Below are 115343 nucleotides of genomic sequence, written 5' to 3' on the forward strand. Positions count from 1 at the left end.
CCATAGGGATTTACGCTGGTAACGCGGGGTGGAGCAGCCCGGTAGCTCGTCAGGCTCATAACCTGAAGGCCGCAGGTTCAAATCCTGCCCCCGCAACCAATATCTTCAAGACTATCAACAACAAAGCCCTCCCATCCCGGAGGGCACTTTGCGTTTAGGGCCTTGGATACCGCAAATGAATTGCTCGCGGTATATCACCGTGGGGCTCTGATAGCGTGCACCTAGGCCTATATCCTGCTCGCGGAGCACTCTGCAACTATTTAACGATTGGTTATGAAGATCACGTTCTGCTTGGCGTATCCCGTTAAAAACGAGGGCGCAAATCCAGAGTTGCTCGCGCCGGTTCAAATCCCCATAGTTTAGCTTTTCTAAATAAAAACCCATCTGTGGCGGGATTGTCTCTCTTTGTTGACGCGCAAATAATGAGATTTGTCAGAGGGATAAATTGAGGTGAGGCCTTGGGGCTGCAAATTGGTGAAGACCAAATTGCCAGCGAGTTTTTGAGGAAGTTCTGCCTCCCACGAAAACCTTTGACCGTCTGCAGGTTGAAGCAGGCCTTGAGCGATCTCACGGGGAGGGCTTTCGAGGCGATCTGCGGATTTCCGGATATTGCAATCATCAGGACAAGCAAATCATGACGACCCGCCTGGATCCACGTTTTCGCCCGTTCGAGGTAAAGCGCAAGGTGCGCGAGAGTGCCACGATCACTTCTTTTTACCTCACGCCTGTCGATCCTGCGGATTGGTGTACTTTTGAGGCGGGCCAGTTTCTGACGATCCAGATACCGCATCCCGAAGGCAAAGAACCGCTTGTCCGGAATTACACGGTTTCGTCAGGACCAAATGAGATCGGGGTCTATCGTATTACCGTGAAACGGGAGGCCGCTTTAACGCCCGATATGGCCGATGGTCTTGTTTCGTGTTGGCTCCATGACGCCGTAGGTGAGGGTGCCGTCATCCATATTGACAGGCCGCGTGGTGCCTTCAAACTCGACAAGGCCAGTCAGCGACCGGTTATTCTCTTGTCCGGTGGCGTCGGGCTGACACCTACGATTTCCATGTTGAAGGTCCTGGTTGCGGAAAGCGATCGGCCCGTCTGGTTCGTCCATGCCTGCGACGGGGCTGCTACCCATGCGCTGCGTGAAGAAGTACGGGTGCTCGCTAAACAGCGCAGCAACGTCCATATTCATTACTGTTATCGTTTTCCGACCGACGAGGATGCCAAGGCCGGGCTGTTCCATTCCGCCGGTTTCATCACTCGAGAGACCTTGCAGTCCTTTCTGCCGCTGGACGATTACGAAGTCTATATGTGCGGACCACCGCCGTTCATGCAGGCGATGTATGACCTGCTCCTCTCCCTCGGCTTGGAGAAAAGCAAGATTGCCTACGAGTTTTTCGGGCCTGCCTCCCTGCTTTCGCCATCGCAGCCGAAGAAGGAAGCAAACCTCAGCCTCCCTGTTGCTCCGGTGGCGTCAGAGTCTGAGTACTCCGGCATCGAGATCGTTCTTGGAAAGTCAAATGCCAGATTCGAGTGGGATTCAGCCTCGGAATCCATCCTGAGCTTTCTGGAGAGCCGTGGTATTGAGCCAGCATTCTCCTGTCGCGCGGGTGTCTGCGGCAGCTGTGTCCAAAACCTTGTGTCCGGCGACGTTGAATATGTGGAAGAGCCGCTGGATGACGTGCCGTCCGGGCAGATTCTCCTCTGTTGTTCCAAGCCCGTGAGTTCAGTCGTACTCGACCTCTGAAACCAGATTCCAGCGTTTATCCAAATCAGCGAGATCAACCCATGGCCGATACACTCAGGCTCAACCCGCACGTTGCTGAACTCCCGCTTTATAATGCTGGAATGAATATCGCCGTTGCGCGAAGCAAGACGGGTTTGACCGATATTGCGGCCCTTGCCAGCAATGAGAATCCATATGGTTGCTCTCCGAAGGTAACCGCTGCGCTGGCCAGTCTCGACCCTTCACGCTATGCGGATCCTGCTTGTGTGATCTTGCGTGATGCGCTTAGTCGAAAGCTCGGCGTTGCCGGAAACCGGATTGTCATTGGAAACGGCTCGGAAGAGATGATTGCTGCCGTTTGTCGCGCGGTCCTGCGTCCCGATGCTACCGTGGTCGCGATGATACCTGGTTTCGGCCTTCACGAAATCGAGCCCAGAGCAAATGGTGCGAAAATCATCAAGATACCGATGACGAAGGATCTTCGGTTCGATCTTGAGGCGATGACGACCGCATTGCGCGAAAAGCCATCGATATTCTTCATCTCCTCGCCTTCCAATCCCGTGGGCCCTGCGTTGCGACAGGATCAGCTCTCAGGCCTCATTGCAGCCGTCCCGAAAGAGACATTGCTTGTTTTCGACGAAGCCTATTTCGAATTCTGCGATGGGAATACGCCAGATGGGCTTAAGACACTGGCTGACAGCGCTATCTCCTGGGTCGTGCTCAGAACCTTCTCGAAGGCCTACGGGCTGGCTGGGTTGCGCGTCGGATATGCCGTGGCTTCCGATGAGCGGCTGGCACAGGCCATGTCATCTGCAAAGACACCGTTCAACGTCAATGCGGCCGCGCAATTGGCCGCAGTTGCCGCGCTCGATGACGAAAACTGGATGCGGGTTTCAGTCGAAAGCGTCATCAAGGAGCGCAGGCGCATGGCTGCGGCAATCGCCTCGCTTGATCTTTTCGTTCCGGACTCTCAGACGAATTTTCTCTTCATCGATGTTGGTTGCGACAGTTCGATCGCTTTCGATCATTTCCTGTCCCATGGCGTCATCGTCAAACCCTGGAAAGAACCGGAGTTCGCCAGCTTCATTCGTGTGACCGTCGGGCTTCCTGCGGAAAACGACCGTTTTCTCGAAGCGTTACGCTCACTCAAAGATAAGCTTCCTGAGGCAAAAGTCGCGTCATGATCGAACACAATACCGCCTCAACACGGGATTTGTCCGCCGCGTTTCTCAATGAAATCGACCAGATTATCGGCCTGTCGAACCTGAAACGCGGTGATGCCGTTGCCAATCTCGATTATGGCGTAACGCCTGCGAATTTCGGTGCGGATGCGGTTGCTTTCCCTTCATCTCCGCACGAGGTTGCGTCGATCATAAAAACTGCGGTTGCCCATGGTATATCGGTTGTACCACAGGGTGGCCGAACCGGGCTTGTTGGCGGGGGTGTGTCTGTCCCCGGTCAAATCGTGGTGTCGACCGCCCGGCTGAACCGGATCGTGGAAATCTATCCAGATGAGCGCGTTGCCGTTGTGGAGGCGGGCGTTACGCTTCAAGCGTTGCAGGCGGCCGCATCGGAGCATCGTCTCGAGCCAGGCATCGACTTGCCATCGCGTGGTTCTGCCACGATTGGCGGAATGGTCTCGACCAATGCCGGCGGGATTTCTGCTTTTCGATATGGGGTGATGCGACATCGCGTGCTCGGGCTGGAAGTCGTATTGCCTGATGGCTCGATATATTCCGACCTGACACGCGTGGTGAAGAACGCGGCAGGATACGATCTGAAGCATCTCTTCATCGGGGCCGAGGGTACGCTTGGTATAGTGACCAGGGTTGCCATCAAGCTGGAGCCGGTTCCCGCAGCAACCGCCACCGCACTTTTTGGGTTTACCTCCGTTGAAGCGGCTCTTGAGGCAACCAGGCTGGGGTTGACCGTGAGGTATGGCCACATGCGTGCGGCGGAAGCGATCTGGAATTCGTTTTTCTCCCTGACGGCGGGCGAGCACCTTTGGTCGGCGCCAGATTATGCCCCTGACTATCCTGTCAACCTCATCATGTCTCTGGGCGGCGGTGACGAGGAACAGCTTCAGATGGAGCTCGGCCGGATTTACGAGGAGCTGTATGAAACCTATCCGAACATGTCCGCTGTCGTCGCAACATCGAAGGCGCAGGAAGCAGAGTTGTGGCGTCTGAGGGAGGACACGGACCTTATCTATCGCAGATATCCGGCTGCGCCATCCTTTGATGTCTCCGTCCCCTTGTCGCAGATCGGAGAATATGTGGCTCGCTGCGTACCGGAGCTTCGGTCAATCGATCCTCTCCTCGATCCCTACCTCTTCGGCCACATTGCCGATGGCAATCTTCACATTGTTCTCAATGCAGCCGGGACAGCTCTGACGACCGCCAAGATTGCTGCCATCGAATCCGTTCTCTACCGCGACTTGACGCAATCGGGTGGTTCGTTCTCGGCGGAACATGGGATCGGCTCCAAACGCATTCATGCGTTGCGGGAGACAGCGAACCCGGTAAAATTTGCCTTGATGACGCAGATCAAGGCCGCAATCGATGGCGGATACACTCTTAACCCCGGCAAAGTCACCGGCTGACATGACAACGCCGCGCTCTTTAGGCGCGCGGCGCGGACACGATATAGGCGACTACGTTTCAGTTCGACAGAACGCCATTTTTTTGGCTGTCCAGGCGGCGATATAGTCCATCAATGCGCGTGACAGGCAGTCGTAAGGTTCGAGACTACTGGCCTTCAGCGCGCTTCGTGACGCATCAGATGTGCCTCAAGCATGCGGACGAGCATGACGAGGGTGAGGTTGATGACGAGGTAGATGGCACCCGCGAGGGCGAAAACCTCGAAAATCGCGAATGTCTGGCTCATCAGGCGCTTTGCATATCCCGTGATCTCGAGAACCGTGATTGTCGAGGCAAGGCTCGTACCCTTGACGACGAGGATCAGCTCATTGCCGTAAGCCGGCAGAGCCTGGCGAATGGCGAGCGGGAATTCGATCCGGCGGAAACGCATAAATGGTGACATTCCCGTGGCTTTGGCCGCTTCCTTGAGACCCGCGGGAACCGATAATAATCCGCCTCGCAGAATCTCCGATGTATAGGCGGCTGTGTTGAGCGCCATCGCCATGACCGCGCAGCGCGCACCATCACTAATCACCCACCACGTTATGGCATTGCCTTTGATAAAGCCAATTTGGCCAAGCCCGTAGTAAAACAGGAACAGCTGTACAAGCAGCGGTGTACCGCGAAAGACCATGCTGTAATATTTTGCAAACCCGGCAAGGAAACGGTTTTCGGACAGCCGCATGAGCGCAAGACCAAGGCCGAGATTGAAACCGATCGCGACAGATATCGCGGTTATGGTCGCCGTTGTGGAAAGCCCTTTCAAGAGGAAAGGCATCGATGTTTTCAGGAATTCGATATCCATCGCGTTACTTCCTCGCCCTTAGTCTCACCAGGCGTTCGACCCTGTCGAATCCAGCCTGGCTTATGATGGTGATCGCGAAATACACGACGGCTGCGATAAGAAAGAAAATCAGGGGATTGCGGGTGCTACCGGCGCCAACCGAGGCGGCGCGCATCAGTTCCTGTAGCCCGACAACCGATACCAGTGCCGTGTCCTTGATGGTTGTCTGCCAGACATTGTTCATACCGGGGATGGCAATGCGTAGCATTTGCGGGATGATGATGCGCCTGAAGATGCGGCGCCCGGGAATCCCCAGTGCGCGCGCAGCTTCTATGTGTCCCGTCGGGATGGAAGCCAATGCTCCCCTGATAACCTCGGTCGAGTAGGCGCCTGAAATCGTACCGATGGCAATGATGGCAATGATGAAGGCATATCCGCTGTCCGCAAGGGCAGCATATCCGAAAGCTGTGGCAACCTGTGTCACGAATTGCACGGAAGAAAAGAACAGCAGATAGATGATAAGCAGTTCAGGCACCCCCCGCACGAGAGAGGTATAGGCGTCTACCACAAGTGTCAGCGGGAATATCCGCGCCCACTTGATGACCCCGCACAAGGTTCCGATCAACGCACCGACAAGCATGCTGACCGTACCGACGGCAATCGTTATTGCGGCCCCCTGCAGAATGGCTCTTATCCAACCACCCTGCCAAACTAGGATCAGACTAGACTCCATTGGATTTGCCTTGGTTTTGCTGCGCACTCCCTTGCCTTTTTGGCAGCAGGCATCGTCAGCGTCTTCGACCGTGCGCACCCTGTCAGGTTGCGATTGAGTGGTTGCCCCGCACTTCTGGGAAGAGCGGGGCAGGCGTCTTAGTTGCAGGGTCTGGAGATATCCATCTTGAACCACTTCTGGCTCGCTTTGCCGATCGAACCATCCGCGACGAGCTCGCACAGTGCCTTGTCGATCTTCGTCTTCAGCTCGGTGTTCTCCTTGGCAATACCGACGCCGATCCCTTCGCCGAGGGTGGAATCGAATTTGCTCTGAACTTTCACGTCGACAAACTGAAAGTCCTTGCCTTCGGGCTTGGCGAGAAAATCCTGAAGTGCAGAGGCGTCTGCAAATGCTGCCTCAACGCGGCCGCTTGCGAGATCGATCTGCATATTGTCGAGCGTGTCGTAGGTTTTGAGATTGGCATTAGGCACCCGCTTTTCGATGAAATGGGCGTGCGTCGTGCCGGTTTGAACGCCGATCGTCTTGCCGTCCAAGCCTTTCAACAAAGTGTCGATATCCTTGATGCCGGCGAGATCGGACGTCTTGGGAACGAGGAACATGTTTGCCAGCTCAGCATATCCGACCGAAAAATTGATTTCCTTTTTTCGATCCTGGGTAATCGACATCCCGGAGATGATGACGTCGAAGCGCTTCGCCTTGAGGGCAGGGATCAGGCCATCAAAGGCCTGCACGACGAACCGGCACTTCACGGCGAGCTTCGTGCAGAGCAGGTTGCCGACATCGGCGTCGAAGCCGGTTACATTGCCGGCAGCATCGGCCATGCTCCATGGTGGATAGGCACCTTCGGTGCCGATCGACAATTCGCCTTCGGCAGCGTGCGCCGTGCTGACGCCTGCAAGAAGCAGGGCGAGTGACAGGACTTTCAGATTCATATGCGAATTCCCCTATTTGGTTATTTGTTAGGTTTGATTTGCCGGACACAGCGCCGGCACAGCGGATCACGTCATAACGTTCGCGACAGAAACTGACGCAGGCGTTCCGATCGCGGATTGGTGAACAATTCCGCCGGGGTACTCTCTTCCTCCACCTTTCCTTTGTGTAAGAAGAGAATCTTGTGAGATACCTCGCGCGCAAACTGCATTTCATGCGTCACGAGGATCATGGTATTGCCCTCTTCTGCCAGCTGACGGATCACGCGCAGGACCTCTCCCACAAGTTCGGGGTCGAGAGCGGATGTCGGTTCGTCACAGAGGATGACTTTTGGCCGCATGGCCAGTGTTCTTGCGATGGCCGCACGTTGCTGCTGGCCGCCGGAAAGCTGCCCGGGATATTGGGCATGCTTTTCCGACAGTCCCACTTTCTTCAACAACTGATGGGCATGGTCGACTGCATCCTGGCGACGCTCGCCAAGAACATGGACGGGAGCCTCGATGATGTTCTCAAGCACGGACATGTGGGGCCAGAGGTTGAAGTTCTGGAATACCATTCCCACGCGGGCGCGAATTCTTTCGACCTGGCGCATGTCTGCTGGCTGCGAACGGCCATTCGCTCCGCCCTTCATTCGTATTTCCTCGCCATCAACGACGATCGTTCCACTGCTGGGCTGTTCGAGCAGGTTTATGCAGCGCAAAAACGTGCTCTTGCCGGACCCTGACGAGCCGATCATCGAAACGACTTCACCGGGATCGGCACTCAGCCCTACGCCCGACAGGACTTCGTGCGTGCCGAAGCTTTTGTGGAGATCATGAACTTCAACGGCTGGCCGTTCATGGCGTTTGGTATTGAGAGGCACGGCAGGTGGCCAGTCGCTTACCAAAGCCGGAGCGGTCGCGCCCTTTGAAGCCGGGGGAGTAACCGAGGCAAGTGCGGTCAGCGCGCGGTCGAAATATCGCAAGCTTGTCCCAAGACAGTTCTGCTGCCATTCGGGATCGTCAGGAATGAACGCGGTTCTCAGCGTCTTCTTGATTTTCTGCCCAAGCGGAGATTCGATATTCCCGAAAAGATGCAGCCAGTTATCCGCCTGCACGGCGTCCATCACCACCGAGCCTTCAAGGGTTCCGCATTCGATTACCAGCGGCAATACGCGGCTCTCGGGCAAGGATTTGCAGACCGCTGCTGAAACGTAGCCCGTAGCCGTTGCCGCAATGCCGGTATCGGTCGTTGCGCCCTTGCCGGTGATCACGACCGCGAGTGCGTGCCCATAGGTTTTCCTGCCCCATTCTAGACCGGCATGGTCCTCTTCCGCCACGGATAGCAGTGCGGGATATCCGTAAGGGCCTGCACCGGTGTGAAGATCGAAGACGACGACATTCGACGCGCCACTGACGAAAGTGCTCAAGATATCGTTGAGGGTGCGGTTCGACCATGTCGGGCCGTTGCCGCCATAAAACAGTCCGTCTGGAAAGTCGTATTGGCCTGCTTCGATAATCGCGGCGATCCCGGCGTGACCATTTAAAGCGGCCTTGGCATCTCTCAGCAGTTGATCGGCACGGTCACGATCGGGTCCATCCCACTCGGCGCAGACAAATGCATTATGGAGTGGGGCGTATCGTTCGTTTCGTGGAACGGCTCTCTTCCAGTCAACGAAGTTTCGGTTGAGATCGACATTGTCCTCGTTGACCCGTCGGCTCCATGCTGTTCCCCACGGGTTGATCAGATGGATCATCACCACAGCCGTATCGGGAGGAAGCGGTAAAGGGTTATTTGCGGCAAGCCATTCAGCCTGGCTAGCCGATCCGAATTGCCCCTCAACTCCGTGCGTGCCGGACAAGATGACGAGTTTTTTTGACGCGTTGCGTTCGCCCAGATATGCAACATCCGTGAAAAGGTGCTCTCCACCTGGGCCATGCAATGGATGCTTATATTCGAACAACGCAGCATTCGACCGGCGCGCGGCGGAAAGAAAACGTTGCCGCAGCACATTATAGTCCACTGAATAGAGCTCAGGCTGCCTGATGTGGCGCATCAAGGATACTCCCGATTTGTGGCGGGCGTCGGCTTTTGCCGATCACCAGCTATGTTCCCGGTTATTATTTTTTTGCCATCTCCGCCTGACCCATTTGAGCAGGCGAAGACCATATCGTTAGTCATTCCGGCGCAGGCGCTTACTCCGCGGCAGCGACGACATTCATGGTCTCGCTATCGATCATCTGTGAAAGCTTGCGTCTGAACCGCAGCGGTCCGACATCGATCTTCAGATCGAGGTTTGGAGTCTTCTTGTTCGCGATCCCGTGGTGGACCGCCTCCAGCACGACACGGTCTTCCTCGAATGCGCCGCGTACGGATGTTGCGAAGCGCGCTGAAACGTCCGGGTCGTCGGGCGCGAAATTTCGCATCTGAAACCAGTAATACTTCGTGCGGTTCTCATCGACTGGCGTCATGAAATTGTAGCTGTCCATCAAGAACGTATTGGCTGGCAATTCGCGGCCTTCGCCACCGAAGCCTGATGGTGCAAAGATGGCCTTGATGATGGCATTGCTGGGGTAGCGAACCTCGTAATGCTGTTTTCGATCGCATTTCCCCTCAAATTGCAGGAACGGTGCGTAGAAGGGGGCTGGATCTGAATCCAGCATCCAGCGCCAGACGACGACGCCATCGCTTTTCACCGTTGTTTCCAATGGCGTTTCTTCGCAGGCGGAACTGGCGAACGAGCTCTGATGCACCCATGCGACGTGGGATGGGTCCAGCAGATTGTCCGTCATGTAGAGGTAATTGCAGTTGATCGTCATCGACTCGCCGCGATTGACGCCCCAGGACGGATCACCGAAATGTTCGACACGGAAAATCTCTGCGGGATCGGCTTTCGCGGCCTCACCCATCCAGACCCAGACGAGCCCGTAACGTTCCTCCACCGGGTAGGAGCGGACGCAGGCCACATGTGGAATACGCTCTGCACCCGGTACGCGGGTGCAGGCGCCGGAACAGTCGAAGGTCAGTCCGTGATAGCCGCATTCGACGTCGTCGCCCTTGATACGCCCCATGGACAAGGGGAGCTTGCGATGGGGACAGGCATCTTCGAGCGCTGCAAGCTTGCCATTCTGAAGACGATAAAGGACGATATTTTCGCCGAGCATCGTTACGGGTGTCAGGTCTCGTCCGATTTCGTGATCCCAGGTGGCGACGTACCAAGCATTCTTGAGAAACATTTTCTTCCCCCGTTCTCGCTTTAATCGGATCAGTATTTTCCTTGTTGCGATGCGGGACAAGCGGATTTTCGTTGCGTTTTTGTTTAGAAAAACTTAACAAAAAGCAGAACTGGAGATACTCTATTGGCTATGCCCCCACTCCATGCCCTGCAAGCTTTCGAAGCCGTAGGAAGGTGCGGCACGATGAGCACGGCTGCCAAAGAACTGGGCGTAACACCCAGTGCCATCAGCCAACAGGTGCGCAAGCTTGAGAACCATCTCGGCGTTACGCTCCTCGAACGTATCGGACGCCGTGTGGAACTGACGTCGTGGGGTGTTCTTCTTCACAAGGAAGTCGCCAAAGGCTTCAGCCAGCTCAATCATTCCGTCGATGTTCTCGAACGGGCGCGGAGCCAGACCGGCATCGTGCTGACTGCGCTCAGCTCGGTGGTGAACAAGTGGATCGGCCGCAAGATCTTCGAGTGGCAGGCTCTCTATCCGGAAGCCAATGTCCGTATCATCGGCAAGGATGACGAACCCAGCCTGTCGGGCGGCCAGAGCGATTTTCGCATAACCTATGGAAAGCGGGCAGAGGTGCACGCGCATTTCGTGCCGCTTTATACGGATTGGGTGGTTCCCGCATGTTCGCCGCGTTTGCTCGGGGGACGGACATTATCGGCGGCCGCCGACCTTCTCAAATTCCCTTTGCTCAATATCGAGTGGGAAGCCCATTACAGCCGTCCGCCACAATGGAGCGAGTGGGCGCAGCTGGTTGGCGCGACCGTGAATGAAAAACTCTCGAGCCTGTTTTTCGCGTTGTCGAGCAACGCAATCGACGCTGCGGTCAACGGACACGGCTTCGTGCTGGCTCAGGTCTCGATGATCGAGGACGAGTTGCAGGCCGGTACACTTGTTGTTCCTTTCGACATCCGCCTTCCGCTTCCCGAGAGCTACTATCTGGCATGGGATCGTTCCGTTTTCGATAAGCCCTACGGAAGAGAATTTCACATGTGGGTGATGGGGATCGCGAAAAAGCAGTCTGTCGCATCGTCCCCGAACCGCAGTGCGTGACTAAGGGCCTACCGCTCGGGATATCACCTTCTGATGTGTTGATATTCTCCGCGCCAGTACAGAAGTGGCCTGGCATCGTCATGTGTCCTTATCGACCGGACGAGGCCGATCAGGATCACATGGGATCGATGGATGATCGCGTCTTCGAGTTCGCAGTCCAGACTTGCCAGAGCGCCATCCAGCGCAAGGCCGCCTGACCCCATCGTGTGCCAGACGGCGCCATCGTAGCGGCTGGCACCCTTAAGGCCATTAAAACCCGAGAATGAGTGGGCGACGTTTTCCTGACCTTCAGCGACGACGTTGACGCAAAACCGTCTGGCTTTCTCGACGATTTCCCAGGACGAGGATCCACGATTGAGTGCGACCATCACAGTCGGGCCATCCGCAGAAAGTGCTGTGACGGATGTTGCGGTGAAGCCGGTTCGTGTTTCACCCGTGCCTGTCGTGATGACGCAAACGGCACCCGCCAGATTCCGCATGGAGGATTTGAAGAGGTCAGCGCCCGGAGACGGCACCTGCATTTTCATCTGGTCCACCATGATTGGCTCCTTCAGATGCGCTCTTTATCGCCTTTGGCGGCCGTGTAACGGTTGGCAGGCATCGAAAGCCCCAGGTTCTCGCGCAGCGTCGATCCTTCATATTCCTCACGAAACAGTCCGCGCCGCCGCAACTCCGGCAAGACAAGGCGGACGAAATCTTCCAGGCTTGCGGGAAGTGTCGGGAACATAAGAATAAAACCGTCGGCGGCACGGGTTTCGAACCACTCTTCCATGTAGTCTGCGATCTGTTTTGGTGTCCCGGTTATTCCGTTTCCGGTGTGGCGTTCTGCGTAGTGGCGGATCAATTGTCCCACTGTCTGTCCTTGTTTGACGAACTCGACGAGCTGGTCAAACATCTTGCGCGAGCCTTTCGGCTCGGCGGGCAGCCGGTCCATCGGAAATGGTTGATCGAGTGGAACGCCACGAAGGTCGGCTTCGAGGAACTCCGAAAGCATCAACCGACCCACGTCCGGATGCAGGCTGTCGATGAGAAAATCGACTTTTGCCTTCGCCTCGGCCTCGGTCTCCCCGACATTGACGACAATTCCCGGCATGACCTTGAGATCGTTGGGATCGCGACCGAATGCCGGCATACGTCCTTTGACGTTCTGGTAGAAAGCCCTGTTGCTCTCGATGTTGGATGCCAGGCTGAAGACGATTTCAGACGTCCGTGCAGCAAGGTTCATTCCGGCCTCGGAGCCGCCGGCCTGAGCGATAACGGGCCGCCCCTGCTCGGAAGGCGCAATGTTGAGGGGGCCGCGCACCTGAAAATGCTTGCCGACATGATTGAGGGTATGGTGCTTGTCCTTGTCATAATAAACGCCGCTTTCGCGATCGAGCAGCAAGGCGTCGCGTTCAAAGCTGTCCCATAGGCCGAACACTACGTCGATGAATTCCTGCGCGCGCTCGTAACGGACGGCGTGAGGATCGAGACCCTGACGATTGAAGTTGTAGCCGGTCTCGTCATGATCGGAGGTGACGACATTCCAGCAGGCGCGTCCCCGGCTCAGCTGATCGATAGACGCGAAAATCCGGGCGACATTGAAGGGTTCGTAATAGCTCGTCGATACCGTCGAGACCAAACCCAGTCGTTCCGTCATCACCGAAAGCGCCGAGATGAGAGAAAGCGGTTCGAACCGGTTCTGCTTGGTCGGGCTGCGCGCCAGGGCGTCGGGGTCACCAACGGCAGCCGCAGCGGAATCGGCGAGGAACATGAAATCGAATTTGGCAGCTTCAGAAATTCTGGCCACATTCAACATGTGGCTGAAGTCGGTTGCTGCCGTTACCTTGCTTGCCGGGTGCCGCCATGCGGCTGCATGGAAGCCGAACGTGTAAACAAAGGTCCCGAGCTTGATCTTGTCCTGCCGTTTCGACATCGTTCCCTCTTTTGACTGATACCAATTCTGGTCTCAGGCTATTCGAGGATCAACGCTGCAACAATCGGCCGAAATCTTCTCCGTAGGTTAGAAATACTAACAAGGATTAGTGGCGCGTCTGCGCATCAGCCCGAGAGGCTGCGGCGCCACGCAAGGATCACATTCCCGTTGGAAGGCCTGATGATGGCGCTTCACTATAAGTATTCATAAGTCACACTTAAGTCGCTGTTAACCAACATCTGGTCAATTTATTCATATAAGAAGTTGTCTTCGCAGGCGAATTTCGCGCAGGCGCTTCATTTTCATGACCACATGACGCGGTCGTCTTTTCCCAAAAAAATGTTTCCAGATCCGTTGAATTCGCTCGGTGAAAGCCGAGGAGTTCGCGCGTCTATTCGCCCGCAATCCAATGATAGCGAGGACAAGTGCAAATCGTATTGGTCGATGACAGCAAGTCGATTCTTGTTGCCCTGAAAGCGACGGTCCGCGGGCTTCCGGATGTCGGCACCATCGTGGGCTTCACCGATCCCACGGAGGCGTTGGAATTCTGCCGCAACAATGCGGTCGATCTGCTTGTGGTGGATTATACGATGCCGAAATATAACGGCATACAGCTCCTCAAGGCACTGAATACGTATGAGCATTTCGCGCATGTGCCTGTTATCATGATCACATCGGAAAGAGGCCAGCCTGTCCTTATCGAAGCGATAGAGAGCGGTGTCACGGAATTCATCCACAAGCCCTTTGACCCGGTGGAGCTGAAGGCGCGGGTGCGCAACCTTCTCGCCTTGCGCAAGGCGCAGCGTGATCTTGCCGGACAGGCGCGCAGCCTTGTGGATGAGGTGCGCAAGGCCACCCGGCAACTCGCGGCCCGCGAAGAAGAAATCATCTGGCGCCTGGCGCGGGCCATCGAATTCCGCGACGGCCACACCGGCGACCATATTTCCCGCGTCGCGCAAATCAGCATGCTGATGGCAAAGGATCTCGGCCTCGATGACGAGCATTGCCGCATGATCTATCTCGCGGCACCCTTGCACGATGTCGGCAAGATCGGAATTTCCGACAGCGTGCTGCTGAAGCCGGGTCGCCTGACGCCTGATGAGATCACCGAAATGCGAAAACATGTCGGTATCGGCGTGCAGATTCTCGAAAACGGTTCATCCGATCTGCTGCGCATAGCCGAGGCGATTGCAGGTGGCCATCACGAAAAATGGGATGGAACGGGATATCCGCACGGCTTGTCGGGCGATGGCATTCCGCTGGAAGCCCGTATCGTCGCCATTGCGGACGTCTTTGAGGCTCTCTGCTCCGAGCGCCCTTACAAGAAGGCGTGGTCGACCGAAGAGGCCTATGCGCATGTTGTCGCGCATAGCGGCAGCCATTTCGATCCCGCCTGCGTCGCGGCGTTCCAGCGCCAATGGACGCTGATCGACAGGCTCATGACGGGTCACGGCGTTCTGGAGATCGAAGTGCCGAGCCTCGAAACACCGGAAGAACAACCGATCAGGGCGGATGGCGGCATGCACACCGAAACCGTTCGGGAGACTCCCCATGTTTGATGAAACCACGAACGACACACTGAAGATGCCGCAAGCGCTTTCCATACGGTCGATTGCGTCGGCACACGGTCTTCTTCTCGACCGTCTCAAAGACACCGACAGGCTGGTGGTCGAGGTGCCCAAGGATGCGGATGCGGATTTGAGCTTCGTGCAGCTGATGGAAGCCTCGCGCAATTTCGCGGCGCAGAACAACAAGACGATAACATTGAAAGAGCCGGCTGACGGTCAGGTTTTGCAGACATTGCGGCGGGGCGGTTTCCTGTCGCGGATGGATGAAGCCTCCCGCCAGTTCTGGTTGCATGGAAAGGACATATCATGAGCGCACATATTTTAACGGTCGACGATTCCGCCAGCATTCGCATGACGACGAAGATCGCCCTCACAGGCGCGGGCTACCAGATTACCGAGGCCGTTGATGGGCAGGACGGTCTTGCCAAGGCGAAGGCCGCGAATTTCGACCTCATCGTCACTGATCTCAACATGCCGAACATGAATGGTCTCGAAATGATTGAGGCGCTTCGGCAATCTCCGGCTCATACCGGCATTCCGATCATCTTTTTGACGACGGAATCCGATGCGGACATGAAGGCGCGCGCCAAGGCCGCCGGTGCCACCGGCTGGCTGACCAAGCCCTTCGATGCCGAACATCTGGTCAAGATCGTCAGAAAGGTCCTCGGAAAATGACGACGCTGGACCCTATTCAGGTTTTCAGAACGGAGGCTGCGGAGCTTTTCGAGCAAATCGAGGGTGGCCTTCTCGATCTGCTTGACGATTTGACCGATCAGGATCAGATCGACGCCGTTTTCCGCGGACTGCATACATTGAAGGGGTCCGGGGCAATGTTCGGGTTCGAGGCGCTTGCCGCCTTCACCCACCATTGCGAAACCGCCTTTGACCGGGTGCGCAAGGGCGAGGTTCCGGCAACCAGCGAACTGGTCGCAGCCGTTCTTGAAGCGCAGGATCATATGCAGGCGCTGGTCGACAATCCGCACGGTGTGCAGGGTGATGTTGGAGAGCAGCTGCTCGCCAAGCTTCGTGCGGCAGTCGGCACTCGTGGCGATGGCGGTGTCCTGACACATGTTCCGGCGCAGAATCTCGTCAGGAAGCAGGCAAAGGCAAAAGCCGCCACCTGGGAAATCCGGTTCCGGTTGCCCGTCAATGCCATGGCAAACGGAACCAATCCCCTTGGTCTGCTGGATGAACTGGCCGAACTCGGCGATTGTGAAATCGTTGCCGACACCTCGACGGTGCCGTCTCTCGATGCACTTAATCCGAGCGATCTCCATCTGGGCTGGACAGTCCGGCTGACGACCGAGCAGCCGCAATCGGCAATCGACGACGTTTTCATCTTCGTGATGGATGACATGGAGATCGATATCCGCGCAATCGAAGCGGTTGTCGAAGAAGAGCTCCCCGTTTCCGAAATCCTGCCGGAAGCCAGAAAGGTCGCCGCCGATCCGAAGGGCGGCAAGGCGGCCGAAAACGTGCGGGTGCCTGCTGAAAGACTTGACGAGTTGATGGATCGGGTCGGTGAGCTCGTCATTGCCCAGTCCCGCCTTTCGCAGCTGGCGGGTAGCAGCGTCGATATTCTTTTGCGCTCTGTTTCGGAGGATGTCGAACGTCTTTCCGGAGAACTTCGCGATACGATGATGGTCCTGCGAATGGTGCCGATCGCCCAGCTTTTTGGTCGGTTCCGCCGTCTGATCCATGACCTGGCGCGGGAAACGGGCAAACAGATCGAGCTGGAGACCGAGGGCGAAGGCACAGAGGTCGACAAAGCGGTGATCGAACGCCTGGCTGATCCACTCGTGCACCTTGTCCGCAACTCCTGCGACCATGGTCTCGAAAAAAGCGATGAGCGTGTGGCGGCCGGCAAACCGGCGACGGGGCGGATCACCCTCATTGCCCGCCAGTCGGGCGGTGATGTGACGATCACCATCCGTGACGATGGCCGTGGCATTGATCGCCAGCGCGTCCGGGCAAAAGCTGAGGCTTCCGGCCTTTTGGCTCCGAACGCGCAGGTCAGCGATCAGGAACTGCTGCAGATGATCTTCCAGCCGGGCTTTTCGACAGCCTCTGAAGTTACCAGTCTTTCCGGCCGTGGTGTCGGCATGGATGTGGTGAAAAAGAGTGTCGAGGCCCTTCGCGGCACGATCAGCGTTACCAGCACGCCGGGCGCGGGTTCGGAAGTTTCGCTGGCGATCCCGTTGACTCTGGCCATCATCGACGGCCTGCTGGTGCGGGTCGGCAATGGTTGCTACGTCATTCCGCTGCCGGCGGTGGAGGAATGCCTGGAACTGTCGCCTGACGACGATATTCGTTCGCGGGGCCGGTCCTTCATTTCACTGCGCGAGAGCCTCGTTCCCTTCATTCGCCTGCGCGAATTGTTCAACACCGGAACCAAGCCGGATCAGTTCCAGAAGATCGTCGTCATTTCCACCGGCTCCGAGCGGGTCGGGCTTGTGGTTGACCAGATCATCGGTGACCACCAGACGGTCATCAAGGCCATGTCGAAACTGCACCATGACGTCGCGACATTCTCCGGCGCGACCATCCTCGGTGACGGCAATGTCGCCCTTATCCTCGATGTCGCACATCTGGTGATGGCGGGGCAACAACAGGAGGCGCGATTGCGGGCCGCGGGATGAACCAGTCTCTCTTGAAGCAGACGGACGAATTTTGGGGCGTGTCCGACGCCGTGGAAGTTCTGACCTTCAACATCGCGGGCGAGACCTTCGCCATCGAGGCGGTGAAGGTTCGGGAAATTCTGGATCTTCTGCCCGAAACCGCCGTTCCCGGTGCTAAAGCCTTCGTGGCGAGTGTTATCAACTTCCGGGGCAAGGTCATCCCTCTGGCCGATATCCGTCTTGCCTTCGGCATGGAAGCCACCGAGCGAACCATTGATAGCCGTATCGTCGTCATAGAACTGCCGTTTGATGGCGAGCCGGCATTGATCGGCATCAGGACCGATAAGGTCAACGAGGTGACCACGTTCAGCCGGGCAGCCAGCGAACCGCCGCCGAGCGTCGGCATGCGGTGGCGGGCGGATTACATCCATTGCCTCATCAAACGCGGCAGCGAGTTCGTCATTCTTCCAAATCTGACAGCAATTTTCACGGGGCATCGCGAGTCCGGACCGGTTTCGTCCAGCGCGCGTGGCAACGTCATCGAACTTTCCAAGGAGCATTGAGATGCGATTTACAATCAAGATGAAGCTGGCGGTTGCCTTCGGCTTTCTGATCCTGATGCTTGCCGGAACGGCTGGCTACGGCATCTACAGCCTCGGTATCGCCAAGAATGCCATGGACGATGTTGTCGACGGCACTGTCGTGCGCCTCGACAAGGTTCACCAGATGAACGCACTGGCGCTGGCAACTGTCCGGTCGCAGAAGAATATCATCCTTGCTGCCTCGCCGGAGGAAACCCAGCTTTTCAAGGCGGCCGGTAACGAAAGTCGCGACCAGTTGACGGCCATGCTGAATGATATGGCAGCCACCGCCAGCGCCGAGACGCGTGCGTTCTGGACGGATCTGCAGGCCATCACCAAGGCTTTCGAGGCCAGTGATGATCACGTCCGGGAACTGGTTGCGCAGGGCAATACGTCGCTCGCCGCGTCGTACTCGTCCGGCAAGGGCCGTGACGCTGCCAATGCCCTGACCGGGAAACTGGGCGAGGGCGTCAAGATGAACCGCGACCGCCTTGAAGAATCGAAGCAATTGGCGGCTGATGACTATGAGCAGACCCGCACCCTGCTGGTCAGTGCCTCGGTTGTTGCCGTACTCATCGCCATCGCGACAGCATTCTGGATCGCGCTCGGCATCAGCAGCGGATTGCGCAAGATCATGACCGTGGCGGAGGCGGTTGCGATCGGCGATCTCGATCAGAATGTCGAGATCAAGACCAATGACGAGATCAAGGATCTCGTTGCGCGCATCAACACGATGACGGGCAATCTGCGCAATACCGCAGGCATTGCCGACCGGATTGCCGATGGCGATCTTACCGTCATGCCGAAACCCCTGTCCGACAGGGATACTCTCGGCCTTGCGCTGGAACGGATGGTTGAGCGCCTGCGTGGCATTGTCGCCGATGCGCTTTCCGCTTCCGACAATGTGTCCTCCGGCAGCCAGGAACTGTCGGCCAGCTCCGAACAGCTGAGCCAGGGCGCGACCGAGCAGGCATCGTCTGCCGAAGAGGCCTCGGCCTCGATGGAAGAGATGGCTGCCAACATCAAGCAGAATGCCGACAATGCCGCGCAGACGGAAAAGATCGCGCGCCAGTCGTCCAAGGACGCCGAAGCCAGCGGTGAAGCCGTCAACCGCGCCGTGGTCGCCATGCGCACCATCGCCGAGAAGATTTCCATCGTGCAGGAAATTGCCCGCCAGACCGATCTTCTGGCGCTGAACGCCGCCGTCGAGGCGGCGCGCGCTGGGGAACACGGCAAGGGTTTTGCTGTCGTGGCATCGGAAGTGCGCAAGCTCGCCGAACGCAGCCAGGCTGCTGCCAGCGAGATCAGCTCGCTTTCCGGCGAGACCGTGCAGGTGGCAACCGAAGCGGGCGACATGCTGAACCGTCTGGTGCCGGACATTCGCAAGACCGCCGAGCTGGTCGCCGAAATCTCCGCCGCCTGCCGTGAGCAGGATATCGGCGCCTCGCAGATCAACGAGGCAATCCAGCAGCTTGACAAGGTGACGCAGCAGAACTCCGGCGCTTCGGAAGAAATGTCGGCGACTTCAGAAGAGCTGGCAGCGCAGGCCGAAGAGTTGCAGAGCAGTATCGCCTTCTTCAAGGTGGATACCTCAAGCGTCTCGTCGCGCCCCGCACAGGCTGCACATCGGCCTGCCGCAAAGCCTGCTGCGACGCGTCCGGCGATGAAGCCGGCCCCCGTTCGCAAACCGCAGACGGGCAATACCGTCAGCGCCCAGCAAGCCCGCGTCAAAGGTTTCGCACTGGATATGTCCATGGGCGGTCCCGATGCTGACGACGCGGATTTCCGCGAAAGCGCCTGACCATGACCAGCACATCTTCAGAAGGCCAGTTCGTGACATTCAGCCTCGGTGAGGAGGTCTTTGCGGTATCCGTCGCGGTCGTCCGTGAAATCCTCGACTACGAGGACACGTTCAAGATTCCGCATAGTCCTGAATATCTGCTGGGTCTGAGAGATGTGCGTGGGCAGGGTGTGCCCATCATCGATCTGCGGCTGCGGCTCGGAATGAGCCGCAGCGTGCGGACACCCCATACCCGTGTGCTGGTGCTGGATATTCCGTTTCCATCCCGCACGCTGGCGATAGGTCTCGTGGCGGACAAGGTGTTCGAGGTGACGCCGTTCCGTCGCGACCAGATGGAAACCGCACCCGATATCGGCGTTCACTGGAACTCCGACTACATTGCAGGTGTGGTTCGCCGCGAAGGTGATTTCGTCGTCATCATCGATCTTGCAAAGCTTTTCTCGAACGAAGAAAACGCCATTGCCCGGCAGGGCGGCACACCGGTTCAGGCGGCATGAGGAGAGCCCTTTCCGTGGATGCCTCCATTGCTGCCAGCTCCGCGCATGATGGCCTGAGTCAGCGGGATTTCCGGCTGCTCGCCGAATACATCTACAATTACAGCGGCATAAAGATGCCGGACAGCAAGCGCACCATGCTGGAAGGGCGTCTTCGCAAGCGCCTTCGCGCCACGGGGCATGCCACCTTCGCTCAATATTGCAATTTCCTCTTCCGCGAAGACGGGCTGGAAGAGGAAGCGATCTACCTGATTGACGTGGTGACGACCAACAAGACGGATTTTTTCCGTGAGCCGAACCATTTCGACTACATGGAGAAATTCGCTTTGCCTGCACTTGCGGGTGAAGGCCATGGGCGTATCCGTGCCTGGAGTTCCGCCTGTTCGACGGGTGCGGAACCCTATACCATGGCGATGGTGCTGGCCGAAGCGGCCGAGAAACAGGTCATCAACAATTTCAGCATCCTTGCGACCGACCTTTCCACTGATGTGCTCAGGAAAGCCCATAGCGGTATCTATGCCCGTGAACTGCTCGACCCGGTTCCGGCCGACATGATGCGCAAATATGTCATGCGGTCGGTCGATGCCGGACGACGGGAGGTTCGTATCGTGCCGCGGCTGCGTTCCAAGATCGGTTTTGCCCGCCTCAACCTCATGGACCCGACCTACCAGATCGGCGATGCGGTGCACCTTCTCTTCTGCCGTAACGTTCTCATCTACTTTGATAAAAAAACGCAGGTGCACGTCTTGACCCAATTGTGCAAGCGCCTGGTGCCGGGCGGTTACCTTTTCATCGGTCATTCCGAAACGATAACCGGTATCGACCTGCCCCTGCGGCAGGTCGCCAATACAGTTTTCAAGAAGCAATAGCGGCAGAGAGCCATGTCGAAAAAAATCCGCGTTCTCATCGTCGACGATTCCGCCAGCGTCCGGCAGACCCTGACGGAGGTTCTCGAAAGCGATCCCGGCATTGAGGTGATCGGGGCCGCTGCCGATCCGTTTGTTGCGGCCAAGCGCATTCAGGAAGAAATTCCCGATGTCATCACCCTTGATGTGGAAATGCCGCGCATGGACGGCATCACCTTCCTGCGCAAGATCATGTCGCAGAAACCGATCCCTGTAGTCATGTGCTCGTCGCTGACCGAGGCCGGATCGGAAACCCTGCTTCAGGCACTGGAGGCGGGGGCGGTCGACATCATCCTCAAGCCGAGGATAGGCGCTGCGGATCATCTGGCGGAGCAAGCCACGCGCATCTGCGAGGTCGTCAAAAGTGCGGCGCACGCCCGCGTCGGCAATGCGCGGGCGGCGCTGCGTTCGGCTGCCGCAAGCGGTCCGCAGGCCAAGCTGACCGCCGATGCCGTGTTGCCGCCGCCTTCGGGCAAGGCCATGGCACGCACCACTGAAATGGTGGTCTGTGTCGGTGCATCCACCGGCGGCACAGAAGCGTTGCGCGCAATGCTGATGAAGCTGCCGGCCAATTCACCCGGCATCGTGATCGTTCAGCATATGCCGGAAAAATTTACCGCCGCATTTGCAAAACGCCTGAACAGTCTCTGCGATGTCGAGATCAAGGAGGCCGAGGACGGCGATCCGGTGCTGCGCGGCCATGTGCTGATTGCGCCGGGCGACAGACATATGCTGCTGGAGCGGCAGGGTGCACGTTATCGCGTTTCGGTCCGCACCGGGCCACTGGTTTCGCGACACCGGCCTTCGGTGGACGTTCTGTTTCGTTCTTCCGCGCGTGCCGCCGGTGCCAACGCCATGGGCATCATCATGACAGGCATGGGTGATGATGGCGCACGCGGCATGCTGGAAATGCATCAGGCCGGCGCCTTCACGGTGGCACAGGACGAAGCATCCTCTGTTGTCTTCGGCATGCCGAAGGAAGCGATCGCCCATGGCGGTGTCGACAAGGTTCTGCCACTCGACAGGATCGCGCTGGAAATTCAGGCCGAAGACCACCGCCGCTGATGGCGCGACCCTTTTTTACCCGGCATTAACCAAACTCGCCAATGATGGCGGCAACACCATGCGACAGGTGCGTTCCGCGAGGCATGACAGTCTCCGCCCAGTTTTCCGGATCATGCCATGCCAGTTATCACCTTCGCGAACACCAAGGGCGGTGCCGGGAAAACCACGGCGGTTCTTCTCCTGGCGTCCGAACTGGCGCGTCGCGGATCGCGGGTTTGCGTCATCGATACAGATCCACAGCGCTGGATTTCCCGCTGGCGTGAAAAGGCCGATGCGCGTGTCGATTTTTCAGTCATCACCTATGTGACGGCGGCGACGTTACAGCAGCATGTCATCGACAGCCGCCGTGCATTCGATCATGTGATCATCGACCTGCCCGGTGCGCAATCGCCCCTGCTCGCGACTGCGATAGGTCTCTCCAACCATGTGCTGATACCCGTTCAGGGCAGCACCATGGATGCGCAGGGCGGGGCGCAGGTGCTGGAGCTGCTGCGTTATCTCGATGAAAAGGCGAATATCCGGATCGACCATTCCGTCGTGCTGACCCGCGTCAATCCGCTGGTCACGACCCGCGCGCTTCTGGCCGCACGGGAACTGCTGGCGCAAAGGAATGTACGTGTTCTCGATACGCCGATTTTCGAACGTTCTGCGTTTCGCGATATGTTCGAATTCGATGGATGCCTGCATATGATGAAAGCTGGCCATGTCAGCAATCTCGACAAGGCTCTGCAGAATGCCGAAGCTTTTGCCGCCGAGGTTCTCCGTCTCCTTGAGGCCTCCAGCAAGAAAAACCCTGGCAAACTGATGCAGGCGGCCTGACGCCGGGAACCCGGCGCAGTAAAAGCGCCCCATCGATCCTGTTTAGATCGGCTACGCTCTAGAAAAGCGCGTCGGCAAAGAGATCGTCGTCATCTTCGACGGTGGCGGGTGCTTTCTGCCCGGGCGCAAGATCGACCGGCAAGTAGCGAAGATGCACGTCGCGCTCCTGCGCCATCGTGTAGATCTTGTAGATGCGTGTCGAAAACGGCTGGATTTTCTCTGCGAAGCCGGAAATGTCTCCGGCGCCGCCGGCGGCCAGCCCGCTTGCCACCTGATGGCATTCTTTCAGGACATCGCCGAGTTCGCTTTCGAAATCGAGCTTGATCACGGCGGCACTGATGCGGCTGAAAACGGCCTGACCTTCCGTGGCGAGATCCTGAAGACCGGTTTCCATCTGACCCTTGGCGTGGCTTATGGCTTCCAGTGCTTCGCTCAATGGTTCCCGCAGGTCACCGGCGCTCCGGTTCTCAGCCGTCTTCAGATTTGTAATGACGCTTTCGATCCGGTGGAGATCGGCAACGATCGAATCCGCCGGGCTTTCCAGCTTGTCGGCAAAGACCCGCAGCTCGCCGCTGACGACATTGACCGACCGGCCTTCGTCACCCAGTTTCGAGCAGCGCAGGTTTGAGTTCAGCGCCATATAATGGATTTCAGTCTTGATCGAGCGCAGCACTTCAATGCCGTGCAACAGGTCCTGTGCGGTACCGGTAACGGAAGCGACGACCGCATTGGCATCCGCCATGCCTTCCTGAACGCGCCCGGCCAGATCGCACGCCTTTGCTATGTCCTTCTCAAGCAGCTGCAACGCGCTGCCGCCATCATTGGCAGCATCTTCCACCAGGGTGTCGCGCAGTGAAAGAATGGTTGCGGCATCGTCGGCGAAACTTGAGATGCCTGCAAAGATCTTGCGGCAATCCTGCTGGAAGGTGGTTGCCATCTCGTCGATCTGGGCGCTGACCATCTCGAAAACGGTGTCGTAAAGAGCGTCCATTTCGGCGGAATTTAACGCCTGCGCCTCTTCGGAATTCAGATAATCGCTGAACAGGGCGAGTGTCGTCTGCACATGTTCGACACGTTGGCGGGTGATGTCGCCGATCTGGAGGGAGGACAGCGTTGCCGCTATCTTGCCCTGCACGCCCTGCGCGACGGATTTCACCTTGGCCGCCATGGCCGTCATGGCGCGATGCTGTTCGCCGATGCGACCGGAATTTGTCTTCAAACCTCCGACGATGCCGGGGATCGTTGCTTCGAAATCGGCGCCGATGACGGAGGAGACGTCGCGCGCTCTGGCAAGCTGCTTGTCCATGAGATCGAGATATTGCGCGAATTTGCCGACTTCAGTACCGCCGAAATGGATGCGTTCGCGGATTTCCTCGGCAAAGGAGGAAAATTCGGCGATGCCTGCGCCGGTAATCTTTACCGTGACCGCAAAGGTTTTCAGGTAACGGATCGTCTCGCGGATATCATCGACATGGCCGTTTGCAGACTTGCAAAGGGAACTCATTTCAACGAAGGCGGCCTGTCGCAACTGTTCGGTTTCCGGCAGGCGGACCATGTCCTCAATGGTCTTTTGCATGTTGGCCATTGCCGCATCCGCGGTATCGCCGTCCATCGAACCCGTCATGCGGTCCAATATGGTGATGAGCTGGTTCAGGATGTCCATGACTGAAACGAGCACGGAGCCGCCTTCAAGAAAGGTCTTCTCGATACGAGACTGTGCGGTTGCAAGGCGCGCGGTCAGGTACGCTTGCGGATCACTGGCTTCAGCTTTTGGTTGATTTTTCACGACGGTACTGTTTCCCATACTCGGATGGCGTGATCCTAGAGAGCAGGAAGAAACGGACAGTGAATATTCTGAGTTGATCGGGAGTTAACAACTCAATTGGTTGACGAATTCCTCTCCCCCTGGAAGGCCTTCTCGGGGCTTATCGAATCTGGAGGTGGTCGGTGCCTACCGGAAAAGTCAGTTGTACCCTTGCGCCATCGCCCGGCATCGAGCTGATATGCGCCTCGCCGCCGCTCTGCCGGACGAAGCCGTAGACCATTGCAAGGCCGAGGCCTGCCCCGCCGTGTTCCTGCCGGGTGGTGAAATAGGGCTCGAAGGCCTTGTCCACCGCCTCGGGCGTCATGCCGACCCCCTCGTCGGTGACCGCGATCACAAGTGCATCCTTCTCGGAAGCGGCGCTGATCGAGATCAGGCCACCATCGGGCATGGCCGCTGCCGCATTCAGGCAAAGGTTGAGGATGGACTGCTCGAGGAGGGCAGGGTCTAGCGCAATCGAGGGAAGATCCTCGTCAATCTCCAGCGCAATCCGGCATTTCGGGCCGACTGCAATCTCAAGGATATCGGCCATGCCGCGCAGCAGGTTTGCGACGTTGATGCAGCTCGGATGAATGGGCTGCTGGCTACCGATGGTCAGCATGCTGCTGGCCAGAGAACGGCCGCGATCCGCCGCCTTGCGGATACGGGCGATGTGGCGTTTCTGGCGATCGTTGAAACCAGTTTCGCGCTCCAGCAGGCCGAGGCTGCCGGTGATGATGCCGATCATGTTGCCCACTTCATGACTGACCTGATGGGTCATGCGCATGATGCCATCAAGCCTCTGGGCTTTTGCGGCCTCCGCCTCCTGACGATCGAGAGAAGTTACATCCCGCGCCAGCAGCACGATACCGCCATCCGGCTGGCGTGACATCGATATTTCGATCACTCGTTGATCTCCAGTGCGATGGCGCACCACTGCCCGGTCCATCAACTCGCCTCGGCCGCTCTCGAAAGGGAACAGTGCGGGATCGATCTCCGGTATCGGTTCGACAAAACGGCGAAGCGGCAGCTTACGCGACGAGCCGGAACGACCGACAAGTTCTATGATCCGGCGGTTCATGGTGATTGGCCGACCGGTCGGATCGAACAGCGCTATTCCCTCATTCATGTTGCGGAAGGTCGAGCGGATGGTTCGGGCCGCCGCTTCCGCCGTGCGCCGCAGGCGGGAGACACGATCGACGCTGTCATGGAAAGCCCGGAAAGCATCGAGCAGGCGGATCAGTTCCGTCTCCGATCCGGTATAGGATGGCGGGCCGACATCCTTTTCACCCTTGGCGAGCGCGTTCATGCCGTTGGAAAGCGTCGCGATCCCGCGTGAGACACGCATCACCGATCGAATCGAGAATGTTGCCATGACCAGAACCAGAAGCGAAGCGACTGCGACGATGACCAATAGCCGGCTCAGAGCGTCCGAGGTCGAGATCAGATCCTCGTTGAGGCTGCGGGCAACCGCATCGCTCTGGGTTTCTGTGACATGGGACAGATCGCGCGACACAATGTGAAGCCGCGACACCGAGGCGCGGATCGCAAACATTTCCAAGAGGTAACGGCTCTGCGCTTCAAAGACCCGCTCATAGGGTTGCAGCTCGGCCACGGGGAGCCGCTCTCCGGGATAACCTTCCTGGCGCGCGGTGGTTTCGGCAACATAGCGGCGGCGCAGTTCACCAAGCTGGAAGAGGCTGTCTGATGCGGATGCGGCCTGCACGATGCCGTTCATCCGCCGGCGCAGTTCGGGATCGGTGATGCCGCGACCCGTGGCAATTTCGCCAAGCGCGGCTGCCGCTTCCGCCTTGTGGCCCTGCGCCGCATCGGCATCCTTTGCCAGATCCAGCGTCTGTGTTCTGATCAATTCAAGGAGTTCGACGATGCGCTCGTTGGCAAAGCCGCGGGCGACCCGATCACCGTTGCCTGGCCCTGTCATCTCCAGCAGGATATCGACCTGCTGGACCACGGACCGGCTTTCGCTGGAGACGCGATAGGGCGAGGCGGCATTCATCAGGAAAGGTGCACTCGAGACGAGGTCGGAGACCTGCCGCGAAACCAGCGATGCCTTGGCAAGGCTGGAAAAGGCCTGCAGGCCGTAGGCGGCCATTTCATCGCGAGCGCGTTGCAGGCCGTAGATGGCGATGGCGGATAGGCTGAAGACGAGGATGCAGATGAAGACGATCGCAAAGGGCAGGCGAAAGGCGATCGAGGAAAGGAAGGAACGGCTGATCACGGAGAAAGCTCGCCCTCGTCGGTGTGGAGCACATAACCCCTGCCGCGCCGCGTCTTGATGTGACGCGGCAGATCGGGGTTTCGCTCGATCTTGCGCCTCAGCCGCAGCACCAGCACATCGACGTTTCTATCAATATAGCGGTCGCTTTCCGAGCCCAGCCTGTCGAGGATCTGGGAGCGACTGACGGGCTGGTTTGGCGTTTCGGCCAGAATTTCCAGAAGTGCGAATTCGGCACTTGTCAGCGTTCTGCTGCGATCGGTCAGGCAGACCGCCTGTCGGGCATTGAGATCAATCGCCCAGTCGCTGAGGAGCAATGCCGCCCGGCCGTGGTCGCGCTCACTGTCCTTTTCCTGCTTTAAGGAGGGGATTGTCCGACGCAGAACGGCCTTGATCCGTGCCGTGAGTTCGATCGGTTCGAAGGGTTTGACGACATAATCGTCGGCCGCTGTTTCCAGGCCGAGAACCCGGTCGGCGGCGCTGCCGGCAGCCGTTACCATGACGATGCCGATATCGACCTTGCTGCGTAGTCTCTGGGCAAAGGTGCGGCCGGAGGTGCCGGGCAAGTTGTGGTCCACGAGCACCAGCTGCATCACGTCCTTCGCCAATATCTCGTCCGCTTCCTCGGCGGAGCGCGCGCAGGTGGGCAGCCAGCCCTCGGCCTCGACGAGGTCCGAGATAAGCTCTGCCATATCCGGATCGTCCTCGACGATCAGAATGCGAACCTTCTGATTAAGCACTGCGTATTCCTCCCGCCATCATCATAGGCGCGGCAGACGCGATCTTCAAAGCCTAGCTGGTTATCCGCCCTGTCATATTTGTAATATCTGTAATCTTGTTCGGAAAGATTGGTAACCATTCTTCGATTGCGGTGCGGTCAGGATGTGACATGCTAATGGCGGAGATTGGAACGGGGAGGTTCCGAGCAGGGAGGCTCAGTTGAGAGCATTGACCGCACTTGCGGCGAGCATGGCCTTATGGCTGTGCGGCGCAGGGCATGGCATGGCCGCGACGAAGTTGAACGTCCTGTGCGGCGTCGACGAGGCTTGGTGCGTGACCATGCAGCGGGCTTTCGAAGCGCGGATGGGGGTCGAGATTTCGATGGTTCGCAAGAGCACTGGCGAAATCCTCGATCAGATTCGTGCCGAACGCGCCCATCCGACAGTCGACGTCTGGTGGGGCGGTACAGGCGACACTCATTTGCAGGCGGGTTCGGAAGGCCTTCTGGAAGAGTATCAGCCCGCGCATCAGCAGGATCTGCTGCCATGGGCGCAGAATTTCAATGCGATGTCGGGATCGAAATCGGCCGGAATCTATGCCGGTGCGCTCGGTTTTGCCTATAATTCGGAACTGCTTGCCAAGAACAATCTGCCGGCCCCGACATGCTGGAAGGATCTGGCGAAGGAGATTTATCGCGGCCATATCCAGACCGGCAACCCGAACTATTCGGGCACGGCCTTCACCATGCTTGCTACGCTTGTCCAGCTCTTTGGCGAGGAGGAGGCTTTCAGTTTCATGGGCAAGCTTAACCAGAATGTGGTGAGTTACACCAAGGTCGGCTCGGCGCCCGTAAAGGCGGCGGCGCGGGGGGAGGTTCTGATCGGGATTTCCTTCATGCATGACGCCGTGACACAGAAGATCGAAGGCTTTCCGCTGGTGATCGTCGCCCCTTGCGAGGGAACCGGTTACGAGATCGGGGCGGTCAGCATCGTCAAGGGCAACCACAACGATGCGCTGGCGCAGGCCTTCGTTGAATTCGCGCTGACCCCGGAAGGACAGGCGACCGGGGCAAAGGCGGGGCAGAACCAGGTGCCATCCAACGCCCGAGCGACATTGCCGCTGACGGCGCCCGATATATCGATGATCAAGATGGTGGATTACGACTTCGCCACCTTTGGCCAACCCGAAGAGCGAAGTCGATTGTTAAGCCGCTTCGACAACGAAATTCACCCGACCCAGTAGGGTCAGCAATCCAAGACCGAAAAGACAGACAGCGTGGCAGCACAAGATGCCGCGACCGGCAGCGCCATGTTTGTGGACTGCCGAACCATTCAGACGCAAGCTACAGGAGGATAACCATGCGACTGACGATACTTTCCACATTGCTTTTTGCCGGTACGGCACTCGGCACCACATCGGTGCAGGCGGCAGGCGAGCTTAACCTGATATGCTCTGCCGATGTCGTCATCTGCGAACAGATGAAGGGCGATTTCGAAAAGTCGCATGACATCAAGGTCAATATGGTTCGCCTGTCTTCCGGCGAAACTTATGCCAAGGTGCGTGCGGAAGCCCGCAACCCGAAGACCGATATCTGGTGGGCCGGCACCGGCGATCCGCACATGCAGGCGGCCTCCGAAAACCTGACGCTTGAATACAAGTCGCCGATGCTGGATCAGCTGCAGGACTGGGCCGTCAAACAGGCGGAAAGCACCGGTTACAGAACCGTCGGCGTTTATGCCGGCGCGCTGGGCTGGGGTTACAACACCGAAATCTTCAAATCCAAGGGTTACAAGGAGCCGAAGTGCTGGGCCGATCTGCTGGCACCGGAACTGAAGGGCGAAATCCAGATCGCCAATCCCAACTCTTCTGGCACAGCCTATACGGCGCTTGCCTCGCTCGTGCAGATCATGGGCGAAGACCAGGCGATCGATTATCTGAAGAAGCTCAACGCCAACATCTCGCAATATACCAAGTCCGGCTCCGCGCCGGTGAAGGCGGCAGCGCGTGGCGAGACGGCACTCGGCATCGTCTTCATGCATGATGCCGTGGCGCAGACAGCGGAAGGTTTCCCCGTCAAGTCCATCGCGCCCTGCGAAGGTACCGGCTACGAAATTGGCTCCATGTCGATCATCAAGGGTGCCCGCAACCTCGAAAATGCCAAGACCTGGTACGACTGGGCGCTAAAGCCAGAGGTCCAGTCACGCATGAAGGACGCCAAGTCCTTCCAGCTTCCATCCAACAAGACCGCGGAAGTGCCGAAGGAAGCGCCGAAGTTCGAGGACATCAAGCTCATCGACTACGACTTCAAGACCTATGGCGACCCGGCCAAGCGCAAGGCGCTGCTGGAACGCTGGGACCGCGAGGTCGGTGCAGTCGCAAACTGATCTGAACTCCGGCGATCGGCATCCCGGCCTTTGAAAGCCGGGATGTCCGCCGTTCTTTCATCGGCATGAAATAAGCGAGGTCGGCCATGACACGTGGCAATCGCAGGCTGAACATTGTCCTGGCGCTCGGGGCTTTTGCCCTGGTTTTTCTTCCCTGGTATCGCATTGAAGGCGGCTTCTTCAGCTTCCGCTGGCTGTCTGAGTTTCTCTCTTCCCCCAGCAATGCGCCCGGTGTGCTGCAAATATTGGTTTATGGAAAACCCTGGCTTGCCGGTGCCGGCCTGTTTTTCCTCGCCGGATGCCTTGTCCGCCCGATTGGCGATCCGATGCTGCGGGGCAAGCTGCTTGCGTGGATTGGTGCTGCCGGTCTCGTGGTTCTGATTTTGCAGGGATTGGCGATCGGCTTTACCGGCTGGACATGGAGCGTCAGTGAAAACCTGTTCGGCGTGCTTTCCGATGGCCAGCCCGCCATGGGCGCCGGTGCCGTCGTCATGTCGCTGGTCTTTGTACTTTTCTTTGCCTTCGGGCTTGCCGAACGCGGCGTGATGAAGGGCGATGCCTTTGTCGTCGGCTCGATTTCCATTCTGGCCTTCCTCGTTACCGTTTTCGTGTTCTATCCGATCGGCAGCATGCTGATCGCATCCGTTCAGGATTTCGATGGCTCCTTTAATGCCGATGGCTTCATCCGCAATATTCAGGATCCCGGCATCTGGAGCCTTGGCTGTGTCACGGGTGAAGAGCGCTGCGGCGTTGCCTGGCGAACGCTCTTCCTCGCCTTGATGACCGCCTTCGGCTCCACAGTGCTTGGGTTGGGTTTCGCGCTCGTCGCCACCCGCACCCGTTTTCCGTTCAAGAAGGGCCTGCGCCTTCTGACGGTTCTGCCGATCATAACGCCGCCTTTCGTCATCGGTCTTGCCCTGACGCTGCTCTTCGGCCGCGCCGGTGTCGTCACCGAATGGCTTTCCTATCTCTTCGGCATCGAACCCGGCCGCTGGCTCTACGGCATGACTGGCATATGGATCGCGCAGGTTCTCTCCTTCACGCCGATATCCTTCCTGGTGCTGATCGGTGTCGTCGAAGGTGTCAGCCCGTCGATGGAGGAGGCGTCGCAAACGCTTCGCGCCGACCGCTGGCGCACCTTCTGGCGCGTGTCGCTGCCGCTGATGAAGCCGGGTCTCGCCAATGCGTTTCTCATCGGCTTCATCGAAAGCATGGCGGATTTCGGCAATCCGCTGGTGCTTGGTGGCACGCATGGGGTGCTGTCGACGGAAATCTTCTTTGCCGTTGTCGGTTCGCAGAACGACCCTTCACGCGCCGCTGTTCTCGCCATTATCCTCCTGTGCTTCACGCTTTCGGCCTTCCTCGCCCAGCGTTTCTGGCTGGCCGGCAAGAACTTCGCCACGGTTACCGGCAAGGGCGACAGCGGCGCGCATATCGCGCTGCCACGCGGCCTGTCCATTGGTGTCCACGCTGTCGTCGTGCCGTGGATGGTCTTCACCATCGTCGTGTACGGCATGATCCTCGTCGGCGGTTTCGTGAAGACCTGGGGTCTGGACAATTCGCTGACGCTCGACCACTACATCCGCGCGTTCTCCGTCAGCTTCTCCAACGGCTCGATCGCCTGGACCGGTGTTGCCTGGAACTCGTTCTGGACGACCATGGAGATCGCGCTGGTGTCGGCGCCGCTGACCGCTGCCGTCGGTCTGCTGACGGCCTATATCATCGTGCGGCAGAAGTTTGCCGGTCGGAACATCTTCGAATTTGCCCTGATGATGAGCTTTGCCATTCCCGGAACGGTCATCGGCGTCAGCTACATCATGGCCTTCAACCTTCCGCCGGTGGAAATGACGGGATCGGCGCTGATCCTGATCGCCTGCTTCGTCTTCCGCAACATGCCGGTCGGCGTGCGCGGCGGCATTGCGGCAATGAGCCAACTCGACAAAAGCCTCGATGAGGCCTCGCTGACGCTGCGCGCCGACAGTTTCCGCACGATCAGGAAAGTGATCCTGCCACTGCTGCGCCCGGCGATCACGGCGGCTCTGGTCTACTCCTTCGTCCGAGCGATTACCTCGATCAGCGCCGTCATCTTCCTCGTCAGCGCCCAGTACAACATGGCGACCTCCTATATCGTCGGTCTCGTCGAAAACGGTGAATACGGTGTCGCCATTGCCTATTCCTCCATGCTGATCGTGGTGATGATCACTGTTATCACCGGCTTCCAGCTCATTGTAGGCGAGCGTCGCCTGCGCCGCGAAAACCGCGTCGCGGGACTGCCGTCCGCGTCCTCCGTTCCTCTCGCTCAGGAGAAAACCGCATGATTTCCGTAAAGCCCGGCTCCGTCACCTTTCAGAATGTCCGCAAGACATTTGGCGCCTTCACCGCCATCCCCGACCTTTCGCTCACCATCGAACCCGGCACGCTGGTGACACTTCTCGGTCCCTCCGGTTGCGGCAAGACGACGACGCTGCGCATGCTGGCGGGGCTCGAACATCCGACGGCCGGTCGCATTCTGATCGGCGACAAGGATGTGACCATGCTGCCGGCCAATGAGCGCGATGTCTCGATGGTTTTCCAGTCCTACGCGCTTTTCCCGCATATGACGGCGCTCGACAATGTCGCTTATGGCCTGCAATCCTCCGGACTGCGCAAGGCGGAAGCACGGGAGAAGGCTGAGGAAGGTCTGAAGCTCGTGGGGCTGGCCGGCATGGGACATCGTCTGCCTGCCGAGCTTTCCGGTGGTCAGCAGCAGCGCGTGGCGGTTGCCCGTGCTCTGGTGCTGGAGCCGCAGGTGCTGCTGCTCGATGAACCCCTTTCCAACCTTGATGCGCGTCTTCGCCGCCGGGTTCGTACCGAAATCCGGGAATTGCAGCAGCGGCTTGGTTTTACCGCCGTTTATGTGACGCATGATCAGGACGAGGCGCTGGCCGTTTCCGACCGGATCATCGTGATGAAGGAAGGCGAGATCGCCCAGTCAGGCGCGCCGCGGGAACTCTACGAGGCGCCGGCTTCTTCCTTCATCGCCGACTTCATGGGCGAGGCGAATGTCGTCGGCTGCGAGGTGGTCAGCCTTGAGGGCGCCGATGCGTTGATCCGCGTTGGAGGGATCGATCACCGTGTTGCGGCACGCAACGCCAAACCCGGCCCGGCAAAGCTTGCGGTTCGTCCGGGTTCGATTTCCATTACCCAATCGGGCGGGCAGGGACTTGCCGGGAGGGTGCTGCACAGTGCCTATCTCGGCGGTCACGTCGAATATGAAGTCGAGACCGATATCGGCACGCTCTTCATCATCGACCATGCGGTCGAGACCAGTCTGCCGCCCGAAAGCGATGTCACACTCGGGTTCAAGAACCGTGGCATTGCCTTGATCCAGGCCTGAGTTTCAAAGCGTATCGCGGCGGCCCTCTCAAATATCCTTTGCGAGACGCAGTGCATCGTATATCGCCGCATGTGTATTGCGTGCGGCGACCGCGTCGCCGATGCGGAACAGCCGGTAGGCACCGCCAGGGTTGCGCTCGACGGTTTGGGCGGAGCCCTCCAGCAAGGCGTCGTAGGATATTTCGCCAAGGTTCCTGGAGCCGGGCTTGAGGTCGAAATAGAGATCGTCCAGCGGCACCGTGCCGTGATTGACGACGATCTGGTCCACGGTCCTTGATTTCGTCACGCCGCCATAATCGCTGCCGACGTGGGCGACGAGCTGGTTGCCGTTTCTTTCCGCCGCTTCCAGCCGATAGGTGACGGTGAAGGTGACGTCGAGTTTTTGCAGTGAGCGCATGTAAGGAACGAGGTTCATCGCCATGACTTCCGGCGCGAAGGCGCGATCCGGGGTCATGATCTCCACTTTTGCGCCCGCCTTTGCGAGAAATTCTGCTGCCTGCAAGCCCGCATGGTCGCCGGCATCGTCGAAAACCAGCACATTCGTTCCCGGCTTGACGTCGCCGGAAATGATATCCCACGAGGAAACGACCAGATCATTGCCGTTTGAAAGCACATCGGTGTGCGGCAATCCGCCGGTGGCGATGATGACGACATCTGGGCTTTCCGAGAGCACCGTGTCCGCTTCCGCCCAGCTGTTGAAGTGAAAGGTAACGCCGAGCCTTTCGCACTGGCTCATGCGCCAGTCGATAATGCTGATCATTTCGCGGCGGCGTTCGCTTTGCGCGGTCAGGCGGATCTGGCCGCCCGGATCGTTTGCGGCCTCGAAGACGACGACCTCATGGCCGCGTTCGGCACAGACACGCGCGGCCTCCAGCCCGGCCGGACCGGCGCCGACGATCACGACCTTCAGGCTTTCCGTCGCCTTGGTAATTTCGTGCGGCATCGTTTCTTCGCGGCCTGTCGCCGGATTGTGAATGCAGAATGCGAGGCCGCCCTGATAGATGCGGTCGAGACAGTAGTTGGCACCAACGCAAGGCCTGATATCGTCCTCCCGCTTTTCCATGATCTTGCGCACAATATGCGGGTCCGTCATGTGAGCGCGGGTCATGCCGACCATATCGACCTTGCCGGAAGCGATGGCGTATCTGGCGGTGGCGACATCCTGGATCTTGGCGGCGTGGAAGGTGGGGAAACTGGTTGCCGCGCGGATTTCGCCTGCGAAGTCCAGATGCGGCGCGTTCGCCATGCCTTGAATGGGAATGACGTCGGTCAGGCCGGGATCGGTGTCGATATGGCCCCTGATAACGTTGAGATAGTCGATCAGGCCGCTATCCCGCAACCGGCGCGAGATTTCGAGGCCTTCCGCCTTTCCGGTGCCGCCTTCAAGACATTCGTCGGCGGTATAGCGAACCCCGAGGATGAAATCGTCGCCGACACGTTCGCGCATCGCCCTGAAGACGTCGAAACAGAAACGCATGCGGTTGTCCAGCGAGCCGCCATAGGGGCCATCCAGCTCGTTGGTCAGCGGCGAGACGAACTGGTCGATGAGATGGCCATAGGCTTCAAGCTCCACCCCGTCCATGCCGCCCGCCTTCATGCGTTCCGCAGCGTCGGCGAAGTCCTTGATGATGCGCTCGATATCCCAATCCTCGATCTTCTTCGGGAAAGCGCGATGCGCGGCCTCCCGCTGGTGGGATGGTGCCAGCACCGGCAGCCAGTCGCCCTTGTCCCAGCGCGTGCGGCGGCCGAGATGCGTCAGCTGGATCATGATCGCTGCACCCTCTTCATGCACGGCGTCGGTCATTTCCCTGATCCACGGAACGATTTCATCCTTGTAGGCCAAGAGGTTGTTGAAGACGGGCGGGCTGTCTTTCGAGACGGCTGCGGAGCCTGCCGTCATCGTCATGGCGACGCCGCCCTTTGCCCGCTCGAGCGTATAGGCGCGGTAGCGCCCTTTCGGCATGCCGTCCTCCGGATAGGCGGGTTCATGCGAGGTAACGATGATGCGGTTTCGCAGGGTGAGATGCTTTAGCTGGTAGGGCTGAAGAAGGGGGTCATTCGACATGGCGACCGTGCTCCGAGAACGTTTATGGGAGAAGGCTAAGCGGGAATGTACATAGGTGTCAATTAATAAAACACTTGTGTTTATGCATTCGACATGAGTGGACATTCGCCTTGTCGCGACCAGACCGATTTGCTAGGAAATCATCATGGAAGCGACATTGAACGAGACCGGTTGGCGCGGATCGCAGGAGGGCTGGCTTGAGGCCGCCTACCAGGCACTTCTCGAATCCGGCGTGGATTCCGTGAAAATCCTGCCGTTGGCGAAAAAACTCGGTCTGTCGCGCACGAGTTTCTACTGGTTCTTCCGAGATCGGGAGGAGTTGCTGGCCGCACTCGTCTCCCGCTGGCGCGAAAAGAATACCGGCAGCATCGTCAGGCAGTCGGAGGCCTATGCGGAGACCCTGGCCGAAGCGATGCTGAATGTCTTCGATTGCTGGCTGGATGCTGGCCTCTTCGACAACAGGTTCGAATTTGCGGTTCGCAGTTGGGCTCTTCAGTCCGATGATATTCTTGCCGAGGTGCGTAAGGCTGATCAGACGAGAATGGATGCACTTTCGCGCATGTTCATGCGTTTTGGCCATTCCGAAAATATGGCGGATGTGCGTGCCCGCACCACCTATCTCGTGCAGATCGGCTATATCTCCATGCAGTCGGAGGAAGATATGGCCGTGCGCATGAAAAGGATCCCGGACTATATTGCGATCTACACCGGTGAGGTGCCGCAGCAGCGCGAGCTTGACCGTTTTTATGCAAGACATGGGTACAGGCCGGGATAAGGCATCCAAGGTGTGACGGTCGATTTGCGTCTGGCAGGACGGTGAGAGAAGGATAGTCCGGCTCCTTGCCTGCAATGTAGCTGTAACATTCACCGACCAGTGGTGAGGACGGCAAGAGTTCACCTTTGGGGAAAAGTCATTGCGAATCCTGCTTCTCGAGGATGAACCGGAAATGGCGCGGGCCCTGCTCGAAGCCCTGCGACGGTGTGATGTGCTTGCGGATCATGTCAGGACGATTGCCGATGCCGACGCGCTGGCGCGTGACGGCTCTTACGATGTGCTGGTTCTGGATCGTCGCCTTCCGGATGGTGAAGGGTTGAACCTTGTGTCTTCGCTTCGCAAAGCCAGGCATTCGGTGCCGATCCTTGTTCTGACGGCGCTTGGAAGTGTCGATCACCGCGTTGACGGTCTTGACGCCGGCGCGGATGATTACCTCGCCAAGCCCTTTGCGATCGAGGAATTGCTTGCCCGCCTTCGGGCGCTGTACAGGCGCGGCCCTTCGCTCTCCAGCCAATATGTGAGCTTCGGAAATCTGAGCATTGATCCGAAGAGCAATGAAGTCACGGTTGCCGGTGCCATCATCGAGTTTCGGCGGCGAGAATATCTGGCGCTCGAGGCTCTGATGCGACGTCCGAACCGCATCGTGACGCGTTCCAATCTGGTCGAAGCGGTTTACAACCTGGATGATGAGATCGAATCCAACGCTCTCGACGCCCATATCTCCCGCATCAGGAAGAAGCTCGCGCAGGCCGAAGCCACCGTCGAGATAAGAGCCGTGCGAAACATCGGCTATCTCATCCGGGCGAACACATGAAGCAGGAGCGCAACCGATCCCTGCGGTGGGCGCTGATGAAGCGTCTTTTCGCCTTGCAGGCGTTCTTGCTCGTTCTGTTTGTCATCCTCCTCGTCGGCTGGATCTGGATCATTGATCCACGGCTGGAGGGCGCCAATGAAGAGGCTGTCCGCATCGTTGCGGAAAGCGTGACAAAGGATGGGCAGGGCCGGGCGCAAGTTCTGCCCACGCCCGGATTGGTCGACCTGAAACGGCGCTATCCGAATCTTTGGTTCTTGGTGCGGGACGCCGATGAAATCGTCCTGCGATATGGAGAAATCCCAGTACCGGCTTTGGCGGCAGTTTTTCCGTCAAGCATCGAAAGGGCGCGTCTGGAAGCGGGGGAAACAGTCCGGGCCACCATGGAAAACCGCGATACGCCTGCCGGGCGGCTGCAATTCATTGCCGGGACGGAAAAAGGCATCCCGAATGACGGCCTCAGCCTATGGATCAGTATGCAGTTAGATCTGGAAAAAGATGCCAACGGCGAAATCCGCTGGCTTACTGTCTTGCCGGGTGTGGGCTTCGTCATTCTTATCGCCGTCGTGCCCATGCTGATCCTGACTGGTATCGCGACATTGATCGTGACCCCGAGGGCGGTCGGCCGTTCACTTGGCGGCCTCATGGAAACGGTCAGCCAGGCGCAATCCATCAATTTCGAGAACCGGTCTGCCCGTATCAATCGTTCCAAGGTGCCCAGCGAAATCATTCCCCTGGTAAATGCCTTCAACGTCGCGCTTTCCAAGCTGGATGAGGGATATAATCGCCGTAACCGCTTTCTTGCCGATGCCGCGCATGAGTTGAGAACGCCGATTGCAATCGCGCGGATCAGGGCCGATCTTTTGCCCGATGACCCGCTGAGCCGACAACTCCGGGCCGATATCGATCGCCTCACACGCGTTGCGCACCAGTTGCTGGAGATGCAGGCAGTCGGCGTGGTGGAATTACCCGCCGAGCGGCAGGACCTGAACATCCTTGTCGAGCGCATCGCGACCGATCTCGCGCCGATTGCGATGGATGCCGGTTACGAGTTCGATTTCGAGCCAAGTGAAGGAGAGGCCGTATTCACGGTCCAGACTTCGATCATCGAGATGGCGGTCGTCAATCTCGTCCGCAACGCAATCGATCATGGCGGCGGCAAGGGTGCTATCACGATCCGGGTCGGTGCTGCGGGCTTCATTGACGTTTGCGATGAAGGGCCGGGCATCCCCGTCTCGGAGCGCGAGCAGGTATTCGAGCCGTTTCACCGCGTCAATACGAACTCGCCAGGAGCAGGCCTCGGGTTGAACCTAGTCCAGAAGGCGGCAGAGATCCATTGCGGACGCGTTGTCTTCCTCGACCTCAATCCCGGTTTTTGCGTCCGGCTGGAAATTCGCTCGGTGGCTTCGAAAGGTGCTGCGGCTGACAGTGTCTAGCTGACGGGATTGTAAGCGATCAGGGACGTTTCCCCGGCTTTGGCGGCGGCCTGTTGGCCAAGTTTGGCGAGCGGCAGGTCGAAGACCGATCTAAATGATCACGTCATCAAGGCTGGCCTGAACCACCGCGTCTGACCGGCCCATCCGATGAGAAATCCCAGGGAGAACGTTCCAACGAAAACCGCCGCTTCGAGCATCAAAGCGGCGGTCAAAAATCTGGGAGGGCGGAGTTTGAAATCCGGAAACGATCACTCGCATTCGAGTGACGGTTGCCGGAAGCTCGTGACATACCATTCGCCGCCGGAATTGCGTGTGTAGAAAGTGTAGAAGCAGTCTATGCGCTCGACATAACCCGGCGTCTCGGACACTTCGTAACGCTCTCCGCGCCGTGTTGTCCGCACTTCGCCACTCGATGATCCGGCGACAGCCTGTGTCTTGTTCTTCCGCCACTGGTAGGCCTGCTGTCCACCGCCAAGGCTATAGATATTGTCCGGCAGCCCATAGTCCAGCATCACGCTGGTGATGGGCGCGCCGATGTAGCTTTTCATGACTGTCGAGGCGCAGGCCGAAACCAGGATCGATGCTGTGACAAGGGCGAGCGTTGTCAGGTAGGCGGGTGACAATCTCTCGGACATAGGCAATTTTCCTCCGCTGTGGTGAGTTGCCACAGGGATAGGAACCAGCCATTACAAGTACATTGCACGCGAAGGTCGTGACGGGTCAGCGGATCCTTGGGGGATCAGAGACCGGCAATGTTGCGGCCGATGTGGCGCAGGATGCTTTTGAAAAGTTTCACTTCGGCCGGGTCGAGGCCTTCGATCGCGGTCTTTTCGAACATGGCGGCGATGGGCATCAGTTCCTCGGCAAGTTCTTCACCCTTTGGCGTCAGCGTGATGCGCACGATCCGCGCATTGTCGACCGGTCGCTCGCGGCTGACGAGGTTGCGCCTGACGAGCAGGCCAACAAGCCGGGAGAGCGTGGAAATCTCCACCGACACGAGGTCTGAAAGCTCGGTCAGCGTTTTGCTTTCCTGTTGTCTCAGCGTTGCCAGCACACGATACATCGGCAGGGTGATGTCATAGGATGCCAGCCTCAGTGAGAAGCGCTCTCCAAGCCGAACACCTACCCAGTTGAGCAGGTAGGGTACCGAGTCAGTGAACTGATAAGACACAAGCAAAACCCCGTTTTGAGAACCACGTGCGCGGGTGACGTGGCGCACCCATCGGCTGTACCGGCATAATCTATCAGTTTCAATAGTTTCGCTCCAGAAGACCGGGGACGGCGAGGCCATATCGCAGCTTCCCCCGCCATAAAACATTTGCATTGACAAAGGTTGCAAATGAAAATATTTAAGAATGCAGGATTTGGGAGGATCTCATGACATCAGCACTGTTTGGCCTGAACAATCTTGCGCCTGAAGGCGTCGGCCAGAATTTCCGCACGACGATGCGCCGTTTTCCGGCGACCGTGACGGTCATCACTGCCTGTGCCACGGGTGATCAGCGCGATCACGGCATGACGGTTACCGCCGTCACCTCGGTTTCGATGGAGCCGCCCTCTCTTCTGGTTTGCCTGAACAACCGCACGTTTCTGCACGAATTGCTGCTCTGCCGGCCCGATTTCATCGTGAATGTGCTGACGCAGGACCAGATTGCCTTGTCTGATGCTTTCAGCGGCAAGGTTTCGCCGGAGGAGCGTTTCCGCAACGGCGAGTGGCAGCGTCATGACAACGGTGTTCTTTATCTGCCCACGGCCCATGCCGCGATCGCCTGCCGCCGTGTCGCGGCAATGCCATATGGAACGCATACGGTGTTTATCGGACAGGTGGTGTCGGCCGATGTAAGCGAGACGACACGACCGCTGCTTTACGAAAATGCCCAATATTGCGCCGCAAGCCCGGCAGGCCTGTCCGCCTGATATTTCCCGGCTAGACTATTCTCGGAGGAGACAATCATGAACGATATGAGCCATGCGCCGCAGCCGGCGCAAACGAACCCGCATGTCCGCCTCGTCAGTCGCGTTGCCGGTGTAGCGGATCTTTTCCGGTCCAGCGCCCGACAAACAGAGGAGGCGCGCCGCGTTCCCGCCAGTCATATCGCGGCGCTGCGCGGCATCGGCTATTTCGATGTCGTCAAACCGCGGGCCTTCGGCGGGCAGGGCGGTGAATTTGCCGAGCTTGTCGAAGCCAATATCGAGCTTTCGGCGGCCTGCGCGTCGACAGGCTGGGTTGCCGGCCTGCTTTCCGCCCATCAATGGCTGCTGGCGATGTTTCCAGAGGAGGCGCAGGCGGATGTCTGGGGCGAAAACCCTGACGCGCTTCTGTGTGGTTCCTATGCGCCGGTAAAGATGGCGGAGGCCGCTGACGGCGGTTACCGCCTGAGCGGCAAATGGGCCTTTGCCTCGGGCTGCGAGAATGCCCAATGGTCTCTCTGCGCCGCCATCCTGCCGCCGCAGGGCGAAGGCAGGCCGGTTCCGGCCTTCCTTCTCGTGCCTGCAAGCCAATATTCCATTGAAGACACGTGGCATGTGGTCGGACTGGCCGGCACGGGTTCCAAGACGCTGGTTCTCGATGATGTCTTTGTTCCCAAACATCGGGTTCTGACCTTTCCGGACGCGACCAGCGGCCACACGCCGGGCGGGCGGTTTTATGCGCAGGAAGGTCTCTTCAACATGCCGCTTCTTACAGGCATTCCTTCCTGTCTCGCCTCGGCTGGCGTCGGCGCAGCCAAGGGTGCCCTGGCAGCCTATGTCGATCATGTCGGTGGCCGCGTGACGCGCGGTGCGGTGGCGGGCGGCAATAACCGCATGGCGGAATTTCCAACCATCCAGCTGCGTGTCGCGGAAGCAGCTGCGAGCGTGGATGCCGCTTGTGAAATCCTGTTGCGCGACGTTGCGCGGGCTCAGGCACTCTCACAGGCAAGGCTTGAAGGGCGGGCGGAATTTTCGGTGGACGACCGGCTATTGAGCCGTCGCGGCCAGTCCTTTTCGGTCTCTCTGGCGCTACGCGCCGTGCAGGCACTCAACGATTCCACCGGCGGTGTCGGGCTCGATCTTTCCAATCCGGTCCAGCGGGCCTGGCGGGATGCGAATGCGGTGGGCCGCCATATCAGCATGAACTGGGATGCCGTGGGCACCATGATCGGCCAGAGCATGCTCGGCCTGGAACCCAAGGGCCAATATTGACCGCACATGTGGCGGCAAGTGAACAGCGATTTTCGGAGGAAATAACATGCAAGGCAAGGTCGCTCTCGAAGAGCATTTCGCAATCCCGGAAACACTTCAGGATTCGGCCGGGTTCGTGCCCGGTGATTACTGGAAGGAACTGCAGCATCGCCTGCTCGACATTCAGGATACGCGCCTGAAGCTGATGGATGCGCATGGCATCGAAACCATGATCCTGTCGCTGAATGCGCCGGCGGTGCAGGCTATTCCCGACAAGAAGAAGGCGATCGAGATTGCGCGCCGCGCCAATGACGTCCTGGCTGAAGAATGCGCAAAGCGGCCGGACCGCTTCCTCGCCTTCGCAGCCCTGCCGTTGCAGGACCCGGATGCGGCGACCGAGGAGCTTCAACGCTGCGTCAACGACCTCGGTTTCGTCGGCGCACTCGTCAACGGCTTCAGCCAGGAGGGCGATGGCCAGACACCGCTTTATTACGACCTGCCGCAATATCGTCCATTCTGGGGCGAGGTGGAAAAGCTTGATGTGCCTTTCTATCTGCATCCGCGCAATCCGCTACCGCAGGATTCCCGCATCTATGACGGCCACCCCTGGCTGCTTGGCCCCACCTGGGCGTTTGCGCAGGAAACGGCGGTTCACGCGCTGCGCCTCATGGCATCAGGCCTGTTCGATGAGCATCCGCGCCTCAACATCATTCTTGGCCATATGGGCGAGGGCCTGCCCTACATGATGTGGCGCATCGACCACCGCAATGCCTGGGTGAAGCTGCCGCCGCGCTATCCGGCCAAGCGCCGTTTCATGGATTATTTCAACGAGAATTTCCACATCACCACCTCTGGCAATTTCCGCACCCAGACCCTGATCGATGCCATTCTGGAAATCGGTGCCGACCGCATCCTGTTCTCCACCGACTGGCCCTTCGAGAACATCGATCATGCCTCCGACTGGTTCAATGCGACGAGCATTGCCGAGGCCGACCGGGTAAAGATCGGCCGCACCAATGCGCGCCGCCTGTTCAAGCTCGACGGAGCCTGAGCCATGCAGCCGTTCGTCTATACGACGGCCCCGGCCCGCATCGTCTTTGGCACGGGTAGCTCCGTGGGGGTGGCGGAGGAAATCCGTCGCCTCGGGCTGTCACGGGCGTTGGTGCTTTCCACACCCCACCAGAAGGGCGATGCGGAGGCTTTGGCCGCCCGGCTTGGCCCATTGGCTGCCGGTGTTTTTTCCGATGCGGCCATGCACACGCCGGTCGAGGTGACGAAACGGGCGGTCGAGGCCTATCGCGCTGCCGGTGCCGATTGCGTCGTTTCGCTCGGCGGCGGCTCTACCACCGGTCTTGGCAAGGCCATTGCCTTGCGCACCGATGCGCCCCAGATCGTCATTCCAACGACCTATGCCGGCTCTGAGGTGACGCCCATTCTTGGCCAGACGGAAAATGGCGTGAAGACCACCCTGCGCGGTCCGGAAATCCTGCCGGAAGTCGTGATTTACGATGCCGAGCTGACACTTGGATTACCTGTTGGCATCAGCATGACCAGCGGGCTAAACGCCATGGCCCATGCGGCAGAGGCGCTTTATGCTCGGGATCGCAATCCCATCGCCAGTATGATGGCGGTGGAAGGGTTGCGGGCGATGATCGAGGCGCTTCCCGGTGTGAGGATGGAGCCGCAAGATGCCAAGGCGCGCGAAACGGCACTTTACGGCGCGTGGCTGTGTGGCACGGTGCTTGGCGCTGTTGGCATGTCGCTGCATCACAAGCTTTGCCATACGCTGGGCGGCAGTCTGGATTTGCCGCATGCGGAAACCCATGCGGTGCTTCTGCCGCATACCATCGCTTGTGTGGAACAGGCGGTGCCGGACCAGCTTGCGCCGCTGGCCGCACTTGTCGGTGGCAGGGCAGGGACGGGTCTTTACGATTTTGCCGCCCGGCTCGGCGCGCCGGCAAGCCTTGCAGCACTCGGTGTTGCCGGGGAAGATCTCGACGCTATGGCCGAGCTTGCGACTGCCAATCCTTACTGGTGCCCGCGGCCAGTTGAAAAAACCGCGATCCGCGCCCTGTTGCAACGCGCCTTCGAGGGCGCAAGGCCGGAGTGATCCGGCAAGCAGGGAGCGGCAATGATGGGAGGAGGACATTATGGACATGAAAACAACCGGTGACGACGGCTATTTCGTCGAGGAACGTTCGGCCGAAACCGTGATTGCCCGTATGCGCGATTGTGACGATCCGCGTCTCAAGGAGATCATGGCGGTCGTCACCCGCAAGCTTCACGAGGCGGTGAAAGAGATTGAGCCGACTGAAGAGGAATGGATGAAGGCGATCCATTTTCTGACCGAGGTCGGCCAGATCTGCAATGAATGGCGGCAGGAGTGGATCCTTTTTTCCGATATTCTCGGCGTTTCCATGCTGGTCGATGCGATCAACCACCGCAAGCCGAGCGGCGCGTCGGAATCCACCGTTCTCGGGCCTTTTCATGTGGCCGATGCGCCTGAGATGCCGATGGGCGCCAATATCTGCCTCGACGGCAAGGGCGAGGACATGCTGGTAACCGGCCGCATTCTCGACACCGACGGAGTGCCGGTCGCAGGCGCCCGCATTGACGTCTGGCAGGCCAATGACGAAGGTTTCTACGATGTGCAGCAGAAGGGCATTCAGCCCGATTTCAACCTGCGTGGCGTATTCGTCACCGGTGAGGACGGACGCTACTGGTTCCGGGCGGCGAAGCCGAAATATTACCCGATACCGGATGATGGCCCCGTGGGGCAGCTTCTGCGGGCCATGGGGCGTCATCCCTACCGACCAGCGCATCTGCACTACATCGTTTCGGCAGAAGGCTTCACCACGCTCGTCACGCATATTTTCGACCCTGATGATCCTTACATTCGTTCGGATGCGGTTTTCGGTGTGAAGGAAAGCCTGCTGGCCGATTTTCAGCGGGTGGAGGATGCGCAGAGGGCGCAGGAGCTGGGGTTCGCCAACGGCTGGTTCTGGTCGGTGGACCACGATTTCGTGCTCGCCCGATGACCGTCGGTAGCGACCGTCCCCGGCTCTATGTGCGTTTTGCGGAAAGTGATCCCGCTGCCGCTGAGCAAAGGTTGGCGCAGATGAGTGCCCACAAGGCTCATTTGCGCAACGAAGATGGCGTGCCGGAAGGATTCAGAATTCTCGCATCCGGCCCGATGCAGGCGGAAAGCGGAGGGTCTGCCGCGGCACTCATCATTGCTGAAGCCCGCTGTATCGAGGACGTCATGGCTTTTAGCGACGCCGACCCTTTTGTCATCCACGGCGTCTATAACCGCATTCGTATTTTGAACTGGACGCCGACTTTGTCGAGGATTTCCGGGCTGCAAGGCGACTGAAATTCACGCCTGCAATGGCTGTTGGCGATTGTTAATATTTCAATTGCAATTTTTGCAAACGCAACATTTAATCGAAGGCGGGTGATACCGGCGATATGTGTCTTGACAGGAGCGAGACGCACATCAGGGTGGAGCAAGCCGGGCACCCAGGGAGCAATCGCAGGAACGGGAAGACGTCGATCCATTCCGGGTGGCGCGTTCATGCGTGAAAGGGAGGAATATGTCCACGAACTATATGAGCGCCGCCTCGGTGCGGACGAAGAACCCGGCTGGCGTCATCGCGACATGCGGCCTGATGATCATGTTCGACGGTTACGATCTTGTCGTTTACGGCGCGGTTGCACCGGCGTTGCTGAAAGAAGGCGCATGGGCGCTCAATCCGGCCATGGTCGGGCGCGCTGCCGCCTTGACGTTGGTGGGTATGCTGCTCGGCGCGCTGTTTGCCGGCACCATGGCGGACCGTATCGGCCGCCGGAAGGTCGTTCTCATCAGCCTTGCCGGATTTTCAGCGATGATGATTGCCTCGGCCATGACGCCGAACTTTCTTGCTTTCGAAATCACGCGCTTCTTCGCCGGTCTCGGCCTTGGCGCGCTCTTGCCGACGGTGACGGCGCTGGTGCTGGAGTTCTCGCCGCCCAAGCGCAGGGCGCAGGCAAATTCCCTTTCCTTCCTCGGTTATCTTATCGGCGGCATCATTTCCGGCCTCATGGGTATTTTGCTTCTGGAGAGCTATGGCTGGCGGCCATTGATGCTGATCGGCGGCCTGCCGCTTATTCTTCTGCCGATCTTCATGCGGTTCCTGCCGGAATCGCCGGAATGGCTGGCAAGCAAGGGCCGGCAGGCAGAGGCAGACGGGATTTGCGACACTTACGGCCTGCAACGCATTACGCCGCATGCCAAGATCCAAAAGGGCGGCGTGGGCGCCCTCTTCTCGGAAGGCCGGCTGCTTTCGACGCTGAATGCCTGGGGCATTCACTTTTGCTCGCTTCTGCTGACCTTCGGCATGGTCAACTGGCTGCCCACCATCATGAACAAGATGGGCTACGACATCAGTTCGGCGCTCAGCTTTTCCATCATGCTCAATGTCGGAGCCGCAATTGGCATTCTCATCGGCGGGCGTTTCGCCGACAAGGGTAACGTTAAAGTGGTTGTGGCCGTCCTTTTTGCCATTGGTGCGGCCTCGATCTGGGCGTTGACGGTAAACAAGGGGCCGTTGCTCTATCTCTTCGTTGCCCTTGCGGGTGCGGGAACGATTGGAACCCAGATTCTTGCCAACGTTCTGGTCGGGCGGCTTTATCCTGTCCATATTCGCGGTACGGGTCTTGGCTTTTCCCTGGCCGTCGGGCGGCTGGGCGGCATCGCCGGTCCGATGATCGGCGGTCTCGTGCTGCAACGGGGCCTCGCTCCGGAGTGGAACTTCTACATTTTCGGCTCGGTCGCGCTGGTCGGGCTGGCTTTGACCGTATTGACCCTGCTCTACCGCACTTCAGGCGACGGGCGGGTTTGACTAAGATGATGTTGGCCGCAGGGCAAAACCTGCGGCCAGCACTTATGGATGGTCTAACCTCTGCGGCGGCTGCGGAGTTGCCCCAACGTCGCGAGTGTATTGCCGCTGATGGACGTGCTGCCGCTGCCGAATAGAGCGAGACGCGGATCCGACGTTGCGTTGTTCGCTTCGAATGTCAGCAAAAAGCGATTGACCAGTTTTTCGACCTTCTTGGGGTCCTGCAGGTCTTTTATCTTCAGCTTCTTCTCGATCATCTTTGCCTGCGCATCCACCTTGGAGTTTGCGGTTTCTGCGGGAATTCCAAGGGCGGTGCGGGTGAACTCCGCAAGCGCATTGTCGGCGAGTATGTCGTAGGGATTGGAAATGCTGGCAGCCATGCGCTTGAAATAGAGCGCAAGGCGAACGCCGGAATTTTCTTCGCCGACCCGCTGTTCCAGCGTCTGCCGAACATATTTGTCGCGTGTTTGCATGAGGCTGCGGGTGTTCTGCACGCTCTGGCCGGCTTTCGCGACGATATTCCCCTTGGCGTCGAAATTGAAGGAGCCGGCAAGTGCGCGGAAGCGGGCATCTTTTTCGGTATTGGCGAAACTTTTGGGGTCCTTGAGGTCGGACTTGAAGATCTTCTTGAGGTAGTCGGTGGTGACCGTTTTGGGGTCGATACGCTGCGCAATCAGCATAAAATCGAGAAGGCGGCGGTCGGAGAGCAATTGATCGACGGTTTCAATCGTTTCCATTTTCTGGCGATAATAGGTGACCTCCTTTTCGCCTTTCTCCCTGACCTTTTTGTCCTTGTCCCAACGGCTAACTTCCTTCAGATAATTTCGTGATATTCGGGTGATCTCGTTTTCCGACTGGGCGAGCCGGGGTGAGCCGATCTTGCCCTCGGCATCAAAGTTGAAAGCCTTGGCCAGCCGCACGAAACGCTCGTCTTTCAAAGTATAAACGTAACTTTTCGGGTCTGACAGATCGCTGGTAAATACCCGTTTCAGCGTGAAGGACGAGGCTTCTTCAGCGGTAATATCGAAGGCCTTCAGGGCGAAGTTTCGAATGATGACCGCGCCCTGCGCGTTCGACAGAAAATCCTCGAGATTTTTCGTCAGGCCGATGTAGCGCTGGTAGTTCTTGATTGCCTTTTCGTCCGCTGCTTCGTCCTTGTCATCGTAACGGCTGAAGTAGAGGTTCATCATGGTGTTGAGCTGTTCGGCGGTCTGCGCTACCTTGCCGGTCTTGATCTTGCCGTCCGCACCGAAATTGAAGGCGCGTGCCAGATCGACAAGACCTTTGTCCTTCTCCTTATGGATAGGGCTTTTCGGATCATTCGGATCCTGCAAGACGGCCCAGCCGATTTTCTTGTCCGTCTCATCATTGTCGGTCAGATTGAAGCTGACGATGAGCATCGTTCTCAGGCGCGCAAACTGCGTCATCTGGCTGGCCTCGGTGATGGTTTTTATCTTGTCCGCGAAATACTCGCGGTTGAGAACAGCTCCGGCCTGCGTCAGGCGGGGATTTGAAAGAACGTAGGTTTCGTTAATCAGTCGCCTCTGCGCAGCCGTCTGCGCCGGCATGCCGTCATCTACGCGGCCGTCGTCCCGGAAATTAAACGCGGCCGCCATCTCGAACAGTTTGTTGGCATCGTTGATACGCTTGTTATATTGGCTGATCAGGTAGTCGATCTTTGCGAGCGCCGGTTTGTCGGTGGACGCGACGCCTGCACGTTCTATGCGCAGATCGGCCGCCTTTGCCTTCCACTCCGGGATCAATGACTTGTAGGTCTTGTTGATGTAGCTATCGGCATTGCTGATATCGCTCGTCAGAACGTTTTTGACGTGCTTGTAGCTGAAGGTCTCGGGGTCGATGCCGAAGGATTTGAAGATATAATCCCGAAGCCGCGTGTTCTTGAAGATATCGTCGACATGCCCGACCTTCTCGATGGCCATGTTGTAAAAACGGGTCTCTTCCTTTAATTCGGCGCCTTCCTGTTCGATCGTAGCGTGATAGGTGGCAATCAACCGGTCCTGCTGGGATTTTGTCTGAACCGATTTTTCCGCTTTGATCGTGCCGAAATCGAAAGAAGCAGCGAAGTCGCGGTATCGCGTATCCTTCAGTTTGTTGGCGAAGCTGTTCGGATCGTTGAGATTGCTTTCCAGCACCTTCTTCATGAAGGCGGTGGCATAGATCATTTCCTCCAGTCCATGTGCCTTCATGGCGTAGGAATAGAGCCGGAAATCCTTCAGGAACGCGTCGAGGTTTTTGACCTTGCCGATATTATCCGCATAATATTTGGCGTCGCGCGATACGACGGGGTCGTTCGCGACGCGTTTCAGCGACAATTCCATATCACGATTGTAAAGAGCGTAAGTCGTATATGCGGGCAGCACCATGTGTCTCCGAAAAAACTATGGCAAAATCTGTGCGTGAACCAGTTATGAAGCGGATAGTTGCAGTATAGTCTTGCGCGTAGCTGTATAATTAAAAGTAATATTTAGAGTAAATATTTTGTATTATTAAATTAGTTGAGATTTATATTGATTGTTTGGTGCGTGGCTGCGTTCAGATCGCGTGCAGGCAGAGGCGGCCCCAAGCGCCAAAGCCAACACCACGCCGGCAGACAAAGGGGAAAGACTTGGCAAAAGCTGAGGGCGGCACATTTGTCCGGGCTGTTGGGACAGACATGCGAAAATACCGCTGGCAGCGTGTTCAGCGCTATCCTGAGGCAAGGCCGTATTAGAGGCTTTTTCTAGGGTAGTTTCGGGTACCGCTACGGGTTCTTGCGGGAGACGGGGGCGATGGTCGCCATCTGCAACAAAGTGCGCTCATTCGTGCGTTTAGCTCGCGCCAATGCATCGTCGCGGTCTTCCGGCAGCGTGTAGGTCATGTAGGACAGCGAGGTTTCGAGGTCGTTATTATTGTGTCCAAGGATGGCCGCGAAATAGCTGTTCTTGGTGACATGGGGCGGCGCGAAATTGTGATACGCCACCTCCGCATAAAGGTGCCGCAAGCCATAGGGCTTGGGCAGTTCTTCCTTCGGCCAGAGGTCCTCGAACAGATTAAAAACCGTGTCCCGAAGCAGCAGGCGGGTTTCCGATGAAAAATCGTCGATCGACATGCCGTGCCACAATTTTCCCTGCCCGCTTTCGCGCAGGCGCTGGTAGGCGGACAGGATGGTTGCGGAGCGTGCAAGGACCGGGATCTCGTAGGTAATCCCGAATTTCGTTCCTTCGCCCTGCTTCGTCTTGGCCTGGCCGTTAAACAGGATGCTCCATTTGGAAACGCCCTTGCCATATGGGGCGGGTGAAAACTCGGCCTGCGTAAAGACCTCGTAGGGGCGTCGCCCCGTCATGCCGATCAGGCCGATGCCGATCATCAGCGGATCGCTGGACTTGAGACAATCCTCGCAGATCTTCAGCACCTGCCGGTAATTCTCGAATGTGATGAGCGCGCCGTGCTTGTTGGCGATCTTCTCCATCTTGACCCGGCGCGCATCGTCGTACATCGCTGCATCGCCGGTGGCGATCTTCAGCATCGGATGGTCGTCACCGAAGGCTTCGCGGATGGCGTTACGATATTTGGTGATGTAGGAAATGATCGTCGTCTGGGCGCGGCCCTTCATGACGGCGATTTCGGCGTCCCACAAGGCCTGCATCTCTTCTTTCGAGCCCAGGCCGTTCATCGCTGCAATAAAATCCGCGATCCGCAAAAGCACTGTCGGCTTGCGGCCGGCGGTGTTGAACTCCGCCCGTTCGATCTTTTCGACAATGGAGGTCGCCACGCCGGTTTTCGGATAGTCGGCCCGCTCTATATAGGTCTTCAGCCGCTCCCGCAGCTTTTTCATGTTGCAGATGGCAAGCGGGGTGCTCTTTGCGCCAAATTCGGCCTTCAGGGCATAGCGATATTTCATGATGTAAAGTTCGAGCGTCTTTTCCGTGCGGCCATTGTCGAAATGGTAGCGGACCTCTGCGTCCCAAAGATCGCGGATTTTTTTGTTTCGCAACGTCTCGCTGCTTTTCATCGCCTCCCTGACCCGACCGACGAACTGGTCGATGCGTTCCACGAGAACTGGAGTTTTGGTCTTTCGTGCGAGCATGCGGCGGCCCCTGAACCGGTCGGGAAATATAAAATCTATGATTGGCAATCAACAGAAGCATGGTTGCGGAAATGCCATGGATATCCGCTGCCAGCATATTTCTTTTGAATAATAGTTTAATCGATTCCGCAAGTATGGCCGTGATGCGTGGAACCTTCAAGGAAGGTTTGCGAGCCGAGATCGGCAAGTCGGGGAGCCGACATCCTGCCGGCGGCGCTTCGGGTGATTGAATTCTGATGGAAGTATGGGCTTCGGGAATTCTCCCGAAGCCGCAGAGGTTGCGACAGCCTATTTCGGTAGCCGGGTTTTCAGGGAGGTCACGATGCGCTTGGCAAGCCCCTCATAGTCCTCATCGAAATGGTGGCCACCTTCGATGCCGACCGTCTCCACGCCCTTTGCCTTCAGGCCGGGGCAGGGGTCTTCATCCTCTTCCTCCGTGCCATAGACGCATTGCACCAGCTTCGGATCGATCTTGACGATGTCGTCGATGGTCTTGCCGCCCTTGCCTTCGCCGGCAACGCCGAGCCAGCCCTGGACGGAAATCTCGAAATCGACTTCGGTCGAAAGTCCAAGCAGCGTCAGCTGCACGACATGGGATTTCGCGCGTTCGGGCAGGAGATTATAGGTGGCGGGAATGATATCAGCGCCAAAGGAATAGCCGATCAGCACGACGTTCCGAACCTTCCATTCCTTGCGGTAGGTGTCGATGATGCGCGCAAGGTCATTGGCCACTTCCTGCGGTTGTTTTTCTTTCCAGAAGTAACGCAGGGCATCGACGCCGATCACAGGTATCCCCTGCTTTTGCAGCGCGCCGCCGACTTCCTCGTCCAGATCGCGCCAGCCGCCGTCACCGGAATAGATCACCGCCATGGTGTCCATCGCCGGGCTCGTTTCGAGGACCGTGATCGGCAGGCCTAGCGGGCTGCTGGTGTCGCCCGCCGCATCGACCTTGTCGGACAGGGTCTGGGACAAAATCTCATCCGCCTTGCCTGTCACATCAGTCACTTCGATATCGGGATGAAGCTTCACCAGGGCGTTAACGTGGTCGCGGCCCTTCTGATCCGCATCGGGCGTGAACAGCACGCTGACAGGAGCTGGCAGCGGGCCATCGGTCAGGCCATAAACCGTTTCACCGTCCACCTTGTCCTTGGTGGCGGGGGTGCAGAGTATCTTCTCAAGCGGCAGGCCAGCCTTGGGGTCGACCGCGATGGCTTCCTGAACGGTGGAGACCGGGCTTTGCGCGATCATGGCGAGCGCCAGCGTTCCGCCCTTGCCGATGCCGGTGAGGATAGGCTGGCGATAGCTGGCCGTCCCGGCGGTGCGCTGGATCTGCTGCGACAGCGACTCGATGTCCGAGATCATATAGATACACTCGTCATCATCGGCCTCGAGTGCCTTCAGATATTCCTTGAAATCGATGCCGACCACCGCGGCACCCTTTTCCACCAGTGCTTTGGCGCGTTCGTCGTCGGTGCCGGTCCATCCGTCCGCATCGGAAATCAGGAAGACGCTGGCGAGAATTTCACCATCCGGCACCATGATGTGCTCGGCGGGAATCATGCCGGTGTCATAGGCTGGCTTATCCTGCGAAAAGGCGGCACTGGAAGCAAACAATGGGGAGAGGAACAGGGCGGAGGCGGCAAGGGCTGCCTTCAGCATGCTGTATTTTCTCATTTTCCGATCACTCCTCTGACACCGCCACTGATCAGAACCGTCGCGTCCATCAGCGCCAGAGCGGCGTCTGCGCCATTTTGTACGGCGAGGTAACGCGGTTCCCATTTCGGGTGGAACTTCGTCTTGAACGCACGAAGGCCCTTAAAGTTGTAGAAACGTTCGCCATGTTCGAAAAGCGTGCTGCCAATGCGGTCCCAGACCGGTGCCGCATCGCGCTTCGACATGCCGGACATGGGTGCCATGCCGAGATTGAAGCTCTCATATCCCGCCTCGCGTAGATGCTGCATGATGCTGACGAAGAGGAAATCCATCGAGCCGCGCGGTGCATCCGGTGAAAAGCGCATGAGATCGACGGTGGCTTCCTTTTTGGTGTCCGTCACCATCAGATTGGCGAAGGCGGTGATCTTGCCATCCTTGCGCAGCACGGCGACGGGCTGGGAGAGAATGTAGTTGGGCTCGAACGCACCAAGAGAAAATCGCTTTTCCCTTGTATTGTGGTGGGTGAGCCAGCCATCCGAGACCTGCTTGAGATCATCCAGAATATCGGCAACATGCGATTGCTTGACAACTTCGAAGGTCAGCCCGTCGCGGGCGCCGCGGCTCAGTGACTGGCGAAGGGTCGCGAGCTTGCCGCCCTTCAATTCGAACGCGGTAAGATCGACCAGTGCCAGTTCGCCAAGCTTGAAGGCACGCAGGCCCGCATCGGCGCAATGGGACAGGAGGAAGGGCGAAATCTGGTAGAAGGCGGCGCGCGCACCCGCCGAACGGGCGGATTCCACGAATTGCCAGACCAGATCGGGAAAATCCTCCTCGTTGCCGACGGGATCGGCGAAGGCTATCCATGACCGGCCCTGAATGCCGTACATGATGAAGGCGCTGCCGCTTTCCGAGAACATCACATGCTTGTCGCCCATGCGCACCAGATTGGCGTCGGCCGAATCCTGCTGCATGACGATGTCAGTTGCACGTTCAACGTCTTCCGGCTGGATGGAATCCGGCTTGAAAGTGACGGGCCGCATCAGGCTGAAAATTGCAATGGTGGAGGAAGCGAGCACCAGGCCGAGGAGGGCGCGCAGACCGCGCGGGGCTTCTTCGGAGAACTCGAATTCCCACCACAATGTGTGGCTGTAATCGGTGTCGCGGTAGACGAACAGAAGGATCGTTGCCGCGCCGGCGATGATGACGGCCATAGCAGCGAGCCAGCTCGGTCCCAGCGCCTGTTTGACCAGCGAGGCATGACGGTTGAAGCTGCGCATATTGAGGGCGAGCGCCGCGATGAAGATGCCGAGGAAGATTGCCTCGAAAACGGCGATCGCCTTCACCAGCGACAGGATGAGCGCCAGCGATGCGGCGACAAGGGCAATCCACCACGCCCCATCCAGCCGCTGCCCGAGGCCGCGGGAGGCGACAACGAGGCCAAGGCCGAGAATGCTCGTCAGAAAGTGCGCCGCCTCGATGATCGGCAGTGGCACGAAATTCGACAGGAAATCCAGATTGCTGCCGGGCGTCGGCGTCACGCTCGAAAAGATCAGCATGGTGCCGAGAATGATCGCGAAGGTGGAGAGCAGCGGTGGCGCCAGCCGCACGGCAAGCTGGCTGATATCGGAGACCACCGGCTTGGCCGCGAACTGCTTCATTTCGGAAACGATCATCACCAGAATGGCAACAACCAGCGGCAGGACGTGATAGATGACGCGATAAAGAACGAGGCTTCCGAGCAGCTGATCGACGCTGATCGCGTTGCCGAGCCCGGCTACCATGACCGTTTCGAACACACCGAGACCGGCGGGAACGTGGCTGAGAACGCCAAGGCCAACGGCGGTGGCATAGATCGCGAAGAATGTCGGCCAGCCGAGATGCGTCTCGGGCAGGAGCACGTAAAGCACGGAGGCGGAGGCGGCGATATCAAAGGCGGAGACGAGGAACTGGCGCGAGGAGGTGCGGCTGTCGGGAAGGCGCAGTCGCCATTTGCCGAGCCGGATCGCCTTGCCGTTGCGGCCGACGTAGGCGGTGGTAACGAGAACGGCAATGACGGCGAGCGCTCCGCCCCTTAGAACAGTCGGGTCGAGACCGATGATGGCCGCGATGCGTGGTGCGACGATGAAGGTCGAAAGGGCGCTGACAGACAAAAGCCCCAGCCCGAAGGACAGCGTGACGAAGGCGATGACACGGGCGATGTCACCCGGCGAAAGTCCCAGCCTGGAATAGGCGCGAAAGCGTATGGCGCCGCCGCTCAAGGGGCCAAATCCAGCAGTGTTGCCGATGGCGTAAGCGGCAAAAGCGGTGGCCGCCATGGACGGGAAGCGCACCTTTTTTCCGACATATTCGATCGCGTTGGCGTCATAGAAAATCAGCGACAGGAAGCTCAGCGCCGTAAAGACCATTGCAAGAAGAATGGCCGGAAGCGAAGTGTCCAGAAGGGCTGCGATCACATCATCGTATCGCACTTCGGATGTGAGGCGGTAAATCGCAAACGTCATCATCACGAAGATGAGCGTAATGGCGATGGCCGTCAGATAGGGCCGGTTTCTGGCAAAGAAGCTTTCAACCGGGGATTCGGTAATATCGGTCTGTATAATTTCGCTCTTGTCTGCCATTTGCTTTTTCCAGCGCCAGTCCCTTGGTTGGCGAACCACAGGATTGTGTCGCTAATTCGTTTCGGTTGAGGAAATTTGCTTAGCAGAAATGCGTGACGTGTCGATGTGAAGTTTGGCGACAAACCAATGAGATTTTCGCCGTTAAAATGAAAAATGCAACCAAAAAGAGCGATGTTCAAATTTTAGATCAAAAACTCCGTGAATTAAACGTTCCGATTGCTTGGAGGCGATGTTTGATGTGATTAAACGCTTCTTTCAATTGAAGGAAATGCAAAATGAACATGCCTACAAGAATAGTAATTTCGCTGATCGCAGCCCTTTTGGTGGGCGGCGGCTACATGGCTTATGACAAGATGCGGGGCGCCGAATGGGTTGTCTCGCCGCAGCAGATCGCTGATGCGAAGGCCGGCGGGCAGGCCGGATATGAATCGCGTCCGGGAACAGTGACCGTTCTGCCGATCCGTAGCGAGACGGCGGATGTACTGCCGATCAAATGGGCCATTGCTGGTCTGGTCGCAGGCCTGCTGGCGTTTCGGTCCACGGGCAAAAAGAAAGCGGCAAAGGCCTGAGGCCTGCCGCTTCATGTCTCCGGCACGGAAGTCCGGGGAGAATGCCAAAGTCGGGGCGCGTTACGCGCCCCACGTTTTCTCCAGCACGCGTACCCAGTTGCCATAGCAGATCTTGGCGAGTGCGGCGTCGTCATAACCGCCGTTGCGCAGGGCTGTGACCAGCAATTGCAGATCGGCCGCATCCTTCATGGCTGCTGGAATGGTGGTGCCGTCGAAATCCGAGCCGAGTGCGACGTGATCGATGCCGATGCGGTTGACGATATAGTCGACATGGCGGACCAGTTCGCCAAGATCGGTAGCCGGGTTCTTCACGCCGTCCTGTCGCAGGAACAGAACGCCGAAATTGATGCCGGCAAGACCGCCTGTGTCGCGGATCGCGTCCAGCTGGCGGTCCGTCAGGTTGCGGCTGTGGTTGCACAGCGCATAGGTGTTGGAATGGGACGCCACCAGCGGTGCGTCCGAAATCTTCGCGATGTCCCAGAAACCCTGTTCGTTCATGTGCGACAGGTCGACCATGATCTTCAATTCGTTGCAGGTCTTTACCAGCCGTTTTCCGGCATCGGTGAGGCCGGGGCCGATATCCGGTGTCGACGGGAAGCGGAAGGGAACGCCGTAGGCGAAGATGTTCGGGCGGCTCCAGACCGGTCCGAGCGTGCGAAGGCCAGCCTCGTGGAGAACATGCAGCGCATCCAGATCGGCGCCGATCGCTTCTGCGCCCTCGATATGGAAGACGGAGGCAAAGGCGCCCTCTGCCATCGCGCTGCGGATCTCGGCGGCCGTGCGGCAGACTTTCAGCGCACCGCCTGATTGTTTCTCGGCGCGGAACAGCAGGGCCGCCATGCCAAGCGTCGCCTTCAGCGCGTCCGCTTCAGCCGGTGTCGTAAAGTCGCCGTTCGCGTCCTTCTCCATGCTGGGCGAGGGGACGTAGATGGCGCAGAGGCCACCGGCCAACCCGCCCTTCCTGGCGCGCGGCAGGTCGATATGGCCGACCGTATCACCCTCGATGAGAAGCGTTTCGGGAGAGGCATTTCCCGATCGCCATAACCGCAGAAGCACGTCGTTGTGGCCGTCGAAGACGGGTACGGTTTTTTCATCGGTCATGGTCATTCACCTTTGGATACGGGCGGGGCGCGGTCGCGCGGTCGTCAGACTTTTGAGAATTGGTAGAGGAAAGGTCAAGGTCGGAGCAAATGCAATCCATGCATAGGCTCTGCCAAATTTGGAATTGGTCGCGCCTCGTTTGCTCGTGGTAATCGCGGGAAAACATAAAAAAAATGACTGGATTGGGGCGAACCCATACCGTTTCCGAAAAATAAGGTCCGAAAGGGGATTTTCGATGATTTCAAGACGCAACCTGCTGATTGCCGGCGCTGCCGTACCGTTCCTGTCCTATGCGCACATTCCGGCATTTGCTGCGACGCCCAAGGATATTCTGGTGGTCGCGCAGCAGCTGGACAACATGACGAGCCTTGATCCGCATGAGGGTTTCGAAGCCGTCGGCGGTGAAATCATGTCCAACATGTACCAGAAGCTGGTGCGGGCGAACCGTGAAGATTCCACCAAGGTCGATCCGGTCATCGCGAAGTCCTGGGAAGCCGATGCGGAAAGCAAGGTTTTCACCTTTGTGATCGGTGACGATGCGACCTTCTCGAGCGGTGCGAAAGTGACCGCGGAAGACGTGGCCTTTTCGCTGCAGCGCGCCATCAAGATGAACAAGAGCCCGGCCTTCATCATCGGCCAGTTCGGCTTCACGCCTGACAATGCCGAAACCACCATCGTTGCCGCCGACGAAAAGACAGTGAAGCTGACGACGGCAAAGCCGACCGCAATCTCGTTCCTGCTCTATTGCCTCTCCGCCAATATCGGCGCGATCGTTGAAAAGAAGGCCGTGCTGGCAAATGCCTCGGGCGAAGACCTCGGCAATGGCTGGCTGCAGAAAAACAGCGCCGGTTCCGGCGATTTCATGTTGCAGGCCTGGAAGCCGAGCGAGAGCGTAGCGCTCACCGTCAACCCGAATGGCCCCTACAAGGGTAACATCAAGCGCGTCATCCTGCGCCATGTCACCGATCCGTCTTCCCAGCTTCTGATGTTGCAGAAGGGCGATATCGACATTGCCCGCGACCTGACCTCGGAACAGCTGCGTACCGTCCAGAACGACGCCAACATCGAGTTGCAGCGCAAGAGCATCGCCTCGCTGGTGCTGATCTCGCTTAATCAGGGCAATGAGAACCTTGCCAAGCCACAGGTCTGGCAGGCCATCAAATGGGCGCTGGACTACAAGGGCATGCAGGAAAACATTGTGCCGCTGACGCACAAGGTTCACCAGAGCTTCGAGCCGGAAGGTTTCCCCGGCGCCGTTAACGACACGCCGTACCAGCGCGATGTCGAAAAGGCCAAGGCGCTGATGGCGGAAGCCGGTCTTGCCGACGGTTTCGAAATCACCATGGATCACTATTCCGCCCAGCCTTACCCGGATCTGGCGCAGGCCATCCAGGCAAATCTTGCCGATATCGGCATCAAGGTGCGTCTGCAATCTGCCGAGAACCGTCAGGTTCTGACCAAGATGCGCGGCCGCGAACACCAGATGGCGCTTTCCGCATGGGGCACGGATTATTTCGATCCGCATTCCAATGCCGATGTCTTCAACATCAACAAGGACAATGGCGACGACGCCAAGTCCAAGCCCTTCCTGTGGCGTTCGCGCTTCAAGAACGACGACTTTGCCGCGAAGGCAGAAGCCGCCCGCGACGAGAAGGACCCGGCAAAGCGCATCGAGCTTTATGAAGCGCTGCAGCGCGAGCACATGGAAAACAGCCCCTTCGTCTTCATGTTCCAGACGACGAAGACGGCCGCGTTCCGCAAGGGCGTTTCCGGCTTTGAACTCGGCGTTCTCTCCGAGGGCAATTCCTACCACGATGCTAAGAAAGCGTAACATTGAACAAGCGCGTCAAAAGCATATCGTCGACACTGAGCAGCGTCATTCTGACGCTGTTCGGGTTGATGGTCATCACCTTCCTGATCGGGCGCGTCATGCCTGTCGATCCTGTCATCGCGGCAGTTGGCGACAACGCGCCTGAAGACGTCATTGTGCGGGTTCGGGCCGAAATGGGCCTGGACCAGCCACTGGTCGTTCAGTTTTTCCACTATGTGTCGCAGGTGCTGCACGGTGATTTCGGCAATTCCATCCTGACCCGCAACCCGGTTTGGATCGATATCAAGCGCGTTTTCCCCGCCACCTTCGAGCTTGCTACGGCAGCACTCATTCTCGCTGCGCTGATCGGCATTCCGCTCGGCGTATGGGCCGCCGTGAAGCAGGGCAAGTTAACGGATCAGATCATCCGCGTCGTCTGCCTTGCCGGCCATTCCGTGCCCGTCTTCATGCTGGCGCTGATTTCGCTGCTGGTATTTTACGCCACGCTTGGCGTCGCACCCGGACCGGGCAGGCAGGACATCATCTATGACGGCATGATCTCGCCGGTCACCGGCCTGATGACGGTCGATACGCTGCTTGCCGGCGACTGGGACGCGTTTTACGACGCCATCGCCCATATGGTGCAGCCCGTCTGCATCCTTGCCTATTTCAGCATGGCCTATATCACCCGCATGACACGCGCCTTCATGATCGATGCGCTGAAGGGCGAATATGTCATTACCGCCCGTGCCAAGGGGCTTTCGGCAATGACCGTTATCTGGGGGCACGCCTTCCCGACGGTTGCCGTACAGCTCGTCACGGTTCTCGCACTCACCTATGCCGGCCTTCTGGAAGGTGCCGTGGTGACGGAAACCGTCTTCAGCTGGCCGGGCCTTGGCCAATATCTCACCGTCTCGCTCATGAACGCGGACATGAACCCTGTCGTCGGAGCGACCCTGTTGATCGGCCTGATCTATGTCGGCCTCAACCTGCTCGCAGACGTACTTTACCGAGTAATGGATCCCCGCGTTCGATGATGTTAGCAACTTTCAGAAACTGGGCTCTGGATGAGACGCCGCATTCCCGCAGGCAGGCTGCCTGGGGAAACCGGTACCGCATCTGGCTGAACCTCAAGTCCAATCCGCTGGCGGTGGTCGGTCTCACGATCATCATCGTCTTCATTGCGCTGTCGCTGCTGGCGCCGTTCATCGCGCCTTACGATCCGGCCGCGCAGAACCTCGGCAACCGCCTTGCCTTCCCGAGTGCCGAGCACTGGTTCGGCACGGATGAGCTGGGTCGCGACATTCTTTCCCGCATTCTCTATGGTGGTCGCGTCACGCTTGGCATGGTCATTGCCGTCGTTGTTCTCGTTGCGCCGATCGGTCTCGCCATCGGCTGCATCGCCGGTTATTTCGGTGGTATCGTCGATACGGTGTTGATGCGGGTGACCGATGTGTTCCTGGCCTTCCCGCGCCTCATCCTGGCGCTTGCCTTCGTCGCGGCGCTGAAGCCTGGCGTCGAAAGCGCCATTCTCGCCATCGCGCTCACCGCCTGGCCGCCCTATGCGCGTCTCGCTCGCGCCGAAACCATGACGGTTCGCGGCAGCGATTTCGTTGCGGCCTACCGGCTGACAGGCGCTTCCGCCTGGCGCATCATCGCCCGTCACATCGCGCCGCTCTGCGTGCCGAGCCTCATCGTGCGCATCACGCTCGACATGAGCTCGATCATCATCACCGCCGCAAGCCTCGGCTTCCTCGGCATGGGCGCGCAGCCGCCTTCGCCGGAATGGGGTGCGATGATTGCGACGGCCAAGCGCTTCATCTTCGAACAATGGTGGGTCGCCACCATTCCGGGCATCGCCATTTTCCTCGTCTCGCTCGCCTTCAACTTCCTTGGCGATGGTCTGCGCGACGTGCTCGACCCGAAGGGACATTGAGCCATGCTGGTCGAAATCGAAAATCTGAAGATCGCGTTCCAGACCCGCACCAGCCGCTTCGAGGCGGTGCGCGGTGTTTCCATGAAGCTCGGAACAGAAAAGCTCGGCATCGTCGGTGAATCCGGTTCGGGCAAGAGCCTCACGGCGCGCGCGCTGATGAAGCTTCTGCCCTCCAATGCTGATATCAGGGCCGACAAGCTCTCCTTCGACGGTATCGACGTGCTTTCCGCCAGTGAAAAGCAGATGCGCCAGATCCGAGGAAAACGGGCAGGTTTCATCCTTCAGGATCCGAAATATTCGCTGAACCCGGTCAAGACCATGGGTGCACAGATCGCGGAAGCCTGGCGCGCCCACAAGGGCGGCAGCAAGCGTGCGGCCATGGAGGCGGCAATCGCTCTGCTCGATCAGGTGAAGATCCGCAATCCGCGCCAGGTCGCTTCGTCCTACGCTCACGAGGTTTCCGGCGGCATGGGCCAGCGTGTCATGATCGCCATGATGCTGGCGCCTGATCCAGAGCTTCTGATCGCCGACGAACCGACAAGCGCTCTCGATGCCACGGTGCAGGCGGAAATCCTGCGGCTGATCGAGGAGCTGGTATCGGAACGCGGCATGGGTCTCATCCTCATCAGCCACGACCTGCCGCTAGTCTCGCATTTCTGCGACCGCGTGGCTGTCATGTATTCCGGCCGGGTGATGGAGGAACTGAAAGCTTCCGAACTCCTGAAAGCACAGCATCCTTACACGCAGGGTCTCTTGAACTGCATTCCCTCGCTGACGCATCCGCGCGAGCGTCTTCCCGTTCTCAACCGTGATGCAGCGTGGTCCAGCCTATGATCGACGTCGAAAATCTCCGTATCAAGTTCGGCGACCGTGAAGTGGTGAAGGGCGTGTCCTTTTCGGTCGAAAAGGGCGGCAGCTTCGGCATCGTTGGCGAAAGCGGCTCGGGCAAGTCCACCATCCTGCGCGCCATGGCCGGCCTTAATGAAAGCTGGGAAGGCCGCATCGCCTTTGCCGGCAAGGATGCGCCGCTGAAGCGCACGCCGGAATTCTTCCGGCAGGTGCAGATGGTGTTTCAGGACCCCTATGGTTCGCTGCATCCGCGCCAGACCATCGACCGCATTCTCAGCGAATTGCCGTTGGTGCACGGCATGGACAATATCGAAAAACGCATCCAGCAGGCGCTATCGGATGTGGCCCTGCCGCAGGCGGTGCGCTTCCGTTACCCGCACCAGCTCTCCGGCGGTCAGCGTCAGCGCGTGGCGATTGCGCGTGCGTTGATTGCCGATCCGCAGGTCCTGCTGCTCGATGAGCCGACTTCGGCGCTCGATGTTTCAGTGCAGGCGGAAATCCTGAACCTGTTGCAGGATCTGCGGGCGGCGCGCAACCTCACCTATATCCTCGTCAGCCACAATCTGGCTGTTATCGCGCATCTGTGCCCACAGGTGGGCGTGATGCTGAATGGTGAAATGGTCGAGCAGCTGAATGCAGGCGATCTGCGCGAAGGCCGCACGAAACACCCGCATACAGAAGAGTTGCGCAGCCTGAGTATCCGGTTGGAAGAGCCGGCTTGAGCCCACGTCGCACATAGATCGAGCGGGTGCTGCTCGCTTCTTCTTCCCACCGGCGAGAAGGTCGCGGCAGCGGTATGAGGCTTCCCACAAGACCCACGAAGACACGAGACCGAACAATGTCACAGCAATTCGACTGGAACGCCGCTTCAACGCTTGCCGAGAGTTTCGTCTCGCAATGGGCCGGCAACGAGCCAGGCGGAGCAGTGATCGGTTTCGATCTCAATGGCATCCGTTTTGCCCATGCGGGCGGGGTTGAGAGCCTTTCGACGTTTACGCCGTTCACGCCGAAAAGCGTGGTGCGTTACGCATCCGTCACCAAACATGCCTTCTGCGCCATGGTGCTTGCCCATTCCGATCTGATCGGGCTTGACGATCCGCTCGGAACGCATCTGCCGGAGCTGCAATCGCCGCTCCGCGACGTCACTGTCGGGCAGGCGCTGGATATGAGCGGCGGGTTGCCGGACACGCGCGAATGCCTCTCGCTGCTTGGTCTTTCCGTCTACACCGAAACGAAGGCCGGCCCGCTTCTAGACTATCTGTCGCGGCTGACCCGGCTGAACTTTCCGGCCGGCAGCGAGGTTTCCTATTCGAATACCGGTTATCGTCTGGTCGAGGCGGCGCTGGAGCGCCATGGCTTCCGTTTTGACGATTTCGTGCAGACGCAAATTGCCGGACCGTTCGGTGTTTTCCTAAAGGCGCCGGACGTCTGGAACGATCCGGTGGACGGATTGGTGCCGGGTTACTGGAAGGCTGAAAGCAACTGGCAACTTTCGGCGGCGGGGCTGCATATTTCCGCTTCGGGCAGTCTTGCCGGCAGTGCCGAAGCGCTGACCCGCTGGCTGCAGGGGCTGATGCGCGGAGAGGGCAGCTTTGCCGCCGTTCTGGACGGGCTTTCCACCGAGCGGCGGCTCGCCGATGGACGGATGAGCGAATATGGTCTCGGCCTGCGCTGGTCACATCTCGGCGACAGACGTTTCGTCGGTCATGGCGGTTCGCATCCCGGCTACAAGACGTACTTCCTTCTCGATCCGGAAAACGGCACGGGTTTCGTCGTGGTATCGAACCGCGAGGATACCGACGGCTTCAAGATTGCGCTGGAAAGCATGGCGGCCCTGACCGGTTTGCCTTTACCCAAACCCGCCGCCAGCTTGCCGGAAGGCCTCTATGTCACCGAAAGCGGACCGTGGTGGCTGGAGATCAAGGGCAGTACCTCGACCTTCATCGATGGCGACGACACGCTTTATGAAGATGCCGATGGCTGGGTGTCATCGCGCTCCGCATCCTCTCCGATGCTTCTGAGGCTCGAGGGCGACGCGATCGTCGGCGAGGCAGGCCACGCCGCTCGTCGGTTCCTTCCGGTTGGCGACCATGCGGTGCCCGATGAGCTTTCCGGAACTTGGCGCTCTACCGAAGGGGCGGAATTTACGATTTCCGGTTCGTCGCTGACCATGGGTATCGGTCCCACGCGCCGCTCCATGCCTTTGACGGCGCTCGGCAATGGTCGCTTCCTCTTCACGCTCTCGGACGGGCCGTGGACGAAGCGCATCTGCCTCAATCAATTGAGCGACAGCCGGATAGAGCTTGTGGCGAGCCGGGCGCGAATGATCGAATATTCAAGAAGCCTTTAAGAGGGTTTCAATCAGCTGCTATTGCTCCTAATAAAGACCCTTGTTCCAGCTAAAGGCCGGTTCAACATCTTTGTGGGAGAACAGGCCCTTGGAAGTCAAATGGCTCGAGGATTTCCTGGCGCTGGCCGGAACGCTCAATTTTTCGAAGGCGGCGGAAGAGCGGCATGTGACGCAATCCGCTTTCAGCCGGAGGATCAAGCAGCTGGAAGCCTGGGTGGGCGCGACGCTGGTCGATCGCGCTTCCTATCCCTCACGGCTGACCGAGGCCGGGGTGAAGTTCGTTCCGGTGGCGCAGGAAACCCTGAAGCAGCTTTACCACGCCCGTCGCACCCTGTTGCAGGAAGACGGTGAGGATGCCAGAACAGTGCGGCTGACGGCGCTGCACACGCTGTCTTTCACCTTCTTCCCGGACTGGCTGAAACGGGTGAACGAGAAGGCGGGACCGCTGTTTTCGGTTCTGCGGCCTGATTCCGGCAGCATGGAGGAGAACCTCAATTCGCTGGTGGACGGGCAGAGCGATTTCCTTCTGACCTACGCCCACCCCGAAGTGCCGATGCTGCTCGATGCGCAGACCTTCGAATTCCGCGTGCTTGGCGCGGAAAACATCATTCCCGTTTCCGCCCCCACAGAGGACGGCGCACCGCTGCACAGCCTGACGGAAAGCGCGAAAAAACCCTTTGCCTATCTGGATTACGAAAAAGCATCGTTCTTCGGGCCGCTGTTGCGCGATCTCCTGAGTGCGCGCCTGCCGAAATTCGAGCGGGTGCATGAGGGCAGCATGTCGGTGGGGCTGAAAGCCATGGCGATGGCGGGATGGGGTGTTGCCTGGGTGCCGGAAAGCCTGATGCGGCACGAGCTGGATAGCGGCGCGCTGGTGCGTGCCGCCGATCACAGTTTCGATATTGCCGTGGATATCCGGCTTTATCGTTCCAAGGAGAACCGCCGTCCCGTTGTCGAGCGCATATGGGCGGTTCTCGAAGATTGATCCCGGTCAGATCGCGGTGCGGTGGGCGTTTTCGAGATAGAGCGCGCGCAGGCGTTTCACCATCGCGCCTGGTTTGCCATCACCCACCGGCTTGCCGTCGATCTTCGTCACCGAAACCACGAAGTTGGAGGCGCTGGTCAGGCAGGCTTCGTCTGCGTTCATCGCCTCTTCCAGCGTGAAAGGCCGTTCTTCCAGCGTGAAACCGGCCTCCTTGGCCAGTTGCAGGGCGGCAAGGCGGGTGCAGCCGGGCAGGGTCTTGTTGCTGTTGCCGCGGGTGATGATCTTCCTGTCGCCGGTGATGATATAGGCGGTGGAGGATGCGCCTTCGGTGACGAAACCATCCTCGATCATCCACGCCTCATCGCAGCCTTCAGCCTTGGCGATGCGTTTTGCCATGACCTGCGGCAGCAGGCAGACGGTCTTGATATCACGGCGCGCCCAGCGCTGGTCGGGAACGGATTTGACCGCAATGCCGGCCTCTTCCACGGCGGTGCCGACGAGTTTCTTGGCCTGCGTGAACATCACCAGCGTCGGCTTCAAATCGGCGGAAAACAGGAAGTTGCGGTCTTCCGCGCCGCGCGTCAGTTGCAGGTAGATCATGCCTTCGACAAGGTTGTTGTCGGCAATCAGGCGACGTTCGGCCTCGACGATTTCCTTTGTTGTGACCGGCAGCGGCACGTCGATTTCGCGGGCGCTGCGTTCCAGCCGCGCCATGTGCAGGTCGCTGTCGATCAGCTTGCCTTCGAGAACGGAGGTGACTTCATAAATGCCGTCGCCGAACAGGAAGCCGCGGTCGAAGATGGAAAGGCGGGCTTCCGCCTCGGGCAGAAATTCGCCGTTGAGATAAACGATGCGACCGGATTGGCTAGTCATGAAAACTCCGTCTGGAAAAGTCAGGCTGAAAGAAGGGTTTTAAGGGTATCGATGCAAATGGCCTCAACCGTTGCGGCCTTGCCGGTTCCAGCGTTGAAGCCTGATGTTGTTGTTGACGCGCAGAGCGAATTGAGGATCGCCTCCTCGGTTGCCTCTATTGCGGCTTCGAAGAGCGGCGAGATCGCATCGTTGGAGAGCTCAGGATAGTCTGTAACTGCCTTACGGCGTGCGGGCGTGCGGCGAAGGCGCTCGTTGGTCGAAAATGCCAGCGCGTAATCGCCGGAACCATTGCTCAGTGCCGCACCGGTGCGCGAGAGGCCGCCGAAGCTCCTAGCGGCCAAGCGCTTCAAATTGCGCGAAGACAGCGGCGCATCGGTTGCGATGATGATGACAATCGAGCCGTCCTTGTCCTTGTGCTCCGGGCTCACATAGGCTTTGCCACAGACGAGAAGATGGCCGCCATAATTGGACTGCACGAGAACGCCGAGCGTATAGGCCTCCCCCGCGACGGTGACGATGCGGGATGCGGTTCCGATGCCGCCCTTCATGCCGAAAGCCACCGTGCCGGTCCCGGCTCCAACGCCGCCCTCGGCCACCGGGCCTGTGGCAGCGTTTTTCAGCGCGGCCGAAATTTCCTCGACGGTCGGGCGTCCAGCGCGGATGTCGTTGAGGCGGGAATCGTTGGTCTCTCCGACGACCGCATTGATCGACACCACTTTTTCGTTACCCGGCTGCGCCAGTGTGTGGCGGTTGATCGTCTCGATTGCCCGGCCGGTTGCAAGCGTATTGGTGAGGATGACAGGCGTTTCGAGTTCGCCGAGTTCCTCGATCTGGGTCGAGCCGGCAAATTTGCCAAAGCCGTTATAGACCGCAAAACCCGCAGGCACCTTGTCCTGAAAAAGATTGCCGCCATGCGGCAGGATCGCGGTTGCGCCGGTGCGGATCGTGTCGCCTTCGATGACGGTCGAATGGCCGATCGTCACGCCTTCGACATCGGTGATGGCATTGAGCGGGCCGGTCTCGAAATGGCCGGGCGGCAAGCCGATATCGCGCAGTCTCGGGCGGGTCGTCTGATGCATCGGGCGATCACTTTTGCGGAATGCAGGCTCAAGGTGGAACAAGCGCGGCTTGCGAAAAGCTTTGCTCTGACTTGACGTTAGCCTAGTTCGCCGGGAAACGGCATCGCAAAAATGGAATAGTTTTATGCGGGCAATGGATGCGCTCAGAAGGCGCGTAGCGCCGGTCCCCGTTCACGCTCCCGCTCCAGCCATTGCCGCATGGCTTCCTCGGTCTCTTCGCGTGTGGGCGCCCCGATGCGACCACCGAAGACCGTGCATTTGAGCGCAGCGGCAACGGAGGAGAGCCGGATGGCGGCGCGGCTTTCCATGCCTTCGGCTATGGCAAGCGCAAAGGTGCCGTGGAAAATGTCGCCTGCCGCCAGCGTATCCACCGCCTTGACCTGCATCGTTTCCTGAAAATGGACAGTGGGATCGCAAGCTTCCGTCCACCAGCAGCCTGCCGGTCCGGCGGTGACGGCGATGAAGGTCTGCGGGTAGCGGGCGTGCAGCACCGGCAGCATGTCCTCTACCGTCTCAAGCCCCGTCAGCCGGGCGGCGGCGGGTTCGGAAAAAACGATGTGGGTCGCGGCGGGTGCGAGCTTTTCGAGGGTTTCGACCGGCGCGACGTCGCCGTCGAGAATGGCGTGTTTGCCGAGCGCGCGTGCCACATCAAGAACATCGAGCGCCAGTTCCGGCCAGCGAACATCCACCAGCACGGCGTCGTAAGCGGCGAGGTCCGCTGGTGTGCAGGAGCGCTTTTTCTCATACAGCCTGTGATCATAAAAAGGCACGATCAGCCTCTCACCGCGATCATCGATAATGATCGTGGAGAGTGCGGAGCGTGCGCCGGCGGCGACTGTCATGCCTGTGGTGTCGATACCGCTTTCGGCGAGATCGCGCAGGATACGGGTTCCGGTCTCGTCGTCGCCCACAGCACCCCAAAGGCTGGCGCGGCCGCCCATGCGGTGCACCGCATAGGCTGCGCTGGATGCCATGCCCTCGGCGACCTGCAACATTTCGTAAGGCAGGACTTTGCCTTCGCCCTTTGGCATGTCATGGACGCGAAACAGGGTGTCGAGCACGGCTGCACCCACGCACAGCACATGTTTGCGGCTCTCGTGTTGGCTGTCCATGCCCGTCACCCTATGTCTTTGTCTTACGCAATTTTACTCGGCATGCGCCTTAGATGCGCTTGCTGGTTGCCTTGTCGAAAAGGTGAACCATTTCCGGGTCGATGGCGATATGGATCGTATCGCCGAACCGCACGTCCAGCCGCTCACGGAACAGGCAGGCGATCTCGTCGCCCTTGCAGTTCAGCTTGGCATAGATTTCCGAGCCTGTGCCTTCGACCAGTTCGACCCGGCCTTCGATACCGCCGCTTGCTGCACGGATATGTTCCGGGCGCACGCCGTAGACGAGGTCGCGGCCGCCCAGTGCGGCGATGTCGCTGTTGGCGGGCAGGGGAAGGCTTAAGCCCTTCACGGTGCGGAACACGCCTTCTTCGACGCGTCCACGAATGAAATTCATCGCAGGCGAACCGATGAAACCGGCAACGAAGAGGTTGGCCGGGCGGTCGTAAAGCTCCAGCGGCGCGCCGATCTGCTCGATCACCCCGTCATGCAGCACCACGATCTTGTCGGCCATGGTCATGGCTTCCACCTGGTCGTGGGTGACGTAGATGGTGGTGGTGCCGATGCGCTGGTGCATGGCCTTGATCTCGCCGCGCATCTGCACGCGCAGCTTGGCGTCGAGGTTGGAAAGCGGCTCATCGAACAGGAAGACCTGCGGATCGCGCACCAGCGCGCGTCCCATGGCCACACGCTGGCGCTGGCCGCCGGAAAGCTGGCGCGGATAACGGTCGAGCAGCTTGTCCAGCCCCAGAATGGCGGCGGCCTTGTCGACCTTGGCCTTGGTTTCGTCGGCGCTCACCTTCTTCAGCTTCAGCGCGAAGCCCATATTATCCTTCACCGTCATGTGCGGATAAAGGGCGTAGTTCTGGAAGACCATGGCGATATCGCGGTCGCGGGCGGGCAGGTTGCTGACCTCGCGTGTGCCGATGTGGATTTCGCCGTCGCTGACTTCCTCAAGCCCCGCAATCATGCGCAGCAGGGTGGATTTGCCGCAGCCGGAAGGGCCGACCAGCACGACGAATTCGCCATCCTTGATATCGATATCGATGCCGTGGATGATATTGACCGCGCCGAAGCGCTTCTGGACGTTTAGAATATTGACCGGTGCCATGTTTTTGGTTCCCGTATTTTTAATTGGTTGATTCAGCCGCCCTTGACGGCGCCGGCGGTCAGGCCCGCCACGATCTGTTTCTGCGCGAACATGGTGAGCAGCAGCACCGGCAGCGTCACGATCAGCGCGGCTGCGGCAAGCGGTCCCCAGCTCACCTGTTCGAAGGACAGCATGTTGTAGACCGCCACCGGCAGGGTACGCGTTTCACGGCTGGCCAGCACGATGCCGAAGACGAAGTTGTTCCACGAGAAGATGACCGCGAGGATAAAGGAAACGACGATGCCGGGCTTGGCAATCGGCAACGCCACCAGCCGGAACACCTGCCAGGAGGATGCGCCATCGATGCTTGCCGCTTCTTCCAGTTCCTTCGGCGTGGTTTCGAAATAACCGATCATGATCCAGACCACGATCGGAACCGTCACCACGAGATGGATGATGATCTGCGGCCAGAGTGTGCCGAGCAGGTTCAGCCATTGGAACAGCAGGAATAGCGGAATGAGGAAGGAGAGGCCGGGCGTCATACGGGCGATCATGATGACGACAGCCGACTTTTCCGCCTTCAGTCGGGCGATGCCGTAACCGGCAGGCACGCCGATCACCAGCGCCAGAATAGTGGCCGCACCGGTGACGAGCACCGAATTCCAGAAATAGAGGAAGAAATTATTCTCCTCGAACACCTTCACATAGTTCGACCATGCGAAACGCTCGGGGATGAGGATCGGCGGATAGGCGCCGTTGTCGATTTCATATTTCAGCGACAGCGAGATCATCCAGATGAAGAACAGGATGACAGGCGAAATCATCACCAGCGCCACGAAAAACAGGCCGATGCGGTCGAGGTTTTTACGTTTGAGCAATTGGCGAGCCATCAGCGATCCTCCATCTCGTTCCATTGCGCACGCTGGCGCACCATCAAAAGCACAAAGGACAGCGCCACGATGATGATGAAGAAGACAACGGCCATGGCCGAGCCGTAACCGATGTCGTAGTAGGAAAACGCCGTGTTGTAGAGGTAGATGTTGATGGTTTCCGAGGCCGTGCCAGGGCCGCCCTGCGTCATCGCGTAGATGATGTCGAAGCTTTTGACGGCATCGATGGAGCGGATGATGACGGCGATCATCAGGAACGGCGCGATCATCGGCATGGTCAGGTAACGAAACTTCTGCCAGGCGTTGGCGCCATCGATTTCGGCGCTCTCATAGGGTTCGCGGGGTACTGCAGCCAGTCCGCCGAGCACGATCAGCATGACAAGCGGCGTCCATTGCCAGGTTTCCACCAGCACCAGCGAGGGGATGACGGTGGACTGGTTGTAGATCCATTCCAGCGGTCCGATATGGATGAAGGACAAGAGATAGTTCAGAACGCCGAGCTGCGGGTGGAACATCATGGTCCAGACGAGCGCGATGGCGACCGGGGTCGCCATCATAGGCATCACGAACACGCCGCGCAGAAAACCGCGCAGCGGAAACTGCGCATCGAAAACCAGCGCCGCCAATGTTCCCAGAAACAGCGGAGCGACGACCGACAGCACGGTATAGATGAGGGTGTGCCAGAGCGATTCCCAGAACCTCACGTCGCTTGCGAGCCTTATATAGTTATCGAAACCGATAAAGCTCTGCTCCTGTCCGAGAGTCCAGCGATGCACGCTCATCCACAGGGTGAAGACCCACGGAAAAACGATCACCGCCGAGATGACGACAAGTGCCGGTATAACGAAAGGCCAGTAGTTAGGAGCAAGCCTTGCGGGCCTGCTCCCTTCTTTCCGGCTGACGCCTGTTTTGGTGTTTTCGATGCTCACGGAGACCATTATCCCTCGCTACGCGCCAGAACGGGTGCGAACTGTTCCGTCGCTTTTTTCAGCTCAGCTGCCGGGTCGGCGCCGCCGATCATGTTGGTGAGGCCGACGCCGTAGATGTCGCGGAATTCCGTGACCGGAATGATGACCGGCAGGGCAAGCTGCGAGACCTTGCCGGAACCGACGACCGCATCCAGCCAGGCGGCCGGCATCTTCACGCCCTCACGCACCTTCTGGTCCTCGAGGATGGACTGGCGGAACGGCACGCCTGCACCCGCCTGCAACAGGCGCGCGCCCATGTCGTGCGAGATCGCCCATTGGCAGAAGAGGTAGGCCGCTTCCTTCTTGCTGCTGGCTTCGACGACACCAAGGCCATCGCCGAAGGTGCCGGCCGCCTGTACTGCCGGGCCCTTCGGCATGACACCGTAACCGACCTTGCCGACCACGCGGGATTTTTCCGGGTTTTCGATCGGCGGTGCAAAACCGACGCCATCAAACCACATGCCGATCTTGCCCTGAAGGAAGGCAGACTGCGCTTCGGCCCAGTTGAAGCCGGAAACGCCGGGAGGGGCGGCTTTGGTCATCAAGCGTTGATAGAGTTTCGCTGCCTCGACCGCTTCCTTGGATTCGGTGTCGACCTTTCCGTCCGCGCCGATCGGCTTTGCTCCGTAGCCCAGCATCAACGAAGTCCAGACCGGGGTGTTGGCGTTCTTCAGGCCGCGGGCGACGAAACCGTAGGTGTTGGTTGCGGGATCGGTGATCTTTTCCGCTGCCGTCACCAGTTCCTCGAAGGTCTCAGGGTATTTCAGGCCCTTGGCTTCGAAGAGTTCCTTGTTCCAGTAGACGATCCAGTAATCCACCGAGAATGGCAGCGAGCGCAGCACGCCGTCTCTATCCTTGGCAAACAGCATGCCGGCTTCGGCGAAATCCTTTTCGACGAGGGACGGATCGGTCAGCGACGGGTCCTTCAGGAAGCCGCTGATATCGGCCAGCCACTTGCCTTTTTCGAACTGTCGCTTCTGCACGTGGTAGCTCAGATGCACAACGTCGAAGCTTGGCTTGCCGGAGGAAAGCTCGATTACCACCTTCTGGCGCTGCTGCTGTTCAGGCGTTGCTTCGGCATTGACCTTGATGCCGGTCAGTTCCTCGAATTCGCCCAGATATTTGATCAGCGTTTCGCTGCGCGGGCTTTTGACCAGGTTGACTTCAAGCGTGGTGCCGGCGTGTTTTTTCCAGTTCACCGCCGCCGATGCGGGGCGGATGCCGAGCACCGCGCTGCCACCGATCGCTGCCGTGCCTGCCAGAAAGGCGCGACGCGTTGGGTTGAGCAATGAATGCGTCATGTCAGTTCTCCTCCAGTTAGCCGGAAATTCTCCTCACCTCCGGCTTGTTGCTTATTTTCATGCAATTCCGGCCAGGACCTTTCTTCTGCCCTACCGGAATTGCCCTATACTGCCAGCGCCCTGTCCCTTGCGTTGCGGATATGGGCGGTCAGCCGCTCCACGGCGTCTTCGACGGATCGCTTCTCAATGGCTTCGAGAATGGCGAGGTGTTCTTTCATCACCGATTTGACATGGCCTGCGATGCGAAAGCGCTCCTGATTGATGAGGCGCATCTTGATGGAATTGACCCTGTAGGCGTTCGAGATGATCGAATTGCCGAGACTATCGATGAAGGCGTCGTGCATGCCCCAGTCCACCTGCTGCGCGTGCTGGTCCAGCTCTGGCGATTCCCCACCTTTTTCCGTCGCCTCGACGATATCGCGGTGCTGTTTCAACAGCTTGGCGATGGTCTCGTCCGAGGCCGAACGCGTAAAGAGCGCCACGGCCTCCTTCTCGAGAAAGATCCGGAACTGGAACGCCTCGCGGATGAGGTTGATGTCGATATGGGCGACCTGCAATCCCCGCTGCGGCACGGTCTTGATCAGACCTTCCGCCTCCAGCCGTGGAATTGCTTCCCGGATCGCGCCCAGCGGCAGACCCGTCAATTCCACGAGGCGGCGTTGCGAGATGAATTGCCCAGGGCGAACGTCGCGCGAGAGAAGGTGATGCGTAAAGCTTTCATACGCCCGTTCCCGCAATGTCTGTTCGCCGGTATCGTCCATGCTCAACCTTTCAAGGTCTGTTCAGGCGGCCTGTTTGCGAAACAGCGCGTCGAATGCGCCTTCGATCTGCCGCCGGCCCTCCGGTGAAATGGCAACGAGCGGCGCGCGCACGTCAGACCAGATATTTTCCCCTGTCGTGTGTGATACCAGCACCTTGACGGCGGGCGTAACCGGAAATTTCAGAAGTTCCACAACAAGATCGACGATGCGTGCATCGTCCTTGCCGTCAACGGCCATGGCGCGGACTTCCTGCGTCAGGAAATTGGCAACGCCGGAGATGGCTCCCTGACCGCCCAGGCGAACGCCCTTGGCCAGATCACGCTCATCGCCGATCAGAATGGCGAGATCGCCGTGTTCTTTCAGCAGGCGCTCTGTGTGGCTCCAGTTGCCTGAGGAGTCCTTCACGCCGGTGACGATGCCCGGAAACGCTTGTCTCAGCCGCCCCACCAGTTCGACCGACAGTGTTACCATGGTCACGGAAGGTATGTTATAGACGAGAATGTCGCGCGCGCCCTTGCCGATCTTTTCGAAAACCGCCGAGAACCAGGCAAACAGGCCGTCATCGCTGACATTCTTGAAATAGGATGGTGGGGCGAGAAGAATATTGCGGGCACCTGCGTTCAGGGCCTCGGCGGACTGGTCGGCTGCATCCTCGATGGAATCCACGAGAACGCCGGTGACCAGACGGGAAGGCGCAATGCCTGCCTCAATGAAGCGGGAGAGAATGACCTGCCGTTCGCGGCTGCCGACGGAGCATCCCTCGCCGGTGGTGCCGAAGAGTGTCACGCTGTCGCAACCATTTGCAAGGCAACGGCGGGCATGCGCGATCATGGCGTCTGTATCGACGGTTCCGTCAGTTTTGAAAGGGGTCGTCAGTGCTGCCGAAAGGCCGAATTTCTGGGTCAATTAAGATGCTCCTCCAAGATGGCTGCAGATTGATGGCACACTGACATGTTAGTTGTAAAGCGGTAATTACAGAATGATTGTTCGGTAGGCTGGAACGGGGGGAATTGGCTTCTAAAGCTGCCTCAGGATCGGTGTTGCGCCCGGTGGGGCATGGAATGTTTACACCGGTTTACGCGAATGCCATTTTTTAGCGATGCACAGGAAAAATGCTAAAATAAATTTGACTGTTTAAGTAAAGATTTTTATCAGGCAATCTGAATATGGGATAAAGGGAAGCGTCATGACCATTGTGGAGCCAGCAGCGCCTGTGGAAGAGATCGAGCAGAGCCGCGTGAAGCGCCTGAGGGCTGCCACGCGTGGCGCGCATGGTGGTCTCGATACCTTCATCATGGCAGCGAAGCCGTTCGAGAGCCGGGAGAACTTCGGCAAATTCGTGGAAACGCAATATCTTTTCCATCGCGACCTCGATGCGTTTTTCTCCAATGAAACGCTTGATGGCCTGCTGCCTGATCTTAAGGGTCGTCGCCGTCTCTCTATGATAGAGCAGGACCTTGCCGATCTGGGACACGCCATTCCTGAAACAAACGAGCCGCGCTTTACCAGCGAAACGCCGTTCGATCTACCTGAGGCCATGGGCTGGCTTTATGTGGTCGAAGGCTCGAACCTCGGCGCGGCTTTCCTCCTGAAAGACGCAGCCAAGCTTGGCCTCACCGAAGAATTCGGCGCGCGCCATCTGGCCGGCGCTCCGGAAGGGCGCGGCCTGCATTGGCGTACCTTTACGGCCGCGCTCGATGAAATTTCACTGACCATCGAAGAAGAGGAGCGGGTCGTCGCCGGCGCCGAAGCCGCCTTCAGGGCCGTGCATGCCTACGCGCAGCAACGCCTCGGTTGAGGTTTTGGCATAGCTTGTCGCTGGTTGTCTTCACAGCGCTTGAAATGCCTCGTTGCACATTCGTGCTGACCTCGTCTTAGCGCCCCACGCCGTCACCCCGGGCTTGGTCCGGGGTCTAGTGCGATCAAGTGCTTGATCGCGCGGGGCTCTATTGGCGGCGCGGACGGGCCGCGGCTGGATACAGGATCAAGTCCGGCGTGACGGAGGAGTGGTTTTCGGCTGTCGTGCAACGCTTCAGAACCATTGTGAGAGCTACTCATTTCCCGCACATTGCGTTCGATATTTGCCGAATAAACAGGCATGTTAATTTACCAAATGATAAAAATTTTATCTTTTGGTAAAAAGAAATTCGCCTCCAAAAAATTATCCAATTGATAAAATTATTTTTTTTCGTCTGGCACGGAACCTGCTACTCTTTCTTCAAATCAGGAAAACGCCTGATGCCAAAAAAGGGAACAGCAAGATGGAAGTTGGTGTTTTTATACCGATCGGGAATAATGGGTGGCTCCTTTCCGAGAACGCGCCGCAATACAAGCCAAGCTTCGACCTGAACAAGGAAATCACGCTGAAGGCGGAAAAGTACGGCTTCGATTTCGCACTGTCGATGATCAAGCTGCGCGGCTTTGGCGGCAAGACCGAGTTCTGGGACTATAATCTGGAATCCTTCACCCTGATGGCGGGCCTCGCCGCCGTGACCTCCAAGATCAAGCTGTTCGGCACCGCCGCCACGCTTGTCATGCCGCCGGCCATCGTTGCGCGCATGGCGACGACGATCGATTCCATTTCCGGCGGGCGTTTCGGCATCAACCTTATTACCGGCTGGCAGCGTCCTGAATACAGCCAGATGGGCCTTTGGCCGGGCGACGATTATTTCGGTGATCGCTATGAATATCTCGGCGAATATACCTCCGTGCTGAAAGAGTTGCTGACGGAAGGGCAGTCGGACTTCAAGGGCAAGTTCTTTCAGATGGATGATTGCCGCATGAAGCCGGTGCCGCAGGGGGATGTGAAGCTCATCTGCGCCGGTTCCTCCAATTCCGGCATGGCGTTCTCTGCCAAATTCGCCGATTACAGCTTCTGCTTCGGCGTCGGCGTCAATACGCCAAAGGCTTTTGCACCCACCAATGAGCGACTTCTGGCGGCAACGGAAAAGTCGGGTCGCGAGGTTAAATCCGTCGTGCTGACCATGATCCTCGCGGAAGAAAAATCCGAGGATGCCTGGGCGAAGTGGGAGCATTACAAGGCGGGCGCGGATGAAGACGCGATCAAGTGGCTCGGCCTGCAGAGTTCTGTCGACACCAAGTCCGGCTCCGACACCAATGTCCGGCACATGTCCAATCCCGTCTCGGCGGTCAATATCAACATGGGAACGCTGATTGGCTCCTATGAGGAAGTAGCGGCGATGCTGGATGAAATGAGCGAAGTGCCGGGAACGGGCGGCGTGATGCTGACCTTTGACGATTTTCTCGAAGGCGTCGAAAAATTCGGCAAATATGTACAGCCGCTGATGAAGAGCCGCCAGCATGTGCTGGCCGAACTGGAGGCAGCGGAATGAGTGAAGCCGTCGTGGCGGGTTACAAGGGGCCGGAAAGCCGTTCGGAAAGTGTCACACTTCCCGCAAGGCCGGAGCCGATTACCCTCAAGCCCAGCGAGACCGCCGTTGTCGTGGTCGACATGCAGAACGCCTATTCGACCGAGGGCGGTTATGTCGATCTTGCCGGGTTCGATATTTCCGGCGCCAAGGGCACCATCGCCAACATCAAGAAGACGCTGGATGCAGCGCGGGCGGCAGGTGTTCAGGTCATTTATTTTCAGAATGGCTGGGACAAGGATTATGTCGAGGCCGGTGGGCCGGGTTCGCCCAACTGGCACAAGTCCAACGCGCTGAAAACAATGCGCAAAAGGCCTGAATTGCAGGGCCAGCTGTTGGCCAAGGGCACATGGGACTATGCCATCGTTGATGAGTTGCAGCCGCAGCCCGGCGATATCTTGGTGCCGAAGACGCGTTATAGCGGCTTCTTTAACACCAATATGGACAGCGTTCTGCGTGCCCGCGGCATCCGCAATCTGGTGTTCGTCGGCATCGCCACCAATGTCTGCGTCGAAAGCTCGCTGCGCGACGCTTTCCATCTCGAATATTTCGGGGTGATGCTGGAGGATGCGACGCATCATTTGGGCCCGGACTATATCCAGCAGGCGACGGTCTACAATGTCGAGAAATTTTTCGGCTGGGTGGCGACCGTCAATGATTTCTGCGGCGTCATCTCGCAGGCCGCACCCGTCAGGGATTGATCCCCAAACACAAAGAGGAGAATGAAATGCCGAAGAAGATCGTCGTGCCTGCCGGTACAAGCAAACCCATCGCCCCTTTTTCGCCGGGAACCCTTGCCGATGGCGTGGTTTACGTTTCCGGTACGCTGCCATTCGACAAGGACAATAATGTCGTGCATGTGGGCGATGCCAGCGCCCAGACACGCCATGTTCTGGAAACCATCAAATCCGTTATTGAGACCGCCGGCGGCACGATGGAGGACGTGACGATGAACCACATCTTCATCACCGACTGGGCGAATTATCAGGCCGTAAACACAGTCTATGCCGAATATTTCCCCGGCGACAAGCCCGCGCGTTATTGCATCCAGTGCGGCCTCGTAAAGCCTGATGCACTGGTGGAAATCGCCACCGTCGCACATATCGGCAAGTAAGGCGAAACGGCAAAATGATGCATTTCGAGGTTCATGGCCGGGCCGAGCCTGAGGCGCCCACTATCCTGCTGTCATCGGGACTGGGTGGATCGGGCGCCTATTGGGCGCCGCAGATCGAGGCCCTTTCCAGCCATTTCCGGATCGTTACCTATGACCATCGCGGAACTGGCCGGACCGGCGGCGAGGTGCCGGCGGATGGCGGCATATCGGCGATGGCCGATGATGTGCTGGAGATCGTCTCGGCGCTGAACCTCGAAAAATTTCACTTCATGGGCCATGCGCTTGGCGGTCTGATCGGACTCGATATCGCGCTTCGCAAGCTCGGCCTCATCGACAGGCTTGTTCTTATCAATGCCTGGAGCAAGGCCGATCCGCATTCCGGGCGCTGCTTCGATGTGCGGATCGAGCTTCTGGAAAAATCCGGTGTCGAGGCTTTCGTGAAAGCCCAGCCGCTGTTTCTTTATCCGGCGGCCTGGATGTCAGAGCATCAGGAGCGGCTGGCACGTGACGATGCGCATGGCGTCGCGCATTTTCAGGGCAGGGCGAATGTGCTTCGGCGCATCGCGGCGCTCCGGGCCTTTGATATCGACGCGCACCTCGGCGAGATCGGCAATCCGGTTCTGGTAGTGGCAACCAGGGACGATCTTCTGGTGCCCTATACCCGGTCGCTGCGTCTTGTGGAGGGTTTGCCGCAAAGCGAGCTTTGCCTTCTCGATTTCGGAGCGCATGCGGTCAATATCACCGATTCTGACCTTTTCAACGCGCGGCTTTTGCAGTTTCTGCTACCGGCAACACAAACATTCTGACGGGATTTGAGAGTAAAATGACGAGAGCATTGGACGACGCTGCATTGGCAACACTTTTCACCGAGGCACGCACCCACAATGGCTGGACGGACAAGCCAATAGGGGATGAGACGGTGACAGCGCTTTATGACCTGACGAAGATGGGGCCGACCTCGGCCAATTGCTCGCCGGCGCGTTTCGTGTTCGTGCGCAGCCTGGAAGCCAAGGAAAAATTGAGGCCAGCGCTTTCTTCGGGCAATCTGGAAAAGACCATGGCAGCACCCGTCACGGTCATCGCTGCCATCGACAGCGAATTTTACGAGAAGCTGCCGATGCTCTTTCCCCATGCCGATGCGCGTTCCTGGTTCACCTCCAGTGCGGCGATAGCCGAGGAAACGGCATTCCGCAATGCCACGCTGCAAGCCGGTTATCTCATTCTTGCCGCCCGCGCGCTCGGGCTTGATACCGGAGCCATGTCCGGTTTCGACAAGGGCAAGGTGGATGCCGCATTTTTTGCGGGTACGACGTGGAAATCCAATTTCCTCATCAATCTTGGTTACGGCGATCCGTCGAAGCTGTTCGGCCGCCTGCCGCGACTTGCGTTCGAAGACGCCTGTGTTCTGGCTTGAGGGCCTGTTAAGGAAGGATGGTTTAGATGCGGATGATGTCTCTTGAAAAGGAAGCGGAAATGGAGACGAAGACTGCACAGGAACGCAGCCTCGATTATAGAAACGCCATGGCGCGGCTCGGTGCGGCAGTCAACATCGTCACCACGGACGGTGCGGCAGGCCGTGCGGGATTTGCAGCGACGGCCGTTTGCAGCGTTTCCGACAATCCGCCCACGCTTCTCGTCTGCCTCAACCGCGGCTCTTCCGCTTATAATGTGGTGAAGGGCAATGGCGTCATCTGCGTCAACACGCTTGCTTCCAAGCACGAGGTGCTGAGCACCCTGTTCGGCGGCAAGACACCGGCGGAAGAACGTTTCGCTGCCGGAAGCTGGGGCGTGCTCGAAACCGGCGCTCCAGTTCTGGAAGACGCACTGGTCTCCTTCGATTGCCGCATTCGCGAGGCACATGATGGCGGCACGCACGATATCCTGATTTGCGATGTCGTCGATATGAAGATCAATGAGGGCGACGAAGCACTGATGTATTTCAACCGGCGTTACCGGGTGCTTTGAGAGCGGTCTCTGGGGCCGGTTTACCCTTAACTCACGATCAGCTATTTGCGCGCCGTCATCCTCGGGCTTGTCCCGAGGATCTGCAACCGGGACAAGCCCGAGGATGACGGCGGAGTTTTCTTTTCACGTCAGTAAGAAGGGCGCTCCCGGAAACCGGAAACGCCCTTTTCATCACTTGATCAGCGGCAAAAGATCGTTGATCGACTTCTTCGCATCGCCGTAGAACATGCGGGTGTTGTCCTTGTAGAACAGCGGGTTCTCGATGCCGGAGTAACCCGTGCCCTGGCCGCGCTTGGAAACGATGACCAGTTTGGATTTCCATACTTCCAGAACCGGCATGCCGGCGATGGGCGAGTTGGGATCGTCCTGTGCCGCCGGGTTGACGATGTCGTTGGAGCCGATGACGATGACGACGTCGGTATTGGGGAAATCGTCGTTGATCTCGTCCATTTCCAGCACGATGTCGTAGGGCACCTTTGCTTCGGCGAGCAGCACGTTCATGTGACCGGGAAGACGACCCGCAACCGGGTGGATGGCGAAACGCACGGTCTTGCCGTCGGCGCGCAGCTTGCGGGTCAGTTCGGAAACGGCCTGTTGTGCCTGTGCCACCGCCATGCCGTAACCGGGCACGATGATGACGCTGTCAGCGTCGTTCAGCGCTGATGCCACGCCTTCGGCATCGATTGCCACCTGCTCGCCCTCGATTTCCATCGCCGGACCCGTCGTGCCGCCGAAGCCGCCGAGGATGACCGAGATGAAGGAGCGGTTCATGGCCTTGCACATGATGTAGGACAGGATCGCACCCGAGGAGCCGACAAGCGCACCGGTAACGATCAGGAGATCGTTGCCGAGCGTGAAGCCGATGGCCGCCGCCGCCCAGCCGGAATAGCTGTTCAGCATCGAGACGACGACAGGCATGTCTGCGCCGCCGATACCCATGATCAGGTGATAGCCGATGAAGAAGGCGGCAAGCGTCATCAGCACCAGCGTCCATGCGCCAGCACCGTTGCAATACATGATGAGCAGGACGAGCGACAGGATCGCGGCACCGGCATTGAGGACGTGTCCGCCCGGAAGCTTCTTCGCCTTGCCGTCCACCTTGCCGGCAAGCTTGCCGAAGGCGACGACGGAACCGGTGAAGGTGACGGCGCCGATGAAGACGCCGAGGAAGACCTCGACCTTCATGATTGCCAGTTCTACCGGCGTCTTGTGGGCGAGGAGGGCGGAAAAGCCTGTCAACAGGGAGCGCGCCGTCTCATCGAGCGAGGCGACATGCGCTTCCTCGATATGGGCGTTGAAGCCGATGAAGACGGCGGCCAGACCGACAAAGGAGTGAAGTGCTGCAACAAGCTGCGGCATCTCGGTCATCTGCACGCGGTTTGCGACGAAGTAGCCGAGAACGGCGCCACCCGCCAGCATTAGAAGTACGATGAACCAGTTGCCGACATCAGGTCCGAAGACCGTGGCGACAATGGCAAGACCCATGCCTGTTATGCCGTACCAGACGGCGCGCTTGGCGCTTTCCTGCCCGGAAAGACCACCGAGAGAGAGGATGAATAGAACGGCTGCGGCAACATAGGCCGCGGAAACGATACCAATGGTCATTATGTGTCCCCTACACGGCTCAGGACTTCTGGAACATGGCGAGCATGCGCCGTGTCACAAGGAAACCGCCGACGATGTTGATCGTCGCGATCAGGACGGAAAGTGAGGCGAGGAGCACCACCAGCCAGTTGCCGGAACCGATCTGCAGCAGCGCGCCGATAATGACGATGCCGGAAATCGCGTTCGTCACCGCCATCAGCGGCGTGTGCAGCGAGTGGCTGACATTCCAGATGACGGAGAAGCCGATAAAGCAGGCGAGCACGAAGACGATGAAATGGCTCATGAAGCTTGCCGGCGCGTAAAGGCCGACGAGAAGCAGGGCCGCCGTACCGATGACGAGCAGACCGACCTGGCTTTTCGTCTGCGCCTTGAACTCGGCCCGTTCCTTGGCGTGCTTTTCCTCAGGCGTAAGCTCTTTTGCTCGTTCCTTCGGTTTCTGCGCGGCGATGGCCTGGATCTTCGGTGGCGGTGGCGGAAAGGTGATGTCGCCCTGATAGGTGACGGTCGCGCCGCGGATGACGTCGTCTTCCATGTTGTGAACGACCTTACCGTCCTTTGCGGGCGTCAGATCGGTCATCATGTGACGGATGTTGGTGGAATAGAGCGTCGAGGCCTGAGTGGCCATGCGGCTCGGGAAATCCGTATAGCCGATGACGATGACGCCATTGTCCGAGACGACGCGCTGGTCGGGCACCGTGAGATCGCAATTGCCGCCGCGCTCGGCGGCGAGATCGATGATGACCGAACCCGGCTTCATTGCCGCCACCATGTCGGCCAGCCACAGCTTCGGGGCGTCACGGCCGGGGATCAGCGCCGTGGTGATGACGATATCGATCTGCGGCGCCAGCTCGCGGAATTTCTCAAGCTGCTTTTCGCGGAATTCCGGCGAGGAGGGGGCGGCGTAACCGCCGGTCGCTGCGCCATCCTGGCTCTGGTCGGCGAAATCGAGATAGACGAATTCGGCGCCCATGGATTCGATCTGTTCGGCCACTTCCGGGCGCACGTCGAAGGCATAGGTAATGGCGCCGAGCGAGGTTGCCGTGCCGATGGCGGCAAGACCGGCAACGCCGGCACCGATGACCAGCACCTTGGCGGGCGGCACCTTGCCGGCGGCGGTTACCTGACCGGTGAAGAAGCGGCCGAAATTATTGCCGGCCTCGATGACGGCGCGATAGCCGGCGATGTTGGCCATGGAGGACAGCGCGTCCATTTTCTGGGCGCGGGAAATGCGCGGCACCATGTCCATGGCGATGACATTTGCGCCCTTTTCCTTCGCCTGCTCCAGAAGGTCCTTGTTCTGTGCAGGATAGAAGAACGAGATCAGCGTCTTGTCCGAAGACAGGCGATCAATCTCCGACGTTTCCGGCGGACGAACCTTGGCGATGATGTCGGCACCTGTATAAAGCGCATCGGCGCTATCGACGATGGTGACACCGGCTGCGCGATAGGCGTCGTCGGAAAATCCCGCCGCCTTGCCCGCGCCTGTTTCGAGGATGCAATCATATCCGAGTTTCTGCAGGCCTTGCGCGCTGTCGGGCGTCATGCCGACGCGCGCCTCGCCATCATATAATTCCTTAGGCGTCCCGATTTTCAAAATGGCTCTCCCTTTTCCGCACGATACGGCGTCATAGCCTATTTCGAGCGTTTTTGTCTTGTTTTTGGCGGTTTCTACCTGCGGCGGATTGACAGCCTGCGAAAGGCCAGTTCGGGCACTGGCGGTACTGCGGCAATAAAAAACCCGGCGCGTCAGCGCCGGGTCTCTATCGTCGGGAGCGAAACCGCTCACTCCATGGTGTGGATGTCGCGATCCTTGGTTTCCGGCAGGAACAGCAGGCCGATGACCAGCGTGATGCCTGCGAAAACGATCGGGTACCAGAGGCCGTAATAGATATCGCCCTTCGCCGCGCTCATCGCAAAAGCGGTGGCGGGCAGCAGGCCGCCGAACCAGCCGTTGCCGATATGGTAGGGCAGCGACATGCCGGAGTAGCGGATGCGGGTCGGGAACAGTTCGACCAGCAGGGCCGCAATCGGGCCGTAGACCATCGTCACGTAGATCACGAGGACGGTCAGGACCGCGATGATGACGACCCAGTTCACGGCAGCCGGATCGGCGACCATGGCGAAGGTACCACCACCGGCAATGCTGTAGACGGCCATTTCCGCCGCTCCGGCGGTCTCGGCCGGCGTCAGCAACTTGTCGGCCACCAGCTTGTCGGTCGCCACCATCTTCTTGTCGGCTGCGCGAACGGCTTCCGCATTGAGGTTGAGTTCCGGGTTGGCGGCAATGAAGGCATCCAGTTTTGCGTCCGGCACCTGTGCTACGCCGCGCACCAGCGGGTAGCCGCCGTCATGCAGCGCGATGTTGACCTGTTTCTGGAAGGCCCTGTCTTTTGCGGCAGCATCCGCACCGGCTGCGATGGCGTCGTAGCTCGCAATGGTGGCGTCGCCGATTTTGACGCTTGCCGGCGTTCCAGCCGCTCCAGCAACGACGTCATAGGGAACGGAGTTGCGTGTCAGGAACGAGGTGGCGATATCGCAGGATGTGGTGAATTTCGCCGTACCTGTCGGGTTGAACTGGAATTTGCAGTCGCCCGGAGCAGCGGTCACGGTGGCGCGAACGCTGGCTTGTGCTTGCGCCAGTGCCGGGTTGCCCGCCCATGTGAGCGCCTTGAACAGCGGGAAGTAGGTCAGCATCGCGAGAACGAGACCCGCCATGATGATCGGCTTGCGGCCGATCTTGTCGGAAAGCCAGCCGAAGAGCACGAAGAAGCCCGTGCCGAGGATGAGGGCCGCCGCGACCATGATGTTGGCCGACTGGCCGTCCACCTTCAGAATGCTCTGCAGGAAGAACAGTGCATAGAACTGGCCCGTATACCAGACGACGGCCTGACCGATGACGGCGCCGACGAGGGCAAGCAGGGCGATCTTTGCGTTTTTCCACTGGCCGAAGGCTTCGCTGAGCGGTGCCTTGGAGGTCTTGCCTTCTTCTTTCATCTTCTTGAAGGCAGGAGATTCGTTCATTTTCAGACGAATCCAGACCGATACGCCAAGCAGCAGAACCGAAACGAGGAAGGGAATACGCCAGCCCCAGGCGGCGAAGGCTTCCTTGCCGAGTGCGAACTGCACGCCGAGAATGACCATCAGCGACAGGAAGAGGCCGAGCGTCGCCGTCGTCTGGATCCATGAGGTGTAATAGCCTCTGCGACCGTTGGGCGCGTGTTCGGCCACATAAGTTGCAGCACCGCCATATTCGCCGCCAAGCGCCAGACCCTGAAGCATGCGCAGGATGATCAGGATGATCGGGGCTGCGATGCCGATCTGCGATGCACCGGGCAGGACGCCGACGAGGAATGTCGAAACGCCCATGATGAGAATGGTGATCAGGAAGGTGTATTTACGGCCGACAATGTCGCCGAGACGCCCGAACACCAGGGCGCCGAAGGGGCGCACGAGGAAGCCGGCGGCAAATGCCAGAAGCGCGAAGATGTTACGTGTCGTTTCCGGATATTGGCTGAAGAAGTTCGCGCCGATATAGATCGCGAGCGAGCCGTACAGATAAAAATCGTACCATTCGAAGACTGTTCCGAGAGAAGAGGCGAAAATCACCTTCTTCTCCTCACCCGTCATGGGACGGGCGGCGCCGCTCACGGCTGCTACGTTTGCCATTGTCTGTCCTCCACAGATGTCAAATGAGCGCATTGCAGAGCCCTGTCTCTCCTCCGGACTCCCCCGTAAGGGTGCAATGCGCGTAATGTTAGAGTGACAGAAAATTAACCCCAATGAGAGCGATGCTTTCGGATTATGACTTTAGTCTAATGCATAACGTGCAAAAATGTCGCGAGGTGGCATTTGCGCTTATGCGCCGGGTCGCTCGCAACGTGCCTTTTTTCTTGACACGAACACCAAACCTTCTAATAGCTTCTCGCGAAGAAGGAGCATCACCTTGCGCAGGCATGTTGCAGACATGATTGTCATGGAAGGACCGGCACAATCTGCCGGCGATGATCCGCGTCTTTCTTATTCTATCCGAATTACGGCCAAAACGACGATTAAAACCGTCTGACGTCTCTGGCCACCGCTCTCTCCCCGGTTTGGCTGGGGATCGAGGAAGCCGCGATGCGATGCGGGTTCCCCACCTCACCCAAAAGAGGAGAGACAGAAAGAGAGCTTGATCATGGGTTTCAAAGTTGCAATTGTAGGCGCCACCGGCAATGTCGGTCGCGAAATGCTCAACATCCTGGCCGAACGTGGTTTTCCGGCAGATGAAGTCGTGCCGCTCGCTTCCTCCCGCTCGCAGGGCACGGAAGTTTCCTATGGCGACCGCACGCTGAAGGTTTCCAACCTCGAAAACTACGATTTTTCCGACACGGATATTTGCCTGATGTCGGCCGGCGGCGAGATTTCCAAGAAGTGGTCGCCGAAGATCGGCCAGCAGGGTTGCGTCGTCATCGATAACTCGTCTGCATGGCGCTACGACCAGGACGTTCCGCTGATCGTTCCGGAAGTCAATGCCGACGCGATCTCGGGCTTCACCCGCAAGAACATCATCGCCAATCCGAATTGCTCCACGGCCCAGCTCGTTGTCGCGCTGAAGCCGCTGCATGACTTTGCCAAGATCAAGCGCGTCGTTGTCTCCACCTACCAGTCCGTTTCCGGCGCTGGCAAGGAAGGCATGGACGAGCTGTTCCAGCAGACACGCGCCGTCTTCGTGGCCGATCCGGTCGAAACGAAGAAGTTCACCAAGCGCATCGCCTTCAACGTCATCCCGCATATCGACGTCTTCATGGAAGACGGCTATACCAAGGAAGAATGGAAGGTTCTGGCCGAAACCAAGAAGATGCTCGATCCGAAGATCAAGGTAACCTGCACGGCCGTGCGCGTTCCTGTTTTCATCGGTCATTCGGAATCGGTCAACATCGAGTTCGAAAACGAGATCACCGCCGATCAGGCGCGTGATATCCTGCGCGAAGCGCCGGGTTGCCTCGTGATCGACAAGCATGAAGATGGCGGCTACATCACCCCGGTTGAATCCGCCGGCGAGGATGCGACCTATATTTCGCGTATCCGTGAGGATGCGACGGTTGAAAACGGCCTCAACATCTGGGTTGTTTCGGACAATCTGCGCAAGGGCGCTGCCCTCAATGCCATCCAGATCGCCGAACTCCTGGTCAATCGTGGTCTCATCAAGCCCCGCAAGGCGGCAGCTTGATACGATTTTTTAAGGTTCGTTAAGTATAACCCGTCTGTTCTGTGTGGGGCAGGCGGGTTTTCCAATTGGCTATCATCACGGCCAGTTTATTTGCAGGCCTTGCTGCCAAAAGGCAATTTAGGCGGCCAAAAAGCAATTTGGCACCCGAGCCCATACAGCAGCGACGTTTTGGTTCTCGGGATAAATTCCCCAAAGGATATCGAAGGCAGATTTTGATGCGGGCAATGAAGGCAATTCTGGCTGGTGTGGCCATGGTCTCGGTTTTGGCGGCGACGCCGGTTGTGGCTGCGCAATGCGGCAACACTTCGGCAGGGTTCGACGCCTGGGTCGGTGCCTTCAAGCAGGAAGCGGCGAGCCGCGGTGTCAGCGCCTCGGTGCTTGATCGTGCCTTCTCCGGCGTCTCCTACAATCAGCCGACCATCCGCGCCGATCGCGGCCAGCACAGCTTCAAGCTGTCCTTCGACCAGTTCATGCAGAAGCGTGGCGGCCAGACGATCATCTCGCGCGGCAAGACCATGAAGAAGAACAATGCGGCTCTCTTCGCCTCGATTGAAAAGGCCTATGGCGTGCCGGCCGGCCCGCTGCTCGCCATCTGGGGCATGGAAACCGGATTTGGCGGCTTCATGGGCAACCAGCACACGCTGTCCGCCGTGGCGACGCTTTCTTTCGACTGCCGCCGTTCGGATTATTTTACCGAGCAGCTTTATGCGGCCCTGAAGCTCGTCGGCAGCGGTTCGCTGAACGTTAACGCCAAGGGTGCTGCCCATGGCGAAATCGGCCAGACTCAGTTCCTGCCGTTGAACGTTGTGCGCTACGGCGTGGATTTCGACCGCGACGGACGCATCGATCTCGTCGGTTCGCGCGCCGATGCGCTGGCCTCCACGGCCAACTTCCTTGTCGGCCACGGCTGGCAGCGCGGTGCGGGTTATCAGCAGGGGCAGACGAATTACGCGGCCATTCAGGGCTGGAACGCTGCAAGCGTTTATCAGCAGGCGATTGCGTTTATCGGCAAGGCGATTGACGGCCAATAAGGCCGCTTTCTCCCAATTGGAACGTCCACTTCCGTGATGCCGGACTAGTTCCGGCATCCAGTCACGGCGCGTCTGCGCCGTGAAAACAATCCTAAGCAATCAAAGACTTGATCGCGCTTGGCCCCGGATCACGTCCGGGGTGACGAAGCTTTGAGAAGGTTTCGACAATCACAGGTCCGGGCGGCGAAAGTCGCCCGTTTTGCCGTCCATCACCCACAATTCGCCGGTGGAGATATCGAACCAGGCGCCATGCAGCTTTACCTTGCCGGCGGTTTCCTGCGCCTTGACGAAGGGGAAGCCGCGCAGGTTGGCGATGGAGTTGCGAATGGAAACGCGCTCCAGCGCCGTCTGGCGCTCGGAAGCGGTCATGACGTCGTTGCTCTGGATCTGCTCGGCGGCGGATTTCACCATGTTCATCCATTTGCCGATGAAGTCGCCGGGTGACAGAGGTTCAAGATTGGGGTCGAGTGCGGCCTGAATGCCGCCGCAGCGGCCATGGCCCATGACGACGATGTCCTTCACCTTCAGAACCTGCACGGCATATTCGATGGCGGCTGATGTGGCGTGGTACTGACCGTCAGGCTCAAAGGGCGGCACCATGTTGGCGACGTTCCGCACGACGAAAAGTTCTCCCGGTCCGCAGTCGAAAATCGTTTCCGGCGCCGAACGGGAGTCACAACAGGCAATGAACAGGGTCTGCGGTTTCTGTCCGGTATCAGCCAGAACGCGGTATCTTTCGCGCTCGTCGGCATAGCGGCCGCTCATGAAGTTCTTGTAGCCGTTGAGAAGGTTTTCCGGAAAATCTTTCATCTATCGCAGTACCGTTGTGCTTGGACCAAGATCAAGAGAAGAACTCGGTGCGTTGAAGACCAATCCTTTAGCCGCTATTTGCGCTTGCTGCGCGAAGGATGCAAGAGATGGCGCATCTGCACCATCGCCATGGGTGTGGAGAGACTTGAAGAATCCGTCTCCAGCGTCAATTCGTTCATGTCGCGTTTTTTGGTTCGCGCCAGAATTTCGAACACGCTGGCGGTGGCCAGTTGCAGCGCCTTCTCGTCGTCCATGCCTTCCAGCAGCCGGGCAAGGAACAGCGCCGCCATCAGGTCTCCGAGACCGTTCGGTGCGTCTTCTATGGCGCGGTGTTCCGCCATCAGCGCGTGCCGGCCGCTCAAATAGAGATTTCCCGTGCCGCCCGCCATCATCGACACGGCTGAGGTGACCAGCATTTTCGGCGGGCCGAGTGCGAGCGCGGCATCCATGATGGCATTGTTGGTCTCAAGCTCGGCACCGCTCATCCAGGCCAGTTCATAACGGTTTGGCGTGGCGACGGTGGCAAGCGGAATGAGGTGATCGCGGATGGCTTCGGCAGTCTCAAGGGGAATGTATAGTCCGCCCAGATCGCCCATGACCGGGTCACAGGCATAAATCAGCGACGGGTTCTTTTCCTTGAGATTGCGGATCAGCCTTGCGACGGAGCGCACCTGCGCCGCGCTGCCGAAATAACCGGTCAGGACAGCCTTGACCTCGCCGATCCATTTGGCGTTTTCGAGGTCCGTCATGGCCTTGTCGAAGTCGTCGTCCTGAAAGCGCATCCGGGTGGACGGGCCATGGCCGGGGTGCCAGGGCAAAACGATTGTGGGCACCGCCCATACCGGATAGCCAAGGGTCTCCAGCGCGAAGACTGCGGCACGGTTGCCGACCGATCCACGCATGACGTGGCTGGAAATGACGATGACGGCGCCCTGGGTATTTTCCTGCATCACGGCCTTCTTGCTTTCAAACGCCACAGAAGCCCGCAAGTGCCCCTGCTCACAGATCAAGATGCGCTCTCATGACATATCGCATCGTCACTTTCCACCGTTAATCCCGCAAGGGTCTATCCCGTAAAACGATGGGCGTCCGGTCTTCTTGGCCTTTCCGGTGCCGGTCCGGTATTGCGGTATCGGCGAACTGCCCTACCTTTTTGTTTACGCATCGGGTTTTCCCAAAACCGCGGTACACTTTTCGGCACGATGCCCTATAGTTGCATCATGCTCGATCTCGTCATCGCCTATTGGCCTCATATCCTTGCCGCTCTTTCCATTTTGATGGGAACCGTGGCGGCCGTACATGCCACGATGACGAAGGAAGAGGTCCGCTCCGCGCTTGGCTGGGTGGGCGTCATCGTTCTGTCGCCGATCGTCGGTGCAGTCATTTATGCGATTGCCGGCATCAACCGGATTCGCCGGTCCAGCATCAGGCAGCAGCGGTCTTTCATGCAGGACGAGATCATGGATCGCGTGGCGCGCCTGGATGCGAGCGGCGAGGTGATTGCCGCGCGGTTCGGACGCCGTTTCGAGGCGATGAAGACGCTCGGCGATCGGGTTACGCGCCACGCACTGACGACCGGTAACCGCATCGAGCCGCTTGTCACCGGCGACGTGGCCTATGCCGCCATGCTTGAAGCGATAGGCGAGGCGAAGCGGTCGATCATCCTCGAAACATATATTTTCGACAATGACAGGATCGGCGCCCGTTTTGTCGCCGCGCTCGAAAGGGCGAAGTTCCGGGGCGTGGAGGTGCGGGTGCTGGTGGATGCCGTGGGCGCGCGCTATTCCGTGCCGAGCATCCTGCCGACGCTCCGGGAAAAAGGCATCGTTGCCGATGTATTCAACGGCAATGTCATCATGGGGCTGCGGCTGCCCTATGCGAATTTGCGCACCCACCGCAAGATCCTCGTGGTGGACGGGCGCCTCGCCTTTAGCGGCGGCATGAATATCCGCGAGGGCTTCACCCTTGAATTCGGCGGCGAAAAACAGGCGCACGACACACATTTCAAGATCAGCGGACCGGTAGTCTCTGATTTTTTCTCCATTGCGGCGGAGGACTGGAGGTTCACGACGGGGAAGCTTCTGCAAACGCCGGTCTGGGATATCGCCATTCCCGATGGTGTGCCGGGTTCACAGATCGTCGCCCGCGTTTCCTCCTCGGGGCCGGATAAGAGCATAGAGACCAATCACAAGATGCTGATGGGGGCGTTTTCCGTCGCCCGCTCCTCCATTCTCGTCATGTCGCCCTATTTTCTCCCCGATCGGGAGCTTATTTCAGCGCTCATTACCGCAGCGAGGCGGGGAGTCGTGGTGGATATCATCGTGCCGCAAAGCAACAATCTGGTGCTTGTGGACAGGGCGATGACGGCGCAATTCGACCAGATGTTGAAGAATTACTGCCGCATCTGGCGGGCGACAGGGCCCTTCAATCATTCCAAGCTTCTGGTGATCGACGAGCGCTGGAGCTACATCGGTTCTTCCAACCTGGACCCTCGTTCATTGCGGCTGAACTTCGAAGTTGATCTGGAAGTTATGGATGAGGAATTCGCCGCGACCATCGGAAACCGCATCCGGGAAGCACGGGCAACCGCTTTACCCGTGCGACTGAGCGAACTGAATGCGCGGCCATTCGTTGTCCGTTTTGTGGAGCGCGTCCTGTGGCTCGCTTCGCCGTATCTTTAGAGCGCCATACGTCGGAAACGCTCTAGAACTTTTAATTTGCGCATCGGAGGCGTCGCAGCGTGAAGAAAAACAGTTTGCTGGAGCGTGGAAAAACGGCACTGGCGAAAAACAGCAGCCTGCCCGCCTTCGTCATGCAGTCGCTGCGCGACCGCCACCAACGGAAGAATGCCGGGCAGGTGGAGAGAGATCACTCCTTTCCGGTCATCGCGTCCTACAACGTCCATAAATGCGTCGGCCGCGACCGCAGGTTCGATCCTGATCGCACCAGCCGCGTTATTCAGGAAATCGGCGCGGATATCATCGCGCTACAAGAGGCGGACAGCCGTTTCGGCGAGCGCACGGGCCTGCTCGATCTTGCCCGGCTGGAGCGGGAAAGCGGGCTTGTCCCCGTGCCTGTTCTGGCGGGTGTGAAGGCGCATGGATGGCATGGCAATGTCCTGTTGTTCAAGGAAGGTGCGGTGCGGGATGTTCATACGCTGAAATTGCCGGGGCTGGAGCCGCGCGGCGCGCTGGTAGTGGAACTGGATTTGAAAAGCGGTGGCGCACTGCGAATAATCGCCGCGCATTTCGGTCTTTTGAGGCATTCCCGTGCCCAGCAGGCGAAGGCGCTTATCGGTCTTCTGGAAGCGCGAAACGAATGCGCGACCATCCTCATGGGAGACCTGAACGAATGGCGTCTCGGCAATGGCTCGTCGCTCAATACTCTGAGAGATGCATTCGGCGCCCTGCCGCCCGCAGTGCCCAGTTTTCCATCCAACCTGCCGGTGCTTGCGCTCGACAGGATCATCGCCAACCGCGAAGGGCTGATCGAGCAGGTGGAAGCGCATGACAGTGCGCTGGCGCGCATTGCCTCGGACCACCTGCCGCTGAAAGCCGCGATAAGGACCGATCTGCTTCCAACCTGATCCTGTGGCATCATCGGATACGGCGACAGACTTCAGAGCCGCTGCGCTATCGTCAGATGGCTGCGCGAACGGGCCTCCAGCAGCGATGTGCGGATGGCTTCCATCAGCCGTTCACGGTTGTTTCTGGTCTTGCCTCTGTCCAGATTCTGCGCGGCAAGCGCCAGATCCAGACCTTCATGCATTACTATCGAATAGGCAATGGTTGTCGCCCAGTTTTCGTATTCCTGCTCCATCATGTCACCCCTGAACTAAATCATTTAGCCCGAATCACCCTGTTCTTGAAATTACCACAAAATGGAAAGCATAAAATAGCATTGTTCCTTTAAGTATCTGCTGCCTTATGCGGATATAGTGTATTCGTTATTTCTTTATTGCGGCGCAACATGTATGTGCTTGCTGCTTAAGTCATTGAAACAGATTCTGTTTCAGGCGATGCACATGGACGTTCCCACCAACAAAAACGCCGCGCATCGTGAGATGCGCGGCGGGCTTTCGTCGAAGTTTGCGGTGGATTGGATCAGGTCTCAGCCGGCCTTTTCGAGCTTGTAGTCCGAATTGGCAGGTTCTTCCTGTTTGTGCTGGATGAGAGGACGGTTACCCGACAGCTTGCGCACCAGCACGTAGAATACCGGTGTCATGAAGATGCCGAAGAACGTCACCCCGATCATGCCGGAGAACACTGCGACACCCATGGCCGCGCGCATTTCCGCACCCGCACCGGTGGAGATGACCAGAGGCACCACGCCCATGATGAAGGCGAGTGAGGTCATCAGGATCGGGCGGAGGCGCAGGCGACTTGCCTCGACTGCGGCCTGAAGCGGCGTTCGTCCTTCGAATTCCAGCTCGCGGGCGAATTCCACGATCAGGATCGCATTCTTCGCCGATAGTCCCACAAGGACGACAAGGCCGATCTGCGTAAAGATGTTGTTGTCCCCTCCCGTCAGCCAGACGCCTGTCAATGCGGCGAGAACGCCGAGCGGAACGATCAGAATGATCGCGATCGGCAGGGTCAGGCTTTCATATTGCGCAGCCAATACGAGATAGACGAGCAGCAGCGCCAGCGGGAAGACCACGAGGCTGGAATTACCGGCAAGGATCTGCTGGTAAGTCAGGTCCGTCCATTCGTATTCGATCCCGGCCGGCAGGTTTTCGGCAAGGATTTTCTCGATCGCCGCCTGCGCCTGTCCAGAGGAGAAGCCCGGTGCCGGACCGCCGTTGATATCGGCTGCAAGGAAGCCGTTATAACGGTTTGTGCGCTCCGGTCCTGTCGTTGCATCTACCTTCAACAGCGTGGAAAGCGGGATCATCTGACCGGTGGACGAGCGGACCTTCAGGCGGCCGATATCTTCGGCATGGGCGCGGAATTGCGCATCTGCCTGTACACGCACGCTGTATGTCCGCCCGAAGGCGTTGAAGTCGTTGACATAAAGCGAGCCCAGATAGATCTGCAGCGTCTGGAAGACGTCGCTGACCGAAACACCCAGCTGCTCGGCCTTGGCGCGGTCGAGATCGGCGAAGAGCTGCGGCACGTTGATCTGGAAGCTGGAGAAGATGCCTGCCAGTTCCGGTGTCTGGTATGCCTTGGCGATGACCGCCTTGGCCGCTTCGTCAAGCGTCTGGTAGCCGTAACCGGCACGGTCCTCGATCTGCAGCTTGAAGCCGCCCGTCTGGCCGAGACCGTTAACCGGCGGCGGCGGGAACATGGCGATGAAGGCATCCTGAATGCCGGCAAACTTCTGGTTCAGCTGCATTGCGATGGCGCCGCCTGACAGTTCCGGCGTCTTGCGGTTTTCGAAGTCGTCGAGAACTGCAAAGACGATGCCGGAATTGGAGCCGATGGTGAAGCCGTTGATCGACAGGCCGGGGAAGGCGATGGCGTGGCTGACGCCCGGCTGTTGCATGGCGATATCGCTCATCCGCTTGATGACACTTTCCGTGCGGTCAAGCGTTGCGCCGTCCGGAAGCTGGGCGAAGCCGATGAGATATTGCTTGTCCTGCGCCGGTACGAACCCGCTTGGGACCGCACTGAACATGCCGTAGGTGGCAGCCACCAGCGCCATATAGACGATCATGACGAGGCTTTTGCGCGTTACCAGCCCGCCTACGGTTTTGCCGTAACCGTTGGAGGCGGCGCCGAAGGCGCGGTTGAAGCCACGGAAGAACCAGCCGAAAATCCGGTCCATGAAGCGGGTCAGCCAGTCTTTCGGTGCGTCGTGCTCTTTCAGCAGCAGGGCTGCAAGAGCGGGTGACAGCGTCAGGGAATTGATCGCCGAAATGACGGTGGAAATCGCGATCGTCAGCGCGAACTGCCGGTAGAACTGGCCAGAAAGGCCGGAGATAAAGGCTAGTGGGACGAAAACGGCGACCAGCACAAGCGCGATTGCTATGATCGGCCCGGAGACTTCGCGCATCGCCTTGTAGGTGGCATCACGCGGGGAAAGCCCGTTTTCGATGTTTCGCTCGACGTTTTCCACCACCACGATGGCGTCATCCACCACGATGCCGATGGCCAGCACGAGGCCGAACAGGGTCAACGCGTTAATGGAGAAGCCGAAGGCATACATGACGGCGAAGGTGCCGATGATCGACACCGGAACGGCGATCAGCGGAATGATCGAGGCGCGCCAGGTCTGGAGGAACAGGATGACCACAAGTACCACGAGGCCAACGGCCTCGAGGAGCGTATCAACGACCTTTTCGATGGACGAGCGAACGAACTTCGTCGTGTCGTAGACGATTTCATATTTCACGCCATCAGGCATCGCCAGTTGCAGATTGTCCATTGTCGCGCGGACATTGTCGGCGATTTCGATGGAGTTGGAGCCGGGAGCCTGCAATACGGCGATCGCCACGGCGGGTTCGCCGTCGAGCAGCGAGCGCAGCGTATAGTCGGCAGCGCCGAGTTCGATGCGGGCGACGTCGCGAAGACGGGTGATCTGGCCGTTCGCGCCGCTCTTGACGATGATGTTGCCGAATTCCTCCGGAGTCGTCAGACGGCCCTGGGCATTGACGTTGAGCTGCAGGTCGACGCCGTTGGGGCTTGGCGATGCGCCGATAACGCCGGCTGCGGCCTGGACGTTCTGCTGACGGATGGCGTCGGATACGTCGCTGGCGGCGAGATCGTGTTCGGCCACCTTTTGCGGATCCAGCCAGACGCGCATGGAATAGTCACCGGCGCCGAAGACCTGCACCTGACCCACGCCTTCGATACGGGCGAGGCGATCCTTGACGTTCAGCGTCGCATAGTTGCGCAGATAGGTGATGTCATAGGCATCGGTCTTCGACACGAGATTGACGACCATGATGAAGTCGGGCGAGCTTTTGACGGTGGTGATGCCGAGTGCGCGCACTTCCGCGGGCAGGCGCGGTTCGGCCTGCGACACGCGGTTCTGCACCAGCTGCTGCGCCTTGTCCGGGTCGGTGCCCAGCTTGAACGTGACGGTCAGCGTCAGCACGCCGTCCGATGTCGCCTGGCTGCCCATATAGAGCATGTCCTCGACGCCGTTGATCTGTTCTTCAAGCGGCGTGGCGACGGTTTCGGCGATAACGGCCGGGTTCGCACCGGGATAGGTGGCGCGGACGACGACGGATGGCGGCACGACTTCCGGATATTCGGAAATCGGCAGGGCGCGCATGCCGAGAAGGCCTGCGACCACGATCAGGATCGACAGCACGCCGGCGAAGACCGGCCTGTCGACAAAAAATCTGGAAATATTCATATCCAGTCCCCTCTCCGGGTAGATTTGGAAATGCAAGGACCGTTCCGGCGGCATCATGGCCGCCGGTGAGGGCCGGTTCTTTGTGAAATGCGTCTCGCCGGAGGCGAGACGGCGTTATTGCGAGGCGGCGACCTTGTCTTCCGCCTGCGGTGCGATGGTTGCACCGGGGCGAATGCGCTGCAGGCCGTTGACGACGATCGTATCGCCGGCGGCAAGGCCGCTGTCGATGATGCGCTGGCCGTCAGCCGGTGCGCCGGGCTTGATCTGGCGGTAGCTCACCTTGTTTTCGGCATCGACGACAAAGACGAACCGCTTGTCCTGATCCGTGCCGATGGCGCGGTCGCTGATGACTATCCGGTTTTCCGGCTTCGGTTCCCCCATGCGCACCCGCACGAACTGGCCGGGAATGAGCCTGCCATCAGGATTTTCGAAGACCGCACGCACACCAATGGTGCCGCTGGCGGAATCGACCTGGTTGTCGATGAGGTGCAGGGTGCCCTTGATCGGCGTGCCTTCATCCGAAAGCGTGCCGATTTCCACCGGGATCTGTTCGAGCGCGGGCAGGGCGTCGGTTGTCTTCGGCAGCTCGGAAAGCGCTTTCGCTACCGTTCCTTCGCTGGCGTTGAAGCTGGCATAGATCGGGTTGACCGAAACCAGCGTCGTCAGGGCAGGCGATGTCGAGCCGGCGGCAACGAGGTTGCCGGCGGTGATTTCGATGCGGCCGACCCTGCCGGAAACCGGTGCAACGATTTCGGTGTAACCAAGATCGAGCTGAGCCGTCGTCAGCGTCGAGCGGGCGGCGCGAAGCTGGGCTTCGGCATCCGCAAACGAGCTTTGCCGCTGGTCGAGATCGCTCTGGGAGATCGTGCGATTGTCGGAAAGCCTGCGGCCACGGTCGAGTTCCGTCTTGGCAAGGCTGACCTTGGCTTCGGCGGAGGCGACCTGGGCTTCAGCACCTGCAACGGCTGCCTGATAGGGGGCCGGATCGATGGTGAAGAGGGGGTCGCCTTCCTTCACCAGCGCGCCTTCGCGGAAATGCACGGCCTTGATCTGGCCAGCGACGCGGGAGCGGATCTGCACGCGGTCGACGGCTTCGAGACGGCCGGAAAATTCTTCCCAGCGCATCACATCGCGGCTTTCCACCTTGGCGACGGTGACTGGGATAGCCGGCGTTTCAGCCGGGGTGGAAGCTGCCGTCGCATCACGGCTGGTGGGCAGGTCGAAAATGAGTGCTGCGGCTGCAACGGACATAGCAAGCCCGATACCGGCGCCCGTCAGGGCCCGGCGCTTTGTGGTCAGCGTCATGGGTCTCTCCTTGGCTCGGATCAGGAGCCGGTCAGTTTCTCTATCTGTGTGTTTTGTCGCATGGTCCGGGCGTAAAACCGCTACGCACTTTTACTGGACATGCTCAAAATGCGATTTCAGTGTTTTATCTGGTCAACGAAGGTCTTGAACTCCGAACAGACGGATGGGACCCATCCGCCGCCCTTTCCTTGATAAAGCCCCGTCCAGCCAATACCGGCGGGGAAAACATGCTGCCGGACGCTGACACCGGAGGCGATGAGCCTGTCGGCATAACCGACCGTTTCGTCGCGCAGAGGGTCGTCCTCGGCGGTAAAGATCAGCGCCGGCGCCACCCGGTTCAGCCGCGTACACTGGCAGGGCGCGGCATAGGGGTGAAAAAACCCGCAGGCCTTGGCAAGGTAATGGCTCCAACCATCCGCCCAGCGCTGGCGCATGCCGATCCTGTCCGCATCGCGGAAGGATTCCGTCGTCATCATCGGGTCGATCATGGGCGACAGAAGTATTTGACCGGCAAGCTTGCCGGGCATGCGGTCCCGCGCCTTCAGCGCAAGCCCAGCCGCCACATTGCCACCAGCCTCTTCGCCGGCCACAAACAGCAGCGATTTCGCGCCGCCATAATGCTTGCGGTCCCGGCTCAGATGATCCAGCGCTTCGAAGGCACAATCGATCACCATCGGAAACTCGTTGCCGGACGACTTGCTATAGTCGGCCTCGACGACGATCGCGCCGCTTTCAGCGAGCGCGCGTGCCACCGGAAGCTCCGGGCAATTGCCGCCCTTTTCAAGAAACGAGCCGCCGCGCAAATAAAGGACCACGGGCGGGTTGGTGCACAGGCCGGCACTTTCATATCGGCGCACGGAAAGCTGGGACGCCGAGCCCCCACAGCCTTCGATATTTTCCCAGTGCGCTTTCATTTGATCCGGTCCCGTGCGCCGCCATCAGCAGCTCACCATATTTGCAAAATCTGAAATTCATATTATTGTTCGGGAGAAAACGATCAAGTACGTCAAAATGAAAACACTATTCCAAAAAAACGGATAATAGCGACATGGATCAGCTTTCCGCCATGCGGGTATTCACTCGCGTCGTCGAAACCGGCAATTTCAGCCGCGCCGCGACCGCGCTTAACATGCCCAAAACCACCGTCACCAACATGGTCCAGGCGCTGGAGGCGCATTTACATACCACGCTTCTCAACCGCACAACGCGGCGGGTGATGCTGACGACGGACGGCGCTCTCTATTATGAGCGGGCCTCGCAGATTCTGTCGGAAATCGAAGAGCTTGATGGTAGCATGTCCAGCGCGCAGGTGCAGCCGTCTGGCCGGTTGCGGGTGGAAATGGCCGGTGTCTTCGCGGACCTCGTGGTTATTCCACATCTTTGCGAATTTTACCAGCGCTATCCGCAAATCCGGCTCGATCTCGGCGTCGGCGACCGTCTGGTCGATTATATCGCGGAGAATGTCGATTGCGCGCTGCGGGTCGGCACCTTGCGGGATCAATCCCTTATTGCGCGCAAGGTCGGCGAGCTGAAATTCGAAACCTTCGCCTCTCCCCTGTATATCGAGAGTTTCGGCATGCCGCAACAGCCGGAAGATCTCGAAAACGGACATCATTCCGTGGGATATTTCAATGCCACCACTGGCCAGATCATGCCGATCTCATTCGACAACGGGCTTCGCAGCGTCGAGATTACGCCCAACTATGTCGTGTCGGTGAATGACAGCCGCACCTATCTCAACGCCGCGCTAGCGGGCATGGGCATGGTGCAGCTGCCCGTTTTCATGGTCAAGGATGCACTTGCGCGTGGCGAGCTTGTGCCGGTTCTGCCGGAATGGCGGCGCGAACCCATGCCGATCTATGTCGTTTATCCGCAGACACGGCACGTCACCAACAAGGTCCGTGTTTTCGTGGACTGGCTGGCGAAGATGGTTCACAGCCTCGTCTGAGGCGGCTAGTCACCGCCCGACCTTTGCCGCGACAAAATCGATAAAGGCGCGTACGCGGGCGGCCAGATGATCATGTCCGGCATAAACGGCATGGATCACCTCCATGTCGCCCGGATTGTAATCCTCCAGCACCGGCACGAGCAGACCGGCCTCGATATCCGGCTCGACATGAAACTCTCCGACCCTTCCCAGCCCAAGGCCCGTCAGGCACAGCCTACGCATTGCCATGCCGCTGTTGACCGAGGCGTTGCCGGTCACGGGAAGGCGGTAGACTTCCGTCGTGCCGGGATCACGAAAAGGCCATTCGTTGAGGCTGCGACTGAAATTGAAGCTGATGCAATTGTGTTGGGCCAGATCCTGCGGCTTTTCCGGCATGCCATGTTTTTCGATATAGGCAGGGGAGGCGACGATGATCCGGCGGACCTCTTTCAGCTTTCTTGCCTTGAGGGACGAATCCGCCAACCCGCCGGATCGTATCGCAATATCGGTGCGCTCCTCGATCAGGCTGATGACGCCGTCGGTCAGCGAGATATCCAGTTCGATTTCCGGATAAAGAGATAAAAACTCCGGTGCGAGCGGCAGAAGATACCTTTCGCCGAAGCCCAGCGTGGCGTTGACACGCAGTAGCCCCCGCGGCACCACCTTGCCGCCGCCTGCTACGATCTGCTCCGTATCGGCGATGTCGGCCAGAATGCGCCTTGCCCGGGAAAGATAGATTTCCCCCTCCGGCGTCAGCGTCACCACGCGGGTGGAGCGAGCGAGAAGGCGGGTGCCGAGGCGGTCTTCAATGCGGGTGACAAGTTTGCTCACCGCCGAGGGTGAAAGCTTGAGCCTGCGCCCGGCTGCGGAAAAACTCCCCAGCTCGGCTGCCGCCACGAAGACTTCCATTTCTCCGGCCCTGTTGTCCATCGCTGCACCACTTGTGAAATTAATTCAAAGGCCTTTATCCAATCTTGCTGATTATCATGCAAGTCCCCTTCGCCCATATTGCAATCACATAGTTGATCCAACCGGACAGCACCCGCTGTCCATAACGCCCGCGATCCCGCTCCGGGCGAAGAGGTACTCGTCATGCCATTGGCCATATTTGCCTTGACGATCGCTGCTTACGCGATCGGAACCACGGAGTTTGTCATCGTCGGTCTTTTGCCGACGGTCGCCGCAGATCTTCACATTACACTGCCGCTTGCCGGCCTTATCGTCAGCGTTTACGCGCTGGGTGTCACTTTCGGTGCGCCGATCCTGACTGCGCTGACCGGCAAGATCGAAAGAAAGCCGCTGCTGCTGGGTCTGATGGCGCTGTTCGTCGTCGGTAATGTCGCAGCCGCCGTGTCGCCAAGCTATGAGACGCTTCTGGTCGCGCGGGTGCTTTCCGCCTTCGCCCATGGCGTGTTCTTCTCTGTTGGCGCCACCATCGCCGCCGATCTCGTGCCGGAAAACCGCCGTGGCTCGGCGATTGCCATGATGTTCATGGGTCTGACTGTCGCCATCGTCACCGGCGTGCCGATCGGTACCTATATCGGGCAGATTTTCGGCTGGCGCGCCACCTTCTGGGCGGTTGCAGGTCTTGGTGTCATCGCCTTTGCCGGTATCGCGGCCCTGTTGCCGGGAACGCTGAAGAAAGCGCCGCCCGCCAGCCTTCTCGATCAGGTGCGGGTGCTGGGTTCCGGCCGACTACTCATCGTTTTCGCCATGACCGCACTTGGTTACGGCGGCACCTTCGTAGCCTTCACCTTTCTGGCGCCGATCCTTCAGGATGTCACAGGCTTCTCCGAAAAGAGCGTCGGCCTGATCCTTGTGCTCTACGGCATCGCCATTGCCGCCGGTAACATCGGTGGCGGCAAAATCGCCAACCACAATCCGGTCAAGGCGTTGATCGGCCTCTTTCTGGCACAAGCCATCGTGCTGCTGGTCTTTTCCTTCACCGCCGTTTCGCCGATTCCGACCCTGATCACGCTGGTGGCGCTCGGCTTCCTGTCCTTTGCCAACGTTCCCGGCCTGCAGCTTTATGTGGTGCAGCTGGCCAAGGAACACCGCCCCGGCGCTGTCGATGTCGCCTCGGCGCTCAATATCGCCGCCTTCAATCTCGGCATCGCGATTGGTGCGTGGCTTGGCGGTCTGGTGGTGGAATCGCCGATGGGCCTTGCCGCAACCCCGTGGGTCGGCGCCATCCTTGTCGCCATTGCCCTCATTCTCACCCTCTGGAGCAGTGCACTCGACCGGCGCGCCTCGCTCTCGCTGAAGACTGCCTGAGTTTTTCATATAAATCCCGGCCACTGCCTAAGGGCTGGCCGGGCGTACCCTAAAAGGAGAAAATATATGTTTGATGTCACGGCCAACGGCGCTTCGATCCCGGCGCTTGGCTTCGGTACCTTCCGTATTCCCGGCCCCGATGTTCTTAGGATCGTTCCGCATGCCCTGAAGGCCGGTTTTCGCCATATCGATACCGCGCAGATTTACGGTAATGAGGCCGAAGTCGGCGAAGCCATTGCCGGTTCCGGCGTGGCACGCAGCGATATCTTCCTGACCACCAAGGTCTGGGTGGAGAACTACAGGCACGATGCCTTTCTTGCCTCCGTCGATGAGAGCCTGAAAAAACTGAAGACCGATTATGTCGATCTCCTGCTTCTGCACTGGCCGAACGAAGCGGTAACGCTGGCCGAGCAGATCGGCGCGCTGAACGCGGTTCGCGACGCCGGAAAGGTTCGCCATATCGGCGTGTCCAACTTCAATACGGCGCTGATGGCTGAGGCGGTCAGTTTGTCAAAGGCACCGATCGTCACCAATCAGATCGAATACCATCCCTATATCGATCAGGATATGGTGATCGCGACGGCCAAGGCTGCCGGCATGTCGGTGACGGGTTATTACGGTATGGCCGACGGCAAGGTTTTTGCCGATCCGGTTCTGAAGGACATCGCCGCAAGTCGGGGCAAGTCGGTGGCGCAGGTGGTGCTGCGCTGGCTCGTGCAGCAGCAGGGTGTGATTGCGCTTTCGAAGACGGTGAGCGAAGCCCGTGTTGATGAAAACCTTGCGATCTTCGATTTCACGCTGTCGGTCGCTGAGACGGATGCGATCCGTGCTCTTGCTCGACCGGATGGCCGTATCGTCTCGCCGGACGGGCTTGCACCTGTATGGGACGCGGCTGCCTGACAGTTGCCAACGGGTATGGGTGGAATTCCTCCTGGTGCCGTCACCCGGGTCTAGCCCGGCATGACGGAGGAGCGGTTTTCACTGATATAGATAACCTTAAGACACCCGGATAAGCTATCCGGGTGTCTTCTGAGAGAGTGGATCAGAATTCGCCCCATGTCTGATCTTTCGAGGCCGTGGATACGCCGAGCGCTGCGGCCACCTGGCCGATCATGCGACGCGCCGGGGATGGTCTCGGCTGTGCGTTGTCCGCAACGCGCACCGGCGCTGAAGGCATATATGCGGTTCTAGCCGTGCTGGTGCTGGCCATTGCGCCATCCAGCTTGAACTGGCCGACGATCTGGCGGAGTCTTTCGGCATCACCGGCAAGCGATGCGCTGGAGGCCGTCGCCCTTTCGACCATCGCGGCATTGTGCTGCGTGACCTGGTCCATCTGGTTTACCGCGCTGTTGACCTCGGCCAACCCGACCGACTGTTCCCTTGCGGATGTCGCTATGGCGTCGAGTTGTGTATTGATGGCGATGACGTGACTTTCAATGATCTTCAAGGCGTCGCCGGTTGCGGTCACGAGTTTCACGCCGTTCTGCACTTCGTCGGCGGAGTTGCGGATAAGCTCCTTGATTTCCTTGGCCGCTTGCGCCGAGCGCTGGGCCAATTCACGCACTTCCTGTGCCACAACCGCAAAGCCCTTGCCTGCCTCGCCCGCACGGGCCGCCTCGACGCCGGCGTTGAGTGCCAGAAGATTGGTCTGGAAGGCAATCTCGTCGATGACGCCTATGATGTTGGAAATCTGGCTTGAAGAGCTTTCTATGCGCTTCATGGCATCGACCGCAGTTGCCACGACCTGACCGGATGTCTGCGCGGATCTGTTGGCCTCGACCGCCACGATCCGGGCCTCCTCAGTCCGTCTGGTCGAATTGCTGACGTTGCTGGTTATCTGGTCGAGCGCTGCGGCTGTTTCTTCCAGCGATGCGGCTTGGGTTTCCGTGCGTTGCGACAGGTCGCTCGCACTCGAACTCAACTCGCGAGAGCCGTTGTCGATCGTGGCCGTGACATCGGCAACGGACAGTAGTGTTTTGCTAAGCTGGTTTACGGCGATATTGAAGTCCGCACGCAGGCTTTCGAATTCTGCGGAGAAAGGCGTTTTCAGCTGGTAGGACAGGTCGCCATTGGCCATATGCTTCAGACCTTCGGCAAGGCCGCTGGTCGCTTCCGCCATTTCGGCGGCGCGCCTGCGATCAATTTCGGCGGTTCTTTGACGCTCTGCCTCGGACTGGTTACGCACCTGCGCCGCATCCGCTTCCAGCCGGCGGGCCTTCAATTCGTTATCCTTGAAGACCTCAACGGCCTTTGCCATCGTGCCGACCTCGTCGCGCCGGTCCGTTCCCTCGACCTTGACGGACAGGTTACCCTCCGCAAGCGTTTGCATCGTGCCGACAAGACCCCGGATCGGCGTGACAAGCCAGCTGCTGATCGCGAAATATCCGATGACGACGACGGTGATGAAGCCGAGGACGACCGCCGCGACGGTAATCAGTGCAGTCCGTTGGCTTATGTCGCTCAGATCATCGCTCTGCTTGGCGCTACGGTTCGAAATATCAGTGGCTATCTGTGTAAGTTTCGCGCCGATCTTGGCAAAGACTGGCTGGCACTCGGTGCCAAACGCTTTTTGCGACGCAAGTGCCTCATCCACGGTTGATGCGGTTCGGCCCAGGTGCCAAGCGTTCTTGCACGTCACGTTATAGAGCGTCGTCACGTCGTCCTTGAGTACGCGCAGGCGGTTGTCTTCGGGGATATTGGCGATGGCTCCATCCATCGATACCATGAACTTGTCGCGTGTGGCCTTCACCTCAGCTTCGGCAGCGGCATTACCCTGTTCCGTAAAGGCGATCATCATATCGGCCAGAGCCGCACGCCCGTTCAGCAGTTCCTTGTTCGCGAGCGCCAAATTCAAGGCCGCTGCGCTGTCACGCGCAATAAGATCACTATAACTTCCATCGATCGATTTGATCTGTATGGCGGAGTAGGCCGCAATCAGGATTGCACATACGCCGAATAGCGCAAATACCGTCAAAAACTTTCCGACAACGGGAATATTTCTCATCGTTATGGCTCCCACAAGAAAATCGAGCCCTTCATGGGTCATATTTCGGCATCATGCGCTTTTCCGGTGATGATTATACTTATAAATTTAAGAAATAATTATGTATTATTAGTAATTACGTATCTTATAATAAGATACTGTACTCTTATATTAAATAAGAATAATATTTAATACTGAATAATTCTAATGGGCATCTCAAATCGGATATCATGTCTTGCACGTCCGCAAACGCCTTCCTGAAGCGAATAAGTTCGGTGTCTAGGGCACGGGACTATGGTTTGGGCGTCAGATCGGCCCAGAACATGCGGGTAGGCTTCGGTTGAAGAGGAGCTATCTGGGACCGGCGGCAAAATCAGGCGGTGCCTGTAAGCGCTTTGACATTCCCGACGTTTTCCAGGGAAAACTGGAGCGGGCGAAGGGATTTGAACCCTCGACCCCAACCTTGGCAAGGTTGTGCTCTACCCCTGAGCTACACCCGCTCAAAAACCGCTGGTCCGGGGTAGTTCGCTGGACCGCGGGCCGCCAAAGCGCGGCGACGGGTGCTATATCGCTCAATCGTTTTTGGAATGCAACAGTTTCTTTTGCGGTTTCGGTGGAAATCCGTCTGGCCTGTGGGTTTATTCAAAACGGCCGGGCCGATGCGTCGTAAAAAAGTGTGTTGGCGGGCGAAGGTATTGTTTCGGCTGGCCTTTATTTGGGTTGTAAAAGCACACAACCGGCCGGATGGCCAAAAAATAACCTGTTTACATTTGGTTAAAATCTGATTCGACAAGTGATTCGTTCGGGTGTACAAATTTCATGTCCACAAAAAAAGAAACGATACTTGGCATGTCATCATCGGGAGGATGAGCCTTGTCGTATGCAGCTTTTGAAAGAGTCGGCGCACAATTGTCGCCCCAGCAGATCACCGATCTGCAGAATATTTTCGACGGCGTATGTTTCGAGTGCCTTCAAGATCGCTGTAGCCACGTCGCCAACGAGTGCGCGGCGGTTTTGATCCGTAGCGCCCAGCGCGGCATTCTCGATCATGAGATGTTGCGCGACATCGGTCTTGCGGTTTTACGTCGGCACTGATTGCGCCATTTCATAAAAAAAGCGCCCTGGCATCTCGGGCGCTTTCGTGTGTGTGGTGTCAGTAGCCGCGTTACGGCTCAGCTCTTTTCCTGAACGTGCGCCTCGAGGAACCACAGCGCCTTGTCGAGATCGCGCGAGGCGGCGGTGAAGATATCCGCTGTCGTCGGGTCGCCGGCCTCGTCGGAATCATCGATAGCCTTGCGGATCATGTTGGCCACGTCGCCATAACGGGCGATCAGTTCGTCCAAATGATCGTGGATCTTGTAGATATCGGTCGGATAGGCCTTGAGCTTGGTCATCGAAGAGACGGATTGCAGGCTACCGAGCGCCGTGCCACCAAGCTGCACCACACGTTCGGCAATGGTATCGCCGTGATTGTCGAGCTGGGCGCGGAAGGTGTCGAGAAGTTCGTGCACGGCGATGAATTGCGGACCTTTCAGGTTCCAGTGCGCCTGCTTGGTCACCAGTGCAAGGTCGATCACCGAAGCGAGCGATTCGTTCAGAATACCCATCACCGTTGATTTGGCGTTGGAAGGCAGGTCGTTCTTCGTCTTGTGCGTCTTCATCGATGTCTCCTGACGTTGCGGACGGAATGCCGTTTGGCAAAATCTCCGCCGATTAACGCCCTGGCCGGTTGCCCTGTTCCGTCGCTCGGACGGCAATGGCAAAAAACCTCTGCAATCGTCGTATCTCACTCATAAAACAGACAGATGCGTCGACCGTCTATGTCGTTGACACTGATGGTCATGTCGTAGATTTCCCGCAGAACCTCCGGACGGATAATCTGTTCCGCCGGTCCCTGGCGGCAGATTCGGCCATCACGCATGGCGATGATGGTGTCGGAGTACCAGGAGGCGAAGTTGATGTCGTGCAGCACCAGAACCACGGTCTTCTTCAGCTCGTCGGCGGCGCGACGCATGATCTTCATCATGCTTGAGGCGTGTTTCATGTCGAGATTGTTGAGCGGCTCGTCCAAGAGCACATAGTCCGTGTCCTGACACAGAACCATTGCCACGAAGGCGCGCTGACGCTGGCCGCCGGAAAGCTCGTCGAGAAAGCGGCCGGAAAGGTTTTCGAGATGGAGATATTCCAGCGCCCGGTCGATATGGACCTTGTCCTCGATGGTGGGACGGCCCTTGGAATAGGGATAACGTCCAAAACCGACGAGATCGCGCACCGTCAGGCGTGACGAGATCTGGTTGTCTTGCCTGAGGATCGAGAGCCGTTTTGCCAGCGTGTCGGAAGGGGTTTTGGTCACATCCAGCCCGTCCACCGTCACGGTTCCCGCATCCATGGACATCAGCCGTGCCACGATGGAGAGCAGCGTGGATTTTCCCGCCCCGTTCGGCCCGATGATGGAGGTGACGCCGCCTGCCGGAATGGCGACGGAGACGCCATCGACAACAACCGTGTCGCCATAGGATTTGCTGATCTGACTGGCGATGATCATCGCGCACCCCTCTTGAGAATAAGACCGATAAAGACGATGCCGCCCAGAAATTCGATGATGATGGAAAGCGCCGTGTTGAAGGCGAAGATCCGCTCCAGCACCACCTGACCGCCGACAAGGCAGATGATGGCGATGAGGATTGCAGCCGGCAGCACATAGGCATGTTTGCCGTTGCCTGTGAGATAATGGGCCAGCGCCGCAACCAGCAGCCCGAAGAACATCACAGGGCCGACGAGTGCGGTGGAAACAGCAACGAGAACGGAGACCAGCACGAGGATGATCGTCACCGTTCGCGTGTAGTCCACGCCAAGGCTGATGGCCGTTGCGCGGCCGAGCGAAAGGACGTCTAGCGTGTGCAGGAGCTGCAACCCTATAATCGTCACCACGCCGACGATGATGAATGATACCGCAAGAAGGGTGGGATCGATGGAATTGAAGCTGGCGAACAGCACATCCTGCAGCACCGCATATTCATTCGGGTCCAGTACGCGCTGCATGAAGCCCGAGAGGCTGCGGAAGAACACGCCGAAGACGATGCCGACCAGCACCAGAAGATGCAGGCTGCGTTCCGCGCCGACGAAAAGCCAGCGGTAGAGCAGGGCGGAGAAGGTGACGAGCAGCGCGGTTTCGGCAAGAAACTTCAGCTGCGGATCGATCATCACCACGGTTGCCGAGCCAAATACGAATATCAGCGCCGTCTGCACCAGCACATAGAGCGAATCGAAACCCATCACCGAAGGGGTGAGAATGCGGTTGTTGGTGACCGTCTGGAACAATACCGTCGAAACGGCGATGGCATAGGCCACCAACAAAAGCGACAGAAGCTTGATGCCGCGAAACGGCAGGATGAAGCTCCAACTGCCCTTTGCACCGAGCGTCATGAAGGCAGCCATGGAGATGAGCGCCAGTGCGAGAAGCATCAGCAGCACGAGTTTCGCGCGCCGGTCGGGATGTCTCTCATCCATGGTGGCGTTTCCGGAGCAGGAGATAGAGGAACAGCGCGCTGCCGATGACGCCGACCACGGTTCCGATCGGTATCTCATAGGGCGCGCGCACCGTTCTGCCGATGATGTCGCAGGCAAGAACGAAGACCGCGCCAAGCGTCGCCACCCAGGGCACGGAACGGCGCATGTTGTCGCCGATAATCAGGCTGACCACATTCGGCACAATCAGGCCGAGAAAAGGGATCATGCCGACCGTGACGACGACGACGGCACTGACCAGCGAGACGATGGTGAGGCCGAGCGCCATCACCCGGCGATAGTTCAGGCCGAGATTGGTGGTGAAGTCGCGCCCCATGCCTGCCACCGTGAAACGGTCGGCGGCGAGATAGGCGGCGATGGCGAAAACGAAGCCGATCCACAGCAATTCATAGCGGCCACGCAGCACGCCGGAAAAATCCCCGGTCATCCACGCGCCGAGCGATTGCAGCAGATCGAAACGATAGGCGAAGAAAGTGGTGACGGCAGAAATGACGCCGCCCAGCATGATGCCGATCAGCGGCACCAGCAGCACATCGCGCAGCGGCACCTGCCGTAGAATACGCAGAAAAAGTGCGGTTCCCGCCAGCGCGAAAGCGGCGGCCACCAACATCTTGCCGAAGATCGGCGTTTCCGGGGCAAGCAGGGTGACGGTGAGCAGGCCAAGGCCGGCGGATTCGGTGGTGCCAGCCGTCGAAGGCTCCACGAAGCGGTTGCGCACCAGCATCTGCATGATGAGACCGGCAATCGCCATCGAGCTTCCGGCCAGTATGAGCGCCAGCGTGCGCGGAATGCGGCTGACGAGGAGCACCCGCAGTGCATCCGCGCTCGTATCCGGCGCAAAAAGCGTCGCCAGCGAGACGTTGCTCACGCCGACGAACAGGCTGACGATGGCGAGTGTCAGCGCCAGAAGGAGGGCGAGGATGAGGGACAGGGATTTCACGTCAGTGGTTTTTCGAAAATGGTGATGGCTCGCTTCGACCTCGCAGATTGCCCGGAGGACTGAACCTCTCCTTCGTCATCCTCGGGAGAAGCCCGGGGATGACGTCGCGAAGGCAGTTTTTACGACTTCTTCTCGGACACGGCCTCGTAGACCTGATCAAGCAGGGTGGTGAGCGCCGTATAACCGCTGCTGACGATATAGGCCGCCTGCGGGTCGAGATAGACGATCTGCTTTTTCTTCCAGGCGTTGGTCTGGTGGATCAGTTCGTTGTCCAGCACCTGGGCGGCGGCTTTGCCTGGGTCCGTTGCGCGGCCGATGCCGGCATCGCGGTCGATCACGAACAGCCATTCGGGATTGACCTCGGCCAGATATTCGAAGGACACGACATCGCCCCGGTCGAAGCGGTCATCGATATCAGGAGCGACCGGCTTGAAGCCGATTTCCGTGTGCAGCCAGCCGGTGCGCGAGCTTGGGCCGTAAACACCGACCTTGCCGGCATTGGTGACGAGGATCATCGCCGTGCCGGAATTCGGCGCGATGGCCTTCAGCTTTGCGACCTTCACGTCAATGGAGGCGTCGAGCTTCTTTGCTTCTTCCTGCTTGCCGAAGATATCGCCGAGCTTGGTGATATTGGCTTTGACGCTCGCGATGAATTCCTTGGAATCGATCGACATGTCGATGGCGGGCGTGATCTTCGCAACATCGGGATATTTCGCCCGTGAACGGCCGCCGACGATGACGAGATCGGCTTCTGCCGCATTGATCGCCTCGTAATCGGGTTCGAACAGCGTGCCGACCTTCAGATATTTGCCATCGGCATATTTCTGGAGATAGGTCGGCAGGTTGGAACCAAGGACACCAGCTGGCTCGACGCCCATCGCATCGAGATTGTCGAGCGAGGGGATATCCAGAACCAGAACCTTTTTCGGCGCGGCTTTCAGAACGGTCTCGCCCTGCGCGTGCTTGACCGTCATTTCCTCAGCGCCTGCGGTCATCGCGCCAAGGCTGAAGGCCGCTGCTGCCAGCAGCCGAACGGGGAAGGTGAAGTTGATGGCCACGGATATGTCCCTTGCAATATGGTTCTGGACCCTGCGGAAGCGGATCCCGCAGGCGTAACTTGATGTTCGCTGTCAGCTTTATTGGCAAGGTATGCGGAAATCAAAAATATGTTTTAGAATAGTTCTGAATTGCCGTGAGCGGGAAATGTGTGTGGCACCGGAAGCAAACCCCGGAGCCACATCAGGGGCCGTATCTTTTTTCAATTCGGCGGCCAGTCGCCGACGATCTCGCGTCTTTCCAGTTTCAGCGACCGGTCAGGCTGGATGCGGTAGGTTTCAAGCGCCAGCCGGCCGTCGCCCATGACGAATTCGTGGCTGAGCGTGCTGCCGATGGGTGACTTGGTCAATTTGGTATGGGGTTGTCCGCCATAGGTGATGCTGCCCGGAATGGGTTGCACGTCGGGTGCCGCGGTGGCGCAGCCGGCAAGGCCCAGAACCAGCATGATCGCGATCTTGCGCATGTTTTTCTCCTGCGTTGGACAGGAATACTATCACGGCCGTGCCTGCGCCACACATCCCGTTGCCGTGAATAAAAAGGGCCCCGCATCCGGAAGGAGACGGGGCCAGTTGCCTTGGGAGGCTGTTTGTTATCAGTCCTCGTTGGCGGCAAGCTGCGTCAGCACCTCGCCGCGGCCGCGGATGCGCATGATGAGCGGGACGATGAAGGCGGCGGCTGCGACAAGGAACAGGCCGACGGCAATCGGTGAGGTGAGCAGCACGGTCGGGTCGCCCTGGCCGATGGCGAGTGCACGGCGAAGCTGCTGTTCGGCAAGCGGCCCGAGGATGAGGCCGACCACGGCGGGCGCGATCGGATAACCGAAGATGCGCATGATGTAACCAAGGATACCGAAGGCGAGCAGCATGCCGAGTTCGAACACGGACGGGTTGGCGCCGATGGTGCCGAGCGTCGCAAACAGCAGGATGCCGGCATAGAGCCAGGGTTTCGGGATGGTCAGCAGCTTCACCCACAGGCCGATGAGTGGCAGATTGAGCACCAGCAGCATCAGGTTGGCAATGAACAGGCTGGCGATAAGGCCCCAGACCAGCTGCGGATTGGTGGCAAACAGCAACGGGCCGGGCTGAAGACCGAACTGCTGGAAACCGGCGAGCATGATGGCAGCGGTTGCCGTCGTCGGCAGGCCGAGGGTCAGGAGGGGCACGAGCGTACCGGCAGCGGAGGCATTGTTGGCGGCTTCCGGACCGGCAACCCCTTCGATGGCGCCATGGCCGAATTCTTCCGGATGTTTGCTGAGCCGCTTTTCGGTGGCATAGGAAAGGAAGGTGCCGATTTCAGCACCACCGGCAGGCATGGCGCCAATCGGGAAACCGATCAATGTGCCGCGCAACCAGGGTTTCCAGGAACGCGCCCAGTCCTGCGCACTCATCCAGACCGAACCCTTGACCGCTTCGACCTTCTCGTCGCCACTCTGGCCCTGCGCAACGATGAACAGCGTCTCGCCGATGGCGAACATGGCCACCGCAAGCGTCGTCACTTCCACGCCGTCGAGAAGGTCGGGAATGCCGAAGCTCATGCGGGTCTGGCCGGTCAACTGGTCGATACCGACGATGGCGAGCGCGAAGCCGATGAACAGCGAGGTAAGGCCGCGCAGTGCCGAGTCTCCGAAAGCCGAGGAGACGGTGACAAAAGCGAGCACCATCAGCGCGAAATATTCGCGCGGGCCGAAAACCAGCGCCAGCTTGACGATATAGGGTGCAACAAAGGCGAGAGCGACGGTGGCGATGAGACCAGCGACGAAGGAGCCGATGGCGGCGGTGGCAAGTGCCGGGCCGCCGCGGCCCGCACGGGCCATCTTGTTGCCTTCGAGCGCAGTCACGATCGATGCGCTTTCGCCCGGCGTGTTGAGCAGGATCGAGGTGGTCGATCCGCCATACATGCCGCCATAATAGATGCCGGCGAACATGATGAGCGAACCGGCGGGATCAAGCCGGTATGTAACGGGCAGAAGCAGAGCGACCGTCAGCGCCGGCCCGATGCCGGGCAGAACGCCGACGGCAGTGCCGAGTGTCACGCCGATCAGCGCATAGAGCAGGTTCATGGGTTGGGCAGCAACCTCAAGACCGTGCAGCAGGAATTCAAACGTACTCATGGACAGATGTCCCCCAAGTCGAGCAGATGGGCGGGCGGAACGGCTGGCGTTTGCGTCATCGCGCGCCGGCGGTTTCCTGTGATCTCGAATTTTGGCCGGAATGGCTGTTAGAACAACAGCCGTTCCAGAGGCCCGGCAGGCAGAGAAAGTTGCAGCAGCCGCGCAAAGATGATCCAGATGACGAAGCTCAGAGCGATGCCGATGGGGATCGAATACCAGAGCTTGCGTTTGCCGAAGGCGCGCGCCGTAAACGCAAACAGGAGACCGGTAGCGATGGAGAAACCGGCGACGTTCAGCAGCAGCATCTGCGCGGCAAGGCCGGCGACGACCCATATGACCGGGGCGACTTCCTGTTTGTCCCGTTCAGGAAAATCACCGCGCCAGGCTTCGATGGCCGTCCAGAGCGCAAGGCCGACAAGACAGAAGGCGATGGCGTATGGGACCGTTGCCGGACCGACCGGCGAGTAGCCGGTGACGCTGGCGAGACGCGCACTGTCCCAGAAGATCACGCAGGCGATAAGGACGAGGGCTACGGCGATCGCCAGCGCCGCCCAGTCAGGGCGGCGCTCTTGATGTTGTGAAGGGTTGGAACCCTGGCTCATTTTACCAGTCCGATTTCTTTGAGGATGGCGGCGGTGGCGTCGGTGTCCTTGGCAAGCTGCGCCTTGAACTCGTCACCGGAAAGATAGGTATCCATCCAGCTCTTGGTCTTCAGCGTTTCCTGCCACTTTGCGGATTTCGCCAGCTTCTCGATATCGGCGCTGACGGCCTTTTCCTGTTCCGGCGTCAGGCCGGGAGGAGCAGCGACCATGCGCCAGTTCTGCACGACGACGTCGAGGCCGCTTTCCTTGAGCGTCGGTGCGTCAACGCCTTCCAGCTTCTCTTCGCTGGAAACGGCCAGCAGGCGCAACGTGCCCGCCTTGACCTGGCTTTCGAATTCGCCGTAGCTCGAAATGCCGGCAGTGACCTGCGAGCCGAGGATCGAGGCAAGCGCTTCGCCGCCGCCGGAATAGGCGATGTAGTTGATTTTGGTCGGATCGACGCCGGCCGCCTTGGCGATCAGGCCAACAGCGATATGATCGGTGCCGCCGGCCGAGCCGCCGCCCCAGGACACGCTGCCCGGATCTTTTTTGAGCTGGTCGACGAGGTCGCCGATGGTTTTCAGCGGCGAAGATGCCGGAACGACGATTGCTTCATATTCACCGGTCAGGCGGGCGATTGGCGTCACTTCCTTGAGGGTGACGGGCGCCTTGTTGGTGAGGATCGCGCCGACCATCACGTAACCGCCGACGATGAGGGCGTTCGGGTTACCCTTCTGCTGGCTGGCGAACTGTGCAAGACCGATGGTGCCGCCGGCACCTGGCACGTTCTGCACCTGAACGCTCTTGGAAATGCCTTCTTCCTGCAGCACGGTCTGCAGGGAACGCGCGGTCTGGTCCCAGCCGCCGCCGGGATTGGCCGGCGCGATGATGGTGTAGTCCGCTGCGACCGCCGGAAGCGCGATCACGCCTGCCAGAAATGTGCCGATAAGAAAATGTTTCACTTAGAAAACCCTCCTCAGGATGCCCTTTTTGGGCGTCGTTTTTCGTTTATGCGGAAGGGAGTTTCAGGCCGTGCTTATACTGACGCTGCCAGGGCAGCGCGGAGCTCTACGGTCCTCAAGATTTCCTCCCGCATCTTCTTCCGCCTCCACGGAATGAAGAAGGATTGCAGAGCATCATAAAAAGCTGTCATCTAACTGACGCACCGCAAGTCCTTGCGCATTTACTCTCTATTAATTTGTGCTTGCCGTCTACTATTGCGAGCGTAGCGCCTCGTTCCACCGCTCGATCAGGCGGCTGCGCTTGACCTGATCCAGATAGACCATCAGGCCCGGGCTGACGGGCACAGGGCGCAATTGTGCGCCGTGGATCGCCTGCATGGTGTTGGCGGTGTTTTCGCCCGCCACGTCAGGGCTGACGGCGGGGATCTGCAATTGCCCGGCCATGATCGTCTGGCCCTCCTTGGACATGAAGAATTCGAGATAGCGGCGGCCGAGCGCCGGATTGGCGGCGGCTTCCGGCACCAGCCCGATGCGAGACATGACCACGGTATAGTCCTTGGGCAGAACGATGCCGACATCGGGATGGCGCGAGGCCCAGTCGGCCGCGTAGGAACCGAGAATATTGTAGCCCAGCACGAAGCGCCCGTCGGAGACACGCTCCAGAATGGCGGATGACGTGGAATAGACCTTCACGCCGGCCGCGCCCATGGCCTTGATGACGCTCCATATATCGCCGAACTGCTCCTGATCGCGCGACATGAACAGGAAGCCGACGCCGGAGCGCTCAATGTCGTAGGTAGCGATGCGGCCATGCACTTCCTTGGCGTGGCGCTCAAGATAATCGACGAATTCGGCACGGGTGGCGGGCGGCTTTTCGGTGGTGAAGCTCGGCTTGTGATACACGAACACCGCCGGCTCGAAGGTCAGCGCATAGGCGGTGTTGCGCCAGTTGGCCCAGGTGGGCCAGCGCGCGCTCATGGCAAGGTCGGAGCGCTGGGCGTAACCGTCATTGCTCAACTTCACCTGCAAATCCATGGCGGATGAAAAGGCGAAATCGGCGGTCTTTTTGCCCGCATCGGTTTCTTTCACGATGCGATCATAGATTTCGCCGGTCAGCATGTCCTCGTAATGGACGGCGATATCGGGGTTGGCCTTCTGGAAACCCTCGATCATCGGCGTGGCCAGCGGTTCGTCCAGCGAGGAATAAACCACCAGCGTTTCCGCATCCGCCTTGCCTGATGGTGCAGGGAAAACGGCGACTTGTGCAAGCGCTGGTGAGGCCATGCAAAGACAGAGACAGAGAAAAACGGCGATACGCATGGAAAAGATCATGCCGCACGCGCTTGCCATTCACAAGCGCCAAGGGCTTGGATAAGCTCGGCAATGTTGCGGGAGGAAGAATTGCGTATTTTGCTGGTCGAGGACAATCAGGTGCTGTCGGAAGGGCTGTGTGCGCTTCTGCGCGGCAGCGGTTATGCGGTGGATGTCGTTTCAGACGGCGCTTCCGCCGACGCGGCGATTGCGGCGGAAAATTTCGATCTCGTCATTCTCGATCTCAACCTGCCGGAAATGGACGGCATCGAGGTGCTGCGCTCCATGCGCTCGCGCCAGGACAAGGCGGCGGTGCTGATCCTGACGGCGCGTGGCACGCCGGAGGAGAAGGTCAAGGGGCTCGATCTCGGCGCCGACGACTACATGATCAAGCCCTTCGACATCACCGAATTTGAGGCGAGGGTGCGGGTGCTGCTGCGTCGCAATGCCGGACTGCGCTCGTCTACGCTCAGCTTCGGCAAAGTCCTGTTCGACCTCACATCCCGCACCTTTTCAGCCGATGGGCGCCCGCTCGATATTCCGGCGCGTGAAGTGGCGCTGCTCGAGGTGCTGTTCATGCGGGCGGGCAAGGTGGTTGCCAAGGAGGCGATCGTGCAATCGCTGACCGGTTTCGACGACGAGATATCAGGCAACGCCATCGAGCAATATGTCAGCCGGCTCCGCAAGCGGCTTGCCCCCCACGGGCTGACGGTGAAGACGGCGCGTGGCATCGGCTATTATCTGGAAAAGCTGCCGGAGATGGCTGAATGAGACAGGCCGCCTATTCGCTCAGGCGGCGTCTTTTAGGCTGGCTTCTCATCTCCACCGCCATCATCGGCTGCGTTGCGCTCACTGATACCTGGCGCGAGGCGGTCAATACGGCCAATGTCGTCTCCGACCGGGTGCTGTCAGGTTCTGCGCTTGCGATTGCCGAGCGGGTGGTGGTGGCCGAAGACGGCTCGCTGGAGGTCGATATTCCCTATGTTGCGCTGGAAATGCTGACATCGGCGGCGCAGGACCGGGTGTTTTATCGTGTCGACGGGCCAAACGGGCAATTTCTCACCGGTTACCAGAACCTGCCGACGGTGGAGAATCCGGCCGGAGAAACGCCTGCCTATCGCGATGCAGTGTTTCGTGACGAGCCGATCCGCATCGCCGCGATCCGCCGTTTTGCCTCCACCGGCATCAATTCCGTGCCCTTTTCCGTGACGGTGGCTGAAACGACGATCGCCCGCAGCCAGCTTGCGCAGGCCATCATCCTACGCTCGGCCTTGCGCCTGCTGTTCATGATCGTGGGCGCGGCGATCATTGTCTGGATCGCGGTGACGATTTCGCTCCGGCCGCTTTACCGGCTCAGCGAAGCGATTGCCGAGCGCAGCCCCAACGACCTGCATCCAATCCGGCAATCCGTGCCGGTGGAGGTGGAA

Annotated in this window: 101 protein-coding genes, 2 tRNA genes and 1 pseudogene (1 of these 104 running past the window's edge); 54 read left to right on the plus strand and 50 right to left on the minus strand. The window is 58.8% G+C overall.

All coding sequences use genetic code 11. From position 1 onward, the window contains the following. The first annotated feature begins 22 nt into the window (after nt 1-22). The 4 genes from ACQZ45_RS08860 to ACQZ45_RS08875 all read left to right on the plus strand — a co-directional run bounded on the left by ACQZ45_RS08860 (nt 23) and on the right by ACQZ45_RS08875 (nt 4325). Nucleotides 23-99 (plus strand) — tRNA-Met (locus tag ACQZ45_RS08860). A 535-nt stretch (nt 100-634) separates the two neighbouring features. After that, a complete protein-coding gene (locus ACQZ45_RS08865; protein WP_113292336.1) occupies nt 635-1744 on the plus strand; it encodes a 2Fe-2S iron-sulfur cluster-binding protein in 1110 nt (369 codons plus the stop codon). Nucleotides 1745-1785: 41 nt separating this feature from the next. Further along, nucleotides 1786-2907, plus strand: a complete 1122-nt coding sequence (gene hisC / locus ACQZ45_RS08870; protein WP_113292337.1) for a histidinol-phosphate transaminase — start codon at nt 1786-1788, stop codon at nt 2905-2907. Next, entirely contained in the window at nt 2904-4325 is a 1422-nt protein-coding gene (locus ACQZ45_RS08875; RefSeq protein WP_113292338.1) for an FAD-binding oxidoreductase, read from the plus strand. Before hisC ends, ACQZ45_RS08875 begins: the two co-directional genes overlap by 4 nt. A gap of 51 nt (nt 4326-4376) precedes the next feature. On the opposite strand, the pseudogene ACQZ45_RS08880 reads toward ACQZ45_RS08875, so the two are convergent. The 6 genes and pseudogenes from ACQZ45_RS08880 to ACQZ45_RS08905 form a co-directional block, all read right to left on the minus strand. Continuing rightward, nucleotides 4377-4502 (minus strand): annotated as a pseudogene (locus tag ACQZ45_RS08880) (S-(hydroxymethyl)glutathione synthase); the annotation flags it as partial. Next, a complete protein-coding gene (locus ACQZ45_RS08885; protein WP_113292339.1) occupies nt 4481-5167 on the minus strand; it encodes an ABC transporter permease in 687 nt (228 codons plus the stop codon). The gene ACQZ45_RS08885 and the pseudogene ACQZ45_RS08880, both read right to left, overlap by 22 nt. A gap of 4 nt (nt 5168-5171) precedes the next feature. Next, entirely contained in the window at nt 5172-5879 is a 708-nt protein-coding gene (locus tag ACQZ45_RS08890; protein WP_035198759.1) for an ABC transporter permease, read from the minus strand. 137 nt (nt 5880-6016) lie between these two features. Next, nucleotides 6017-6811, minus strand: a complete 795-nt coding sequence (locus ACQZ45_RS08895) for a transporter substrate-binding domain-containing protein (protein WP_003514202.1) — start codon at nt 6809-6811, stop codon at nt 6017-6019. A 71-nt stretch (nt 6812-6882) separates the two neighbouring features. After that, the gene (locus tag ACQZ45_RS08900; RefSeq protein ID WP_003514201.1) at nt 6883-8844 is read right to left on the minus strand and encodes a DUF2817 domain-containing protein; all 1962 of its coding nucleotides are present in this window, start codon (nt 8842-8844) and stop codon (nt 6883-6885) included. Between the two features lie 139 nt (nt 8845-8983). Further along, a complete protein-coding gene (locus ACQZ45_RS08905) occupies nt 8984-10024 on the minus strand; it encodes an aromatic ring-hydroxylating dioxygenase subunit alpha (protein ID WP_003514199.1) in 1041 nt (346 codons plus the stop codon). Nucleotides 10025-10153: 129 nt separating this feature from the next. On the opposite strand from ACQZ45_RS08905, the gene ACQZ45_RS08910 reads away from it, so the two are divergent. Beyond that, nucleotides 10154-11074, plus strand: coding sequence for a LysR family transcriptional regulator (locus ACQZ45_RS08910; protein WP_029658811.1), 921 nt, complete (start codon nt 10154-10156; stop codon nt 11072-11074). A gap of 23 nt (nt 11075-11097) precedes the next feature. On the opposite strand, the gene ACQZ45_RS08915 is transcribed toward ACQZ45_RS08910, so the two are convergent. Both ACQZ45_RS08915 and ACQZ45_RS08920 read right to left on the minus strand, forming a co-directional pair. Further along, on the minus strand, nt 11098-11613 hold the full coding sequence (locus tag ACQZ45_RS08915; protein WP_003514195.1) for a flavin reductase family protein: 516 nt from the start codon (nt 11611-11613) through the stop codon (nt 11098-11100). 11 nt (nt 11614-11624) lie between these two features. Continuing rightward, complete coding sequence (locus tag ACQZ45_RS08920) at nt 11625-12989, minus strand: LLM class flavin-dependent oxidoreductase (RefSeq protein WP_003514193.1); 1365 nt, start codon at nt 12987-12989, stop codon at nt 11625-11627. A 425-nt stretch (nt 12990-13414) separates the two neighbouring features. Here ACQZ45_RS08920 and ACQZ45_RS08925 point away from each other — a divergent pair, with 425 nt between their 5' ends. The 10 genes from ACQZ45_RS08925 to ACQZ45_RS08970 all read left to right on the plus strand — a co-directional run bounded on the left by ACQZ45_RS08925 (nt 13415) and on the right by ACQZ45_RS08970 (nt 22840). Further along, nucleotides 13415-14548 carry an HD domain-containing phosphohydrolase gene (locus ACQZ45_RS08925; RefSeq protein WP_448742234.1) on the plus strand — a complete coding sequence of 378 codons (1134 nt, stop codon included), beginning with the start codon at nt 13415-13417 and terminating at the stop codon, nt 14546-14548. Then, complete coding sequence (locus ACQZ45_RS08930) at nt 14541-14867, plus strand: hypothetical protein (RefSeq protein ID WP_111798695.1); 327 nt, start codon at nt 14541-14543, stop codon at nt 14865-14867. The genes ACQZ45_RS08925 and ACQZ45_RS08930 overlap by 8 nt, the downstream gene beginning before the upstream one ends. Next, on the plus strand, nt 14864-15232 hold the full coding sequence (locus ACQZ45_RS08935; RefSeq protein ID WP_013636814.1) for a response regulator: 369 nt from the start codon (nt 14864-14866) through the stop codon (nt 15230-15232). The genes ACQZ45_RS08930 and ACQZ45_RS08935 overlap by 4 nt, the downstream gene beginning before the upstream one ends. After that, a complete protein-coding gene (locus tag ACQZ45_RS08940) occupies nt 15229-17196 on the plus strand; it encodes a chemotaxis protein CheA (protein WP_448742235.1) in 1968 nt (655 codons plus the stop codon). Before ACQZ45_RS08935 ends, ACQZ45_RS08940 begins: the two co-directional genes overlap by 4 nt. After that, nucleotides 17193-17738 carry a chemotaxis protein CheW gene (locus tag ACQZ45_RS08945; RefSeq protein WP_003514184.1) on the plus strand — a complete coding sequence of 182 codons (546 nt, stop codon included), beginning with the start codon at nt 17193-17195 and terminating at the stop codon, nt 17736-17738. Before ACQZ45_RS08940 ends, ACQZ45_RS08945 begins: the two co-directional genes overlap by 4 nt. Before the next feature lies 1 nt (nt 17739). Then, complete coding sequence (locus tag ACQZ45_RS08950; RefSeq protein WP_013636812.1) at nt 17740-19557, plus strand: methyl-accepting chemotaxis protein; 1818 nt, start codon at nt 17740-17742, stop codon at nt 19555-19557. Between the two features lie 2 nt (nt 19558-19559). Continuing rightward, nucleotides 19560-20054, plus strand: coding sequence for a chemotaxis protein CheW (locus ACQZ45_RS08955; protein ID WP_003514179.1), 495 nt, complete (start codon nt 19560-19562; stop codon nt 20052-20054). After that, a complete protein-coding gene (locus tag ACQZ45_RS08960; RefSeq protein WP_448742236.1) occupies nt 20051-20920 on the plus strand; it encodes a CheR family methyltransferase in 870 nt (289 codons plus the stop codon). Before ACQZ45_RS08955 ends, ACQZ45_RS08960 begins: the two co-directional genes overlap by 4 nt. 12 nt (nt 20921-20932) lie before the next feature. Next, nucleotides 20933-22021: a protein-glutamate methylesterase/protein-glutamine glutaminase gene (locus ACQZ45_RS08965; protein ID WP_113292343.1), complete on the plus strand. Its 1089-nt coding sequence runs from the start codon at nt 20933-20935 to the stop codon at nt 22019-22021. A 117-nt stretch (nt 22022-22138) separates the two neighbouring features. Then, nucleotides 22139-22840 carry a ParA family protein gene (locus ACQZ45_RS08970; protein WP_113292344.1) on the plus strand — a complete coding sequence of 234 codons (702 nt, stop codon included), beginning with the start codon at nt 22139-22141 and terminating at the stop codon, nt 22838-22840. 58 nt (nt 22841-22898) lie between these two features. Here ACQZ45_RS08970 and ACQZ45_RS08975 read toward each other — a convergent pair whose 3' ends face one another. The 3 genes from ACQZ45_RS08975 to ACQZ45_RS08985 all read right to left on the minus strand — a co-directional run bounded on the left by ACQZ45_RS08975 (nt 22899) and on the right by ACQZ45_RS08985 (nt 27617). Next, a complete protein-coding gene (locus ACQZ45_RS08975) occupies nt 22899-24626 on the minus strand; it encodes a chemotaxis protein (protein WP_113292345.1) in 1728 nt (575 codons plus the stop codon). Nucleotides 24627-24765: 139 nt separating this feature from the next. Beyond that, nucleotides 24766-26880: a sensor histidine kinase gene (locus ACQZ45_RS08980; RefSeq protein ID WP_111798689.1), complete on the minus strand. Its 2115-nt coding sequence runs from the start codon at nt 26878-26880 to the stop codon at nt 24766-24768. Then, a complete protein-coding gene (locus tag ACQZ45_RS08985) occupies nt 26877-27617 on the minus strand; it encodes a response regulator transcription factor (protein WP_003514167.1) in 741 nt (246 codons plus the stop codon). The genes ACQZ45_RS08980 and ACQZ45_RS08985 overlap by 4 nt, the downstream gene beginning before the upstream one ends. Before the next feature lie 229 nt (nt 27618-27846). Between ACQZ45_RS08985 and ACQZ45_RS08990 the strand changes: the two genes are divergently transcribed. The 4 genes from ACQZ45_RS08990 (at nt 27847) to ACQZ45_RS09005 (ending at nt 33357) form a co-directional block, all read left to right on the plus strand. Further along, a complete protein-coding gene (locus tag ACQZ45_RS08990) occupies nt 27847-28839 on the plus strand; it encodes an ABC transporter substrate-binding protein (RefSeq protein WP_035251897.1) in 993 nt (330 codons plus the stop codon). A 116-nt stretch (nt 28840-28955) separates the two neighbouring features. Then, a complete protein-coding gene (locus ACQZ45_RS08995) occupies nt 28956-29981 on the plus strand; it encodes an ABC transporter substrate-binding protein (protein WP_003514162.1) in 1026 nt (341 codons plus the stop codon). Nucleotides 29982-30067: 86 nt separating this feature from the next. After that, nucleotides 30068-32299: an ABC transporter permease gene (locus ACQZ45_RS09000; RefSeq protein ID WP_019565040.1), complete on the plus strand. Its 2232-nt coding sequence runs from the start codon at nt 30068-30070 to the stop codon at nt 32297-32299. Next, complete coding sequence (locus tag ACQZ45_RS09005) at nt 32296-33357, plus strand: ABC transporter ATP-binding protein (RefSeq protein WP_013636804.1); 1062 nt, start codon at nt 32296-32298, stop codon at nt 33355-33357. Before ACQZ45_RS09000 ends, ACQZ45_RS09005 begins: the two co-directional genes overlap by 4 nt. A 27-nt stretch (nt 33358-33384) precedes the next feature. Here the strand turns inward: ACQZ45_RS09005 and ACQZ45_RS09010 are convergent, their stop codons facing one another. After that, entirely contained in the window at nt 33385-35421 is a 2037-nt protein-coding gene (locus ACQZ45_RS09010; RefSeq protein WP_013636803.1) for an NADH:flavin oxidoreductase, read from the minus strand. A 145-nt stretch (nt 35422-35566) separates the two neighbouring features. Between ACQZ45_RS09010 and ACQZ45_RS09015 the strand changes: the two genes are divergently transcribed. The 3 genes from ACQZ45_RS09015 (at nt 35567) to ACQZ45_RS09025 (ending at nt 38443) form a co-directional block, all read left to right on the plus strand. Beyond that, complete coding sequence (locus ACQZ45_RS09015) at nt 35567-36196, plus strand: TetR/AcrR family transcriptional regulator (protein ID WP_013636802.1); 630 nt, start codon at nt 35567-35569, stop codon at nt 36194-36196. A 139-nt stretch (nt 36197-36335) separates the two neighbouring features. After that, nucleotides 36336-37010 carry a response regulator transcription factor gene (locus ACQZ45_RS09020; protein ID WP_113292346.1) on the plus strand — a complete coding sequence of 225 codons (675 nt, stop codon included), beginning with the start codon at nt 36336-36338 and terminating at the stop codon, nt 37008-37010. Nucleotides 37011-37045: 35 nt separating this feature from the next. Further along, nucleotides 37046-38443 (plus strand): sensor histidine kinase, encoded by a 1398-nt coding sequence (locus ACQZ45_RS09025; protein WP_448742237.1) that lies wholly within the window; start codon nt 37046-37048, stop codon nt 38441-38443. Nucleotides 38444-38691: 248 nt separating this feature from the next. Here ACQZ45_RS09025 and ACQZ45_RS09030 read toward each other — a convergent pair whose 3' ends face one another. Together ACQZ45_RS09030 and ACQZ45_RS09035 are read right to left on the minus strand one after the other, a co-directional pair. Next, the gene (locus ACQZ45_RS09030; RefSeq protein WP_113292348.1) at nt 38692-39078 is read right to left on the minus strand and encodes a hypothetical protein; all 387 of its coding nucleotides are present in this window, start codon (nt 39076-39078) and stop codon (nt 38692-38694) included. 104 nt (nt 39079-39182) lie between these two features. Next, on the minus strand, nt 39183-39614 hold the full coding sequence (locus ACQZ45_RS09035) for a MarR family winged helix-turn-helix transcriptional regulator (protein ID WP_025594436.1): 432 nt from the start codon (nt 39612-39614) through the stop codon (nt 39183-39185). Nucleotides 39615-39820: 206 nt separating this feature from the next. Between ACQZ45_RS09035 and graD the strand changes: the two genes are divergently transcribed. The 7 genes from graD to ACQZ45_RS09070 all read left to right on the plus strand — a co-directional run bounded on the left by graD (nt 39821) and on the right by ACQZ45_RS09070 (nt 46485). Next, nucleotides 39821-40360 carry an FADH(2)-dependent resorcinol hydroxylase reductase component gene (gene graD / locus ACQZ45_RS09040; RefSeq protein WP_003514147.1) on the plus strand — a complete coding sequence of 180 codons (540 nt, stop codon included), beginning with the start codon at nt 39821-39823 and terminating at the stop codon, nt 40358-40360. Nucleotides 40361-40396: 36 nt separating this feature from the next. Further along, the gene (gene graA / locus ACQZ45_RS09045; protein WP_113292349.1) at nt 40397-41626 is read left to right on the plus strand and encodes an FADH(2)-dependent resorcinol hydroxylase oxygenase component; all 1230 of its coding nucleotides are present in this window, start codon (nt 40397-40399) and stop codon (nt 41624-41626) included. 46 nt (nt 41627-41672) lie between these two features. Further along, nucleotides 41673-42656: a gamma-resorcylate decarboxylase gene (tsdA, locus tag ACQZ45_RS09050; protein ID WP_003514143.1), complete on the plus strand. Its 984-nt coding sequence runs from the start codon at nt 41673-41675 to the stop codon at nt 42654-42656. Between the two features lie 3 nt (nt 42657-42659). Further along, the gene (graC, locus tag ACQZ45_RS09055) at nt 42660-43715 is read left to right on the plus strand and encodes a maleylacetate reductase (protein ID WP_113292350.1); all 1056 of its coding nucleotides are present in this window, start codon (nt 42660-42662) and stop codon (nt 43713-43715) included. Nucleotides 43716-43755: 40 nt separating this feature from the next. Then, nucleotides 43756-44643 carry a hydroxyquinol 1,2-dioxygenase gene (gene graB, locus ACQZ45_RS09060; protein ID WP_112391429.1) on the plus strand — a complete coding sequence of 296 codons (888 nt, stop codon included), beginning with the start codon at nt 43756-43758 and terminating at the stop codon, nt 44641-44643. Continuing rightward, on the plus strand, nt 44640-44978 hold the full coding sequence (locus ACQZ45_RS09065; RefSeq protein ID WP_065658632.1) for a YciI family protein: 339 nt from the start codon (nt 44640-44642) through the stop codon (nt 44976-44978). The genes graB and ACQZ45_RS09065 overlap by 4 nt, the downstream gene beginning before the upstream one ends. A 220-nt stretch (nt 44979-45198) precedes the next feature. Continuing rightward, nucleotides 45199-46485 (plus strand): MFS transporter, encoded by a 1287-nt coding sequence (locus ACQZ45_RS09070; RefSeq protein WP_013636793.1) that lies wholly within the window; start codon nt 45199-45201, stop codon nt 46483-46485. Nucleotides 46486-46538: 53 nt separating this feature from the next. Here the strand turns inward: ACQZ45_RS09070 and ACQZ45_RS09075 are convergent, their stop codons facing one another. The 4 genes from ACQZ45_RS09075 to mprF all read right to left on the minus strand — a co-directional run bounded on the left by ACQZ45_RS09075 (nt 46539) and on the right by mprF (nt 54840). Further along, nucleotides 46539-48866 carry a DUF1217 domain-containing protein gene (locus ACQZ45_RS09075; RefSeq protein ID WP_162736265.1) on the minus strand — a complete coding sequence of 776 codons (2328 nt, stop codon included), beginning with the start codon at nt 48864-48866 and terminating at the stop codon, nt 46539-46541. Nucleotides 48867-49243: 377 nt separating this feature from the next. Beyond that, entirely contained in the window at nt 49244-50569 is a 1326-nt protein-coding gene (gene telA / locus ACQZ45_RS09080) for a telomere resolvase TelA (protein WP_019565051.1), read from the minus strand. A gap of 288 nt (nt 50570-50857) precedes the next feature. After that, nucleotides 50858-52228 carry a virulence factor family protein gene (locus tag ACQZ45_RS09085; RefSeq protein WP_113292351.1) on the minus strand — a complete coding sequence of 457 codons (1371 nt, stop codon included), beginning with the start codon at nt 52226-52228 and terminating at the stop codon, nt 50858-50860. An 11-nt stretch (nt 52229-52239) separates the two neighbouring features. Next, on the minus strand, nt 52240-54840 hold the full coding sequence (gene mprF, locus ACQZ45_RS09090; RefSeq protein WP_113292352.1) for a bifunctional lysylphosphatidylglycerol flippase/synthetase MprF: 2601 nt from the start codon (nt 54838-54840) through the stop codon (nt 52240-52242). Nucleotides 54841-55115: 275 nt separating this feature from the next. Here mprF and ACQZ45_RS09095 point away from each other — a divergent pair, with 275 nt between their 5' ends. Next, a complete protein-coding gene (locus tag ACQZ45_RS09095; RefSeq protein WP_003514125.1) occupies nt 55116-55409 on the plus strand; it encodes a hypothetical protein in 294 nt (97 codons plus the stop codon). Between the two features lie 60 nt (nt 55410-55469). On the opposite strand, the gene ACQZ45_RS09100 is transcribed toward ACQZ45_RS09095, so the two are convergent. Then, entirely contained in the window at nt 55470-56510 is a 1041-nt protein-coding gene (locus ACQZ45_RS09100; protein WP_025594419.1) for a dipeptidase, read from the minus strand. Nucleotides 56511-56745: 235 nt separating this feature from the next. Here ACQZ45_RS09100 and ACQZ45_RS09105 point away from each other — a divergent pair, with 235 nt between their 5' ends. From ACQZ45_RS09105 to ACQZ45_RS09135, 7 genes are all read left to right on the plus strand, one after another. Continuing rightward, complete coding sequence (locus ACQZ45_RS09105; RefSeq protein ID WP_003514121.1) at nt 56746-58341, plus strand: ABC transporter substrate-binding protein; 1596 nt, start codon at nt 56746-56748, stop codon at nt 58339-58341. A 2-nt stretch (nt 58342-58343) separates the two neighbouring features. Continuing rightward, entirely contained in the window at nt 58344-59357 is a 1014-nt protein-coding gene (locus ACQZ45_RS09110) for an ABC transporter permease (RefSeq protein WP_003514118.1), read from the plus strand. Next, the gene (gene nikC, locus ACQZ45_RS09115; RefSeq protein WP_003514116.1) at nt 59354-60256 is read left to right on the plus strand and encodes a nickel transporter permease; all 903 of its coding nucleotides are present in this window, start codon (nt 59354-59356) and stop codon (nt 60254-60256) included. The genes ACQZ45_RS09110 and nikC overlap by 4 nt, the downstream gene beginning before the upstream one ends. A 3-nt stretch (nt 60257-60259) precedes the next feature. Then, entirely contained in the window at nt 60260-61090 is an 831-nt protein-coding gene (locus ACQZ45_RS09120; protein WP_003503986.1) for an ABC transporter ATP-binding protein, read from the plus strand. Further along, nucleotides 61087-61827 (plus strand): ABC transporter ATP-binding protein, encoded by a 741-nt coding sequence (locus ACQZ45_RS09125; RefSeq protein WP_003514115.1) that lies wholly within the window; start codon nt 61087-61089, stop codon nt 61825-61827. Before ACQZ45_RS09120 ends, ACQZ45_RS09125 begins: the two co-directional genes overlap by 4 nt. A 116-nt stretch (nt 61828-61943) precedes the next feature. Beyond that, on the plus strand, nt 61944-63455 hold the full coding sequence (locus ACQZ45_RS09130; protein ID WP_003514113.1) for a serine hydrolase domain-containing protein: 1512 nt from the start codon (nt 61944-61946) through the stop codon (nt 63453-63455). A gap of 88 nt (nt 63456-63543) precedes the next feature. Continuing rightward, complete coding sequence (locus ACQZ45_RS09135) at nt 63544-64440, plus strand: LysR substrate-binding domain-containing protein (RefSeq protein ID WP_003514111.1); 897 nt, start codon at nt 63544-63546, stop codon at nt 64438-64440. A gap of 6 nt (nt 64441-64446) precedes the next feature. Here the strand turns inward: ACQZ45_RS09135 and ACQZ45_RS09140 are convergent, their stop codons facing one another. From ACQZ45_RS09140 to ACQZ45_RS09180, 9 genes are all read right to left on the minus strand, one after another. Continuing rightward, nucleotides 64447-65313, minus strand: coding sequence for a D-amino-acid transaminase (locus tag ACQZ45_RS09140; RefSeq protein WP_003514109.1), 867 nt, complete (start codon nt 65311-65313; stop codon nt 64447-64449). A gap of 20 nt (nt 65314-65333) precedes the next feature. Continuing rightward, complete coding sequence (locus ACQZ45_RS09145; protein WP_003514107.1) at nt 65334-66392, minus strand: P1 family peptidase; 1059 nt, start codon at nt 66390-66392, stop codon at nt 65334-65336. 143 nt (nt 66393-66535) lie between these two features. Then, complete coding sequence (locus tag ACQZ45_RS09150; RefSeq protein ID WP_113292354.1) at nt 66536-67504, minus strand: sugar kinase; 969 nt, start codon at nt 67502-67504, stop codon at nt 66536-66538. Nucleotides 67505-67553: 49 nt separating this feature from the next. Next, the gene (locus ACQZ45_RS09155; protein ID WP_113292355.1) at nt 67554-68612 is read right to left on the minus strand and encodes a sn-glycerol-3-phosphate ABC transporter ATP-binding protein UgpC; all 1059 of its coding nucleotides are present in this window, start codon (nt 68610-68612) and stop codon (nt 67554-67556) included. A gap of 32 nt (nt 68613-68644) precedes the next feature. Continuing rightward, nucleotides 68645-69481 (minus strand): carbohydrate ABC transporter permease, encoded by an 837-nt coding sequence (locus tag ACQZ45_RS09160; RefSeq protein WP_003504003.1) that lies wholly within the window; start codon nt 69479-69481, stop codon nt 68645-68647. Next, nucleotides 69481-70419 (minus strand): carbohydrate ABC transporter permease, encoded by a 939-nt coding sequence (locus ACQZ45_RS09165; RefSeq protein WP_111795904.1) that lies wholly within the window; start codon nt 70417-70419, stop codon nt 69481-69483. The genes ACQZ45_RS09160 and ACQZ45_RS09165 overlap by 1 nt, the downstream gene beginning before the upstream one ends. Further along, nucleotides 70419-71750 carry an ABC transporter substrate-binding protein gene (locus ACQZ45_RS09170; RefSeq protein WP_113292356.1) on the minus strand — a complete coding sequence of 444 codons (1332 nt, stop codon included), beginning with the start codon at nt 71748-71750 and terminating at the stop codon, nt 70419-70421. Before ACQZ45_RS09170 ends, ACQZ45_RS09165 begins: the two co-directional genes overlap by 1 nt. 104 nt (nt 71751-71854) lie before the next feature. Further along, nucleotides 71855-72511, minus strand: a complete 657-nt coding sequence (locus ACQZ45_RS09175) for a GntR family transcriptional regulator (RefSeq protein WP_065662132.1) — start codon at nt 72509-72511, stop codon at nt 71855-71857. A 21-nt stretch (nt 72512-72532) separates the two neighbouring features. Then, nucleotides 72533-73417 (minus strand): dihydrodipicolinate synthase family protein, encoded by an 885-nt coding sequence (locus ACQZ45_RS09180; protein WP_003504010.1) that lies wholly within the window; start codon nt 73415-73417, stop codon nt 72533-72535. Between the two features lie 280 nt (nt 73418-73697). Here ACQZ45_RS09180 and ACQZ45_RS09185 point away from each other — a divergent pair, with 280 nt between their 5' ends. The 7 genes from ACQZ45_RS09185 to rutF all read left to right on the plus strand — a co-directional run bounded on the left by ACQZ45_RS09185 (nt 73698) and on the right by rutF (nt 78979). Beyond that, on the plus strand, nt 73698-74309 hold the full coding sequence (locus tag ACQZ45_RS09185) for a biliverdin-producing heme oxygenase (protein ID WP_113292357.1): 612 nt from the start codon (nt 73698-73700) through the stop codon (nt 74307-74309). Nucleotides 74310-74772: 463 nt separating this feature from the next. Continuing rightward, entirely contained in the window at nt 74773-75864 is a 1092-nt protein-coding gene (gene rutA, locus ACQZ45_RS09190; RefSeq protein ID WP_003504013.1) for a pyrimidine utilization protein A, read from the plus strand. Continuing rightward, the gene (gene rutB, locus ACQZ45_RS09195) at nt 75861-76601 is read left to right on the plus strand and encodes a pyrimidine utilization protein B (RefSeq protein WP_003514094.1); all 741 of its coding nucleotides are present in this window, start codon (nt 75861-75863) and stop codon (nt 76599-76601) included. The genes rutA and rutB overlap by 4 nt, the downstream gene beginning before the upstream one ends. Nucleotides 76602-76627: 26 nt before the next feature. After that, nucleotides 76628-77014 (plus strand): pyrimidine utilization protein C, encoded by a 387-nt coding sequence (rutC, locus tag ACQZ45_RS09200; RefSeq protein WP_003492069.1) that lies wholly within the window; start codon nt 76628-76630, stop codon nt 77012-77014. Between the two features lie 14 nt (nt 77015-77028). Further along, nucleotides 77029-77820, plus strand: coding sequence for a pyrimidine utilization protein D (gene rutD, locus ACQZ45_RS09205; RefSeq protein WP_162736267.1), 792 nt, complete (start codon nt 77029-77031; stop codon nt 77818-77820). A 17-nt stretch (nt 77821-77837) separates the two neighbouring features. Beyond that, entirely contained in the window at nt 77838-78428 is a 591-nt protein-coding gene (locus ACQZ45_RS09210) for a malonic semialdehyde reductase (protein WP_113292358.1), read from the plus strand. 26 nt (nt 78429-78454) lie between these two features. Further along, nucleotides 78455-78979: an NADH-dependent FMN reductase RutF gene (rutF, locus tag ACQZ45_RS09215; protein WP_013636774.1), complete on the plus strand. Its 525-nt coding sequence runs from the start codon at nt 78455-78457 to the stop codon at nt 78977-78979. 171 nt (nt 78980-79150) lie between these two features. Here rutF and ACQZ45_RS09220 read toward each other — a convergent pair whose 3' ends face one another. The 3 genes from ACQZ45_RS09220 to ACQZ45_RS09230 all read right to left on the minus strand — a co-directional run bounded on the left by ACQZ45_RS09220 (nt 79151) and on the right by ACQZ45_RS09230 (nt 84250). Beyond that, on the minus strand, nt 79151-80584 hold the full coding sequence (locus ACQZ45_RS09220; RefSeq protein ID WP_003514086.1) for an NAD(P)(+) transhydrogenase (Re/Si-specific) subunit beta: 1434 nt from the start codon (nt 80582-80584) through the stop codon (nt 79151-79153). Nucleotides 80585-80603: 19 nt separating this feature from the next. After that, on the minus strand, nt 80604-82178 hold the full coding sequence (locus ACQZ45_RS09225; RefSeq protein ID WP_113292373.1) for a Re/Si-specific NAD(P)(+) transhydrogenase subunit alpha: 1575 nt from the start codon (nt 82176-82178) through the stop codon (nt 80604-80606). A 188-nt stretch (nt 82179-82366) separates the two neighbouring features. Further along, nucleotides 82367-84250: an MFS transporter gene (locus ACQZ45_RS09230; protein ID WP_003514082.1), complete on the minus strand. Its 1884-nt coding sequence runs from the start codon at nt 84248-84250 to the stop codon at nt 82367-82369. Nucleotides 84251-84758: 508 nt separating this feature from the next. Between ACQZ45_RS09230 and ACQZ45_RS09235 the strand changes: the two genes are divergently transcribed. Together ACQZ45_RS09235 and ACQZ45_RS09240 are read left to right on the plus strand one after the other, a co-directional pair. Continuing rightward, nucleotides 84759-85793, plus strand: coding sequence for an aspartate-semialdehyde dehydrogenase (locus ACQZ45_RS09235; protein ID WP_003514078.1), 1035 nt, complete (start codon nt 84759-84761; stop codon nt 85791-85793). A gap of 215 nt (nt 85794-86008) precedes the next feature. Beyond that, complete coding sequence (locus ACQZ45_RS09240; protein WP_003514072.1) at nt 86009-86824, plus strand: lytic murein transglycosylase; 816 nt, start codon at nt 86009-86011, stop codon at nt 86822-86824. Between the two features lie 168 nt (nt 86825-86992). Here ACQZ45_RS09240 and ACQZ45_RS09245 read toward each other — a convergent pair whose 3' ends face one another. Together ACQZ45_RS09245 and pdxY are read right to left on the minus strand one after the other, a co-directional pair. Beyond that, nucleotides 86993-87634, minus strand: a complete 642-nt coding sequence (locus ACQZ45_RS09245) for a carbonic anhydrase (RefSeq protein ID WP_003514071.1) — start codon at nt 87632-87634, stop codon at nt 86993-86995. 74 nt (nt 87635-87708) lie between these two features. Continuing rightward, nucleotides 87709-88584: a pyridoxal kinase PdxY gene (gene pdxY / locus ACQZ45_RS09250; RefSeq protein WP_026330745.1), complete on the minus strand. Its 876-nt coding sequence runs from the start codon at nt 88582-88584 to the stop codon at nt 87709-87711. A gap of 270 nt (nt 88585-88854) precedes the next feature. On the opposite strand from pdxY, the gene ACQZ45_RS09255 reads away from it, so the two are divergent. Then, a complete protein-coding gene (locus tag ACQZ45_RS09255) occupies nt 88855-90315 on the plus strand; it encodes a phospholipase D-like domain-containing protein (RefSeq protein WP_113292374.1) in 1461 nt (486 codons plus the stop codon). A 59-nt stretch (nt 90316-90374) separates the two neighbouring features. After that, complete coding sequence (locus ACQZ45_RS09260) at nt 90375-91220, plus strand: endonuclease/exonuclease/phosphatase family protein (RefSeq protein ID WP_013636769.1); 846 nt, start codon at nt 90375-90377, stop codon at nt 91218-91220. Between the two features lie 32 nt (nt 91221-91252). Here ACQZ45_RS09260 and ACQZ45_RS09265 read toward each other — a convergent pair whose 3' ends face one another. From ACQZ45_RS09265 to ACQZ45_RS09280, 4 genes are all read right to left on the minus strand, one after another. Then, nucleotides 91253-91456 (minus strand): hypothetical protein, encoded by a 204-nt coding sequence (locus tag ACQZ45_RS09265; RefSeq protein WP_041694491.1) that lies wholly within the window; start codon nt 91454-91456, stop codon nt 91253-91255. A gap of 288 nt (nt 91457-91744) precedes the next feature. Further along, entirely contained in the window at nt 91745-94939 is a 3195-nt protein-coding gene (locus ACQZ45_RS09270; protein WP_019565072.1) for an efflux RND transporter permease subunit, read from the minus strand. Nucleotides 94940-95053: 114 nt separating this feature from the next. After that, on the minus strand, nt 95054-96244 hold the full coding sequence (locus tag ACQZ45_RS09275; RefSeq protein ID WP_013636766.1) for an efflux RND transporter periplasmic adaptor subunit: 1191 nt from the start codon (nt 96242-96244) through the stop codon (nt 95054-95056). Nucleotides 96245-96360: 116 nt separating this feature from the next. After that, nucleotides 96361-97158, minus strand: a complete 798-nt coding sequence (locus ACQZ45_RS09280; protein ID WP_013636765.1) for an alpha/beta hydrolase fold domain-containing protein — start codon at nt 97156-97158, stop codon at nt 96361-96363. Between the two features lie 134 nt (nt 97159-97292). Between ACQZ45_RS09280 and ACQZ45_RS09285 the strand changes: the two genes are divergently transcribed. After that, the gene (locus ACQZ45_RS09285) at nt 97293-98192 is read left to right on the plus strand and encodes a LysR family transcriptional regulator (protein ID WP_003514057.1); all 900 of its coding nucleotides are present in this window, start codon (nt 97293-97295) and stop codon (nt 98190-98192) included. Nucleotides 98193-98201: 9 nt separating this feature from the next. Here ACQZ45_RS09285 and ACQZ45_RS09290 read toward each other — a convergent pair whose 3' ends face one another. Then, on the minus strand, nt 98202-99101 hold the full coding sequence (locus ACQZ45_RS09290) for a LysR family transcriptional regulator (protein WP_035251889.1): 900 nt from the start codon (nt 99099-99101) through the stop codon (nt 98202-98204). A 162-nt stretch (nt 99102-99263) separates the two neighbouring features. Here ACQZ45_RS09290 and ACQZ45_RS09295 point away from each other — a divergent pair, with 162 nt between their 5' ends. Further along, nucleotides 99264-100445 (plus strand): MFS transporter, encoded by a 1182-nt coding sequence (locus ACQZ45_RS09295; RefSeq protein WP_065687499.1) that lies wholly within the window; start codon nt 99264-99266, stop codon nt 100443-100445. A 66-nt stretch (nt 100446-100511) separates the two neighbouring features. Next, nucleotides 100512-101345, plus strand: coding sequence for an aldo/keto reductase (locus ACQZ45_RS09300; RefSeq protein WP_112959854.1), 834 nt, complete (start codon nt 100512-100514; stop codon nt 101343-101345). 142 nt (nt 101346-101487) lie between these two features. Here the strand turns inward: ACQZ45_RS09300 and ACQZ45_RS09305 are convergent, their stop codons facing one another. Together ACQZ45_RS09305 and ACQZ45_RS09310 are read right to left on the minus strand one after the other, a co-directional pair. After that, nucleotides 101488-103449, minus strand: coding sequence for a methyl-accepting chemotaxis protein (locus ACQZ45_RS09305; RefSeq protein WP_188352044.1), 1962 nt, complete (start codon nt 103447-103449; stop codon nt 101488-101490). A 404-nt stretch (nt 103450-103853) separates the two neighbouring features. Continuing rightward, nucleotides 103854-103928 (minus strand) — tRNA-Gly (locus ACQZ45_RS09310). Nucleotides 103929-104301: 373 nt separating this feature from the next. On the opposite strand from ACQZ45_RS09310, the gene ACQZ45_RS09315 reads away from it, so the two are divergent. After that, nucleotides 104302-104523: a hypothetical protein gene (locus ACQZ45_RS09315; RefSeq protein ID WP_013636760.1), complete on the plus strand. Its 222-nt coding sequence runs from the start codon at nt 104302-104304 to the stop codon at nt 104521-104523. A 77-nt stretch (nt 104524-104600) separates the two neighbouring features. Here the strand turns inward: ACQZ45_RS09315 and dps are convergent, their stop codons facing one another. The 10 genes from dps to ACQZ45_RS09365 form a co-directional block, all read right to left on the minus strand. Continuing rightward, nucleotides 104601-105089, minus strand: coding sequence for a DNA starvation/stationary phase protection protein Dps (dps, locus tag ACQZ45_RS09320; RefSeq protein ID WP_065687502.1), 489 nt, complete (start codon nt 105087-105089; stop codon nt 104601-104603). Nucleotides 105090-105214: 125 nt separating this feature from the next. Next, entirely contained in the window at nt 105215-105973 is a 759-nt protein-coding gene (locus ACQZ45_RS09325; protein ID WP_113292359.1) for an iron ABC transporter ATP-binding protein, read from the minus strand. After that, entirely contained in the window at nt 105970-106938 is a 969-nt protein-coding gene (locus ACQZ45_RS09330; RefSeq protein ID WP_113292360.1) for an iron chelate uptake ABC transporter family permease subunit, read from the minus strand. The genes ACQZ45_RS09325 and ACQZ45_RS09330 overlap by 4 nt, the downstream gene beginning before the upstream one ends. Continuing rightward, nucleotides 106931-107896, minus strand: a complete 966-nt coding sequence (locus tag ACQZ45_RS09335; protein WP_113292361.1) for an ABC transporter permease — start codon at nt 107894-107896, stop codon at nt 106931-106933. The genes ACQZ45_RS09330 and ACQZ45_RS09335 overlap by 8 nt, the downstream gene beginning before the upstream one ends. Nucleotides 107897-108015: 119 nt before the next feature. After that, nucleotides 108016-108954, minus strand: coding sequence for a siderophore ABC transporter substrate-binding protein (locus ACQZ45_RS09340; protein ID WP_113292362.1), 939 nt, complete (start codon nt 108952-108954; stop codon nt 108016-108018). A gap of 200 nt (nt 108955-109154) precedes the next feature. Next, on the minus strand, nt 109155-109415 hold the full coding sequence (locus ACQZ45_RS09345) for a hypothetical protein (RefSeq protein WP_113292363.1): 261 nt from the start codon (nt 109413-109415) through the stop codon (nt 109155-109157). 129 nt (nt 109416-109544) lie between these two features. Further along, the gene (locus ACQZ45_RS09350; RefSeq protein ID WP_003514036.1) at nt 109545-111062 is read right to left on the minus strand and encodes a tripartite tricarboxylate transporter permease; all 1518 of its coding nucleotides are present in this window, start codon (nt 111060-111062) and stop codon (nt 109545-109547) included. Between the two features lie 107 nt (nt 111063-111169). Continuing rightward, nucleotides 111170-111664: a tripartite tricarboxylate transporter TctB family protein gene (locus ACQZ45_RS09355; protein ID WP_013636754.1), complete on the minus strand. Its 495-nt coding sequence runs from the start codon at nt 111662-111664 to the stop codon at nt 111170-111172. After that, on the minus strand, nt 111661-112605 hold the full coding sequence (locus ACQZ45_RS09360; RefSeq protein WP_003514032.1) for a Bug family tripartite tricarboxylate transporter substrate binding protein: 945 nt from the start codon (nt 112603-112605) through the stop codon (nt 111661-111663). Before ACQZ45_RS09360 ends, ACQZ45_RS09355 begins: the two co-directional genes overlap by 4 nt. Nucleotides 112606-112857: 252 nt before the next feature. Next, nucleotides 112858-113937: an ABC transporter substrate-binding protein gene (locus ACQZ45_RS09365; RefSeq protein ID WP_113292365.1), complete on the minus strand. Its 1080-nt coding sequence runs from the start codon at nt 113935-113937 to the stop codon at nt 112858-112860. A 69-nt stretch (nt 113938-114006) separates the two neighbouring features. Between ACQZ45_RS09365 and ACQZ45_RS09370 the strand changes: the two genes are divergently transcribed. Together ACQZ45_RS09370 and ACQZ45_RS09375 are read left to right on the plus strand one after the other, a co-directional pair. After that, nucleotides 114007-114687: a response regulator gene (locus tag ACQZ45_RS09370; protein ID WP_065658689.1), complete on the plus strand. Its 681-nt coding sequence runs from the start codon at nt 114007-114009 to the stop codon at nt 114685-114687. After that, nucleotides 114684-115343, plus strand: partial view of a sensor histidine kinase gene (locus ACQZ45_RS09375; RefSeq protein ID WP_113292366.1) — the 5' end (the start) only. The gene runs 717 nt beyond the window's last position; only the first 660 of its 1377 coding nucleotides appear in the window; its start codon is at nt 114684-114686; its stop codon lies off the right edge, out of view. Before ACQZ45_RS09370 ends, ACQZ45_RS09375 begins: the two co-directional genes overlap by 4 nt.

The organism is Agrobacterium sp. 16-2014-1-2a (assembly GCF_053522705.1).

What these genes read in the sequence shown, in the direction of transcription:
- ACQZ45_RS08865 (WP_113292336.1), top strand. Translation starts at nt 635, where the DNA reads ATGACGACCCGCCTGGATCCACGTTTTCGCCCGTTCGAGGTAAAGCGC.
- hisC (WP_113292337.1), top strand. Translation starts at nt 1,786, where the DNA reads ATGGCCGATACACTCAGGCTCAACCCGCACGTTGCTGAACTCCCGCTT.
- ACQZ45_RS08875 (WP_113292338.1), top strand. Translation starts at nt 2,904, where the DNA reads ATGATCGAACACAATACCGCCTCAACACGGGATTTGTCCGCCGCGTTT.
- ACQZ45_RS08885 (WP_113292339.1), bottom strand. Translation starts at nt 5,167, where the DNA reads ATGGATATCGAATTCCTGAAAACATCGATGCCTTTCCTCTTGAAAGGG.
- ACQZ45_RS08890 (WP_035198759.1), bottom strand. Translation starts at nt 5,879, where the DNA reads ATGGAGTCTAGTCTGATCCTAGTTTGGCAGGGTGGTTGGATAAGAGCC.
- ACQZ45_RS08895 (WP_003514202.1), bottom strand. Translation starts at nt 6,811, where the DNA reads ATGAATCTGAAAGTCCTGTCACTCGCCCTGCTTCTTGCAGGCGTCAGC.
- ACQZ45_RS08900 (WP_003514201.1), bottom strand. Translation starts at nt 8,844, where the DNA reads ATGCGCCACATCAGGCAGCCTGAGCTCTATTCAGTGGACTATAATGTG.
- ACQZ45_RS08905 (WP_003514199.1), bottom strand. Translation starts at nt 10,024, where the DNA reads ATGTTTCTCAAGAATGCTTGGTACGTCGCCACCTGGGATCACGAAATC.
- ACQZ45_RS08910 (WP_029658811.1), top strand. Translation starts at nt 10,154, where the DNA reads ATGCCCCCACTCCATGCCCTGCAAGCTTTCGAAGCCGTAGGAAGGTGC.
- ACQZ45_RS08915 (WP_003514195.1), bottom strand. Translation starts at nt 11,613, where the DNA reads ATGGTGGACCAGATGAAAATGCAGGTGCCGTCTCCGGGCGCTGACCTC.
- ACQZ45_RS08920 (WP_003514193.1), bottom strand. Translation starts at nt 12,989, where the DNA reads ATGTCGAAACGGCAGGACAAGATCAAGCTCGGGACCTTTGTTTACACG.
- ACQZ45_RS08930 (WP_111798695.1), top strand. Translation starts at nt 14,541, where the DNA reads ATGTTTGATGAAACCACGAACGACACACTGAAGATGCCGCAAGCGCTT.
- ACQZ45_RS08935 (WP_013636814.1), top strand. Translation starts at nt 14,864, where the DNA reads ATGAGCGCACATATTTTAACGGTCGACGATTCCGCCAGCATTCGCATG.
- ACQZ45_RS08940 (WP_448742235.1), top strand. Translation starts at nt 15,229, where the DNA reads ATGACGACGCTGGACCCTATTCAGGTTTTCAGAACGGAGGCTGCGGAG.
- ACQZ45_RS08945 (WP_003514184.1), top strand. Translation starts at nt 17,193, where the DNA reads ATGAACCAGTCTCTCTTGAAGCAGACGGACGAATTTTGGGGCGTGTCC.
- ACQZ45_RS08950 (WP_013636812.1), top strand. Translation starts at nt 17,740, where the DNA reads ATGCGATTTACAATCAAGATGAAGCTGGCGGTTGCCTTCGGCTTTCTG.
- ACQZ45_RS08955 (WP_003514179.1), top strand. Translation starts at nt 19,560, where the DNA reads ATGACCAGCACATCTTCAGAAGGCCAGTTCGTGACATTCAGCCTCGGT.
- ACQZ45_RS08960 (WP_448742236.1), top strand. Translation starts at nt 20,051, where the DNA reads ATGAGGAGAGCCCTTTCCGTGGATGCCTCCATTGCTGCCAGCTCCGCG.
- ACQZ45_RS08965 (WP_113292343.1), top strand. Translation starts at nt 20,933, where the DNA reads ATGTCGAAAAAAATCCGCGTTCTCATCGTCGACGATTCCGCCAGCGTC.
- ACQZ45_RS08970 (WP_113292344.1), top strand. Translation starts at nt 22,139, where the DNA reads ATGCCAGTTATCACCTTCGCGAACACCAAGGGCGGTGCCGGGAAAACC.
- ACQZ45_RS08990 (WP_035251897.1), top strand. Translation starts at nt 27,847, where the DNA reads ATGGCCTTATGGCTGTGCGGCGCAGGGCATGGCATGGCCGCGACGAAG.
- ACQZ45_RS08995 (WP_003514162.1), top strand. Translation starts at nt 28,956, where the DNA reads ATGCGACTGACGATACTTTCCACATTGCTTTTTGCCGGTACGGCACTC.
- ACQZ45_RS09000 (WP_019565040.1), top strand. Translation starts at nt 30,068, where the DNA reads ATGACACGTGGCAATCGCAGGCTGAACATTGTCCTGGCGCTCGGGGCT.
- ACQZ45_RS09005 (WP_013636804.1), top strand. Translation starts at nt 32,296, where the DNA reads ATGATTTCCGTAAAGCCCGGCTCCGTCACCTTTCAGAATGTCCGCAAG.
- ACQZ45_RS09010 (WP_013636803.1), bottom strand. Translation starts at nt 35,421, where the DNA reads ATGTCGAATGACCCCCTTCTTCAGCCCTACCAGCTAAAGCATCTCACC.
- ACQZ45_RS09015 (WP_013636802.1), top strand. Translation starts at nt 35,567, where the DNA reads ATGGAAGCGACATTGAACGAGACCGGTTGGCGCGGATCGCAGGAGGGC.
- ACQZ45_RS09025 (WP_448742237.1), top strand. Translation starts at nt 37,046, where the DNA reads ATGAAGCGTCTTTTCGCCTTGCAGGCGTTCTTGCTCGTTCTGTTTGTC.
- ACQZ45_RS09030 (WP_113292348.1), bottom strand. Translation starts at nt 39,078, where the DNA reads ATGTCCGAGAGATTGTCACCCGCCTACCTGACAACGCTCGCCCTTGTC.
- graD (WP_003514147.1), top strand. Translation starts at nt 39,821, where the DNA reads ATGACATCAGCACTGTTTGGCCTGAACAATCTTGCGCCTGAAGGCGTC.
- graA (WP_113292349.1), top strand. Translation starts at nt 40,397, where the DNA reads ATGAACGATATGAGCCATGCGCCGCAGCCGGCGCAAACGAACCCGCAT.
- tsdA (WP_003514143.1), top strand. Translation starts at nt 41,673, where the DNA reads ATGCAAGGCAAGGTCGCTCTCGAAGAGCATTTCGCAATCCCGGAAACA.
- graC (WP_113292350.1), top strand. Translation starts at nt 42,660, where the DNA reads ATGCAGCCGTTCGTCTATACGACGGCCCCGGCCCGCATCGTCTTTGGC.
- graB (WP_112391429.1), top strand. Translation starts at nt 43,756, where the DNA reads ATGGACATGAAAACAACCGGTGACGACGGCTATTTCGTCGAGGAACGT.
- ACQZ45_RS09065 (WP_065658632.1), top strand. Translation starts at nt 44,640, where the DNA reads ATGACCGTCGGTAGCGACCGTCCCCGGCTCTATGTGCGTTTTGCGGAA.
- ACQZ45_RS09070 (WP_013636793.1), top strand. Translation starts at nt 45,199, where the DNA reads ATGTCCACGAACTATATGAGCGCCGCCTCGGTGCGGACGAAGAACCCG.
- ACQZ45_RS09075 (WP_162736265.1), bottom strand. Translation starts at nt 48,866, where the DNA reads ATGGTGCTGCCCGCATATACGACTTACGCTCTTTACAATCGTGATATG.
- telA (WP_019565051.1), bottom strand. Translation starts at nt 50,569, where the DNA reads ATGCTCGCACGAAAGACCAAAACTCCAGTTCTCGTGGAACGCATCGAC.
- ACQZ45_RS09085 (WP_113292351.1), bottom strand. Translation starts at nt 52,228, where the DNA reads ATGCTGAAGGCAGCCCTTGCCGCCTCCGCCCTGTTCCTCTCCCCATTG.
- mprF (WP_113292352.1), bottom strand. Translation starts at nt 54,840, where the DNA reads ATGGCAGACAAGAGCGAAATTATACAGACCGATATTACCGAATCCCCG.
- ACQZ45_RS09095 (WP_003514125.1), top strand. Translation starts at nt 55,116, where the DNA reads ATGAACATGCCTACAAGAATAGTAATTTCGCTGATCGCAGCCCTTTTG.
- ACQZ45_RS09100 (WP_025594419.1), bottom strand. Translation starts at nt 56,510, where the DNA reads ATGACCGATGAAAAAACCGTACCCGTCTTCGACGGCCACAACGACGTG.
- ACQZ45_RS09105 (WP_003514121.1), top strand. Translation starts at nt 56,746, where the DNA reads ATGATTTCAAGACGCAACCTGCTGATTGCCGGCGCTGCCGTACCGTTC.
- nikC (WP_003514116.1), top strand. Translation starts at nt 59,354, where the DNA reads ATGATGTTAGCAACTTTCAGAAACTGGGCTCTGGATGAGACGCCGCAT.
- ACQZ45_RS09120 (WP_003503986.1), top strand. Translation starts at nt 60,260, where the DNA reads ATGCTGGTCGAAATCGAAAATCTGAAGATCGCGTTCCAGACCCGCACC.
- ACQZ45_RS09125 (WP_003514115.1), top strand. Translation starts at nt 61,087, where the DNA reads ATGATCGACGTCGAAAATCTCCGTATCAAGTTCGGCGACCGTGAAGTG.
- ACQZ45_RS09130 (WP_003514113.1), top strand. Translation starts at nt 61,944, where the DNA reads ATGTCACAGCAATTCGACTGGAACGCCGCTTCAACGCTTGCCGAGAGT.
- ACQZ45_RS09140 (WP_003514109.1), bottom strand. Translation starts at nt 65,313, where the DNA reads ATGACTAGCCAATCCGGTCGCATCGTTTATCTCAACGGCGAATTTCTG.
- ACQZ45_RS09145 (WP_003514107.1), bottom strand. Translation starts at nt 66,392, where the DNA reads ATGCATCAGACGACCCGCCCGAGACTGCGCGATATCGGCTTGCCGCCC.
- ACQZ45_RS09150 (WP_113292354.1), bottom strand. Translation starts at nt 67,504, where the DNA reads ATGGACAGCCAACACGAGAGCCGCAAACATGTGCTGTGCGTGGGTGCA.
- ACQZ45_RS09155 (WP_113292355.1), bottom strand. Translation starts at nt 68,612, where the DNA reads ATGGCACCGGTCAATATTCTAAACGTCCAGAAGCGCTTCGGCGCGGTC.
- ACQZ45_RS09160 (WP_003504003.1), bottom strand. Translation starts at nt 69,481, where the DNA reads ATGGCTCGCCAATTGCTCAAACGTAAAAACCTCGACCGCATCGGCCTG.
- ACQZ45_RS09165 (WP_111795904.1), bottom strand. Translation starts at nt 70,419, where the DNA reads ATGGTCTCCGTGAGCATCGAAAACACCAAAACAGGCGTCAGCCGGAAA.
- ACQZ45_RS09170 (WP_113292356.1), bottom strand. Translation starts at nt 71,750, where the DNA reads ATGACGCATTCATTGCTCAACCCAACGCGTCGCGCCTTTCTGGCAGGC.
- ACQZ45_RS09175 (WP_065662132.1), bottom strand. Translation starts at nt 72,511, where the DNA reads ATGGACGATACCGGCGAACAGACATTGCGGGAACGGGCGTATGAAAGC.
- ACQZ45_RS09185 (WP_113292357.1), top strand. Translation starts at nt 73,698, where the DNA reads ATGACCATTGTGGAGCCAGCAGCGCCTGTGGAAGAGATCGAGCAGAGC.
- rutA (WP_003504013.1), top strand. Translation starts at nt 74,773, where the DNA reads ATGGAAGTTGGTGTTTTTATACCGATCGGGAATAATGGGTGGCTCCTT.
- rutB (WP_003514094.1), top strand. Translation starts at nt 75,861, where the DNA reads ATGAGTGAAGCCGTCGTGGCGGGTTACAAGGGGCCGGAAAGCCGTTCG.
- rutC (WP_003492069.1), top strand. Translation starts at nt 76,628, where the DNA reads ATGCCGAAGAAGATCGTCGTGCCTGCCGGTACAAGCAAACCCATCGCC.
- rutD (WP_162736267.1), top strand. Translation starts at nt 77,029, where the DNA reads ATGATGCATTTCGAGGTTCATGGCCGGGCCGAGCCTGAGGCGCCCACT.
- ACQZ45_RS09210 (WP_113292358.1), top strand. Translation starts at nt 77,838, where the DNA reads ATGACGAGAGCATTGGACGACGCTGCATTGGCAACACTTTTCACCGAG.
- rutF (WP_013636774.1), top strand. Translation starts at nt 78,455, where the DNA reads ATGCGGATGATGTCTCTTGAAAAGGAAGCGGAAATGGAGACGAAGACT.
- ACQZ45_RS09220 (WP_003514086.1), bottom strand. Translation starts at nt 80,584, where the DNA reads ATGACCATTGGTATCGTTTCCGCGGCCTATGTTGCCGCAGCCGTTCTA.
- ACQZ45_RS09230 (WP_003514082.1), bottom strand. Translation starts at nt 84,250, where the DNA reads ATGGCAAACGTAGCAGCCGTGAGCGGCGCCGCCCGTCCCATGACGGGT.
- ACQZ45_RS09235 (WP_003514078.1), top strand. Translation starts at nt 84,759, where the DNA reads ATGGGTTTCAAAGTTGCAATTGTAGGCGCCACCGGCAATGTCGGTCGC.
- ACQZ45_RS09240 (WP_003514072.1), top strand. Translation starts at nt 86,009, where the DNA reads ATGCGGGCAATGAAGGCAATTCTGGCTGGTGTGGCCATGGTCTCGGTT.
- ACQZ45_RS09245 (WP_003514071.1), bottom strand. Translation starts at nt 87,634, where the DNA reads ATGAAAGATTTTCCGGAAAACCTTCTCAACGGCTACAAGAACTTCATG.
- pdxY (WP_026330745.1), bottom strand. Translation starts at nt 88,584, where the DNA reads ATGCAGGAAAATACCCAGGGCGCCGTCATCGTCATTTCCAGCCACGTC.
- ACQZ45_RS09255 (WP_113292374.1), top strand. Translation starts at nt 88,855, where the DNA reads ATGCTCGATCTCGTCATCGCCTATTGGCCTCATATCCTTGCCGCTCTT.
- ACQZ45_RS09265 (WP_041694491.1), bottom strand. Translation starts at nt 91,456, where the DNA reads ATGATGGAGCAGGAATACGAAAACTGGGCGACAACCATTGCCTATTCG.
- ACQZ45_RS09270 (WP_019565072.1), bottom strand. Translation starts at nt 94,939, where the DNA reads ATGAATATTTCCAGATTTTTTGTCGACAGGCCGGTCTTCGCCGGCGTG.
- ACQZ45_RS09275 (WP_013636766.1), bottom strand. Translation starts at nt 96,244, where the DNA reads ATGACGCTGACCACAAAGCGCCGGGCCCTGACGGGCGCCGGTATCGGG.
- ACQZ45_RS09280 (WP_013636765.1), bottom strand. Translation starts at nt 97,158, where the DNA reads ATGAAAGCGCACTGGGAAAATATCGAAGGCTGTGGGGGCTCGGCGTCC.
- ACQZ45_RS09285 (WP_003514057.1), top strand. Translation starts at nt 97,293, where the DNA reads ATGGATCAGCTTTCCGCCATGCGGGTATTCACTCGCGTCGTCGAAACC.
- ACQZ45_RS09290 (WP_035251889.1), bottom strand. Translation starts at nt 99,101, where the DNA reads ATGGACAACAGGGCCGGAGAAATGGAAGTCTTCGTGGCGGCAGCCGAG.
- ACQZ45_RS09295 (WP_065687499.1), top strand. Translation starts at nt 99,264, where the DNA reads ATGCCATTGGCCATATTTGCCTTGACGATCGCTGCTTACGCGATCGGA.
- ACQZ45_RS09300 (WP_112959854.1), top strand. Translation starts at nt 100,512, where the DNA reads ATGTTTGATGTCACGGCCAACGGCGCTTCGATCCCGGCGCTTGGCTTC.
- ACQZ45_RS09305 (WP_188352044.1), bottom strand. Translation starts at nt 103,449, where the DNA reads ATGAGAAATATTCCCGTTGTCGGAAAGTTTTTGACGGTATTTGCGCTA.
- dps (WP_065687502.1), bottom strand. Translation starts at nt 105,089, where the DNA reads ATGAAGACGCACAAGACGAAGAACGACCTGCCTTCCAACGCCAAATCA.
- ACQZ45_RS09325 (WP_113292359.1), bottom strand. Translation starts at nt 105,973, where the DNA reads ATGATCATCGCCAGTCAGATCAGCAAATCCTATGGCGACACGGTTGTT.
- ACQZ45_RS09330 (WP_113292360.1), bottom strand. Translation starts at nt 106,938, where the DNA reads ATGGATGAGAGACATCCCGACCGGCGCGCGAAACTCGTGCTGCTGATG.
- ACQZ45_RS09345 (WP_113292363.1), bottom strand. Translation starts at nt 109,415, where the DNA reads ATGCGCAAGATCGCGATCATGCTGGTTCTGGGCCTTGCCGGCTGCGCC.
- ACQZ45_RS09350 (WP_003514036.1), bottom strand. Translation starts at nt 111,062, where the DNA reads ATGAGTACGTTTGAATTCCTGCTGCACGGTCTTGAGGTTGCTGCCCAA.
- ACQZ45_RS09355 (WP_013636754.1), bottom strand. Translation starts at nt 111,664, where the DNA reads ATGAGCCAGGGTTCCAACCCTTCACAACATCAAGAGCGCCGCCCTGAC.
- ACQZ45_RS09365 (WP_113292365.1), bottom strand. Translation starts at nt 113,937, where the DNA reads ATGATCTTTTCCATGCGTATCGCCGTTTTTCTCTGTCTCTGTCTTTGC.